This window comes from Occultella glacieicola (assembly GCF_004353825.1).
In the GTDB taxonomy this organism is placed as follows: Bacteria; Actinomycetota; Actinomycetes; order Actinomycetales; family Beutenbergiaceae; genus Occultella; species Occultella glacieicola.
The window spans coordinates 57,672-168,762 of record NZ_SMNA01000006.1; the positions used below are offsets into that span (position 1 = coordinate 57,672).

The following is a 111,091-nucleotide window of genomic DNA, read 5'->3' on the forward strand; positions in this document are numbered from 1 at the left end:
ACGGCGAGCTCGGCGGGCCGGTCGCCAAGAACCTGTCCGACGGCGAACGGGCCGGCCTGGTCGAGGCCGTCGGGGCGAGCCCAGGCGATGCCGTGTTCTTCGCCGCCGGGACCGTCACCGACGCGCGCGCCCTGCTCGGGGCCGCGCGGCTGGAGATCGCCCGACGCACCGAGCTGATCGACGAGGGCGACTGGAAGTTCGTCTGGGTCGTCGACGCGCCGATGTTCGAGTCCGCCGAGGCCGCGGTGGCCGCCGGAGACGTGGCCGTGGGCGCCGGGAAGTGGACCGCCGTGCACCACGCGTTCACGTCTCCGAAGCCGGAGTTCCTGGACACCTTCGACACCGACCCCGGCAGCGCCCTGAGCTACGCCTACGACATCGTCTGCAACGGCAACGAGATCGGCGGCGGCTCGATCCGTATCCACCAGCGCGACGTGCAGGAGCGCGTCTTCGACCTGATGGGACTGGACGAGGAGTCGGCGCAGACGAAGTTCGGCTTCCTGCTCGACGCGTTCGCGTACGGCGCCCCGCCGCACGGCGGGATCGCGTTCGGCTGGGACCGGATCCTCACCCTGCTCACCGGGTCGGACTCGATCCGCGAGGTGATCGCGTTCCCGAAGTCCGGCGGCGGCTTCGACCCGCTCACCCAGGCGCCAGCACCGATCACGGCGCAGCAGCGCAAGGAGGCCGGCGTGGATGCACCGGTGAAGGCGCCCAAGCCCGCGGCTACCGCCGACGCCCAGGCGGCTGACGGCGGCGCGACCGACGCGAGGTGACGTCGCCGGAGGCCCTGAGCCCCCGGAGCGTCGCCGACCTGCCCGCGCCGTGGTCGACCCATCGGTTCGTCGTCGACGACTTCGACCGGTGGGCCGACCCGCTCGCGTGGGGCGACCACCGGGCACTGCTGTTCCTCGCCCGGCCACGGCCGGAGACGGCGGCGCTGATCGGGGTGGGCGAGCCGGCGGCCCTGGCGGACGTCCTCACGGGCGTGGTCAGGCCCGACGGCGGACCGTCCGGCGCCGTGTCACCTCACCTCGCGCGGGTGGCCGCGGCGAGTCTGACGCGCGGCACCTGGGACCTGCTCGACCCTGCGGTCGCCGCCGCGCTCGCTCTGCCGACCGTCTCCCACTGGGACTGGCTCTGGACCGAGACCCCACCTCCCGCGACGCCTGGTGAGGATGCGGTCCGCACGCTCGATCCGGTCGCCGATGCCGAGGAGATCCTCGGCGTGCAGGCGGAGGCGAACCCAACCACCCACCTCACCCTGGACCGGGAGGGTGCCCGCTGGTTCGGCTGGCGGGACGGGCAGGGCAGTCTGCGCGCGATCGGTGGGGCGACCCAGCGTCCGGTCTCGGTCCACCTCGGTTCCATCGCCACCGTGCCGCAGTGGCGGGGCCGCGGCCTCGGCGCCGCCGTCACCGCGGTCATGACCCGTGGCGGGATCGCGAGCACCGGGCAGGTGAGTCTGGGCATGTACGCCGACAATGCGCCCGCCAGGCGCCTGTATACCCGGCTCGGCTTCGCCGTCGGGCAGGAGGTCGAGACCCACCGCCGGGCGTGATGGAGGGCCTGTTCTACCTCGCGAGGTAGAACTGCGAGATGACCACGATGAACATCAAGGACCCCGAGGTCAACCGGCTCGCTCGTGCTCTGGCGGCACGGCGGCAGACCACCATGACGGGCGCCGTGCGCCAGGCGCTGACGGAGACGCTGGCTCGCGACGAGGCCGCCCGCGAGGGGGCCGCCGACCGGCTACTCACACTCGCGGCCGCCAGAGGCTGCTCGACGAGTTCATCAACATCGCCGGTGGCTCGATCGAGCCCGTGGACGCCGCACAGCTGGCCATCGCGCGACGAGCACATCTGCAGTACGGCCGAGGCTCCGGGTCGCCCGCGAGACTGAACTACGGCGACTGCTTCGCCTACGCCCTCGCTACCGCCACGGACCGGCCGCTCCTGTACAAGGGGAACGACTTCAGCCACACCGTCGTCGTGCCCGGCGCTGCGTCGTAGCGGCCCGACGGGCAGGACGGGTCGGCCCCGCCCGGAGTCCTACCGGATCTGGTCCGGTGGGCCGAGTTCGATCACGGCCAACGGCAGCAGTACGCGCGGCCCGAGCGCCCACACGATCGCGTCCGGGCAGGAATATCGTGCGAACACGGCGTCCCCGAGCACCAGCGCGGTCTGCACCGGCAGCGAACCAGGTTCGGGCGGCCAGGGTGCCATCTCTTCGACGTCCGCAGGCTTCAAGGTGCCGACCCTCGGGCCGATCTGGTCTCGTCTCGGCAACGGATCCGCGAGCATGAGCCTCGCACGCTCGCGCCAGTCGTGGTCACCTGGGCCGAACTCGGCCTGCACCCGGACCTCGGTTCCGGACCGGGTCCAATAGACCTGGGTTGCTCCGAGGAAGTCCAGGGTGTCGATCAGATCATCGGAGCGTTCCGTCTCGACCGTGCCCACCTCCGCCAGGGTGAGGCCGAGTTCCGCATGGTTCCGGACTCGGGCGCCATACGGCACGTGTGCCGCGTGCGCCCACCACGTTCGTGCCATCAGTGCTGGATCGCGAACCGCTTGTGCAGGCGCCGCAACGGCTCGGGCGCCCACCAGTTCCAGTGCCCGAGCAGCGTCATCGTGGCCGGCACGAGCAGCATCCGGACCAGCGTCGCGTCCACCAGCACCGTCAGGGCGAGGGCGACACCGGCCTGCTTGATCGCGATCAGCTCACCCGTGGCGAAACCGGCGAACACGACCACGATCACCAGTGCCGCGGACGTGATGATCCGTCCGGACTGCTGCAGTCCCTGCCGGACCGCGAGGTCGTTGTCGCCGCTGGCGTCATAGAACTCCTTGATCCGGGCGAGCAGGAACACCTCGTAGTCCATGGCCAGACCGAACCCGAACGCGATCACGATGGCGACCACGTAGGACTCCAGGCCGCCGGTGGAGGTGAACCCGAGCGGTCCGGACAGGTGCCCCTGCTGGAAGACCCACGTGGTGATCCCCAGCGACGCCCCGAGGGAGAGGATGTTGATCAGCAGCGCCTTCAGCGGGACCAGCAGCGACCCGGTCATCAGGAACAACAGCACGAACGTCGCGACGATCACCACCCCGACGGCCCACGGCAGGCCCTCCAGGAGCGCATCGGTGAAGTCGAGCTGGTTCGCTGCCTGGCCGAGCACCCAGACCTCTTCCGGGGCGCCGTCGGTACGTCCGAGCTCCCGGATCTCCTCCACGACCGCGGTGGCCACCTCGCCACCGGCGTCGTCGGTGTCCGGCCGCACGCCGATCAACTGGTGGGAGTCTCCGACGGCGGTAGGCGGGTTGACGCCCTCGACGTCGGGCAGCGCGGAGATCTCGTCGGCGAACGTCTGGGCGTCGGCCGCGCCGGCCTCGACGAGCACCTGGACCGCAGGGGTCGCGAGCATCGGGTAGTCCGCCTGCACGACGTCGATGAAGTCGCGCTGGTCCGAGTCGCGGGGGAGCATCTCGGTCGTGGAGTTACGGAGTTGGAGTCCCAGGACGGGGGAGGCGAGCACGGCCAGCACGATCGTGGTCAGCACGAGGACCACCCAGGGACGCCGCTGCACGCCCCCCGCGAGCCGGGAGAAGAAACCGTGCTCGGGCGCGACGTCGCCGAGCCGGCCGATCAGGGACCGCAGCACGGGCACCTTGCTGAGCACGGAGGGCTTGAGCATCCGCCGGCCGACGAGCGTGAGCAGCGCCGGCACCAGCGTCAGCGCCGAGGCGACCGCGATGACCACGACCGACACCCCGGCCGCCCCGAGCGACTTGAGGATGTCCGGGCGCAGCAGCAGAAGGCCGGAGATCGCCACAGCCACGGTGACCGCCGAGAACGTGACGGTCCGCCCCGCCGTCGACATCGTGCGCCTGAGCGCCCGCACCAGGACCGGGTCGACGCCCCGGCGGCCCCGGCGGCCGCGTGAGCGGCGCTCGCCGGCCCCGAGTTCGGCCTCGGCCGCGGCAGCGGCCCGGATCTCCTCCCGGTACCGGGACACGATCAGCAGGCCGTAGTCGATGGACAACCCGAGCCCGAGGACGGTGACCACGTTGACGACCACGGAGTCGAGATCCAGCACGTAGGAGAAGCCGTACAGGGCGCCCAGACCACCGGCGATCGAGGCGAGCGCCCCGGCCAGCGGCATGCCCGCCGTCAGGAAGCCGCCGAAGACGACGATCATGATCAGCAGGGAGATGGGTAGTGCCACCGCCTCGCCCCGGGCGAGGTCGGTCTGGAGCTGGCCGATGATCTCGTCCGTGATGATCGGGCTGCTCGAGATGAGCCCGGTCGCCTCGCCGGAGATCGCGGTCGGGAACTCCTCGAGCTCGGTGACGACCTCGTCGTGCGCCGCCTCGGGTGCGTCGGCGGCCAGGGTGACGGAGACGAAGAAGCCGTCCTGCTCCGTGGAGACGAACGCGAGTGCCCGCGGGTCGGCCGGGCCACCGGGAAAGACATACGGGTCAACCACCGAGTCCACCCCGTCGATGGCCAACAGCGTGGTGTGCAGCGTCGTGGACGCGCGTCCGGCGGCGCTCACGTCGTCCGGGTCCGACAGGTCGACGCCCTGGATGACGAGGGAGATGGTCTCGCCGGTGTCGTCGTTGTCGGCGATGATGTCCGCGCCGATCTGGCTCTGGGACCCCGGCACCCGGGGCTCCCCGGAGTGCAGCCGGTCGAACAGTCCCGGGCCGCCGCCGAAACCGGTCATGGCGAGTGCGAGGCACCCCCCGACCAGGAGGATCCAGATGATCACGGTCAGGCGGGGGCGGTGGGCGATGTCACGTCCCAGGCGATCGAACACGGGAGCCATGATGACAGCCCGGCGACAGCCCCGGTTGCGACCCGGGACCCCGCGATGATCCGGTCCGCGGGCCGCGTAGGCTGCTCGGGTGGATCTGTTCGAAGCGGCCGGCACCGATGACGTCGGCGTCCCGCGGGCACGAGAGGGCGCCCCGCTCGCCGTCCGGATGCGGCCCGCCGTCCCTGCCGAGGTGCTCGGCCAGGACCATCTCCTCGAGCCCGGATCGCCCCTGCGACGGCTGATCGACCCGCCCGTGGCGGGGGCGCTGCCGCCGTCATCGGTGATCCTGTGGGGTCCGCCGGGCACCGGCAAGACGACGCTGGCCTACCTGGTCGCGCACGTGTCCGGTCGGCGGTTCGTGGAACTGTCCGCGGTCACCGCCGGGGTGAAGGACGTGCGGGCGGTCATCGAGGACGCGCGGCGGCGTCTCGCCGGCTCGGGCGGGGAGACGGTGCTGTTCATCGACGAGGTGCACCGGTTCTCCAAGACCCAGCAGGACGCGCTGTTGCCCGCCGTCGAGAACCGGTGGGTCACCCTCATGGCCGCCACCACGGAGAACCCGTCCTTCTCGGTGATCTCACCGCTGCTGTCGCGGTCGATCATGCTGACCCTGCGGCCGCTTGAGACCGAGGACCTCGACGCACTGCTGACCCGGGCGCTGACCGACGAACGGGGCCTGGCCGGCCGGGCGAGCCTCGCCGACGACGCCCGGGCCTACCTGTTGCGCCTGGCCGGAGGCGACGCGCGCAAGTCGCTCACGATCCTGGAGGCGGCGGCCGGCACCGCCCAGTCCGGCTCCGACGCCGGTGACGTGGTGATCGGTCTGCAGGCCGTGGAGCGGGCCATCGACGTCGCGGCGGTGCGGTACGACCGCGACGGGGATCAGCACTACGACGTGATCAGTGCCTTCATCAAGTCGATGCGGGGCAGCGACGTGGACGCGGCCCTGCACTATCTGGCCCGGATGATCGCCGCGGGGGAGGACCCCCGGTTCATCGCCCGCCGGATCGTGATCGCGGCGTCCGAGGACGTCGGGATGGCGGACCCCGCGGCCCTGCAGACGGCGATGGCCGCCGCGCAGGCGGTCGCGATGATCGGGATGCCCGAGGCGCGGATCATCCTCGGGCAGGCCGTCGTGCACGTGGCCACCGCTCCGAAGTCGAACGCCTCCTACAACGCGATCAACGCGGCTCTCGCGGACGTGCAGGCCGGGAAGGTGCCGCTGGTCCCGGCGCACCTGCGGGACGCGCACTACGCCGGGGCGAAGCGCATCGGGCACGGGCAGGGGTACGTGTACTCCCACGACGAGCCGCACGGCGTGGCCCGCCAGCAGTACCTCCCGGACGACCTGCGGGGCACCACGTACTACAGCCCCACCGACCGCGGCTACGAACGTGGCCTCACCGAACGGCTCGCCCGGATCCGCGCGATGCTCACCGACTGAGAGCCGGCCGCGCTCCTCGCACCGTCAGGTCGCCGACGGGTGTCCGATCGAACGCAGGAAGGCGGTCACGGCGGCCTGCGCGTGGGCGCGACGCTCGGCCGGGGAGGGAATCGCCCCGTCACCCAGCAGCATCGCGGCATTGAGCGGCCCGCCCATCACCAGCCAGTTGTAGTGCCGGGCCGCCACGAGCGTGTCGTGGGCGGGCAGGACGCCCGCCGCGACCCACCCGGCCAACCGCCGCTGCACCCCGGCGATCGCGCGCTCGGGCCCGTGCTCGAACAGGGCCCTGCCGAGGTCGGGGAACCGGTTCGCCTCACCGATCACGAGTCGGCGCAGCCGGAGGATGCGGGGCGTGAGGACCGCGTCGAGCATGGCCACGGCGAGATCCGTGAGGTTCGTGCCGACGTCACCCGCTACCCCGGGGGTCTCATGCCCGACCGGGGCGCCGGTGTCATCCGTCATCGAGCTGACCAGGACCTCGAAGAGCTGCTCCTTGTTGCCGAAGTGCTTGTACACGGTCTGCTTCGAACTGCCCGAGATCCTCGCGACCTCGTCCATGCTCGAGCCGACATAGCCGTCGCGGAGGAAGACCTCCTCGGCGGCGCCGAGGATGGCGGCGTGGACGCGCTCGCTGCGTGAGGATGCGGGGGCTGCGGCTGGATCGATCGTTGACATACCAGAACTGTACCGTCTAGTGTTGAGGAACGGAACTGGACCGTCTAGTTCCGTGAAGGGAGCCGACGATGACCGAGTACGCGGAGACCAGTGCGGGGGACCGGATCGGGTTCGACCGCTACGGCCCGGCGTCCAGCACCGGGCCGGGCGTCGTCTTCGTCGCCGGTGCCGGCCCATTCCGAGCCATGGACCCGACGACCACCGAGACCGCCAGGCTCGCGGCCGAGGCGGGGGTGGTGACGCTGGTCCACGACCGACTCGGTCGTGGCGACAGTCAGGCCGCAGGCGACCTGACCCTCGAGCGTGAGCTCTCCGCGATCGCCGCGGCGATCGACGAGGTGGGCGGCAGCGCCGTCCTCGTCGGACACTCGTCGGGCTGCACGATCGCGATGGCGGCGGCCGACGCCGGGCTGCCGGTGACGGGCCTGGCGCTCTGGGAGGCGCCGGTCGGGCAGTTCGACGGCGGGGCCGCCCAGTTCGAGACGGACTTCCTGCGGCACCTCGACCGGGGCGACCACGAGGCCGCGCAGAAGGAGTACATGCGCGACATGCCACCGGAGTTCCTCGAGGGCGCGATGCAGGACCCGGCCTGGCCGCAGATCGTGCGCGGCAGCCGGACCTACCGCGCCGACGCGCGCTCCCTGGCGTGGGCCGAGGAAGTGCCGGCGAGCGAGCGGTACGCGAGGATCACCGTGCCCGTGCTCGTCATGGTCGGCGAGCAGACGTTCCCGGGCATGACCGAGTCGGCCGAGATGCTGCGGGACGCGATCCCGAGCGCGGCGTTCCGGGTGATGCCCGGGGCGATGCACGAGTGGGAGGCGGGCCCGATGGCGCCCGTGATCGCCGCGCTCGCCCGCGCCTGAAGACGTTGGACGGCCCGCGATCCGCGCCCGCCGGTCACCGGCGCGCGTCGACGTGCACCCGGAGGCCGTCCCGCGGCCGCATGGCCGCGAACCCGGTCGGCCGGATCCGCTGCTCGGGCAGGGTCAGGTCCAGCCGGGTGAGCATCCGGGCCAGCATCACGGTCAGCTCCGTGGTGGCCATGGTCGCGCCGATGCACCGGTGCGGGCCGCCACCGAACGGCAGGAACCGGGCCGGCCCCGGCTTGACATGCTCGGTCGATCCGGGGAGCCACCGCTGCGGCCGGAACTCCAACGGACGATCCCAGTACTCGGGCATCCGTTGGGTCAGGTACGGGCTGAGCAGCAGCGTCGTGCCGGGGCGAAGCACGGTGCCCTCGACCTCGAAGTCCTGGGCCACGTGACGGGCGGTGACCACCGCCGGTGGGTACAGGCGCAGGGTCTCGTTCACGACCCCGGTCAGGTACGGCAGCGAGCCCAGGTCGCTCGGCCGGGGCGGCGCGTCGCCGACGACCGCGCGCACCTCCTCCCGCGCCGCCGCCCACACGTCGCGGTTGGTGGTGAGCGCGTAGACCGCCCACGCCATGGCCGCACTGGTGGTCTCGTAGCCCGCGGCGATCAGGGTGACCACCTGGTCCCTGACCTCCAGGTCGCTCAGGCGCTCGTCGTCGGAGTCCCGGCCGTTCACCAGGGTCGCGAGGACGTGGTCACCGACCGGTGGCCCGAGGGAGCGGGCGCGCTCGATCTCGGCCCGGATCCGACGGTCGACGTCGGCCCGGGCCCGACCTGCTCGCTGCCACGTCCGCGTACTCAGCCGCCGGTGCCAGTCGGTCAGCGCCGGCAGGCCGTCGACGAGGTCGAGCAACGGCTGCAGGCTCCGGCCCAACTCGTCAGCGTAGGCGGCCAGTCCGGGCCCGAACAGTGCGTTGATCGTGCTCCGCCGGATCGCGGCGCGGAACTCGGCGTAGGCGTCCACCTCGGTGCCCGGCCGCATGGTGTCGATCACAGCGTCCGCGGTCGAGGCCATGATCTGCACATGGTGCGCCACCTGGCTCAGGTGCATCGACGGCTGCACGAGCCGGCGCCGGCGCCGATGCGCAGCGCCGTCCGAGACGATCATGGACGTCGGCCCGTCCACCGGCACCAGGCCGGCGAAGGCCTCCTCCCAACGGAACCTGTCCGAGGCGGCGAAGACCGCGGCGTTCGCGGCCTCGCCGCGGACGTAGGCGAACCCGCGCGCGCCGCCCACGCGCAGCACGGGGCCGAACCGGTCGTGGCAGCGCCCGAGGAACTCGGCGGGTCGGTAGGTCAGGGCGGTCACGGAACTCCCCCTCGTTGCGCTTCGTCCCACTGTGTCATCGCTACCGGGAGGGTCACCCACCCGCCACCCGGCGACCTGCCGCACGCACGGGCACACCCGGCGGATGCGGTAGAGTGGTCGGGTTGTCCGTTCGGACACCTGGGGTCCTAGCCGAAGGTCGCGCACGCGTTCGCCGAGCGTGGTCGGGAGTCGGCCCCACGCCACACCGGCACCAGCCGGTCCGTGGTGTGACGTCATCAACAACACGACAGGAACACATTTCGCATGGCATCACAGAACCGCACGCGCCGCCAGGTGCGACTGTCCCGCGCGCTGGGCATCGCCCTCACGCCGAAGGCCGTCAAGTACTTCGAGAAGCGCCCCTACCCGCCGGGCGAGCACGGCCGCGCCCGTCGCCGCACCGAGAGTGACTACGCGGTCCGGTTGAAGGAGAAGCAGCGCCTGCGCGCCCAGTACGGGCTCCGCGAGGTGCAGTTGCGCCGTGCCTTCGACGAGGCCCGCCGCGAGCCGTGGCTGACCGGTGAGTCGCTGGTCGAGCTGCTCGAGATGCGTCTCGACGCGCTCGTGCTGCGCGCCGGCTTCGCCCGCACCATCGCCCAGTCGCGCCAGGCCGTGGTGCACCGCCACATCCTGGTGGACGGCAAGCTGGTGGACCGTCCCTCCTTCCGCGTGAAGCCGGGTCAGGTCGTCCAGATCAAGCCGCGCAGCCAGACCATGGTGCCGTTCCAGGTGGCCGCCGCCGGCGCCCACCGGGACGTGCTGCCGCAGGTGCCCGAGTACCTGAGCGTCGACCTCGAGAAGCTCCGCTTCGAGCTGGTCCGCCGCCCCAAGCGCGCCGAGGTCCCCGTGACCTGTGACGTGCAGCTGGTCGTGGAGCACTACTCGCGCTGACGCTGCAGACGAACGTCGGAGCATCGACCCGCCCCGGGACGGCCGCACCTCGGCCGGCACCCGGGGCGGGCTCGTCTCGCCCACCGACGGGGGCCTGGGGTATCCGGTTCCCCGACTGGAACGGGTAGTGTCGCCCCGAGGATCTTCCCCCGCCCCGTAGCCGCTGGAGGCAGCGTCATGTCAATCGCAGACGTCGCAGGTCTGATCGCCGCGATCGCGTTCGTGCTGCTCGTCGGAGCACTCGCGATCCCGCTGTTCAAACTGGGACGGGTGATGGACGAGGCCCGCACGTCACTGGCCCAGATCACCGAGCACACGTTGCCGGTGATCGACGAGGCCGCGCAGACCATCACCGCCACCAACGGTCAGATCGCCAAGGTGGACACGGTCACCACGGCCGCGGCCGAGGTCTCCACGAACGTCTCCGCGATGACCTCGCTGATCTCCGCCACGGTCGGTGCGCCGCTGATCAAGGTGGCCGCCTTCTCGCTGGCGGTGCGCGGCCTGTTCGGCAAGGCGGAGAAGAAGTGAAGCGGCTGTTCTGGATCGGCGTCGGTGTGGGCGTGACCGTGCTCGTGCTCCGTCAGGTCGGACGCCTGAACAACACCGTCGGGAAGGTGGCCCACGCGGTCAGCCCGGCCGGGATCGCGGACTCGATCACGGAGCTGGCCACCACCGCCAAGGAACTCGGCGAGACGTTCCGGGCGTCGATGGCCGAGAACGAAGCCGCCCTGACGGCTGCGCTGCTGCCCTCCGAGGAGGAGCGCGCCCGGGCCGCACGGGTTCGCGAGGAACGACGCGCCGCCGAGCGACGGGTCACCGACGAGTACAACCCCGACGACGAGAACGAGTTCTTCTAGGCGCTGCGGCGCCTGCGAGAGCACCCCGGCCGGGCACCCGGCCCGCCGCCACAACGTGAACGTGAACCTGAACGAAGGACCCATGCGCACCGCCGAGATCCGACGCCGATGGCTGACCTACTTCTCCGACCGCGGTCACGCCGTCGTGCCGTCCGCCTCGCTGATCTCCCCGGACCCCTCCACGCTCTTCGTGATCGCGGGCATGGTCCCGTTCATCCCGTACATGACGGGGGAGCGGACCCCCCCGTGGTCGAGGGCGACCAGTGTGCAGAAGTGTGTGCGGACCTCGGACATCGAGGAGGTCGGCAAGACCACCCGGCACGGCACGTTCTTCCAGATGAACGGCAACTTCTCCTTCGGCGACTACTTCAAGGAGGAGGCGATCCGGTACGCCTGGGAGTTCATCACCGGCTCCGAGGACGAGGGACGGCTGGGCTTCGACCCGGACGTCATCTGGGTCACCGTCTACGACGACGACGACGAGGCGTTCCGCCTCTGGCAGGAGATCGCCGGCCTCCCGCCGGAGCGGATCCAGCGCCGTGGCATGCGGGACAACTATTGGTCCACCGGTGCTCGCGGACCGGCCGGACCGTGCTCGGAGATCTACGTCGACCGCGGACCCGAGTACGGGCTCGAAGGTGGACCCATCGCCGATGAGGACCGCTACCTCGAGATCTGGAACCTCGTGTTCATGCAGTACGAGCGTGCGAACGGCGGCACGAAGGACCATTTCGAGATCCTCGGCGAGCTACGCCAGAAGAACATCGACACCGGCATGGGCCTTGAACGGGTGGCGTTCCTCAAGCAGGGCGTCGACAACATGTACGAGATCGACGAGGTCTTCCCGGTCATCGCGGCGGCGCAGCGGCTCTCCGGCCGGCGCTACGGCGACGACCACGACGACGACGTCCGCATGCGCGTCGTCGCCGACCACGTGCGCTCGGCCCTGATGCTGATCTCGGACGGGATCAAGCCCGCGAACGAGGGCCGCGGCTACGTGCTGCGCCGGCTGCTGCGCCGCGCCGTGCGCGCGATGCGGCTGCTCGGCGTCACCGAACCGACCCTGCCCGTGCTGTTGCCGGTGTCCAAGGACGCGATGAAGGCGTCCTACCCGGAGCTCGAGGCCGACTTCGCACGGATCTCCCAGGTGGCCTACGGCGAGGAGGAGGCGTTCCGGCGCACCCTCGACTCCGGTACCTCGATCCTCGACACCGCGGTGCGGAAGGTGAAGTCCTCCGGTGGTGACCTGCTCGCCGGCGACCAGGCGTTCGCGCTGCACGACACGTACGGCTTCCCGATCGACCTGACCCTCGAGATGGCTGCGGAACAGGGCCTGAAGGTCGACGAGGAGGCGTTCCGCACCCTGATGACCGAGCAGCGTCAGCGCGCCCGCGCGGACGCGCTCGCCAAGCGCTCCGGACAGGTCGACACCCAGGTGTACCAGGGGCTACAGGCTGCGCTGGGCGCGCCCGTGCAGTTCCTCGGCTACACCGACCACACCGCGCCCGCGCGGGTCGCGGCGATCCTGGTCGACGGCGTGGCGGTGCCCCAGGCGCAGGCACCCGCCGACATCGAGGTGGTGCTCGACCGCACGCCGTTCTACGCCGAGGCCGGCGGTCAGCTCGCCGACCACGGCACCATCGTGCTCGACGGGGGCGGGATCGTCGAGGTGGACGACGTCCAGGCACCGATCAAGGGCATGCCGGTGCACCGCGGCCGGCTCGTCGACGGTCAGGCGACCCTCGACGAGGGTGCGACGGCCACGATCAACACCGACCGCCGTCGGGCGATCAGCCGGGCCCACACGGCCACGCACATGGTGCACAAGGCGCTGCGCGAGTCCCTCGGCGACTCCGCCACCCAGGCGGGCTCCGAGAACGCCCCGAGCCGGGTGCGGTTCGACTTCCGGTCCGGCTCCGGCGTGCCCACCGGCGTGCTGTCCGAGATCGAGGAACGCGTGAACACCCAACTCGCCGAGAACCTCGAGGTGACCGACGCGGTCATGGGCCTGGACGAGGCCCGCGCCCAGGGCGCCATGGCCCTGTTCGGTGAGAAGTACGGCGACCGGGTCCGGGTGGTCTCGATCGGCGGCGACTGGTCCAAGGAGTTGTGCGGTGGCACCCACGTGCGCACCTCCGGGGAACTCGGCCTGGTGACCCTCCTCGGCGAGGCCTCGATCGGCTCCGGGGTGCGCCGCATCGACGCGCTCGTCGGCGCCGGGGCGTACACGTTCCAGGCCCGTGAGCACGCCCTCGTCGGCCAGTTGTCCCAGCTCGTCGGCGCCCGCAGCGAGGAGTTGCCCGAGCGCGTCTCCGGGCTGCTCACCCGGCTCAAGGACGCCGAGAAGGAGCTCGCCGCACTGCGTCAGGGCCAGTTGCTCGCCGGTGCCGGAAAGCTCGCTGCCGAAGCGGCCACGCATGGCGGCCTGCGGGTGGTGACCACCGACATCGGGGAGGTCTCCTCCGCCGACGACGTACGCACCCTCGTCCTGGACGTGCGGAACCGGCTCGGCAACGCCGCCGGCGCCGTGGTCGCCATCGGGGCGATCGTCAAGGACCGGCCGGTGGTCGTGGTCGCGACGAACGAGGCGGCTCGGAGCGCGGGTGCGAAGGCGGGCGCCCTGGTCCGGACGGCGGCCGGCCGGCTCGGCGGCGGCGGTGGCGGCAAGGACGACATCGCTCAGGGTGGCGGCACCGACGCCGCGGCGTTGGCGGACGCGCTGGCGGCGATCACCACGGACCTGGATGCCATCGGTGACTGACGGGCCCGGGGGCATGCGGACCGGCGTCCGGATCGGCGTCGACGTCGGCACCGTCCGGATCGGCGTGGCGCGTTGCGACCCGCACGGGATGCTGGCCACCCCGGTGCGGACCGTGGCGCGTTCGGGGCCCGGTCGGGGGGTCGACGAACTGGCGCAGATCGTCGCCGATTACGAGGCGATCGAGGTCGTCGTCGGCCTGCCCAGGAGCCTGTCCGGGCAGGAGGGTGCTGCGGCACGCAGTGTTCGCGCGTACGCTGGAGCGATTGCGAAGGCGGTACGTCCCCTCCCCGTGCGCCTTGTCGACGAGCGGCTGACGACCGTGTCGGCACACCAGGCCCTGCACGCCTCGGGACGCGCCGGCCGCAAGCACCGACAAGTAGTGGACCAGGTCGCCGCGACCATGATCCTGCAGGCTGCGCTCGACCAGGAGCGCCACCTCGGTCAGCCACCCGGCACGGCCGTCGGCGGCGAGGACAGTGCGAACGAATCGAGACCCCAGGAGGAGGAACGGTGACCGACCTCTTCGACGAAGCCTTCACGGGCTCCGCGGCCCCCGAACCGCAGCGGGCCACCTCCCGACGCAACTCACAGCGCCGACGCGAGGCCAAGCGACGCGCGCAACGGCGCCGGAACATGATCACGTTCTTCGTGATGATCGTCTCCATCGCGCTGCTCGTCGGTGGTGCCTGGGTGCTGATCCGCCCGATGATCTCCGGCGACGGCGCACCGAGCGCGACCGTCTCCGACTACCCGGGCCCCGGCACCGGTGAGGTGCAGATCGTGGTCAACACGGGTGAGACCGGCGCCGACATCGCGACCACGCTCGTCGACAACGACGTCGTGGCCACCACCGGAGCCTTCGTGCAGGCCTACAACACCAACCCCGACGCCGTCAGCATCCAGGCCGGGACCTACACGCTGCAGTCGCAGATGAACGCCGCCGACGCCGTCGCCGCGCTCCTCGACCCGGCCAGCCGGTCCGACCTGACCATCACGATCCCGGAGGGCTGGCGGGCCACGAAGATCTACGCCCGGATCGCGAACCGGCTCGGCATCACCGAGGAGGAGGTGGCCACGGCCGCCGCCGAGGTCGCCGCGTCCTACCTGCCGGCGGAGGCCGGTGGCGAGATCGAGGGCTGGCTGTTCGCGTCCACGTACACGATCCAGACCGACTCCACCGCGACCTCGGTGCTGCAGCAGATGGTCGACCTGACCGTGGCGAACCTCGACGAGCGGAACATCGCGGCCGAGGATCGTGAGGAGCTCCTGATCAAGGCGTCGATCGTCGAGGCCGAGGTCGCCAACCAGGACGACTGGAACATGGTGGCCCGGGTGGTCGAGAACCGGCTCGCGGGTTGCACCGGTGACGGCACCCTCGGGATGGACTCCACCTACGCCTACGGGCTGAACAAGATCGCGCCTGAGATCACCCGCACCGAGTGGGAGACCGAGCACCCGTTCAACACCCGGATCGTGCCCGGACTGCCGCCGACGCCGATCGGGGCACCCGGTGCCGGAGCTCTCGACGCCGTGCTGAACCCGCCCGAGGGCGACTGGTGCTACTTCGTCACCGTGAACCCGACGACCGGTGAGACCCGCTTCACCGCGGACTACGACGAACATCTGGAGAATCAGCGGCTGTACCGCGAGTGGCTCGCCGAACAGACCGCTGCGCCGGAGGAGACCACGGAGGGCGAAGGCTGAGCATGCGGCACCATGCGGCGGTGCTCGGTCACCCCGTCGCGCACTCGCTGTCACCGGTGTTGCACCGGGCCGCGTATGCCGACCTCGGGCTCACGGAGTGGGAGTACGGGCTGCACGACGTCGACGAAGGTGACCTCTCGGCGTTCGTGCGCGGCCTCGACGACTCCTGGGCCGGCCTCTCGCTGACCATGCCGCTCAAGCAGCAGGCGCTGGCCCTCAGCGACCACGTGGAGCCGCTCGCCAAGGTGGTGGGCGCCGTCAATACGCTGCTGTTCCAACCCGGCGGCCTGCTGATCGGCGCGAACACCGACGTCCACGGCATCGTCGAGGCATTGCGGGAGGCGACGCCCCAGCCACCGCGCGCCGACGCCCGGCGCGGCGTGATCATCGGCGCCGGGTCGACCGCGGCGGCCGCCCTGGCCGCGCTCGGTGAGTTGGGCATCCACGCACCGGTGGTACTGGCGCGTTCGGTCGGGCGGGCAGGGATCGTGATGCGTGCCGCCGCACGGATGGGCGTCACCCCCGAGTACGTCACCCTGACCGACGACCGGGCCCGTGCCGAACTGCTCGGCGCCGATGTGGTGGTCTCGACGGCGCCGCACGGCGCGGCGGACTCCCTGGTCGCTCTGCTCGACGGCGCCGCACTGGACCCCGATCAGGTCCTGTTGGACGTGGTCTACGAGGGCTGGCCGACGGCGGTCGCGGCCGCCTGGCGGTCGGCCGGCGGATCGATCTCGCCCGGGTATCTGATGCTGCTGCACCAGGCCGTCGAGCAGGTCCGGCTGATGACGGGGCAGACCGGCCCCGTGGCGGCCATGCGCGCCGCCCTCATGCAGGCGCTGGCGGACTGACCGGCATGGGGGATCCGGTGGTGGTGCTGGTCTGCGCCGCGCTGACGGGCCTGGTCGCGCTCGCGCTGACGCCGTGGCTGCGGGTCCGTTGCGGCGAGGAGTCCACCCTGCCGAACTCGGGCCTGCACGCGATGCTGGCGAGCCTGGGCGGTGCCGGTGCGGCGATCCTGGCCGATGGCTGGGCCGAACTGGTGGCGCTGGCCGTCGCCGCCCTGGCGTGCTCGCTGCTGGTCGTGGTGGACGTGGCGACCCACCGGCTGCCGGACGTGATCGTGGTGCCGGCGTCCGCCGTCGTCCTCCTTGCCCTCGTGGTCGCGGCCGCGACCACGGGCACCTGGGCGGACCTGCTGCGGGCCCTCGCCGGGGCGGCCGCCGTGGGGGTCGGCCTGCTTCTGCTGTGCCTGGCCAGCCCGACCGGTCTCGGCCTGGGCGATGTGAAGCTGGGCGCACTGCTGGGCCTGGTCCTCGGCTGGACCGGGTGGGCCGCGGTGGCGGCCGGGGTGCTGGCGGCGTTCGTGCTCGGTGGCCTGTTCGCGGTGATCCTGCTCGCCACCACGAAGGCGGACCGGCGCACGGCGGTCGCGTTCGGGCCGTGGCTGATCGCGGGCGCCGTGGTCGGTATGGTCTGGGGTCCGGCGCTGCTCGGCATGTCCTGAGCCGCCGGAGCCGCCCCGGCCGGCCGGGCCGGTGGAACTGATCGAAGTCCGGACGGCGCCCGGACCGGACGGCGCGCCGTGGGACACTAGCGATCATGCTCAGATGGTTGACGGCCGGGGAGTCCCACGGCCAAGCGCTCGTCGGGATCATCGAGGGGGTGCCGGCCGGGGTCACCGTCGGCAGCGCCGAGATCCGCACCGCCCTCGCTCGGCGCCGACTCGGCCACGGCCGGGGCGCACGGATGAAGTTCGAACAGGACGAGGTGCGGGTCCTCGGGGGTGTCCGGCACGGTGTCACGATGGGCTCACCGGTCGCGATCGAGATCGGCAACTCGGAGTGGCCCAAGTGGGAGCAGGTCATGGCCGCCGACCCGGTCGGCGCGGGTGTCCTCGAGATCGACGCGGGCACCGGTGACGCACGGGAGCAGGCGCGTAACAAGCCGCTGACCACGCCGCGCCCGGGCCATGCCGACCTGGTCGGCATGGAGAAGTACCACCTGAGCGATGCCCGGCCGGTGCTTGAACGGGCCTCCGCGCGCGAGACGGCCACCCGGGTGGCGCTCGGCACCGTCGCCGCCGCCCTCCTCGAGCAGGCCGCCGGTGTACGCCTGGTCTCCCACGTGGTCTCGGTCGGTCCGGTGGGCACACCCGAGGACGCCCCGCGCCCGGGACCCGACGACGTCGCGGCCCTGGACGCGGATCCGATCCGCAGCTTCCACGCCGAGACGTCCGCCGCGATGATCGCCGAGATCGACGACGCGAAGAAGGCCGGGGACACCCTCGGCGGCGTGGTCGAGGTGCTCGCCTACGGACTGCCCCCGGGCCTCGGCAGCTACGTGCACAGCGACCGGCGCCTCGACGCCAGGCTGGCCGGCGCGCTGATGGGCATCCAGGCGATCAAGGGGGTCGAGGTCGGGGACGGGTTCCGTACCGCTGCCCGGCGCGGCTCGGCCGCCCACGACGAGATCACCCGCGACGCCGACGGCCGGGTCCGGCGGCGCACGAACCGCGCCGGCGGCATCGAGGGTGGCATGTCCAACGGTGAGGTCCTCGCCGTGCGGGCCGCCCTCAAGCCCATCTCGACCGTGCCACGCGCCCTCGAGACCATCGACGTCGCGACCGGCGAGTCGGCGACCGCCCTGCATCAGCGGTCCGACACCTGCGCGGCCGCCCCGGCCGCGGTGGTCGCCGAGGCGATGGTGGCGCTCGTCCTGGCGGAGGCCCTGATGGAGAAGTTCGGCGGAGACGCGATCTCCGAGACCGCCCGGAACGTGGCCACCTACCTCGACTCGATCCCGGAGACCATGAAGTGAGCGCCGCCACGAACGGACCGGCCCTGATCCTGATCGGCCCGCCCGGCGCCGGCAAGTCGACCGTTGGCCACCTGCTCGCAGCCGCCTGGGGCACGACGTTCCGGGACACCGACGCCGACGTGGAGGCGGCCGCAGGCCGCAGCATCCCGGACATCTTCATCGACGACGGCGAGGAGGTCTTCCGAGCACTGGAGCGCACGGCCGTGGCGACGGCGTTGGCCGAGCACGACGGCATCCTCGCCCTGGGTGGGGGCGCGGTGCTCGACGAGGGTACGCAGGCGGCACTGGCGGGCCGCCGCGTCGTCTACCTGTCGGTGTCCCTGGCGCACGCGTCACCGCGGGTCGGACTGAGCGGCAACCGCCCTTTGCTCGTGGGCAGCCCGCGGCGGCAGTGGCAGGTGCTGATGGACGCCCGCAGGCCGGTGTACACCGCTCTCGCCTCCGTGGAGGTCAGCACCGACGGCCGGTCCCCGGAACAGGTCCGGGACGCCGTGCTCGCCGAGGTGGCCCTGCCGTGACCGTCACCCGCATCCACGTCACCGCGGAGCGCAGTTACGACGTGCTGATCGGACGCGGGCTCGCGGGTGAGCTGCCCGGACTCGTGGGCGCCGGCACCCGCCGGGTGCTGCTGGTCCACCAGGTCGCCGTCGCGGACGCGGCCGAGGGGTTCCGTTCGGCCCTGACCGCCGCCGGGTTCGAGGTGCACCCGAGCCCGATCCCGGACGCGGAGGGGGCCAAGACCGCGACGGTCGCGGCCGGGTGCTGGGAACAGCTCGGTCTGGCCGGGTTCACCCGGGACGACGTCGTCATCGGGCTCGGCGGGGGAGCGGCCACCGACCTGGCCGGGTTCGTCGCGGCCACCTGGCTGCGTGGGGTCAGGGTGATCCAGGTGCCCACCACCCTGCTCGGGATGGTGGACGCCGCCGTGGGCGGCAAGACCGGGATCAACACGGCCGAGGGCAAGAACCTCGTGGGGGCGTTCCACTCCCCGGTCGGGGTGCTCTGCGACCTCGACACCCTGGCGACCCTGCCCGCCGCGGATCTTGCCGCCGGGCTGGCCGAGGTGGTCAAGTGCGGGTTCATCGACGACCCCCGGATCCTCGAGCTCGTCGAGGCGGATCCGGACGCCGCCCGCGACCCGGCCGCACCGGTGCTGCGTGAACTCGTGGAGCGCGCGGTCGCGACGAAGGCCCGGGTGGTCTCGGCGGACCTGCGCGAGGCCGATCTGCGCGAGATCCTGAACTACGGGCACACCTTCGGTCATGCGATCGAGCACCACGAGCAGTTCCGGTGGCGGCATGGGGAAGCGGTGGCGGTGGGCTTGGTGTTCGCCGCGGAGCTGGCCCACCTCGCCGGGCGCCTGGACGCCGATCTGGCCGACCGGCACCGCCGGATCCTGGCCTCGCTCGGATTGCCCACCGGTTACCCGGCCGGGCACTGGGACGCGTTGCTCACCGCGATGCGCCGGGACAAGAAGACCCGGGGCGCGACCCTGCGGTTCGTGATCCTCGACGGCTTGGCCCGGCCGACCCGGCTCGAGGGCCCGACGCCGGAGCTCCTGATGGCCGCCTATGCCGCCATCAGCTCGCCCGCCGCCCCCGCCGGTGCCAACAGTGCCAACAGTGCCAACAGTGCCACGGAGCTCCCATGACCGACGTCCTCGTCCTGAACGGTCCGAACCTGGGCCGGCTCGGCTCACGCGAGCCCGATGTCTACGGCGTTCTCGACCACGCCGGGCTGACCGCCGCGATCGGGCAGTGGGCCGACGCCCTCGGCCTGACCGCCGAGGTGCGCCAGAGCGACGACGAGGCCGAGCTCGTCCACTGGCTGCACGAGGCGGTCGACGCCCGTCGGGACGTGGTGCTCAACCCGGCCGCGTTCACCCACTACTCCTACGCGCTGCGGGACGCCGCCGCCCAGGTGACCACCTCGGGTCTGCGCCTGATCGAGGTCCACCTGACCAACCCGGCCACGCGCGAGCGGTTCCGGCACAACAGCGTGATCGGTGGGGTCGCCACCGGGACCGTCGCCGGCTTCGGGACGGACTCCTACCGGCTCGCCCTGGCGGCGCTCGTCGAGGCTTGATCCTTTTGAATCAAGCCCTAAGGCTTGATACATATCAATCAAGACTGTAGCCTTGTCTCGTGTTCGTACTGACGGTGGACCAGGACGCCTCCAGGCGGCGCGGGGACCGTGTCGACGCCGCGCTGGCCGGGCTCGACGCCCACATCGACGCCCGCGGCCTCGCCACCGACCTGGCGCTGCCCTTCGAGCGCACGGTGGGGGACGAGATCCAGGGGGTGGTGACCGGCGCCCCGGCCGCCCTCGACCTCGTCCTGTACCTCCAGCGGCGAGCCGAATGGAGCGTGGGGGTGGGCGTCGGCCCGGTCGACCTGCCGCTCGCCGGCAGCGCGCGGGCCTCCTCGGGTGAGGCGTTCGTACGCGCCCGGGCCGCCGTCGAGCGTGCCAAGGGCAAGTCGGTGCCGGTGCCCCTGGCGCTGGACGCGGGCGAGCGCCCGAACGGGGCCGCCGACGAGGCGGAGGCGCTGGTGCAGTTGCTGGCCGCCGTGGTCCGGCGACGTACCGAGCGCGGTTGGGAGGTGGTCGACCTCCTCACCGACGGCGTCGGGACGGCTCGCGAGGCGGCCTCTCGCCTCGGGATCACGCCGCAGGCCGTGAGCCAGCGCCTGGACGCGGCGATGTGGTCGGTCCAGGACCGGGTCCACCCCCTCGCGGAGCGTCTGCTGGCCGACCTGGACCTCGCCGCGACATGATGGCGCGGTGAACCTCGTCCTCACCATCGAGATCGCGGCCGCCGCCCTGGTCATCTCCGCAGGCGCCGGCGGCCCCATCACCGCCTGGATCCTGCGCCTGGCCAGCCGGAAGCGACTCGAGGACGCCGCCGAACGGGACGGCGCGGATCCCGACGACCGGCAGGCCGACCCGGCCGCCGAGCAATTGCGCGGCGGTGCCTGGATCGGAGTCCTCGAGCGACTGGCGATCACCGGCTCGATCCTGGTCGGATACCCGGCCGCCATCGCCGTCGTGGTCGCGGTCAAGGGTCTCGGCCGGTTCCCGGAGATCCACGGCAGCGTAGGGGTCTCGGAGCGGTTCATCATCGGAACGCTGGCCTCCTACCTCTGGGCGGGCGCGATCGGCGTGGCAGCGGTGGCGGCCCTCGGCGCGTTACCCTGAGGGCCGCACCTTTCCTGCACCGGGCCCGGTGACCGCAGATCCCGTGCGCCCCCGTCGGCCCGCCCGGATCCGACAGACCGAACAGAAACGAAGGAAACGCCTGTGGCATCGACGAACGACCTCAAGAACGGCCTGGTTCTCAACATCGACGGCCAGCTCTGGTCCGTGGTGGAGTTCCAGCACGTCAAGCCCGGCAAGGGCCCGGCGTTCGTGCGCACCAAGCTCAAGGGCGTCACCAACGGCAAGGTGGTCGCGAAGACGTTCAACGCGGGCGTGAAGGTGGAGACGGCGAATGTCGACAAGCGCGACATGCAGTACCTGTACCAGGAGGGCGAGGACTTCGTCTTCATGGACACCAGTGACTACGAGCAGATCACCGTGCCCGGCGCGACCGTGGACAGCGCCGCGAACTTCATGCTCGAGGGCCAGGAGGTCATCGTCGCCATCCACGAGGGCACCCCGCTCTACGTGGAGCTGCCGGCGTCCGTGGTCATGGAGATCACCTACACCGAGCCGGGACTGCAGGGCGACCGCTCCTCGGCCGGCACCAAGCCCGCCACGATCGAGACGGGCTACCAGATCCAGGTGCCGCTGTTCCTCGAGACCGGCACGAAGGTCAAGGTCGACACCCGTAGCGGTGACTACCTGGGCCGCGTCAACGACTAGTGGCCGCACGCAGCAAGGCGCGCAAACGCGCGCTCGACGTGCTCTATGAGGCCGATCAGCGCGCCCTCGGCGCCGCCGCGACCGAGGGTGGCGCGGCGCCGACCCTGATGGGTCTGCTCGCGGACCGCATCCTCGAGCCCGGCACCCAGGCCGCGCTGCCCGAGTACTCGGTGCAGATCGTCGAGGGCGTCAGCGAGCACGTGGCCCGGATCGACGAGATCCTGTCGACGTTCTCCCAGGGCTGGACGCTCGCGCGGATGCCCGCAGTGGACCGGGCCATCCTGCGCCTGTCCACGTGGGAGATCCTCTACAACGACGAGGTGCCGGACGCCGTCGCGATCGACGAGGCACTCGAACTCGCCCGGGCGCTGTCCACGGACGACTCGCCGCCGTTCATCAACGGCATGCTGGGTCGGATCGCCCAGTACGGCTCCGACCTCCTGGACTGAACGGACCGACCCTCGACCCGGGAGCAACCATGCCCCTTCACGGTGACTACGCCCCGAGCCCCAGCGACCGCTCGGCCGCACAGGTGGCCGCCTACGAGTCGTCCGGGGGCACGAAGGGCATCACCCTGGGCGGCAAGCCCGTCGTGATCCTGACCACGGTCGGCGCGAGGTCGGGGAAGCTGCGCAAGATCCCGCTGATGCGCGTGGAGCACGACGGCGAGTATCTCGCCGTGGGCTCCTACGGGGGCGGCCCGAGGAACCCCGTCTGGGTCCACAACCTGCTCGCCGACCCTCGGGTGGGGCTCCAGGACGGCCCGCGGACGTGGGACATGGTCGCTCGGGAGCTCACCGGCGCCGAGCGGGACGTCTGGTGGGAGCGTGCGGTCGCCGCATTCGGGACCTACGCGAGCTATCAGCGCAGGACCGAGCGGCTGATCCCCGTGTTCCTGCTCACACCCGCGTCGACGCCGCACGCCTGAGGCCCGCGGTCACAGGGGCACTCGGCACGTCGTCGGGGTCGTCGGAACGTCGTCGGTACGTCGCGGTCAGGTCGTGGACGGGGATGGTCGACCGGTGCGAGTCGAACTAGCGTGGCGGCGTGAACCGGATCTCAGTCCCCGACCTGTTTCCCGACGTCTACCGGCGGCTCCTGACGCTCAACCGGGAGGTCGAGGCGGCCCGGCGCAGCGCCGACGTCGAACTCGCCGTCATCGAGCTCGTGAAGGTGCGTGCCTCGCAGATCAACGGCTGCGCGTTCTGCACGGACATGCACGCCAAGGAGGCCCTGGAGGCCGGCGTCACCGCACGTCAGCTCGCGGTTCTGCCGACCTGGCGCGAGACCCGGCTGTTCACGTCCGCCGAGCGCGCGGCGCTGGACCTGGCGGAGTCGATGAGCCGGCTCGCCCTCACCCAGCACGTGCCCGACGAGGTCTACGCGGCGGCCGCCGAGGTGTTCGACGAGGACCAGTTGGCCGTGGTGATCTGGGCCGCGGCCGTGATCCAGACCTTCAACGCCCTGAACGTCACCTGCCCGAAGCCGTTGCCGGAGCAGGACTGGCCGAGCTGAGCGCACCCGTGCGGATCGGGTCGCCGGGGGCGGTAAGGTGACCGAGGCATGTTGACATTCCTTTAAGCCCGTCCTGTGAGGCGGGGAAGGAGGCTTTCCGCCGGTGACCTCTGGCGCCACGAGCACGACCGTGCTCTCCGAGAACGACATCTCCCGGGCCCTGACCCGGATCGCTCACGAGATTCTCGAACGCAACAAGGGCGGGACCGATCTGGTCCTCCTCGGGATACCGACCAGGGGTGCGCCGCTCGCCCGGCGCCTGGGGGAGCGGATCCTCGACGCGGAGGGCCGTCCCGAGGCCCCGCTCGCGGAGCTGGTCGGCACCCTGGACATCACGATGCACCGGGACGACCTGCGCCGGAACCCCACCCGGGCGCTCGAACCGACCCGGATCCCGCCCGTCGGCCTGGACGAGAAGGTGGTCGTCCTCGTCGACGACGTGCTCTACTCCGGCCGCACCATCCGGGCCGCGCTCGACGCGATCTCCGACCTCGGCCGCCCGCGCGCCGTCCAGCTCGCGGTCCTCGTCGACCGCGGCCACCGGGAACTGCCCATCCGCGCCGACTACATCGGGAAGAACCTGCCCACCTCGCGCAGCGAGCGGGTCAGTGTCCGACTCACCGAGCTCGACGGGTCGGACTCGGTGGTGTTGTCCTCATGAGGCACCTGCTCTCCGCCGGCGACCTGAGCCGCGCCGAGGCGGTCGAGATCCTCGACACCACGTCCACGATGGCCGCCACCCAGTCCCGGGAGATCAAGAAGCTCCCGGCCCTGCGCGGGCTCACCGTGGTGAACCTCTTCTTCGAGGACTCCACCCGGACCCGGATCTCCTTCGAGGCGGCCGCGAAGCGACTTTCAGCGGACGTCATCAACTTCTCCGCCAAGGGATCCTCGGTGTCGAAGGGGGAGTCCCTCAAGGACACCGCGCTCACCCTCGCCGCGATGGGCGCGGATGCCGTGGTGATCCGCCACCAGGCGTCCGGCGCGCCGCACCGGCTGGCGACCTCCGGGTGGATCCGTACCCCCGTGGTGAACGCCGGTGACGGGATGCACCAGCACCCCACCCAGGCGCTGCTCGACGCGTTCACCATGCGTCGCCACCTCGTCGGTGGCGGCGAGGGCGGCGACGGCGTGGGCGAGGACCTGACCGGGGCGAAGGTGGTCATCGTCGGGGATGTGCTGCACTCCCGGGTGGCCCGCTCGAACGTGGACCTGCTGCACACCCTCGGCGCGCACGTCACCCTCGTGGCGCCGCCGACGCTTCTGCCGGTCGGCGTGGACACCTGGCCGTGCGCGGTGTCCTACGACCTGGACGCGAGCATCGCCGACGTCCGCCCGGACGCCATCATGATGCTGCGCGTCCAACGTGAGCGGATGTCGAGCGCCGGGGGCGGATTCTTCCCCTCGCCGATGGAGTACTCGCGCCGGTACGGTCTCGACGGCACCCGCCTGGCCGCCCTGCCCGAGCACTGCGTGGTGATGCACCCCGGCCCGATGAACCGTGGCCTGGAGATCTCCGCGAAGGCGGCCGACTCGCCCCGGTCCACGATCGTGGAACAGGTCGCGAACGGTGTCGCCGTGCGCATGGCCGTGTTGTACCTGCTGCTCGCCGGCGGCACCCCGACCGAAGGATCCCGATGACCAGCTACCTGATCCGCGCCGCGTCCGTCCTCGGCGGCGAGCGCACCGACCTCTATCTCGCCGATGGCGTGATCGCGGCCCTCGGGCCCGACGCGGCCGCGGCCGCGCCGCGCGGCGACGGCGGCAGTGCCGTCGAGGTCGTCGAGATCGACGCGAGCACCCTGATCGCGTTGCCGGGCCTCGTCGACCTGCACACGCACCTGCGCGAACCGGGCCGCGAGGACGCCGAGACGGTCGCCTCCGGTACCCGTGCGGCGGCCGTCGGGGGTTTCACCTGTGTGCACGCGATGGCGAACACGGACCCCGTCGCGGATACCGCGGGCGTGGTCGAGCAGGTCTGGCGACTCGGCCAGGACGCCGGCTGGGCGCAGGTGCGCCCGGTGGGTGCCGTGACCGTCGGACTGCGCGGGGAGCAGCTCGCCGAGCTCGGCGCGATGGCCGACTCCGCGGCGGCCGTGCGGGTGTTCTCCGACGACGGCATGTGCGTCCACGACCCGGTCCTGATGCGGCGGGCCCTGGAGTACGTGAAGGCGTTCGACGGCGTCGTGGCCCAGCACGCGCAGGAGCCACGCCTGACCGCGGGTGCGCTCATGCACGAGGGTGTCGTCTCCGCGGCCCTCGGGCTGACCGGCTGGCCCGCGGTCGCGGAGGAGGCGATCATCGCCCGCGACGTCCTGCTCGCCGAGCACGTGGGCTCCCGCGTGCACATCTGCCACCTCTCGACGGCCGGTTCCGTGGACATCATCCGCTGGGCCAAGGCCCGGGGCATCGACGTGACCGCGGAGGTCACCCCGCACCACCTGGTGCTCACCGACGAGGCGGTGCGCGGCTACGACCCCCAGTTCAAGGTGAACCCGCCGTTGCGCACCGCGGCCGACGTGGCCGCGGTCCGCGCCGGCCTCGCGGACGGCACCATCGATATCGTCGCCACCGACCACGCACCGCATCCGGACGAGGACAAGGACTGCGAGTTCGCCGCCGCCGCGATGGGCATGACCGGGCTGGAGACCGCCCTGTCCGTGGTGGTCGAGGCGATGGTGAACAACCCCGACCACGACTTCGGCTGGGCCGACGTGGCCCGCACCATGTCCGCGGCCCCGGCGGCCATCGGCCGGGTGTCCGAACAGGGGCGCCCGCTCGAGGTCGGGGAGCCCGCGAACCTCGTCCTGGTGGACCCCGAGGCCACCTGGACCGTCGACCCACCGGCCCTGCGCACCGCCAGCTCGAACACCCCCTTCGCGCAGCGCGAACTGCCGGCCCGCGTGGTCGCCACGTTCTGGCGCGGCGCGGCGACCGTGCTCGACGGTGCCCCCCGTGAGGCCCTCCGCGAGCGTGCGGGGGCCGGCGCGTGAACACCCAGCAGCAGATGAATACCGAGGTGAAAGTCATGACGTCCGCAGCGACGCTCGATCCGGCCGCCGACCAGGCCGGCCACGGGGCGGAAACCGCCCTGCTCGTCCTCGAGGACGGCACCGTCATGCGCGGACGCGCCTACGGCGCCCGGGGCGTCACGTTCGGCGAGATCGTCTTCTCCACCGGCATGACCGGCTACCAGGAGACCCTCACCGACCCTTCATACCACCGGCAGATCGTCATCATGACGGCCCCGCACATCGGGAACACCGGCGTGAACGACGAGGACCCCGAGTCCCTGAAGATCTGGGTGGCCGGCTTCGTCGTGCGCGACCGGGCCCGCCGCGCCTCGAGCTGGCGCTCGCGCCGGGAGCTCGAGGACGAGCTGGCCGCGCAGGGCATCGTCTCGATCAGCGACGTGGATACCCGCGCCCTGACCCGCCGGCTGCGGGAGGAGGGTGTGATGCGCGCCGGGATCTTCTCCGGGGACGCACTGCCGGCCCTGCCCGGCCGGCACGGCGAGGCCGAACTGCTCGCGCAGGTCGCGGCCAGCCCGCAGATGACCGGTGCGGACCTGGCCCGCGAGGTGAGCACCCCCGAGCCGTACGTCGTGGAGCCGTCCGGCGAGTTCGCCGGCCGGGACCCGCTCGCCACCGTCGTGGCCGTCGACCTCGGCATCAAGGCGATGACCCCACAGCGGCTCTCCGAGCGCGGCGTCCGGGTGCACGTGGTGCCCTCACGCAGCACGATCACCGACATCACCGCACTGCAGCCGGACGGCGTGTTCTTCTCGAACGGTCCCGGTGACCCCGAGGCGTCCGTCCACGAGGTGGAACTGCTACGCGAGGTTCTCGACGCCGGCCTGCCCTACTTCGGGATCTGCTTCGGCAACCAGATCCTCGGGCGTGCCCTGGGCTACGGCACCTACAAGCTCGGCTACGGCCACCGCGGGCTGAACCAGCCCGTCAAGGACGTCACCACCGGCAAGGTCGAGATCACCTCGCACAACCACGGCTTCGCCGTCGACGCCCCGATCGACGGCGAGTCGACCGCCCCGCATGATGGCGGCCGTTACGGGCGCGTGATCGTCTCCCACATCGGTCTCAACGACAACGTGGTGGAGGGCCTGGAGTGCCTGGACATCCCCGCGTTCTCGGTGCAGTACCACCCGGAGGCCGCGGCCGGCCCACACGACGCCGCCTACCTGTTCGACCGGTTCGTGGACCTGATCACCGGCGGCGCGACGCCGGCCCGGGCCACCGCCCCACAGACCCAGAAGGACGCCAACTGATGCCCCGTCGTTCCGATATTGCCAGCGTCCTCGTGATCGGGTCCGGCCCGATCGTGATCGGCCAGGCCGCAGAGTTCGACTACTCCGGCACCCAGGCCTGTCGCGTCCTGCGCGAGGAGGGTCTGCGGGTCATCCTGGTCAACTCCAACCCGGCCACGATCATGACCGACCCGGAGTTCGCCGACGCCACCTACGTGGAGCCGATCACGCCCGAGGTGGTGGCGTCCATCATCGAGAAGGAACGACCCGACGCCCTGCTGCCGACCCTGGGCGGGCAGACCGCCCTCAACACGGCCATCTCGCTGCACGAGGCCGGGGTGCTGGAACGGTACGGCGTGGAGCTGATCGGCGCGAACATCGACGCCATCAACGCGGCCGAGGACCGACAGCTCTTCAAGGGTGTCGTGGAGCGCTGCGGCGCCGAGGTGGCCCGGTCCGCGATCACCCACTCGATCGAGGACTGCCTGGACGCCGTCGCTGACCTCGGTTACCCGGTCGTGGTGCGCCCCTCCTTCACCATGGGCGGCCTCGGCTCCGGGATCGCCTACGACGAGGCCCAGTTGCGCCAGATCGCCGGCGCCGGGCTGCACTACTCACCGACCACCGAGGTGCTGCTCGAGGAGTCCATCCTCGGCTGGAAGGAGTTCGAGCTCGAACTCATGCGCGACCGCGCGGACAACGTGGTGGTCGTCTGCTCCATCGAGAACTTCGACCCGGTGGGGGTGCACACCGGTGACTCGATCACCGTCGCCCCGGCCCTGACCCTGACCGACCGCGAGTACCAGCGGCTGCGGGACATCTCGATCGCGGTCATCCGTGAGGTCGGGGTGGACACCGGTGGGTGCAACATCCAGTTCGCCGTGGAGCCGTCCACCGGCCGGATCGTGGTCATCGAGATGAACCCCCGGGTGTCCCGCTCGAGCGCCCTGGCCTCCAAGGCCACCGGGTTCCCGATCGCGAAGATCGCCGCCCGCCTCGCCGTGGGCTACACCCTCGACGAGATCCCGAACGACATCACCGGATCCACGCCGGCCTCGTTCGAGCCGACCCTCGACTACGTCGTGGTCAAGGTGCCCCGGTTCGCGTTCGAGAAGTTCCCGGCCGCGGACCCCACCCTCACCACCACGATGAAGAGCGTGGGGGAGGCGATGGCCCTCGGCCGCAACTTCACCGAGGCGCTGCAGAAGGCGATGCGCTCGATCGACACCGACGACTCCTCGTTCACCTGGGCCGGAGAGGTTCCGGACGCCGAGGAGACCGGTCTGCTCCTGGAGTCGATCCGGGTCCCGACCGACCACCGCATCCTCGACCTGCAGCGGGCCATCCGCGGCGGCGCCACCCTTGAGGAGATCACCGCCGCGACCGGGATCGACCCCTGGTTCGTCGACCAGATCATCCTCCTGGACGAGGTCGCGCATGAGATCACCGCGGCCGCGACGCTGCAGCCCGACATCCTCGCCCGGGCGAAGCGGCACGGCTTCTCGGACGCCCAGATCGCGCAGATGCGCGGCCTGGGGGAGGCGACCGTGCGCGAGATGCGCCACGCCTACGGGCTGCGGCCGGTCTACAAGACGGTGGACACCTGTGCCGCCGAGTTCGCCGCCCGGACCCCGTACCACTACTCCAGCTACGACGCCGAGACCGAGGTGGCCGCCCGGGGCCGCCCGGCCGTGCTGATCCTCGGCTCGGGACCGAACCGGATCGGGCAGGGCATCGAGTTCGACTACTCGTGCGTGCACGCGGCCCTGGCGCTCAAGGGCTCGTACGAGACCGTCATGATCAACTGCAACCCGGAGACGGTCTCCACCGACTACGACACCGCGGACCGCCTGTACTTCGAGCCGCTCACGTTCGAGGACGTGCTCGAGGTCTACCTGGCCGAGCTGGCCGTCGGCCCGGTCGCGGGCGTGATCGTGCAGCTCGGTGGGCAGACGCCGCTCAAGCTGGCCGACCGCCTGGCCGCCGCCGGCCTGCCCATCTGGGGCACCCCGCCGTCGGCCATCGACGCGGCCGAGGACCGCGGCCAGTTCGGCCAGGTGCTGCTGAACGCCGGGCTGCCGGCGCCGGCGTTCGGCACCGCGATCTCGCTGGCGCAGGCGACCGAGATCGCGGACCGGATCGGCTACCCGGTCTTGGTGCGACCGTCCTACGTTCTCGGCGGGCGCGGGATGGAGATCGTCTACGACGCCGAGCAGCTCGTCGACTACGTGCGCCGGGCCACCGGCGCCGGTGACGCCGGGGCGCTGCTGCCCGCCCCGGTGCTCGTGGACCGGTTCCTCGACCAGGCGATCGAGATCGACGTGGACGCCCTCTACGACGGCACCGAGCTGTACCTGGGCGGGGTGATGGAACACATCGAGGAGGCGGGGATCCACTCCGGCGACTCCGCGTGCGTGCTGCCACCGGTCACGCTCTCGGACTCCATGATCGACCGGATCCGGACCTCGACCGAGGCGATCGCCGCCGGCGTCGGGGTGCGCGGGCTGATCAACATCCAGTTCGCCCTCGCCGCGGACGTCCTGTACGTCCTCGAGGCGAACCCGCGCGCGTCCCGGACGGTGCCCTTCGTCGCGAAGGCCACCGGCGTGCCGTTGGCGAAGGCGGCGGCGCTGCTGATGAGCGGCCGCTCGATCGCGGACCTGCGCGCGGACGGAGTGCTCCCTGAACAGGACGCCAGCCACACCGATCTCGACGCGCCGATCGCGGTCAAGGAGGCGGTGCTGCCGTTCAAGCGGTTCCGCACCGCGTCCGGTCAGGTCGTGGACACCGTGCTCGGGCCGGAGATGCGCTCCACCGGTGAGGTCATGGGCTACGACGTGGACTTCCCGCTCGCGTTCGCGAAGTCCCAGGCGGCGGCGTTCGGCGGGCTGCCGACCGAGGGCACCGTGTTCGTGTCCGTCGCGGACCGGGACAAGCGGTCCCTGACCATGGCCACCGGCCGGCTGCTGGAGCTCGGCTTCCGGATCCTCGCGACCGCCGGGACCGCGAGCGTGCTGCGCCGCAACGGCCTGTCCGCCGAGGTGGTCCGTAAGGCCTCCGACGGCACCGGCCCGAACGGAGAGCCGACCATCGTCGACCTGATCAACGCCGGGCAGGTGGACATGGTCATCAACACCCCGGGGAGCAAGGGCGCGCGCGCGGACGGGTACGACATCCGGACCGCGACCACCGCAGCAGACAAGGCGATCTCGACCACCACGCAGCAGTTCACGGCGGCGGTCCAGGCGATCGAGGCGATCCGGCGGGGACCGTTCGCGGTGCGCTCGCTGCAGGAGCACGACGCCGCCCGGCTGGCGCGGCACGAGGCAGCGGACCAGGGGCTGACGGGCTCGAGGACGACCGGACGAACCAGGAGATGAGGGAGCGGGGATGAGCACCACCACCACGACCACGGGCGAGCGGTCCACACGCACCGGCTTCGGCACCCGGTTGTCCCAGGCGATGGCGGCCCGCGGCCCGCTGTGCGTCGGGATCGACCCGCACGTCGGACTGCTGCACCGGTGGGACCTGCCGGACGATGCCCGCGGCGTCCGTGAGTTCTCCCTGCGGGTGGTCGAGGCCGTGGCCGGCCAGGTCGCGGCCGTCAAGCCCCAGTCCGCATTCTTCGAGCGGTACGGCTCCGCCGGGATGGCCGCCCTGGAGGAGACGATCGCGGCCTGCCGGGCGGCCGGTCTGCTCTGCGTCGTGGACGCCAAGCGCGGCGACATCGGATCCACGATGGACGGCTACGCCGACGCGTTCCTCGGGAAGGACTCGGGCTTCGCCGGGGACGCGGTCACGCTCTCCCCGTACCTGGGCTTCGAGACCCTGCGACCGGCGATCGAGGCCGCGCTGGCTACCGGCCGGGGGGTGTTCGTGCTCGCCCTGACGTCGAACCCCGAGGGCGCCGAGGTGCAGCACGCCCTGGTCGACGGCGTCCCGGTCGCCGCGGTGATCGCGCGGCACGCCGCCGCGGCGAACGTCGCCGAGATCGAGGCCGGGGCGCCGCTCGGCAGCGTCGGCCTGGTCGTCGGTGCCACGATCGGGTCCGCGGCACGCGACCTCGGGGTGGACCTGGCGGCCGTACGCGGGCCACTGCTCGCCCCGGGCGTTGGGGCCCAGGGTGGGGGAGCGGCACAGATCCGGGACGCATTCGCCGGCGCCCTCGGCGCGGTACTGCCGTCGAGCTCGCGTGACATCCTGCGCGCGGGGCCGAGCGTCGACGACCTGCGCGCCGCGGCCCGGGCGATCAACGCCGAGCTGCGCGACGCCGTCGGGCAGGTGCCGGCCGGCTGAGCCGGTCTGAGCCAGTCCTGAGCCAATCCATGGGCGGGGCACCCCGCCGAACGTGTTCAGGCCCACGCCTTCCCGATTGATCTGCGGGCCCGCCCTCGCTAGGTTGCCTAGCAACCATCCTCCGCCGACGCTTCGAGAGTTGAAGGTAAACACCGTGGCTCTTCCCCCACTGACACCGGAGCAGCGCGCCAACGCGCTCGCCAAGGCCGCCGCCGCTCGTGCGACCCGTGCCGAGGTGAAGAACCGGCTGAAGTACTCCGGTGGCAAGCTGTCCGAGGTGATCGCCGAGGGTGCCACCGACGACGCCGTGGGCAAGCTGAAGGTGCTGTCGCTGCTGGAGTCCCTGCCCGGCGTGGGCAAGATCACCGCGCGCGCCGTCATGACCGAGGTGGGGATCTCCGAGAGCCGACGCGTGCGTGGGCTCGGTCCGAACCAGATCGCCAAGCTGGTCGAGCGGTTTGGCTGAGCAGACCACCCCCGCTCGGCTCACGGTCCTGGCCGGCCCGACCGCGGTCGGCAAGGGCACCGTCTCCGCGGACCTGCGCGCCCGCTACCCGAACATCTGGCTGTCGGTGTCCGCGACCACCCGGGCACCCCGGCCCGGCGAGGTCGACGGCGTCCACTACCTGTTCCTGAAGCCCGACGAGTTCGCCGGGATGGTCGCGGGCGGGGAGTTCCTGGAATGGGCCGTGGTGCACGGCCGCAACAGCTACGGCACCCCGCGCAGGCCGGTGGAGGAGCGCCTCGCCGCCGGGGCGCCGGCACTCCTGGAGATCGACCTGCAGGGCGCCCGCCAGGTCCGCCAGACCATGCCGGAGGCGCGGTTCGTGTTCCTGGCCCCGCCGAGCTGGGAGGAGTTGGTCCGGCGACTCGAGGGTCGCGGCACCGAGGACGCCGAGGAACGCGAGCGCCGGCTCGTCACCGCCCAGGTCGAGCTCGCGGCCGCCGCGGAGTTCGACCACACGATCGTCAACGACGACGTGCAGCGGGCCACCGACGAGCTGGTCGCGCTGATGGGATGTGCGCCGGCACCGCGCGAGCGCCTCGCCCCGACCGACCCGACGAGCCGCTAGACTAGAGCGTTCGAACACCCAGCCGGCACCTGCCGACACAAGCCGACACAAGCCGACACAAGCACAGACGAGGTTCTCCCGACATGTCAGGAACCGTTGCCGCACCCGAGGGCATCACCGATCCGCCGATCGACGAACTCCTCGAGGCAGCCGACTCCAAGTACGCCCTGGTCATCTACGCCGCCAAGCGCGCGCGTCAGATCAACGCCTACTACGCCCAGCTGAACGAGGGGCTGCTCGAGTACGTGGGCCCGCTCGTGGAGACCGAACAGCAGGAGAAGCCCCTCTCCATCGCCATGCGCGAGATCAACGAGGGCCTCCTGACGGTCGAGCCGACCGAGGACTGAGCCCGAGCGTGCACGTCGTCCTCGGGGTCGGCGGGGGGATCGCCGCCTACAAGGCCGTCCTGCTGCTGCGCCTGCTGCGCGAGGCCGGGCACGACGTGCGCGTGATGCCCACGGACGCCGCGCTGGCGTTCGTGGGCGCACCGACCTGGGAGGCCCTCAGCGGGCACCCGGTCACCACCAGCGTCTTCGACGGTGCCGACACCGTCGATCACGTCCGGTTCGGTCGCGCGGCGGACCTGGTGGTCATCGCCCCGGCGACGGCGGACCTGCTGGCCCGCGCCGTCGGCGGACACGCCGACGACCTGCTCACCGCCACCCTGCTGACCGTGACCAGCCCGGTGCTGATGGCACCGGCGATGCACACGGAGATGTGGCACCACCCGGCCACCCGGGCCAACGTGGCCACCCTGCGCGAGCGCGGTGTGCACATCCTGGACCCCGCCGACGGACGCCTCACCGGCGCCGACTCCGGGCCCGGCCGGCTGCCGGAACCCGAGCAGATCCTCGCGGCGGCACTCGCCCTGGTGCCCGACGAGCGAGGCGACGCCCGTCCGTTGCCGCCGGCCGGTGACCGGTTCGCGGCCTCCCACGGGGGCCCCCTGAGCGGACGCCGGGTCGTCGTGAGCGCGGGCGGCACCCGCGAGCCGCTCGACCCGGTCCGGTTCATCGGGAACCGGTCCTCCGGCCGGCAGGGCGCCGCCCTGGCCGCGGTGGCCGCGGCCCGCGGCGCCGACGTGGAACTGGTCGCCGCGAACGTGGACGCGGCCCTGCTGCCCGACGGCGTCCGGGTCACCGCCGTGGAGACGACCGCGGAACTCCACGACGTGATGACCGCCCGCGCGGGCACCGCCGACGTGCTCGTCATGGCCGCCGCCGTCGCCGACTTCCGCCCCGTGCACACCGCCGCGTCGAAGACGAAGAAGAACGACGACGGGTCGGTCGCTCCCATCGAGCTGACCCAGAACCCGGACATCCTGGCCACCCTCGCGGCCGGCCGGCGACGAGGCCAGGTGATCGTCGGGTTCGGGGCCGAGACCGGGGACGCCGGCGGGAGCGTGCTCGACCACGGCCGGGCCAAGGCCCGGCGCAAGGGCGCCGACCTGCTCGCCGTGAACCAGGTCGGCGTCGGACAGGGGTTCGGCGACGTACCCAATCAGGTGGTCGTGCTCGACGGCTCCGGGACCGAGGTCGCCACCGTGGCCGGCAGCAAGGCCGAGGTGGCCGCCGGGCTGTGGGACGTGATCGCCGAACTGCTCAGGGACTGAGCCGGATCGGCTCACGCATCGAGCGGATCTTCTCGACGGAAACTCCGCGGGCGCGCACGCGCAGGCATTAGGCTCGCCCCCGTGACTATGCGCCTCTTCACCTCGGAATCCGTGACCGAGGGCCACCCCGACAAGGTCTGCGATCTCATCTCCGACTCGATCCTGGACGCGATGCTCGCGGCCGACCCGACCTCCCGGGTGGCCGTCGAGACCATGGTGACCACGGGACTGGTCCACGTGGCCGGGGAGGTGACCACCGACAGTTACGTCGAGATCCCGCGCCTGGTCCGGGGCGTTGTCAACGCGATCGGCTACACGTCCTCGGACATCGGCTTCGACGGCCACTCCTGTGGCATCTCGATCTCGATCGGGCAGCAGTCCCCGGACATCGCCGTCGGCGTCGACAAGGCCCTCGAGGTCCGCACCGACAGCGCCGACAGCGACCCCAACGATCTGCAGGGCGCCGGTGACCAGGGCCTGATGTTCGGCTACGCCTCCGACGAGACGCCCGAACTGATGCCGCTGCCGATCGTGCTCGCGCACCGGCTCTCGGCCCGGCTGACCCAGGTCCGCAAGGAGGGCATCGTGCCCGGCCTGCGCCCCGACGGGAAGACCCAGGTCACGATCGCCTACGACGGCGACAAGCCGGTCGCGGTGGACACCGTGGTGCTGTCCACCCAGCACGAGGCGGACGTTCGCCTGGAGGAACAGCTCGAGCCGGCGATCCGCGAGCACGTGATCGACTTCGTGCTCGACGAGTACGCCGAGAAGACCGGCCTCGACGTCTCCTCCTACAAGCTCTTCGTGAACCCGACCGGCACATTCGTCGTCGGTGGCCCGATGGGCGACGCGGGGCTGACCGGCCGCAAGATCATCGTGGACAGCTACGGCGGCATGGCCCGGCACGGCGGCGGCGCGTTCAGCGGCAAGGACCCCTCGAAGGTGGACCGGTCGGCCTGCTACGCGATGCGGTGGGTCGCCAAGAACGTGGTGGCGGCCGGGCTCGCACGGCGCTGCGAGGTGCAGGTCTCGTACGCGATCGGCCGGGCCCACCCGATCGCGGTCTACGTCGAGACGTTCGGCACCGAGACCGTCCCGACCGCGCGGATCACCGACGCCATCACGTCGGTGTTCGACCTGCGCCCGCGGGCCATCATCGCCGACCTGGACCTGCTCCGGCCGATCTATGCGCTGACCTCCAACTACGGGCACTTCGGGCGCGAGCTGCCGGAGTTCACATGGGAGCGGACCGACCGCGTGGACGCCCTCAAGGCCGCGGTGTCCTGACCATCCGGCCGCGGCCCGGCCCGTTGGGCACGGCGTTCGTGGCTGTCGGCAGTTCATGATGGGATCGGTCCTGTGCCGGCACCAGAACAACCCAGCCTCCTCGACCCGGGGATCTCTGCCCCGGAGCCACCGCGGTACGCCGGGGTGGCGCAGGTGCTCGTCGACATGCCGTTGCCACACCTGGACCACACGTTCGACTACGGCATCCCGGACGCCCTCGACGGGGTCGCGCAGCCCGGCGTGCGGGTCAAGGTCCGGTTCGCCGGGACGGACCGGGACGGTTACCTGATCGCCCGGACGCCCGGCACGAACCACACCGGCACCCTCGCGCCCTTGCGGAAGGTCGTCTCGCCGCTGCCGGTCCTGACCCCGGACATCCTCGAACTGGCCCGCACGGTGGCCCGCCGGTATGCCGGAACCAGCACCGACGTGCTCCGGCTCGCCATCCCGCCGCGACACGCGACGGCCGAGAAGGCGGTCCTGGCGCAACCGGAGGTGGCGCCCGAGCGGGTCCCGGCGCCGCCGGCGGCCGTCGCGGCCCCATCCGCCGCGCATGGCGCCGCCGGGACCGGACCCACGACCGGGCGAGCATCCCCACCCGAGCCGGCCGCCGCCGTCGGGCAGGAACCGTTACCGGACCCGACCGGTGCGCAGGTGCTGCTCGGCCCCGACCGGCTCGCCCACTGGGCCGACTACCCGGGCGGCGCCGCGTTCCTGCGCCGCATCGGCGCCGGCGAGTCCCCGCGCGCGGCCTGGTGCGCGCTGCCCGGGCGCGACGAACTGGCCGGCACCGAGCACCCGCACTGGGCGCTGGCGACCGCGGTCGCGGTGCTGGCGGCCCGGGCCGGGCGGCGGGACGCGATCGTCTGCGTCCCGGATGCCCGCGACGTCGCCACCGTCGGAGCGGCTCTGGACGCCCTGCAGGTCGAGCACGTGGTGCTCACCGCGGAGCAGGGCGCCTCGGCCCGGTACCGGCGCTTCGTGCGTGCCCTGACCGGCCGCACCCACGTCGTGATCGGGACCAGGTCGGCCGCGTTCGCGCCGCTGCCGAACCTCGGCCTCGTGGTGTGCTGGGACGACGGCGACGACCTGCTCGCCGAACCGCGCGCCCCGTACCCGCACACCCGCGAGGTGCTCGTGCAGCGCGCCGACATGGCCGGCGCCGCCGCCCTCGTCGGCGGTTTCGCGCGGACCCCGGAGGCCCAGTTGCTGGTGGCCGACGGGTGGGCCCGCTCGCTGCAGGCGGACCGGGCCGTGGTGCGGGCTCGCACTCCGCGGGTGATCGCACCGGGGGAGGCCGACCTCGCCCGCGAGGGGGACGGCGGCCGGGCCCGGATCCCGGCGACGGCGTCCGCGCTGGCCCGTCGTGCGCTCGCGCGGGGACCCGTGCTGGTCCAGGTGCCCCGGGCCGGGTACCTGCCGGTGGTCGCCTGCGCGCGCTGCCGCACCCCCGCCCGCTGCGGCCACTGCCACGGACCGTTGCGGCTCGACCGGCCGGACGCGCCGCCGCAGTGTCGGTGGTGTGGCCGGCACGCGACCGCATGGGCATGCGGCGCGTGCGGTGCGACGGCGGTGCGGGCCATGCGTACCGGCGCCGGCCGGACGGCCGAAGAACTCGGGCGGGCGTTTCCCGGGGTGCCGGTGACCGTCTCCGGCCGCGACGGCGGAGTGCAGGACCGGGTGCCCGGATCCCCGCGGCTCGTGGTCGCCACGCCCGGCGCCGAGCCACCCGCGGACGGCGGGTACGCTGCCGCACTGCTGCTCGACGCGGCGCTGGTCTCGAACCGACCGGAGCTGTCGGCGGGGGTGGAGTCGCTGCGTCGGTGGCTGCGGGCGGCCGCGCTGGTGCGGTCCTCGGGTGACGGTGGCGAGGTGATGATCCTCGGCCAGGGCGCGCCGGTTCCGGTGCAGGCGCTGGTGCGATGGGATCCCGTCGGACATGCGGGTCGCGAGCTCGGCGAGCGGCAGGATCTCGCGTTCCCGCCCCTCGTGCGGCTCGCCACCCTCACCGGCGGCTCGGCGGCGTTGGCGTCGATGATGCGTCACCTGCGGCTTCCCGCCGACGCGGAGGTGCTCGGACCGGTCCCGGTCGAGGACCAGGCCGGCATGAAGGAGGCCGGCGACGAGGAGATCCTGCGTACCCTGGTGCGTATCGACCGCCGGGCCGGGGACGACCTGAGCGTCGCGCTGGCCCAGGCCCAGGCGGTCCGCAGTGCCCGCAAGGAGCCCGGCGTGGTCCGGGTCCGCGTCGACCCCGACCAACTCTGGTGAGCGGCGCCGAATGACGTCCACGAGCCCGACGACCCCGACCTCGCCCGGCGACCCGTCCACCACTGCGTCGCGCTCCCGACGATCCATGGTCCCGATCACCGACCCACCCCAGGAGGCCCAGCCGTGACCACCATCGACCGGACCGTGACCACCGTCGTCTTCGACCTCGGGAACGTGCTGCTGCGCTGGGACCCGGCGGCCGTGTTCGAGGGCCGGCTCACCGATACCGAGGTCGCCGAGTTCATGGCCGCCGTCGACTTCCCGACGTTGAACCACTCCCTCGACGCCGGGCGGACCTGGGCGCAGGCGCGGCCGGAGGTGGCCGAACGAGCCCCGGGCCACGTGCACCACATGGACGCCTACGTGCGCGACTTCGCGCGCTCGCTCGTCGGTGAGGTGCCGGGCACGGCGCAGGTCGCACGCGACCTCCTGGCTGCCGGGATCCGGGTCCTGGGCCTGACGAACTGGTCCGCCGAGACCTTCGAGCACGCCCCACGGGCGGCGCCGGTGCTGGCCGAGTTCGAGCAGATCCTGGTCTCCGGGACCGTGGGCCTGGCGAAGCCGGATCCGGCGATCTTCCACCTGCTGATCCGCACCACCGGGATCGTCCCGGTGCAGACGGTGTTCATCGACGACTCACCGGCGAACGTCGCCGCGGCCACCGAACTGGGTTTCCAGGCCCTGCTGTTCACCGATGCGCCCACGTTCCGCGACGACCTGGTCGCGCGCGGTCTTGCGATCCCACGCTCCTAGACTGCCCCCATGCGTCTGTTGTTCGCGGGCACCCCCGCCGTCGCCCTGCCAACCCTGGCGGCCCTGCTGGACTCCGGCCACGACGTCGTCGGCGTGCTCACCCGGCCACCGGCCCCGGTGGGGCGCAAGCGCGTGATCACCCCGAGCCCGGTGCAGGTGCTCGCGCAGGAGCGCGGGGTGCCGGTGATCACCTCCGACCGGCCCCACGACGAGGCGACAATGTCAGCACTGTCGGCACTGACCGACCTTGAGATCGACTGCGCGCCCGTGGTCGCCTACGGTGCGCTGCTGCGGGAGCCCGCACTGTCGCTGCCCCGGCACGGCTGGGTGAACCTGCACTTCTCCCTGCTGCCCGCGTGGCGTGGCGCCGCACCGGTGCAGCACGCGATCATGGCCGGGGACGACATGACCGGTGCCAGCACCTTCCGGATCGAGGCCGGTCTGGACACCGGACCCGTCTTCGGCACGCTCACCGAGCCGGTCCGCCGACGGGACACGGCCGAGGATCTGCTCGAGCGGCTCGCGCAGGCGGGGCCGGCGCTGATGCTGGCAACCCTGGACGCGATCGAGGCCGGCACCGCCCGCCCGACGCCGCAGGCGGCCGACGGGGTCAGTCTCGCGCCGCGTCTGACCAGCGCGGACGCGCGGGTGGACTGGTCGCTGCCCGCGCTGGCGCTCGACCGGCGGATCCGGGGGTGCACGCCCGCTCCCGGTGCGTGGACCACTCGGGACGGGGAGCGATACAAGCTCGGACCGGTGCTGCCGGTGGTCGAGGACCCCGGCCTGGCCCCTGGACAGCTTGCGGCCGTCGACGGCGCCGTGCTCGTCGGCACCGGCTCGGGGCCGGTGCGGCTCGACGCGATCGCCCCGCCCGGGAAGGGCTGGATGGCCGCCGCGGACTGGCTGCGCGGTGCGCGGCTGCCCGCGGACGCCTCCTTCGACCCGGTCGAGGTGGGCTCGGATGTCTGACGGCGGACCGAACCGCGGCGGTGGCCGTGACTCGGGCGGCGCGGACCGGGAGAGCGGCAGCGGCTCAGCCGGCGAGCGGCGGGGTGGCCGGGGATCGGGCCGCCCGGCCCAGGGCCGGGGCTCCCGCGACCGGGGCCGTCGCCCTGACTCGCAGCGGACCGCGTCCCGGCCCGCGGACCGCTCCCGCGGCGGGGATCCGGCGCGGCGGGCCGCCTATGACGTGCTGCGGTCGGTCGCGGCGACGGATGCCTACGCCAACCTGGTGCTGCCCCCGGTCCTGACCGAGCGGAGGATCCGCGGTCGCGATGCCGCGTTCGCCACCGAGCTCACCTACGGCACCCTCCGACTGCAGGGCCGCTACGACGCGGTCATCGCCCACGCGGCCCAGCGCGACGTGGGCAGCCTCGACGCCGAGGTGCTCGACGTGCTGCGCCTTGGTGCCCACCAGCTCCTCGGGATGCGGGTGCCCGGTCACGCAGCGGTCTCCGAGACCGTCGGCCTCGCCAGGGCGACCTGCGGCACCGGCCCCTCACAGCTCGTCAACGCCGTGCTGCGCCGGATCTCCGAGCGCAGCCTTCCGGAGTGGCTCGACCTCCTCGGCGCCGAGGCCGACGATGAGACCGCCCGCCTGGCCGTGACCCAGTCGCACCCGGCCTGGGTGGTCCGGGCCATGCGCTCGGCCCTGGCCCGGACCGGGCCGGGCGACGGTGACCTCGAGGCTCTCCTGGAGGCCGACAACGCCTCACCATCGGTGAACCTGGTCGTGCGGCCCGGACTCGCCGGACCCGAGGACGCGCCGGACGCGGTCCCCGGCCGGTGGGCCCCCACCGCCCTGGTGCTGCGCGGCGGCGATCCCGGCGCGATCGAGGCGGTCCGCACGGGGCGGATCGGGGTCCAGGACGAGGGCAGCCAGCTCGTGGCGCTCGCCGCCGCGGCCGTCGCCATCGAGGGCGCGGACCACACCTGGCTCGATCTGTGTGCCGGCCCCGGCGGCAAGGCCGCGCTCTCGGCCGCACTCCTCGCCGCACGGGCCCCGGACGGCCGGTTCGTGGCGAACGAGGTCGCCGAGCACCGGGCCAGGCTGGTGGAGCGGTCGATGGCCGCGGTGCGCCAGGTGCTCCCTGGCATCGAGGTCCGCACCGGCGACGGCCGGGAGATCGGGACGAGCGAGCCCGGACGCTACGACCGGGTCCTCGTCGACGTGCCGTGTACGGGCCTCGGCGCACTCCGGAGGCGACCGGAGTCGCGATGGCGACGTTCGCCGTCGGACCTTGCGACGCTCGGCCAGCTCCAGCGAGAGTTGCTCACCTCCGCCCTCGCCGCCACCCGCGCCGGCGGGGTGGTCGCGTACGTGACCTGCTCACCGCACCTGGCCGAGACCCGGTTCGTGGTGGAGGACGTGCTCAAGCGCACCGCGGGCGCCACCCTGGTGGACGCCGTCGAGGTCCTCGCCGGGGTGAGCGCCGAGCCGCTCGGCGACCTGCGGGGCCCCTATGTGCAGCTCTGGCCGCACCGGCACGGCACCGACGCGATGTTCCTCGCCCTGATCCGGGCCTGAACCGCACCGGGTCCGCGAGCCCGTGCGGCGCACTACGCTCGGCCACATGGGCATCCTCATCTCTCCCAGCGTCCTGAACTCGGACCTGTCGAACCTGGCCGGTGAGGTGGACCGGATCTCCGCCGCCGACTACGTGCACCTGGACGTCATGGACAACCATTTCGTCCCGAACCTCACGTTCGGCCTGCCCGTGGTGACCGCGCTGCTCGCACACACCAGCCTGCCGGCGGACGTGCACCTGATGATCGAGGACCCGGACACCTGGGCGCCCGCGTTCGCCGAGGCCGGCGCGAAGTCCGTGACGTTCCACGCGGAGGCCTCCAGCGCGCCGGTTCGCCTGGCCCGCGAACTCCGCAAACTGGGGGCTCGCGCCGCGATCGCACTGAAGCCGGCCACGGGCATCGAGCCGTACCTGGACCTGCTGCCCGAGTTCGACATGGTGCTCGTGATGACCGTGGAGCCCGGGTTCGGCGGTCAGTCGTTCATCGAGGGCACGCTGCCGAAGATCCGGCGCACCCGGGACGCGATCACGTCGCTCGGCGCCGACATCTGGGTGCAGGTGGACGGCGGTGTGTCCCGGTCCACGATCGCGATGGCCGCCGGTGCGGGGGCGAACATGTTCGTCGCGGGGTCCGCGGTCTACTCGGCCGAGGAGCCGAACGCCGAGATCGAGGCCCTGCGTGGTCTCGCCGAGGCCGCCTACCGGGACTGAGGCACGAGCCCGGCCGGTCTCGGAATCCGGTCCGTCCGGGCGCCGCGCACGAACGCGGCGTGGGTGTGTCAGAATCGTGGGGCAAGAACGTGCTCCGGGGTCGGTGAAATTCCGAGCCGGCGGTGATAGTCCGCGACCCGGCCACTGCTCGTCAGTGGTCGGTTGACCTGGTGGAACTCCAGGACCGACGGTTAAAGTCCGGATGGGAGGAAGCACGCGGCGTTGGGTCGATCCCGGCGTCGGCGGACGGTCGCGCGGCGCGCCGTCCTTCCCCGGGGTACGCCTGGGGAAGGAGAACGGCAGGTGGCCCGCGAGGATCTCGTCGCGCCCGTCGCATTCGGCGGCTTCGCACTGCTCGCCTGGCAGGGGCTGTCCTTGGTGCTCCCGGACCGGGTGCTCCCGGGCCCGACGGAGGTCGCCGCCCGCTTCGTGCTCGAGTTGCGTGAGGGCGGTCTGCTCGGTTTCGCCGGCCACACCCTCGCCGAGGCCGTGCTGGGCAGCCTGCTCGGGCTCGCCGTCGCTGTTCCACTGGGCTATCTCGTCGCCCGGTTCCGGATCGTGGCCGCTGCCATCGGCCCCTACCTCGCCGCCTCCCAGGCGATCCCGGCCGTCGCGCTGGCGCCGCTGCTGGTGGTCTGGTTCGGGTACGGCCTGCTCCCGATCGCGCTGCTGTGCGCGCTCCTGGTGTTCTTCCCGATCTTCGTCAACACGACCCTCGGGCTGAGCACCCTCGACCCGGACGTCATCGGTGCGGCGAAGGTCGACGGTGCCGGACGGTGGCGACTGCTCCTGCACATCGAGGGTCCGCTCGCGCTGCCCGCCCTGCTCGCCGGCGTCCGGAACGGCTTCGTGCTGTCCGTGACGGGTGCGGTGGTGGGCGAGTTCGTCATGGGCGGCCAGGGCCTCGGCCTGCTCCTGTCCGTGTACCGGGACCGCTCCGACATCGAAGGCATGTTCGCCGTGCTCGTCGCGCTCATCGCCCTGGCGATCAGCGTGTTCTATCTCATCCGTTCCCTCGAAAGGCGTATCCAATGGCTCTGACCGTGCCCCCCGTCCGGTCGCTCGCGGCGCTGACCGGCGCCGCCGCCCTCGCCCTGGCGCTCGGTGCCTGCGGCACCGATGAGCCCGACGGCGGAGCCCCGGATCTGCCGGGACTCACCATCGGTCTGACGTACGTCCCGAACGTCCAGTTCGCCCCGTTCTACGTCGCGGAGCAGCGGGGGTACTTCGACGAGGCCGGAGTCGACGTCACCCTGCGGCACCACGGCGAGTCCGAGGACATCTTCGGCGCACTCGCCAGCGGCACCGAGGACGTCGTCACCGCCGGCGGTGACGAGATCCTCCAGGCCCGTTCGCTCGGCACACCCGCGGTCAGCATCGCGACCATGTACCAGGAGTACCCGGTGGCCCTGATCGTGCCGGAGGACTCCGACATCCAGTCGGGGGCGGACCTGGCCGGGCGCACCATCGGCGTGCCGGGGCCGTTCGGGGAGACCTACTTCGGCCTCCTGGCGATGCTCGACCTGGCGGGTCTGACCGCCGAGGACGTCACCATCGAGTTCATCGGCTTCACGCAGCAGAGCGCCCTGGCCGAGGAGCACGTCGACGCCGTGATGGGCTTCTCCAACAACGACATCCCGCAGTTCCGGGCGACGGGCCTGGACGTCCGCGCGGTCCCGCTGGGCCCCGACGTCCCGCTCGTCGGCATCGGCCTGGGCACCACGGATGACGTTCTAGCCGCCGAACCGGAGGCACTCACCGCGGTGATCACTGCCGTCGGGCGTGCGGTTGCCGACATCGCCGCGGAGCCCCAACTCGCCGTCGACGCGGCCCGGGAGGAGATCCCGGGCACCATGACGGCGGAGCAGGAGGCGATCAGCCTGGCCACCGTCGAGGAGACCATCCCGCTCTACGGGGACCTCGGCGGCCCGTGGGGCCGGCAGGACGGCGGCACCTGGGAACAGATGGCGGAGTTCATGACGCAGACCGGACTGATCACCGACCCGGTCTCAGCATCGCAGGCGCATACCAACGACCTCATCGGTGCCGAGTAGGCTCGGGCCGTGAAAACCTTCGACGACCTCTTCACCGAACTGCAGGAGAAGTCCATCAGCCGCCCGGAGGGCTCGGGTACCGTCGCCCAGCTGGACGCCGGCGTGCATGGCATCGGGAAGAAGATCGTCGAGGAGGCCGCCGAGGTGTGGATGGCCGCGGAGTACCAGACCGACGCCGAGACGGCCGAGGAGATCTCCCAGCTCATCTACCACCTGCAGGTACTCATGGTCGCGAAGGGTCTGACCCCGGACGACGTGTACCGCTACCTCTGAGCGGGCACCCCGAACCACCGACAGTTACGCCCCGGCCGCCGGGGCACGAACCAACAAGGTTGACGACGTGTTGCGAATCGCCGTGCCGAACAAGGGCTCACTCTCCGAGCCCGCGACCCAGATGCTCCGAGAGGCGGGCTACCGCCAGCGCCGCGACGGTGGCCGTGAGCTGGTCCTTCCGGACCCGGAGAACGACGTCGAGTTCTTCTTCCTGCGACCCCGCGACATCGCGGTGTACGTGGGCGCCGGTGTGGTCGACGCCGGGATCACGGGGCGGGACCTCCTGCTGGACTCCGGTGTGGACGCCGTGGAACATCGGTCGCTCGGCTTCGCCGGCTCCACGTTCCGGTTCGCCGGTCCGGAGGGCAGCGTGCGCAGCCTCGCGGACATCGAGGGCAAGCGGGTGGCCACCTCGTACGAGGTGCTGGTCCGCAACTACCTGACCGAGCGCGGCATCACCGCCGAGGTGGTCCGTCTCGACGGCGCCATCGAGTCCACGGTCCAACTCGGTGTCGCCGACCTGGTCGCGGACGTCGTCGAGACCGGCAGCACCCTCCGGGCCGCCGGTCTGCACGTCTTCGGCGATCCGATCCTGCAGTCGGAGGCGGTGCTGATCCGGCCGAACGCGGAGCCGAAGTCCGGACTCACCGTGCTCGACCGGCGCCTGCACGGGGTGCTCGTGGCGCGCCGGTACGTGCTGATGGACTACGACTGCCCGGTCGAGAAGGTGGACGCCGCCGTGTCCATCACACCCGGCCTGGAGTCACCGACCGTCTCGCCGCTCCATCGGACCGGCTGGGCCGCGGTGCGGGCCATGGTTCCGCGGGAGCGGACGAACGCGGTGATGGACGAGCTGTACGACGTCGGCGCGCGCGCCATCATCGTCACCTCGATCACCGCGAGTCGCCTGTAGGGAGTGGCCCGCCATGGCCGCCGCCGACCCCGATCCGTACGCGCCGTTCCGCCCACGGGCGACCCGGATCGCCTGCCTGGTGATCGCGGTCTGGCTGATCACCGGCCTTGCCGTCCTCGTCGTGGTCCTGAACAGGCTGGAGGAGCCACGCCTCCCCGACCAGGTCGCGGCGGCCGTCATCGTGGCTCTGGTGTGCGCGTTCCTCGCCCGACAGGCGGGGGTCAAGGCGGTGCCCTCCGCCGACGGTCTCATGGTTCGTAACGTCTTCCTCACCCACCGGCTGGAGTGGGCCGAGATCGTCTCGGTCCGCTTCGGGGAACGCGACTGGGTGCTACTCGACCTCGCCGACGGCTCGACGCTGGCAGTGATGGCCATACAGCGCGTCGACGGCAAGCGGGGCAGAGCGGCGGCCTCGCGCCTGGCCAGTCTCGTCGCCGCCCACGAGCCCCGAGGGGGCGGGTAGTCCGCCCGGTTGTAGGTCGACCGCTCCCGCTGAACGGATCGCACAACCGGGTCGTCGCACTTCTGGGGCGTGGCCTCGGACGCATGTTCGATTGCTGTCGTCACCCTAGACCGCACCTCCGACATCGAAAGATCCCGATTTTCGTTGTGGATGCAGGGCAATCGGGCACTCCAACCACCCCACCCAGGCGCCGAAACGCACCCCGGATGACACCCCATCCACAGGCCGGGCCCAACCGGCCTGGCGATGTCACGTGCTGCACCCATGTCAGCGCGCTGGCAACGAGCCCCACAAGGGCAGATGAGGAAGAGAAGGGGGACCGGCACGAGGGCGATGGGAAGGTCCTGCTCGGGAGGCTGCGAGAACCGCCCGGAACGAGAGTGGCCCGGAACGAGCAGCCCGGCACCAAAGAGCAGCCCGGCACCAGGGGCACCCCGGCTCAAGCGAGCGACCCGGCTCAAGTGAGCGGGCGAGCGGCACCAATGCAGGAGACCGGCACAAGGGCAGGAGGCCGGCACAAGAGCAGGAGGACGGGCCGGACCGGGTGGACACACCGGTCCCGGCGGTCCTGCGCCCCTCAGCTCCCGGCGCGCACCCGCACCGCGTGCACGCCGGCGGCCGCGGCCGCGAGGAACGATGCAGGATCCTCGACCAGGCCGCGCCCCATCGTGGACAGTCGCACCGGCGCGTCCGCGAGCGCGTCCATCAGTCCGTCGGTGCCCACCTGGACCAACCGGTGCCCGGCGGGGGCGTCCCGAAGCACCTCGGCCTGCGCGGCGACCCGCGCACCCAGCGGCGCCAGGTCGCCGTCGAACCTCGGGACGACCAGGTCCGCCGGGGCGAGCGCCACCCGGCCGTACGCCGTCAGGCTGTGATGGGAGATGCCCAGGTGCCGCTCCCGCGCGTCCGCTCCGGAGACGCGCAACGAGGCCACAGCTCGCCCGCCGAGCACCGCGACCGCATTCACCGCTTCACCAGCGCTGACACCCGAGAACCCCCACATGGTGCCCGTCCCGAGGTTGCCCGGCCCCTGTGCGACCACCACGAGGTCTGCCGCGACGACCAGATGGGCGGCGAGCATCCCGGTGTGCACGGTGACCGCCTCAAGATCACCACCGAACGCCTGCCCGACCGTGATCGTCGCGGTGAGCCAGTCCGCGTCCCGCAGTGCCCCGATCGTCCGCGAGAACCAGGCCGGCAGCGCTCCGCCGTCGGTCATCACGTAGGCGACCCGCGGCGCCGCGAGTCCCGCCCGGGAGGCCTCCAACCGCGCCCCGGCCACGATCGCCGGCAGCGCGGAGTGCAGATCCGCGACCACGACCGGCAGGCCGGCGAGGTCGTCGGCGTCGCGCAGGACGTCGTGGTGCGCGGACTCCTGCTCGTCCACCCCGAGGACCATCGTCTGCAGCGGCGTGTACCGGGCCTTGACGATGTGTCCGGGGCCGGCGGGGGGATCGACCGGCAACCGGTCGGGCAGCGCCACCACGAGTGCATAGCCGCCGGTGCCGAGCCCGCGGGTGAGGGCCGTCGTCGTGACGGTGACCCGGTCACCGACCTCCGGTGCGCCGACCAGTTCCGGGTAGGCCAGCGCCCGGACCGCGGCCGGAGTGCCGTCGATCTCGATCTCGAGTTCGACCGCCCCGGGCCAGTTCCGGCCGAGTGAACGCACCACGCCGTCGCGCCAGTTGATCATCTCGGCAACCTATCGCGACTAGCCTCGCAGTATGAGTGAGCGCGTCGAACCTGCCGAGCGGCTGCTCGATCTCGTGATCGCACTGGCCAACACCCCACACCGGATGACCAAGTCGCAGATCCGCCGGGGCGTGAACGGCTACGCGGACGCCAAGAACGACGCGGCGTTCGACCGGATGTTCGAGCGGGACAAGGACGCCCTGCGCACCCTCGGCATTCCGATCGTCACCCTCACCGACGCAGCTCATGAGGACGACATCGGCTACCGGATCGACACCGACTCCTACGACATGCCGGCGGTGGCGTTCACGCCCGCCGAGGTGGGGGCGCTCTCGCTCGCTGCCGAGGTCTGGCAGGACTCGACGCTGTCGGCACAGTCGCGCCGGGCCCTGACGAAGGTCCGAGCCGTCAGCGAGCTCGAGGACGCCGCCCTGCACGCCGGCCTGGCCTTGCGGGTGCGTGGCCCCGACGCCACCTTCGGCGCCCTGCTCGACGCGATCTCCGACCGGATCACGGTCCGGTTCACCTACCGCGCGGCGAACACCGGCCGCACGAAGCAGCGCATCGTCGAGCCCTGGCGCCTGTATGCCAAGGACCGCGGCTGGTACCTCGTCGGTCACGACATCGACCGGGACGCCGAACGCGAGTTCCGGCTGTCCCGGATCGTCGGGCGGGTCAGCCGGATCGGCGAGCCCGGGAGCGTCCGGGTGCCCGATCGGGCGCGCCCGCACCGGGAGGCGCCGATCATCCGCGCCACGCTCGCGCTGCGCCCCGAGCGGGCGTCGGCGCTGCGTGCCCGCGCCGTCGAGATCGGGAGCCCGACGGCGGGGGCCGGGTCCGCACCGGCGTCACCTCAGGCGGAGGTACCCGGGCCCCCGGACCGAGACGTGATCGCCGTCGACGTCAGCGACCTGGACCTGTTCGCCGAGGAACTGGTCGGCTACGGCGACGCGGTGCTGGTCCTCGACCCGCCGCGGCTGCGCGAGGCGGTCCTGGCCCGGCTGCGTCCGGCCGCGACCCTGGGAGGGAGGTCCTGATGGCCGACACCGCCGAGGACCGCCTGGTCCGCATGCTCGCCCTGATCACCTACCTGGAGGGGCACCCGAGCGTTCCGGTCGCGGACGTGGCCGCGCACTTCGGCGTCACGGAGGGCCAGGTCCTCCTGGACATCGACACCCTGTGGGTCGCCGGGACCCCCGGCTACCTGCCCGACGACCTGATCGACTTCTCGGTCGACGACCACGAGCAGAACCGGCTCACCCTCACCAACGCGCGGGGGATGGATCGCCCGCTCCGGCTCGGCCCGCAGGAGGCGGTGGCACTCCTGGTCGCGCTCCGCTCGCTGCAGGCCACCCCGGCTCTCGCCCAGGACCCGGTCCTGGCGTCCACGATCGACAAGCTGCGGGCGGCCGCGGGGGAGGCGGCCGGCGCCGCGGACGCCGTCGACGTGTACGTCGGCGCCGAGGACGTCGGCGAGCGACTCAGCGCCCTGCGCTCGGCGCTGGCCGACGGCCGGCAGGTGCGGCTGCGCTACGTGTCCGGGTCCGACGTCGTCAGCGAGCGGGTCGTGGACCCGCTGCAGCTGCTCACCGACGCCGAGCGGTGGTTCCTCTACGCGTGGTGCCACCGCGCCGACGGCGTCCGGCAGTTCCGGCTGGACCGGATGCTGGAGGTCGAGGTGCTCGACTCCGGCGCCCCGGCACACCCGGACGTGGCCCTGACCGGGAGCACCGACCCCGAACTCACGACGGCGCAGTGGCATGTGCGCCTCGAGCTCGCCTCCCGGGCGCGCTGGGTCGCTGAGAAGTACCCCAGCGCGGCCGTGACCGACCTCGAGGAGGGCTGGTTCGCCGTCGAACTGGACGTCGTGAACCTGGCCTGGTTGCACAACCTGGTGCTCGGCCTCGGCGCGGACGTGCGCGCGGTGCAACCGCCCGAGGTCGCGGAGTCGATCGCCGAGCGGGCGCAGGCCGCCCTGGATGCCTATGGCGCCCTCGACGGCGGTGCCGGGGCCCCGCAGTAGGCTGGCGGTCATGCTCTGGTTCAGTGTGTGGACGGTCCTCGTCCTCGGCACCCTCGTGGGGGCGTTCCTCCTCGGTCGCCGGTTGTGGCGGTCGGCGAAGGCGCTGATGGCGCAGGCGGGGGAGACCTCCCGCGTGATGGCCGACCTGTCCGCGAAGGTGGCCGAACTGGAGGCCGCCGCCGGGGCGACTCGCACGTTCACCCCCGACCTGGCCGCCACCCAGGAACAACGTGAGAACTGGCGGGCCAGGCGCGCCGAGAATCTGGCTTCGCGGCGCGCGCGGGTGCAGGCGCGGCGATCGCGTACCCTGGCGAGGTGGCGCTCGATCGGGATCCCGTTCTAGTGCGGCGCCGCGCAGACGTTAGACTGAGCACATCACCATCCTCAAGGCGGAGGGCCTGAGCCCATGCGATTGCAACCGGTACACCTGATCATCCTTCTCGTTCTCGTCCTTCTGATCTTCGGGGCCGCCAAGTTGCCGGACATCACCCGCAACGTGGGCAAGTCCATGAAGATCTTCAAGCAGGAGGTCAAGGAGCTCCGGGATGACACCGACCCGAACCAGCCGCCGGCCACGGGCTCGGACGCCACGCCGCCCGCCGCCGGCACCGACGCTCCGACGGTGACCACGCCGCCCCAGCAGGGCGGTGGGGGCACACCACCTGGCAGCGCGCCGGGCGATACCAACCGCTAACGCCCGGTGGCCCTGAACACAGGGGCGCGCAAGAGCAATCCCGAAGCGCGGATGGCCTTGACCGCGCACCTACGTGAACTCCGGAAGCGAGTCGTCCTGGCCGCGATCGGCCTGGCGGTCGGTGCCGTGGTCGGCTGGATCCTGTACGACCCGGTGTTCAAGGCGCTGCAGGCGCCCGTGGACGACCTGGTGGCCGAGGGGCGCATGGCCGCGCTCAACTTCGGCGGGATCGCCACCTCGTTCGACATCAAGATCCGGGTCGCCCTGTTCGTCGGAGCCTTCATCAGTTCACCCTGGTGGATCTACCAGGCGTGGGCGTTCATCACGCCGGGCCTGACGAAGAAGGAGCGGCGCAACGCCATCGGCTTCGTCGCGGCGGCGGTGCCTCTGTTCCTCGCCGGGGCCTATCTGGCCTGGTCGGTGCTGCCGAACGCGGTCCGGATCCTGACCGAGTTCACGCCCGAGGGTTCGGTGAACTGGATCAGCGCCGACGTCTACCTGAAGTTCGTCATGCAGTTCATGCTGGCCTTCGGCGCCGCGTTCCTGATGCCGCTGGTCATGGTCGTGGTGACGTTCCTCGGGCTCGTGCGAGGCACGACCTGGCTCAAGGGCTGGCGCTGGGCGCTCGTCGGGATCTTCACGTTCTGTGCGTTCGCGACCCCGACCCCGGACGCGATCTCGATGATCCTGCTCGCGCTGCCGATCATCGCCCTGTACTTCATCGCGGTCCTGATCTGTATCCGGCATGACAAGCGCCGGGACAAGCGCCGCGCCGAGGAGGACGCCAAGCTCGACGCGGCCCTCGCGGATGACACGACGTCCGCGGCCTGAGACACCCGCATCGCGTGAGAGGTCCTGAACGCGGGCGCCGCCCGAAATGAGCCGACTTGGGGTCCTGGTCAACCCGTCCGCCGGGCACGGGCGTGGCACCACCGGGGGACGTGACGCCGTCGCCGGGCTGGCCAGGTCCGGGCACGAGGTCATCGACCTGTCCGGACGCACCGCCGCCGAGGCGCTCGCCAACGCGCGGGCAGCGCTCTGGGAACTCGACGCCGTCGTGGTGGTCGGTGGTGACGGCATGGTGCACCTGGGCGTGAACGCCGTCGCCGGCACGAACCTCCCGCTCGGGATCGTGCCGTTCGGCAGCGGCAACGACTTCGCCCGGTGCATGGGGCTGCCGGTCCACGACGTGCCCGCGGCCGTCGCCCTGATCCTGGCCGCCCTCGACCGACCGCCCCGGATCATCGACGCGATCGCCACCCGGGTGCACAACCCGGAGGCGGCCCCGGAGCAGGAGACGGCCGTGGAGTGGACGGCGTGCATCCTCTCGGCGGGATTCGACGCCGCGGTGAACGGTCGGGCGAACGACTTCACCTGGCCGAAGGGGGAGGCGCGGTACCTGCGGGGGGTGGCCGCCGAACTGATCGGGTTCCGCCCGTACGGATACCGGCTCACCATCGACGGAGTGGTCCGCGAACAGGACGCCACCCTGGTGGCGCTGGCGAATGCGAGGTCCTTCGGCGGGGGCATCCCGATCGCCCCGGATGCCGAGGTCGACGACGGCCTGATCGATGTGGTCATCGGGGACGCGATGGGTCGGGGACAGGTGCTGCGGTTGTTCACCAAGCTCCTCAAGGGCGCCCACCTGGGTGATCCCAAGGTGCACGTGGTCCGCGCCCGCGAGGTGATCATGGAGGCCCTGCCGGGTCATCGCTCGCCGCCGCAGGTCTTCGCCGACGGTGAGCCGCTCGGCTCCCTGCCGATCCACGCCCGGCTGCGGCCCGGCGCGCTGCGGCTGTTGGCGCCCGCGGACGCCTAGTCTGGGAGGCATGTCCTCACCAGCCGAGCGATACGCGGCTGCCCGTCAGCGGCACCAGGATTCGCGCACCCGGCTCGGCGCGTTCCGCGCCGGCCTGGCCTTCGACCTCGACGAGTTCCAGATCCAGGCCTGCGAGGCCGTCGAGGCCGGTCGGGGGGTGCTCGTGGCAGCACCGACCGGGGCGGGCAAGACCGTGGTCGGCGAGTTCGCCGTCGACCTCGGCCTGAAGACCGGCCGCAAGGCGTTCTACACGACGCCGATCAAGGCCCTGTCGAACCAGAAATTCACCGACCTGCAGCGCCGGTACGGGCCCGAGCACGTCGGCCTGCTCACCGGGGACACCTCGATCAACGGGGACGCGCCGATCGTGGTGATGACCACCGAGGTGCTGCGGAACATGCTCTACAGCGACTCGCCGGCGCTGACCGGCCTCGGGTTCGTGGTCATGGACGAGGTGCACTATCTCGCCGACCGGTTCCGTGGTCCGGTCTGGGAAGAGGTGATCCTGCACCTGGCCGACGACGTGCAGGTGGTCTCCCTGTCCGCGACGGTCTCGAACGCGGAGGAGTTCGGGGACTGGCTCACCGAGGTCCGCGGCGACACCGCGGTGGTGGTCTCCGAGGTTCGCCCGGTCCCGTTGTGGCAGCACGTGATGGTGAACAAGACCGTGCTGGACCTGTACAGCTCGAACGTGGACCCGACCAGGCCCGGGGTGAACCCGCCGATCAACCCGGACCTCGTCGAAGCCATCCGGGCCTCCGAGCGGGGCGGTCGGCCGGGCGAGCGCACCCGCGGCGCACGCGGCGACCGCCGCGGCGGCAAGGGCCGCTACCACCAACGCGGCCCGCTGGTGCGACCGCCGTCGCGGCCGGTGATGGTGGACCGGTTGGACCGGGCCGGGCTGCTCCCGGCGATCGTGTTCATCTTCTCCCGGGCGGGTTGTGAGGCCGCGGTCACCCAGGTGTTGCTCAGCGGCATCTCGCTGACCTCGCCGGCCGAGCGCAAGCAGATCGCCGCGATCGTGGAGGAGCGCTGCGCGAGTCTGCCCGCCGAGGACCTGGACGTCCTGAACTACTGGTCCTGGCAGCAGGCGCTGCTGCACGGGGTGGCGGCCCACCACGCCGGGCTGCTCCCGGTGTTCAAGGAGACCGTCGAGGCGCTGTTCGCCGCGGGTCTCGTCAAGGTCGTGTTCGCCACCGAGACCCTCGCCCTGGGGATCAACATGCCGGCCCGGTCGGTGGTCCTGGAGAAGTTGACCAAGTGGGACGGGCGCGCCCACGCGGAGGTGACGCCGGGGGAGTACACCCAACTCACCGGCCGCGCCGGGCGACGTGGCATCGACGTGGAGGGACACGCCGTCGTCCTCTACTCCTCGGGCCTGGACCCGGTGGCTCTCGCTGGTCTGGCGAGCCGGCGCACCTACCCGCTCCGGTCCCGGTTCCGGCCCACCTACAACATGGCCGTGAACCTGATCTCGGCGTCCGGGTGGACCCGGACCCGGGAGGTGCTCGAGACCTCGTTCGCGCAGTTCCAGGCGGACCGTGGCGTGGTGGGCCTGGCCCGGCAGGCGCGAACGCTCTCGGAGGGCCTGGCCGGCTACACCGAGGCGATGACCTGCCACCTCGGTGACTTCGAGGAGTACATGCAGTTGCGTCGGGACATCAAGGCTCGCGAGAGCGAGTTGTCCCGGTCCCGGTCCCGAGCGCAGCGGGAGGCGGTCAACACCGCGGTGGCGCACCTGCAACGCGGCGATGTGGTGCAGATCCCCACCGGGCGACGGGCGGGCTACGCCGTCGTCCTCGAGCCACCCGGCCCGCCGGGTCTTGACGGTCCGGCACTGACCCTGCTCACCGGCGACGGCAAGGTCCGCAAGCTCTCCGGCGCGGACGTGCCCTACGGCACGAGTTCCCTCACCCGGGTCCGGATCCCGAAGGCGTTCAACTCCCGGCGACCCGCGGACCGGCGTGACCTCACCTCGTCCATGCGGAACGCGCTCGGTGCACTCGCCGACGACGCGCCGCGCACCCGCCATGGCGAGCGGCCGGCGTCGACCGCCACCACCGACACCGAACTCGGCCGCCTCAAGCAGGCGCTTCGCTCACACCCGTGCCACGGCTGCTCCGACCGGGAGAACCATGCGCGGTGGGCCGAGCGGGCGGTGAAGCTCGCCGACGAGCACGAGGCCCTGCTGCGACGGATCGAAGGCCGTACCTCCTCGATCGCCCGCGACTTCGAGAAGGTCTGCGAGGTCCTCGGATCGCTGCACTACCTGGAGGGCACCGGCGAGGACACCACCGTGACCGAGCAGGGGGCCTGGCTCCGGCGCCTGTACGCCGAGAAGGACCTCGTGCTCGCGGAGTGCCTGCGGTCCGGGTCCTGGGCCGACCTCGACGCCGCAGGCCTCGCGGCCGTGGTCTCCACGGTGCTGTACTCCTCCCGGTCCGACGAGGAACGGCCCGCACCGCGGCTGCCCGGTGGGCCCGGCGGCACCCTCGCCCGGGCCGTCCAGGGGACCGTGCTGATCTCCCAGGACCTCGAAGAACTCGAGCGGCAGCACGGGCTGCAGGCCGTCGAGCCGGTCGACCTCGGCCTGGTCCGGTCGATCCACCAGTGGGCGAGCGGCTCCACCCTGGAGGACGTCCTCGACGGCACCGATCTGGCCGCCGGGGACTTCGTGCGGTGGGCCAAGCAGGTCATCGACCTACTCGACCAGCTCACGCTGGCCGCGCCCACGCCCGCCCTGCGCCGCACCGCCCGAGCCGCGATCGAATCCGTGCGTCGCGGCATCGTCGCGCACGGCACCGTGTGACCGTCCTCCTCGAGCCGGGTCGTCCGGACCGGCCTGGTCACGATGTGAGACGTGCTCGTTCCTTCTGTCGGATGGCCTAGCGGGCCGCCAGCCGACACACCCCCACGACACGCCGAGCAGCGAGATCTTTTTGTGACCTCAGGGGGTCGCGCTGACCTGCGCGAACGCCCCTGACCTGCATCGATGCGGTGTTGGCGCGACCCGATCGGACGGGTAAGTTCTCGTGTCACTACCTCGCCGGGGAGGCGGGTGGGCACCGACTAGGCCCGCGGGTTCACTAGACAACGAGGGGGCAGTTCCCTGCCGTCGCGGACCGAAGGATCCGCGGGCTGGTCGGTGGTAGAGCACGCCGGGTGGCTCGGCGTCCGGGACCGTTCGGACCGTCAACCGTAGCCCGCTGGGCCACGTATCCTGCAACGGTGTCCCCGTTCACACCGCCCCGATGGCTCACGCTGCTCCTCGCCGTCGTCGGCGGCCTGGTCACCGACACGGCTTTCCCGCAGCGCTCGTGGTGGCCGATGGCGTTCGTCGGGATCGCGCTCCTGATCATCGCACTGGGTCGGGACAGCGCCCGGTGGGCCTGGCTGGTCGGCTTCGTCTGGGGTCTGGCGTTCTTCCTGCCGCATATCTGGTGGGCCAACGAAGCGGTCGGAGTGATCCCCTGGGTGGCACTGTCCGTGGCCGAGGCAGCGATCGCCGGAATCGCCTGCGCCACTTGGATCTGGGTCCGCCGGATCGACTGGGTGGAGCGGCACCGGTTCGCGCAGCCGGTCGCGTTCGCGATCATCTGGGTGACCCTGGAGCAACTGCGTCAGGTGTGGCCGTTCGGTGGGTTCCCGTGGGGTCGGCTGGCCTTCTCGCAGACGGATGGGCCGTTGCTCGCGCTCGCCTCGGTCGCCGGAGCACCCCTCGTCTCGGCCGCCGTCGTGATCGTCGGGTTCCTGCTCGCCGAGACCGTCCTCGGGCTGCGCCGGGTGCGGATCCTGACGGCCTCGACGGCGGCCCTCGCCGGTGCGGCGATCGTCGCCGCCACGGGGTTGATCCCGCTGCCCACGCAGGCCGAGAGTGGCGAACTGAACATCGGGGCGGTCCAGGGGAACGTGTCCGAACCGGGGCTGGGTGCGTTCAACAACGCACGCGAGGTGCTGAACAACCATGCGGCGGGAACCGAGGAACTGGCGCAGTCCCGTCCCGAGGGTTGGTTCGACCTGGTGGTGTGGCCGGAGAACTCCTCGGACATCAATCCCCGGGTGGACGAGGACGCGGCCGACGTGATCGACGGCGCCGTCGACGCCGTCCAGGCCCCGCTGCTGTTCGGCACCGACTCCTACACCGAGGTCGCCCGGTACAACGACATGGTGCTGTGGATGCCCGACGATGGGCCGGTGTTCTCCTACTCCAAGCAGATCCCCGCGGCGTTCGCCGAGTACATCCCGCTGCGCTCGATCGCCCGGGTCTTCTCCTCCGCCGTGGACCTGGTCCGCACGGACATGGCCCCGGGCACCGAGATCGCGCTCGTGCCGGTCCCGGTGGCCCGGCTGGACCGGATCGTCCCCGTCGGCCCGATCATCTGCTTCGAGGTCGCCTACGACGCGCTGATCCGCGAGTCCGCCCTTGGTGGTGCCGAGGTGCTCGTCGTACCCACGAACAACGCCTCGTTCGGATACACCCAGGAGTCCACGCAGCAGTTCGCGATGTCCCGGTTGCGCGCGGTCGAGCACGGCCGCGCGACGATCCAGATCTCGACGGTCGGCGTCAGCGGCGTCATCGGACCGGACGGCACGGTCTGGGAGGACACCGCCTTGTTCACGCCGGACCACCTGTCCGCGACCGTCCCACTGCGCACGACCCTCACGATCGCGGACCGCCTCGGCGACTGGCCGATCATCGCGGCGACCGCGCTGACCGTACTCGGTCTGCTGGCCGGGATCGTCGCGACGATCCGGCGCCGCCGCGAGGGGCGGCCCGACGGTCTTGCGACGGGCGTCTCCGCGGGAGCGGCGCCCACCGAGCCGGAGCCCGCCACGGGGGGCCACCGAACACGCGAGACCTCCGCGGAGGCTGCGGACGCGCTGCCCGCCGCGACCGAGGCTGCCACGCCCGCGAACGAGCGCGCGTGAGCACTGCCGAACCGGGCGGTGCCCGAGCGTCCGCGGGCGAGGGGTCGGAACGTCCCGGGACCATCCTGGTGATCGTCCCGACCTACAACGAGCGCGCAGCCCTGCCGGGCACGCTGGCCCGGCTCCGGGCCGCCGTGCCGTCCGCCGACGTCCTCGTGGTCGACGACGGCAGCCCGGATGGTACGGGGGAGTGGGTCGACGAGGTGGCCGCCTCGGACCCGCAGGTGCATGTTCTGCACCGGACGTCCAAGGAGGGGCTCGGGCGGGCCTACATCGCGGGCTTCCGGTGGGGACTGGCGCGCGGGTACGAGCTGCTCGTGGAGATGGACGCTGATTCCTCGCACCGGCCCGAGGACCTACCCCGGCTGCTCGACGCGGCGTGCCCCGGGGTGGACCTGGTCATCGGATCCCGGTGGGTGCCGGGCGGCCGGACCGAGAACTGGCCGCTGTCACGGTCCCTGCTCAGCCGCGGCGCGAACACCTACGCGAATCTCGCGATCGGGCTGCGGGTGAAGGACGCGACGGCGGGGTTCCGGGTCTACCGGGCGGACACGCTCCGGGCGATCGAGCTAGAGGACGTCAATTCCGCCGGATACTGCTTCCAGATCGACATGACCTGGCGGGTCCGACGCGCCGGCGGCACCATCGTGGAGGTGCCGATCACGTTCGTGGAGCGCGTCGAGGGGGAGTCGAAGATGAGCCGCGACATCGTTGTGGAGGCCCTCTGGCGCGTCACTGCCTGGGGCGCGCAGGCGCGCTCCAGGCAGTTCGGCGGTCGTGTCTCTCAGGCGCTACGCCGGCGGGCCTGACCACTGCGGAGCAGCGCCAGCCGTTCGTCGAGGAGCACCTCGAGCTCCTTGATGGTGCGGCGCTCCAGGAGCATGTCCCAGTGAGTACGAACGTGCTTCGTGGGCTTGGCCTCCGGGCGAGTGGCGTCGCGCAGGAGGGCCTCGCCGCCGCCGGGGGCCTCCCAGACCGGGGGGATCTCGGCTTCCGCGGCGAACGGAATCACGATGACCCGGCCATCCGGGCAGTCGTAGATCGCTTGGACCCGGGGGGCCAGCTCGACGCCCTCGTCCGTCTCCATGCTGTTCGCGCCGATCTTCATGCCGCGCAGTGCTCGGTCAGCCATCGCACTCCTCCTTGTGTCAGTGGTGCGTTCCAATTGGTCCAACGGCCGAGGCGTCGGCGCTGTTCCGGCCCGGGGTGAAGGTGATGTGAAGTTCGCGCAGGGAGAACGTGGCCGGATCCCGGGGTCTCGCATCCCGGGATCGGCTCCCGCGTGATATCAGGGGAATCCGACCTCGCATAGGCTCTGACGACGTGAGCACACACTCGATGGAATACCGGCAACTCGGCGCTTCTGGTCTCACGGTCTCAGCAGTGGGCCTGGGCTGCAACTCGTTCGGACGGAACACCGCCGCCGGTGAGGTCCCCGGACTCGTGTCCGCGGCGCTGGACGCGGGCGTCACCCTGTTCGACACGGCCGACACCTACGGGGCCGTACCCGGGCTCAGCGAGGAACTCCTCGGCGCGGCGCTCGGCGGCCACCGGGACGATGTTGTCGTGGCCTCCAAGTTCGGCATGGACACCCGCGGCCTGAACGGGCCCGACTGGGGCGTGCGAGGCTCACGTCGCTACATCCGGCGAGCGGTGGAAGGCTCCTTGCGCCGTCTCGGCACCGACCACCTCGACCTCTACCAGATGCACAAGCCGGACCCGCATACCCCGATCGAGGAGACCCTCGGGGCCCTGCACGAGCTGGTCGTCGAGGGCAAGGTCCGCTACGTGGGTTCCTCCAACTTCGCCGGCTGGCAGGTCGTCGACGCGGACTGGACGGCCCGGACCGCCGGGTATACCCCGTTCATCTCGGCGCAGAACGAGTACTCCCTGCTGAACCGCCGCCTCGAGGCGGAGGTGGTGCCCGCCGTGGAGCAGGTCGGCGCCGGCATCCTGCCGTTCTTCCCGCTCGCGTCCGGCCTGCTGACCGGCAAGTACGCACGGAACGCCCCGGCACCCGAGGGCACCCGCCTCGCGACGCGTCCGGAACGGTTGGAGCGGGCGGACTTCGACGCCATCGAGGCGCTGCAGACGTTCGCGCGGGCCCGGGACCTGACCCTGGTGCAGGTCGCGATCGGGTGGCTCGCGGCGCAGCCCGCGGTCGGTTCGGTGATCTCCGGGGCCTCGCGCCCCGAGCAGGTCCGCACGAACGCCGCGGCGCTCTGGGACCCTTCGGCCGAGGATCTGGTCGAACTGGACGAGATCACCTCGCCCGCCTGAGCGACCGCCGCGGGAGCCGGCCGGGCCGTTCGTACCGGCGGCGGGTTCAGCCCCGGCGCATCTCGATCGCGGTCAGCCCGCGCATGCTCAGCCAGGCGCGATCGGGGGACTGGACGAGCACGGCCAGCACCTCGCCGCAGCTGGCGCAGCGCACCACGCTGCCCGCACCGCTGCGATAGACCATCGCACGGGCGACCTCGGCGACCGCGCCGCAGCCGGCGCAGCGTCCGCTGGCCTCGGTCACGTCGATTCCGAGCAGTTCGGCGAACGGACCGGCGAGGGCGTTCCCGTCGAGGTGGGGCGGGGCTGCATTCGGCATCAGGTGCCTCCGAATCGTTCGGTGCGGATGTCCTGGGCGCGGTGGCCCAGTTCGAGGAGCCAGGATGCGACGGCTTCGACGAACCCGGTGGAACCGCAGACGAACACCCGCGGCGCCGCACCGGCGGGCAGGACCGTGGCCTCGAGACGCTCGCGGGTGATGCGGCCCACCGGCCGTGGATCGCCGTCAGGTGCTCGCCGCGTGTAGACGAGGTCGACGCGCAGTGCACCCGGCTGTTCCGGGTCGCCGGTCGCCAGCGCCGCCAGTTCGTCGGCGAAAAACAGGTCGCTGGGCGAGCGCACCGAGTACAGCAGCCGGAACGGGGTGGCATCGCGTGCGGCGGCGTGGGCGGAGGCCATCGCGAACAGGGGCACAACCCCGGATCCGCCGCCGACCAGTTGCACCGGTCGCGGCGCTGCGGAGGGATCCGGGTCACGCCGGTGGCCGGGACTCGGAGCCCCGGCCGTGATCGGGTCCGGTCGCCACACGAAGAACCCGCCCAGCGGCCCGTGCACCTCGACGCGGTCGCCGACGCGCAACTCGTCCACCAGGAAGGGCGAGACCTCGCCGTCCGGCACCCGGTCGACCGCCAGCACGACGCGCGTCGACCCCCCGGACGACGCGATCGAGTATGAGCGGGTGGCGGTGTACCCGTCGGGCGCGGTGAGGCGCACGTCGAGGTGCTGGCCCGCCTCGTTGCCCGGCCAGCCGGCCACGTCGAGATCGATGCGGGCGGAGCCCGGCGTCTCGGGGCGGGTGCTGACGACAGTCGCGACGTGCCACGCGCTGCGCGGCCGTGCGATCACCAGTACCGCTCCTCCTTCCACGGGTCGCCACGCAGGTGGTAGCCGTTCTGCTCCCAGAATCCCGGTTCGTCCCGTTCGATCATGTCGAGCCCGCGCACCCATTTCGCGCTCTTCCAGAAGTACAGATGCGGCACGATCAGGCGGGCCGGCCCGCCGTGTTCGGCCGGGAGCGGTTCACCGTCGAACTCGAAGGCGACCCAGGCCTTACCGTCGAGCAGGTCGTCGAGGGGTACGTTCGTCGTGTAGCCGCCGTAGCTGTGCGCCATCGTGTAGTCGTAGCCGGTCTCGACATCGGCGAACAGGGTGTCGAGGGCGATGCCGCGCCAACTGGTGCCGAGCTTGGACCAGTGGGTCACGCAATGGATGTCGGTGGAGACGTCCTCGATCGGGAGCGCCATGAGGTCGTCCCAGGTCCAGCGATGGTCCACGCCCGTCTCGGTGTGGATCGTGAAGGCCCAGTCGGCGGTGTCGACCTCGGGGGTAGGACCGGCGGAGAGCACCGGGAAGTCGTGCACGAGGGTCTGCCCCGGGGGCAGGCGTTCGTCCCGGTCCCGACTGCGTCCGCCGAAGCCTCTGGTGATGAACGACATCGTCACTCCCTGGTCGAGCCAAGACTAGGGCGCGAGGGGCGTGCCTGTCACGGGTCCCAGGAGCGCTCAGAGCAGGCTCGCCCGCCGGGATCCGAGCGCAGCCACGGCCCGCAACGTGACCTGGTGGCGGGTGGCCGCCGCGGTCACGGCCGTGTGCCAGAGGCGTTCGTAACCGCCCCGGTCGCCGCCATCGGGCCGCGCGATCGCGATGACGAGGCTGGCCGGCACCCGGTCCGGGCCCTGGGCCGCCTCCCGGAACTCCGCGAACAGCCGGTCCAGGTGGGCCCGCTCGGGCCGCTGCCCGCGCTCACCCAGCAGGAGCAGCAGATCGGTCATCGTGTCCCGTCCGTCCATCACGAAGCACCACACCGATGGTGAGCCCTCGACGATCAGGGCGCTGGTCGTCGTGGTCAGCACCGCCAGCAGGGCGGCGTCGTCCGGGATCGCCACCCCCGGACCGGGCATCGGGACGTGCACTCCGGCCGAGGTGGCTGCGGAGGGTTCGGTCACGTCCGGGACGGACCAGTCGCCGTAGTCGTCGTCGTCGTCAACGTCGTCGTCGACGTAGTCCCAGAGGTCATCGTCGTCACCGCCCAGGTCGTCATCCTCATCACCCAGGTGGCCGAGGTCGAGGTGGGCCAGTTCCTCGATCCACAGCTCGACGGTCTCAGGTTCGCTTCGCCGCTGCTCGTGCCCGCGCTCGCTCATCCGGCCACGATGGCCTCGGTCGGGCCCGCGGTCCCGGGCTCGTCAGCCGCCTGTGGAAAGGGCGGCACTTCAGCCCGCCTGTGGACGTGCAGTGGTCATACTGGTGTTCGACCGCCGACGGCCCCACTGCCGTCGCCGACGACATCCACGATCGGCGGTCGAGGAGGCGGTCATGGCGATCCAGGGCTATCTCAGGATCCAGGACATCCGTGGCGAGAGCGCCCGGGACGGCCACGAGGACGAGATCGAGTTGCACGGGATCGAGTTCGGCATGGCCGCACCGATCGACGGCGGGGCCGGGGGAGCGCGCCGGGGCCGGGTCACCCTCGAACCGATCCGGGTCGTGAAGCGCTACGACCGGTCGTCTGCGGCATTGAAGCAGGCACTCTTCCGCAACCAGGTCTTCCCCGAGGCCCTGATCGCGGTGCGCCGGACCGTCGATGGCGAGACGTCCGACTACCTCGTGATCACGATGACGGGAGCCAACATCATCGAGTACCACCTACGGCCCGGGGGCGAGCCGGACGTGCTGGAGGAGACCCTCGCCTTCAGCTACGCCGAGGCAACATTCGTGTATGACGGATCATATGAGGTGGCCCTGGAATCCCGACGTGGCGTCCGTTGACCCGAGCCGGTGCACTCGGTGAGCCCACCGAACACCGCCGAGGCCGCAACGGTGCTGCGGCTGCGGGCGGCCGGGTGCGTGTTCGCCGAGGACGAGGCTCACCTGCTGCACGAGGCCGCGACCGGTTCCGTCCACCTCGAGACGCTCGTCACTCGGCGCACCGGCGGCGAGCCGCTGGAGCAGATCCTCGGCTGGTCCGCCTTCGCGGGGCTGCGGATCCTCCTCGAGCCGGGGGTCTTCGTCCCGCGCACGCGCACCGAGTTCCTGGCCGAGACCGCCGCCGCCCTGCTGCGGCCCGGCGACGTGGCTGTGGACCTGTGCTGCGGCGCCGGGGCCATCGCCGCCGTTCTCGCGGCCCGGGTCCCCGGCCTCGACCTGCACGCCGCCGACATCCAGCCGGAGGCGGTGCACTGCGCGCGGCGCAACCTGGCCGGCCGCGGACAGGTTCACGCCGGGGACCTCTTCGGCGCGCTGCCCGCTGACCTGACCGGACGCGTCGGAGTGCTCGTCGCGAACACTCCGTACGTACCGACCGACGCGATCGCCCGGATGCCTCCCGAGGCGCGCGACCATGAGCCACACGTGACCTTGGACGGCGGGCCCGACGGCCTCGACGTGCAGCGTCGGCTGGCCGAGGGGGCAGGTCGGTGGTTGGCGCCCGGCGGGTACCTGCTCGTCGAGACGAGCAGCGCGCAGGGCCCGACGGCGGCCCGCATCTTCTCCGGGCACGGCCTCGTCGCGCAGGTGCTCACCGACGACGAGGTCGGTGCCACGGTGGTGCGCGGCCGCCGCCCAGGCTGACCGACATCGAGGTGCTCCCGGCGTGACGCCCGGTCGCTCAGTCAGTCGCGAGGGCGTCGACGATCGTCGCGCCCAGGTCGTCCGGGCGACTGAACTGGGGCCAGTGCCCGGTCGGCAGGTCCCGGTACTCGACCGAGCGGAGCCGCCCGAGTTCACGCACGAACGGGTGGTCCTGAGCCATCCAGTCCTTGAGCATGGCCGACGGGAACTCGCACGCGATCACGGTGGCCGGAACGTCGAGGCGCCGTTCGTCGGTCAGGTGCATCGGATCCTGCGCGACGTGCGCGGGCGTGGGGATCGCCCGGGCTCGGAACTCGGCTCGGAGCGCGTCGTCGAGGCCGACGAGATCAGCATCCTCGAACACCGACCAGTCCGGCAACGGCAGTTCGCCGCCGACCGTCGGGTACTCGTCGTTGATGACCGCGCCCTCGCCCGACGGTCCACTGTCCACGTAGATCACCCGCGCCACCCGGTCCGGTCGTGCGTCGACCGCGCCGTACGCGACGGCGCCTCCGCCGGAGTGCCCCACAAGCACCACGGGAGCCTCGGGGTGGGCGTCGATCTCCGCGACCACCGCAGCGATGTGGTCGGCGAGGGTGATCTGGCTGCGGTCGGTGTCCCGGGACTCCATGCCCGGGAGCGTCAGCGGGAAGCACGCATGGCCGGCCCGCTCGAGGTGTGGCACCACCGCCTCCCAGGATGCGCCGTCGAGCCAGAAGCCGGGGATCATGAGGATGTCCATACCGAGCACGGTACGGGCGGCCACCGACATTCGCCCGTGCGTGTGGTGGCCCGCCGGTGACCGGTGCGCCACGGCCGGGCGCTTCGCACCGGCTGCCCTTGTCGGAGGGGCACGCTAGATTCGCAGCACAGACACTCCGACGAGCGCGGATCACCAGGTCGGGAGCGTGACGATGCGCAAGAGGTGCCGGACCGGGCGGGACGGCCGACCGGAGCGGGTCCCCGTGTCGGTGCTCGAGTTGCGCGTGCACGGGATCGGGAACACGCCCCCGGCGGTGCTCCTCGACCTGCCTCCGGCCGAGATCCAGCAGTCGCGCGGGGACGCGCTCGGCAGCTTCTGGGTGCCGACGACCGCCGCGAGCGAACGGGATCGCGCCCTACCGCCGGCCGACGTCCACGCCATCCGGCCGGACACCCGCCGCGAGGCCTACTCCTGGGGCGCCATGGCCCGACTGTCCGCCATCCCCGGATGGGGTCTGATCGGATCGTTGGCCCGGGGCCTGATCCGGGTCGGCTGGACCGTCCTGGTCCCGTTCGGACTCGCCAACGTGGCGTACTGGACCCGGCGGCTACCGGATGCGTCCGCGGGCTGGCGGGCCGGGAACGGCGCCGCGAGCATCCGGGTGTTCTCCCTGCTGCTCACCTTGCTCTTCACGGCGTCGACGGCGTCGGTGACCCTCGGGCTGCTCGCCGGGCAGTGCTTCCCGGCCGCGCAGTCGGTGGCGGCCCCGGGTGTCGGCACGGAGGTCGAGGTGGGTCTCGCCTGCGCGCAGCTGCCAGGATTCCTGCAGGCCCTGGCCGGATGGGAACCGGGTGCGCGGACCGTGGTGTTCGCCCTGGTGCCGTTGGCGGCCGTGCTGGCGCTTTGGTTGATCTCCCTGACCGGTCAGGTCCGGTACGAGGAGCGGATGTCGGCGACATACGCGAGCCGGCCGGATTCGGACGGGAGCGGGATCCGAGGGAGCGGAACGGTCCCGGTGCCGCCGGGGGAGTCCGGGCCGATCCCGATCGCGCCCCGGCGGGTCCGGCCCGTGGTGGGTCCGGCTTCGGGGGTGCCGGTCCTGGCCACCCCGGGGTTCTGGGGCCACCGGCTGCTGACGGTCACCACTGCTCGGCTGCACCTCGCGGCCGCGGCCGCGCTGCTCACCGCGGTCCTCGCCTGGGACGGCGTGCTCGGTCCCGTGGCGGCGTGTCGGAGCCTGGCGAGCGTGCCGACCGGCGCATGCCTCGACGCGGGCGCGCGGCTCGCCGGCACCCGGCCGCTGCTGACCGGCCTAGGGGCCCTCGCGGTGGTGGTCCTGGCCTGGACCATCGCCCGGGTATGCATCGGATCCGAGGCGAGCCCGGACGTGGGCAGCGCCGGACGGACCCGGCGGCTCCAGTCCGGCTGGCTCCTGCTCGGCGCCCTGGCGGTGTTCGGGGGTGCGCTGCTGGTCACCTGGCGGTCCGAGGACCGTCAGGCCTCTGCGGGGTACGCCGGGCTCGAAGCGGTCCCCGTGGTGCTGGTCGCGGTACTCCTCGGGATCGCGGTCGCGGCACTGGGGTGGCGTGGCGGCCTGCGGCCGGGCCTGTGGGTGCCGCTGCTGGCGATCGGGACGCTCGGCTGTGGTGGATTCGCCTTGCTGCGCGGTACGGCGGACTGGGCCGGACTGCTGCTCGGTGGCGGGATCCTCGCGCTCCTGACGTTGGTCGCGGCGGTGGTCGTGGCACTGCGCCGGCCCCCCGGAGCCGGCGAGGGCTGGTCCGGCGGTGCACCCGGTGTCCTGCTGCTCCTGGCGGCGGGCGCGGCGATGATCTTCTCGACGCTCGTCGTGCTCGGGACGGAAACCTTCCTGAACGGTTCCGGGCCACGCGCACCGTTCGCCGTCGCGGCTGGTTCAGCGCTGATGCTCCCGACGGCGGAGCTCGCCCCGATCGGCGATCTGGCCCGGGCGCAGGCGGGCTGGCCGGGTGCCCTGGCGGCGCCGCAGGCCTACGCCGAATTCGGGCTCGCGACGCTCGTCACGTTGGCCGTCTTCGTGCTGGCGGTGATCCCACCCGCGCTGCGCGCGGTGTTCGGGACCCGGCGGGTGCCCGGTGCCCCGAGGACCTGGACCGGCCCTGGCACCGGGCCAGAGGCCGGGACCCGGGACGGGACAGGGAACCGGAACGGGACGGCGACCCGGACCGGGACAGCGACCCGGAACGGGACGGGGACACCGAACGGGACGGGCCGGGCGGGGACCGGGTCCGCGGCCGGGGGAGACGCGGACGCGCGGGCCGGCGACGGGGATCGCTCCGGCTATGGTCCGGCGGCCACCCAGGTCGAGCGGTCGCGGCGGGTGGCCGCGGCGATCCAGCGCGCCGAGCCGGTCGTCGGGTGGCTCGCGGGTGGTGCGGGCCTCGCGCTCGTCCTCACCCTGCTGACCAGGTCGCCCGGGTTGCCCGGGCCGCCGGGTGGGACGGGAGCCGCCGCGGACGGCACCGCCGACACCTCGGTGGTCGGCGTGGATCTGGTCGGGTTCGCGCTACCTCCGTGGGCGCTGCCGGCGGACGTGACCGCCTGGGCGGTCGCCGCCGTGGGAGCCGCAGCGGTCGCGCTGCTAGGGGCGATGCTGGCCGGCTCGATCGGTGGCGGCGCGCGACCCCTCGGGATCCTCTGGGACATGATCTGCTTCCTGCCCCGCGCCGCCCACCCGTTCGGACCACCCTGCTACGCGGAGCGAGTGGTTCCGGAGTTGCGGGGGCGGATCGACGCGTGGTTCGCGCCGACCCCGGCGTCGGACGACCCACGGGACCTCGTCCCGCCGGAACGGCGCCGGGTGGTGCTCTCGGCACACTCCCTGGGGGCGGTGCTGGCCGTCGCCGTACTGCTCGCGCGCCCGCGGGACGCGGCTTCCGCCCGGATCGGCCTGTTGACCTACGGCACCCAGGTGCGCGGGTTCTTCGGACGCTACTTCCCCGAACTGCTCGGCCACCCGGCCACCGGCAGCCCGCCGTGCCGGGCGCCCTCCTACGTGAGCGCCGATCCGTGGCACCGCGACGCGGCCAGTCCACTCGAGGGCGGGGCGGGCGCGCACACCCTCGTGGCCCTGCTGCGCGGGCCCCGGCCGGGCGAACCAGCGTGGGTGAACCTCTGGCGCCGCACCGACCCCCTCGGGCTTCCCGTCCACTCCTACGCCGGCAACGAGATCGACCGCGGCGCCGAGGAGCGCGACCGGGCCGGGTACCTGTTCGGCGTGATGGCCCACTCCGGCTACCCGCGCGCCTACGCCTACCACCGCGGGCTCGAGGAGGTCCTGACGCGGCTGTCCGGCGACCGGTCCGGCACCATCAGCGGTGCTCACCGCCGTCGCCGCCCCGGGTTGGGAAGGACGGGTGAACGTGGCAGGATCTCCTGAGTGTCCAAGGATGAGGCGGAGCGGCTGAACGATCTGAAACGCCTGCGGCGCATCCGCGACCGGATCGACCGCGAGTACGCCCAGCCCCTCAACGTCGAGGCCCTCGCGCGGGCCGAGTACCTGTCCTCGGGGCACCTGAGCCGCGAGTTCCGGGCCGCCTTCGGCGAGTCGCCCTACAGCTACCTGATGACCCGACGGATCGAGCGCGCGATGGCGCTCCTGCGCGTCGGAGAGCTCTCCGTGACCGAGGTGTGCTTCGCCGTCGGGTTCTCCTCCCTCGGCACATTCAGCACCCGGTTCACCGAGCTGGTCGGCATGCCACCGAGCACCTACCGCAGCGAGGAGGCCGGCCCGCCGGCCGGCATCCCCGCGTGCATCGCCAAGAAGGTCGCCAGACCGATCAGGAATCGAGAAGCGCCCGCGAGGGCGCCGGAACTAGCGTGAGGCTCATGGACATCACCATTCACCACGCATATCTCCCGCACACCGACCCCGAGGCCGCGCTCGCGTTCTACCGGGACACGCTCGGTTTCGAAGTTCGCAACGACGTCGAGTACCAGGGCCTGCACTGGCTCACCGTGGGCCCTCCGGGACAGCCGGACACCTCGATCGTGCTGACCCCGCCGGCCGCCGACCCGGGCATCACCGAGGACGAGCGCAAGGTCATCGCCGAGATGATGGCCAAGGGCACCTACGCGAGCATCAACCTCGCCACCAAGGACCTGGACGAGACCTTCGAGCGGGTGCAGGCCGGACCCGTCGGAGAGGTCGTCCAGGAGCCCACCGAGCAACCATGGGGGGTGCGGGACGCGGCGTTCCGCGACCCGTCGGGCAACATGGTCCGCATCTTCGAGAGCAAGTAGACGACCGTTGGAGACCTCGATGAACACCGCCGTGCACGCAGCCGACAGCCACGACCTGATCCGCGTGCACGGAGCCCGCGAGAACAACCTCAAGGACGTCAGCGTCGACCTTCCCAAGCGGCGCCTGACGGTGTTCACCGGGGTCTCCGGCTCCGGCAAGAGCTCTCTGGTCTTCGCCACCATCGCGGCGGAGTCCCAGCGACTCATCAACGAGACCTACAGCGCGTTCGTGCAAGGTTTCATGCCCGCCATGGCCCGCCCGGAGGTCGACCTGCTCGAGGGGCTGACCACCGCGATCCTCGTCGACCAGGAACGCATCGGCGCCAACCCCCGGTCCACCGTCGGGACCATCACCGACGCGAACGCGATGCTGCGGATCGTGTTCAGCCGGCTCGGCGACCCGCACATCGGCTCGCCGCAGGCCTTCTCCTTCAACGTCGCCTCGATCAGCGGCGCCGGCGCGGTGACGTTCGAGCGCGGTGGTGAGACGGTCAAGGAGCGGCGCGACTTCGCCGTCGTCGGCGGTATGTGCCCACGCTGCGAGGGCCGCGGCTCCGTCACCGACTTCGACCGCAGTGCGCTCTACGACGAGACGAAGTCCCTGAACGACGGTGCCCTCACGATCCCGGGCTACTCCATGGACGGCTGGTACGGACGGATCTTCCGGGGCTCCGGCTGGTTCGACATGGACAAGCCGATCGGCGAGTACACCACGAAGGAACTCGACAACCTGCTCTACAAGCCGGCCACGAAGTTGAAGGTCGAGGGCATCAACCTCACCTACGTCGGGCTGATCCCGCAGATCCAGAAGTCGTTCCTGGCCAAGGATGTCGACTCCATGCAGCCACACATCCGGGCGTTCGTGGAACGGGCCGTGACGTTCGCGACCTGCCCCGAGTGCGACGGCACCCGCCTCAACGAAGGGGCCCGCTCCTCGAAGATCGAGGGCATCAGCATCGCCGACGCGTGTGCCATGCAGATCAGCGACCTGGCCGACTGGGTCCGGGGGCTCGACGAGCCCTCCCTCGGGCCGCTCCTGCAGTCGCTGGGGGAGACCCTCGACTCGTTCGTCGACATCGGCCTGGGCTACCTCAGCCTGGCGCGGCCCTCGGGCACCCTCTCCGGCGGTGAGGCGCAGCGGACCAAGATGATCCGCCATCTGGGCTCCTCTCTGACGGATGTCACCTATGTCTTCGACGAGCCGAGTGTCGGCCTGCACCCCCACGACATCCAGCGGATGAACCGGTTGCTGCTGCAGTTGCGGGACAAGGGCAACACCGTTCTCGTCGTGGAGCACAAGCCGGAGGTGATCGGCATCGCCGATCACGTGGTCGATCTCGGGCCCCGCGCCGGCACCGCAGGTGGCGAGGTCATGTTCGAGGGCACCGTCGACGGCCTGCGCCACAGCGGCACCATCACCGGCAAGCACCTCGACGACAGGGCGAGCCTCAAGGACTCGGTACGGACGCCGTCGGGCGCTCTCGAAGTTCGCGGAGCGAACACGAACAACCTGCAGGGTGTCGATGTCGACATCCCGCTCGGCGTGCTCGCCGTTCTGACCGGGGTGGCCGGCTCGGGCAAGAGTTCGCTGATCGGCGGCTCGGTCGCCGGGCGCGAGAGCGTGGTGACGATCGACCAGACCGCGATCCGGGGCTCCCGGCGCAGCAATCCCGCGACCTACACGGGACTGCTCGAGCCGATCCGGAAGGCGTTCGCGAAGGCCAACGGCGTCAAGCCGGCCCTGTTCAGCGCGAACTCCGAAGGTGCCTGCCCGGCGTGCAAGGGAGCGGGGGTGGTCTATCAAGACCTCGGCATCATGGCCGGCGTCGCCACGACCTGCGTGGAGTGTGAGGGCAAGCGGTTCCAGGCGTCGGTTCTCGAGTACCACCTCGGCGGGCGGGACATCAGCGAAGTGCTCGCGATGCCGGTCGCCGAGGCGAAGGAGTTCTTCGCCGACGGCGAGGCTCGCATCCCGGCCGCCCACAAGATCCTGGTGCGTCTGGACGACGTCGGCCTCGGGTACGTGAGCCTCGGGCAGCCGCTCACGACGCTGTCCGGTGGCGAGCGGCAGCGCCTGAAGCTGGCCAACCAGATGGGTGACAAGGGCGATATCTACATCCTCGACGAACCCACCACCGGCCTGCACCTGGCCGACGTCGACCAGTTGCTGGGACTGCTGGACCGGCTCGTGGACTCGGGCAAGTCGGTGATCGTCATCGAGCATCACCAGGCGGTCATGGCGCACGCCGACTGGATCATCGATCTCGGGCCGGGGGCAGGGCACGACGGCGGAACGATCGTGTTCGAGGGCACGCCGGCCGAGCTCGTGGCACAGCGGTCGACGCTGACGGGGGAGCACCTCGCCGACTACGTGGGCGAGGCAGAACTGGTCTCCTGAGACCGACGGTGGTCCTTGCGGGCGGAGCGTCGTGGGCTGGATCCGGCAGCGATGCGCTGGATGCGGTTCAGGAATGCCTCCTACCGCCTCGGACAGGGTCACCTTCGACCGTGCCAGGGACCTGGCTCGCCGCCACGGCTGGCGTGAGAAGGCCCTGATCTACCTCACCCGTCGGCCCGATGAGATCCTCGTGCTGGAGCACACACACGAGTACCCGGACGCCGGCGTTCAGGTTCCGGCCGGCGGCGTCGACCCGGGTGAGGAGCCGGCTCAGGCGGCCGTGCGGGAGTTGCTCGAGGAGACCGGGCTGCGCGTGTCGGGCCCGGCTGAGTACCTCGGTTCCCACATCTGGCATGACGAGGCCGCGCCGTCCCGCGTGCGCCACTACTACCGGCTACGTGCGCCGCTGACGACGCCGGACCGGTGGGAACACATCGTGAGCGCGGGGACCGATGACTCCGGGATGGTGTTCCGGCTGGTCTTCCGGCCCCTGCGCGAAGCGGGCCTGACGCCGGGGTTCGGCTGGGACGGTGAGCTGGGGTCATTGGTCGGGGTATCCGAGCCCGGCGGCGCCGACCGCGAGCTCCGCACGGAACGGCTCGTGCTTCGAGTGCCCACGGAGCACGACCTTCCTTCGATCCTCCAGCTGCATCAGCAGGACCTGTCGATCCTTCACAACCCGGGAGACCGTCTCGCCGATGCTGTCCAGGCCCGGGACCTGCTCGCCCGCTGGCAGCGACAGTGGCGCGACCATGGGATCGGCTACTGGATGGTGGCACTCCGGCACGACTCGGGCATCATCGGGGTCCGCGGCGTGAAGTCGATGACCCTCGGCAGCCGGCCGATCATGAACCTGCTCTACCGGTTCGATCCGAGCGCCTGGGGCATGGGTTATGCCACGGAGGCGGCCCGGGCGGCGGTGGCACGCTCACGCGCCCTGCACCCGTCGCTGCCGGTGGTGGTGCGAGTGCGTCCGGCCAATCGGGGGAGTGCGAGGGTCGCACTCAAAGTCGGGCTCAGGCGGGAGCCGGACCTCGACGAGCCCGGTGAGGACGGCATCGATCACATCTACGTGGGGTTCGTGACCTCGACGTTTGACATGCAAGATGCCGCTTGCCTATGCTGGTCGCGTGGTCGATGTGTTCCGTGCCCTCGACGACGAGACGAGGCGTCTCGTCCTCGACCAGTTGGCGGCGCGCGACGGGCAGACCCTCTTCGAGATCTGCACGGTCCTGGCGGCCCGACATGACGTCAGCCTGACGCGCCAGGCGATCTCCCAGCACCTCGGCGTCCTCGAGGAGGCCGGGTTGATCAGGACCGAACGCCGCGGGCGCTCCAAATACCACTACTTCACCCCAGCACCGCTCGCGGAGATCACACGGCGGTGGCCGATCGGACCAGGGACCCCATCATGAGGATCGAACTGACCAGCATCTTCGTCGACGACCAGCGCGCCGCGCTGGAGTTCTACACCGGCGTCCTCGGCTTCACCAAGCGTCACGACATCCCGCTCGGGGACAACTTCTGGCTGACGGTCGCCTCGCCGGAGGCTCCGGACGGTCCCGAACTGCTCCTGGAGCCCGCGGACCACCCGGCGGCACGCGCGTACCGGGACGCGCTCGTCGAGGATGGCATCCCGCTCGTCCAGTTCGCCGTCGACGACGTCGGGGCCGAACACGTCCGCCTGAGCGAGCATGGCGTCTCCTTCACCCAGCCGCCCACGGATATCGGCACCGCCGTGGTCGCGGTCTTCGACGACACCTGCGGGAACCTCGTGCAGATCGTCGAGGTCAAGCCGGAGCCGGAGCCCGCCTCCTGACCTGGGCGCAGGGGAGCGGGGCCGGATCGAACCTGCCGGTTCACGCTCCGTCGGGGACGTTCCACAGCAGTTCGGGACTGTGCTCGAATCCTGCACGCTCATACATCGGCACCGACAAAGGCGATGCGTGGACGGTCACGTGCTCACACCCGCGGCGGCCGGCCTCCTGCAGGACCGCTGCGACGAGCCGGTTCCCGATGCCGCGTCCGCGGAACTCCCGCAGCACGTAACAGGACTGCAGGTCGCCGTTGACTCGCTGCATCCGGTCCGGCGCCGGGACGCGTTCGAGAAGGGCCAGCCAGGCCATGCCGACCGCTGCGTCCGACGACCGAGCGATGAATGCGACGTGCGAGTCGGCGCGGGCGCGGGCCCAGGCGACGGCGGCTGCGACATAGTCGTCATGACTCGGCAGGTTCGCGCCGCCGTAGGGCTGGCCGTGGACCCAGTGCCACCGCAGGGAGGCCACCTGGCCGAGTTCGTCAGGGCGAGCCGGCCGCACCTCGACCTCATGTGTGGATTCGGTCACGCCCATCATCGTCGCAGACCGACTCGAGGCACCCGCCTGTGCAGGCGTGCCCGGCGACCATATTCACGAGCCCTCACGAGGCGCGCACCGGTACGTTCCAGCGAGGAAGTGACCCATCGGGAGGAGAGTGACGTGTCCGTCAGGGAGCTCCGTGCCACCGGTCAAAGAGCCCAGGAACTGGCAACCTGCCTATTACAGCGCGCCCGACGGGCCGATCCGACGGCGGGCCTCTGGGAGGCCGCGGACGTCCAGTGGTGGTGGCGCAGCCCACGGAGCTCCGACGACGTCGAAAGGGTCTTCTGGTTCGACGACGACGGACCCCTGGCCGGCGTGCTGCTCTCGAGTTGGGCGGGTGGCCGGACCTGGCAGTGCGACCCGGTCGTCGTGCCCGGCACGACCGGGCCTTCCCCCGAGTTCGTCTGGGACCGAGCCCTCGATCACGCCGCGACGCACGGGTCGAACGGGTTCGTGGTACCCGTGCGCGATGACGACGCGACCTTCGTGGCCCTCGCGAACCGCTCGGCGCTCACGCCCGGGGACCATGACCGCACCGCCTGGATGGCACCGGTCGACCGGCCCGCCGTGCCGCGGCCGGCCGAAGGATTCGTGCTCACCGATCGCACCCAGCGGCCGGAGGCCCCCCACCCCATGCGTGAGCGCAACGGCGACGACGTCGCAGATCGACTCGGGCAGTGCTCGCTCTACGACCCGGAACTCGATCTCGCCGTGGAGTCCACCGGCGGGCAGCTCGCCGGGTATGCCTTGTTCTGGTTCGACCCGGTCACCCTGGTCGGCCTCGTGGAACCCGTGCGCATCGAGGACGAGTTCCAGCGACGTGGCCTCGCCCGGGCGATGGTGTCTGCCGGGGTCGACCGCCTCGTGGCCAGGGGTGCCGAACGGATCAAGGTCTCCTACGAGACGGAGGCCGCGGGCTCGCTGTATCTGGGCGTCGGGTTCGAGCAGGAATCGACGGCGACCTGGTACCGGTCGCCAGACGAGTAGGGCGTCAGACCTTGCGTTCCGCGGCGGCGTCCACATCGCGCTCGTAGCGCAAGAGCTCCGGGTTCGGCGCAAAGGTGCTATACGTGCGGTCGCCCGTCGAGCGCCACCCCAGCCGCTCGTAGAACGCGCGGGCCCGACTGTTGCCGGTGAAGACCCGCAACCAGGCACGAGTGACGCCGTGGTGGCGCATCTGTTCGAGAACCTGGGCGTGGGCACGCTGGGCGGCTCCGCTGCCCCAGCGTTCGATAGCGATCCCGAAGTGGAGGAACTCCTCGTGCCTGATGGCGGCGAATCCGATCACCTCAGCACGGTCCACGACGACGAACGCGTCGATCTCCGGTGCGTCGATCTCCGCGCGCCATCGTCGCGCGATGTCATCGCGGGGGAACGGAAAGGCATCCTGTGGAAACACCGTCTCGAGGATCACGATCGTGCCGGGCTCCTGGACGGCGATGACCTGGGGCACGTCCCCGTCGGTCATCGGTCGCAGGATCACCGTGGCCGCATCGTCGGACATGCTCGGAACCCTCTCACGCTCCGGCGCCCCCGACGCGGTACAGGTTCCCGGCGGTGGGTTGCAGGTGCACCCGCGTTGCGGCAGCGGGCCGGCGAGTCCTACGTTTGGCACATGGTTCGCATCGGAGCAATCGTTCTGAACGTCTCCGACCGCCGCCGCGCGGCCGCATTCTGGAGTCAGGCCCTGGGTTACGAGTCGGCGGCCAATCCTGACTTCCTCGTGCCGACCGATCCTCATGCACCGAGACTGCACCTGGACGAGGATGACCGCACGCACCTGGACCTCTGGGCCGCGGACGAGGACGAACAGCGCACCGAGGTCGAGCGACTGATCGCGCTCGGTGCGCGGCGGGTCGACTGGGAGTATCCGCCGGACGCGGACTTCGTGGTCCTGGCCGACCCGGATGGCAACCTGTTCTGTGTGATCAACTGCGGAGCCTGAACGGGCACGCTGCCGCCGACGGTTCCAGCTCCGGCCGGCTGGAGCGGCGCTGCGCTCTCGGCTAGCGTGATGTCATGACGCAACTGGTGCTGACGGCGGTCGGGGATGATCGCGAGGGCTTGGTCTCAGCCTTGGCGGGAACTGTCGAGACCCACGGCGGGAACTGGCTCGACAGCCAACTCTCCCGCCTGGCCGGCAAGTTCGCCGGGATCGTGCTCGTCGAGCTGCCGGCCGAGGGCGTCGCCGAGTTCACCTCCGCCTGCGCACGTCTGCGGCAGGAGATCGGCTGGAATGTCGAGGTGAGCCCCGTGGGGAGCGGGGGAGTGGAGGGCTCCGAGGTCCGGATGCACCTGGTCGGACTGGACCGTCCCGGGATGGTCCGACAGGTGACGGCCGCTCTCGCCGAGCAGCATGTGAGCATCCGCGAACTTCGTTCGTGGACCCCTGACGCGCCGCAGGGCGGTGGATCGTTGTTCGAGGCCGACGCCGTCATCACGCTCGCCAACGACGTGCACCTCGATGTGGTGCGCCGGGCACTCGAGCCGATCGCCGACGAACTCATGGTCGACCTGGACCTGAGCGACCCGGACGGTCAGTAGTGCCTCTAGAGGCGAGGACGCAACTCGGCGCGGACCTCATCGCTGTTCTCCGGTGTGACCTTCCAGCGGCTGGAGTCGGTGTCCTCGAAGATGACCTTGTACTGTCCGACCGCGCGGTCGAACTGGACGAGAAGGTTCTCCGGCAACGCCTCGCCCGGCGAGGTGGCACCACGTCACGCGTGTCCTCTATCGACGGGTGATCTGATGCTGCTGTCACTGACGGGCGCCAGCGGAGCGGGAAAGTCGACGACGCTGGCGTACCTCGCCGAGGTGGAGTGGCATCAGAGCGTGACCTGTCTCGAGTTCGACTCGGTCGGCGTACCTCCGGATGCCGACACGGCCTGGCGGCACGCTGTGACCGAGCAGTGGGTCCAGCGAGCCCTGGCTGCCCAGGACGAGGGCCGCCACACGCTCTTGTGCGGTCAGGTTCCGATCGGCGAACTGCTGGCCGTGCCGTCGGCCGATCGCCTCGATGGCATCGCCGCCTGCGTGCTGCACTGCTCACCGGAGGTGAGGCGCGCCCGACTGAGTCAGCGACACGAGCCCGAGGACACCATCGGACACCACGTTGCGTTCGGGGAGTGGTTCCACGGACATGCCTTGGATCCGACCCACCGCCCCGAGGTCATCGTCGGTGACAGTCCCACCCCGATGCGATGGGAGCGGTGGACGCAATGGTCCGGAGGCGACCCGCGCTGGCCCGTCCACGTCATCGACACGGACGGATCCACACCGGAGCAGGTGGCTCACGAAGTGGTGGGGTGGGCACGTGAGGCGCTCGCCAACGGCGGTCTGCGACTCACGGCGCAGGAGTGAGTCTGCGCCGGCGCGGCCGATGAGTTCGTGGCTCCTGGCCGGTCCAACTGTGTGACACCCGCAGAAAGGACACCGCCATGTCGGAGCTTCTCGTCGATTTCATCACCTCGCTCGACGGCTACGCGTCGGGGCAGGGCTGGCCCGGGTTCTGGGGCCTCGAAGGACCGGAGTACCTCGCGTGGCTCGGCGAGCAACCCGAGGTCACCTACCTGATGGGAGCGAACACCTACCGACTGATGTCGGGCTTCTCAGCCGGCGAGGTCCCGGATGGGCTGGACGAGTTCAGGCCTGAGGAAGAGGCGTCCGTGGACGAACTCACGCGCGCGTCCAAGGTGGTGTTCTCGTCCTCACTCCAGGAGCCACTGACCTGGGCCAATTCCAGGCTCGTCCGTGACGACGCCGTCGAGGCGGTCCGCGTCATGAAGTCCACCGGCTCGGGTCTCCTCAGCACGATCGGCAGCCTCAGCCTGTGCCGGTCCCTGCTACGAGCCGGACTCGTCGACCGTTTCCGGGTCGTGATGTTCCCGGTGATCACCGGCGCCACGGGCGCGGAACGCATCTACGACGGGTATCCGGACATCGCCCTCGAGATGATCGAGCACCGCACCTTCGACGGCCGCACCCAACTTGTCGAGTATTCGCCCCGCGTGCTCGAGCACCCGCCGCTCGGCGCTCCGGCGTGACGCGAAGCGCTCTTCCCGGCGTCGAACGCCTGCTCGCCAACACCGGTTGAAACGAGTTCGCATCATCGCTCCCGGCCCAACCTTCCTAATTGGCAGGGGCAGGAGGCGGTGAGCCGGGAACTGGCAGGCCGGGCGTGTTCACCTGAGCTCCGAGGAAAGGCGGGCGTCTCGGCCAGCGCTCGGTGCCACAAACCCTGAGGCTCGCAGTCTCGGCGCATGTCTGCGAACCGGTCCCCCGGGGGGCGGCAGTGCGGAATGCCGACGTTGTGCTAAAGCGAATCACTCAGTTTGAACGAGCCGAATGTCAGTGTTGACGGGGTTGTCGACGGCAAGATTCTAGTATCGCGCAGTTGTCACTGCAGTTGGGGTCAGCGGTAGTCGTATTGAATGTACGTGCTCATTGAAGGCGCCACCGTGGCACCCGCAGCCAATTCGATGTCTACATCCGTCGGTCGCAGGCCCTGCTGCGGCTTGCTCTTGGATTACGCCATCGACGATGGATGATACGCCGAATGCGGATTGGAGCCAATTGAGAACCAGCAATGAAACGAGGACGGTTTCAGTCAATGGAACGAGCTGCGCATTGTACACGCCGCCAATAGGTACCACCGGGGGCACATGGTCGAGGATTCTGGGTGACGCGACTCGACGTGGCACTCGCACGTCAATATTCGCGCGAGTGTCGCGTTCGCGAAGAAGGATCAAGTCAGCCAGATCAGTCCGATTTTACCCTGAGAATTTGAAATCTTCAGTGCGATCGATACTTCAGAACCAGCACGGGCTCGAGTGTCCCCCCATGAAACGGCTTCAACGAAGGCCACGGCACTCAGGTCGTATGCGGTGAAAGTTCCCTTGAAGTCGACAAACACGCGATAATCTGCTGTCGCGCTCTCCCAGGAAGTGTCCCGCGGGTCGACGACCATTGCCTCCATGCGGCGATGCTAGCCCAACTGGCCGCGTCGCACGGGGTGCGGATCGGGCCAGCCTGTCTGCCACCGGCCGTTGCTGAATGGCATCGACTGCGTCATCCCGGCACCGGTTCTTGCATCAGATGCAACTCGCGCTAGAAAACTGGCAGGAACGGGAGTTGCTGAGCCGGAGTACGAAGGTCGGCCGAGCCCTGGCATGACAAGAGGAGATTCGGGCTGCGCGTGGTTGACCCCGAGAGTGCCTCATCGGGTGCCCCGGACCAAGGTCACACGGTCGGGCTTCCCGAGGCCTGCAATCTGGACCCAGCCGCCATCGTTGACAAAGCCTTTCGCGACAAGCTTGGCTTCTAGTCCCCGCGGCGCCCAGTCGCCTCGGTACATCTGGGCCAGCCTTTCTCCTGTGTCCTCGAAGAGGTGGCAAGTCGCGTAGACCTTGCGTCGGTGCAGCCACTCGTGGAGTACAACGGGCCGACGGGCGTAGGTGGTGAGCAGCTCGCATCCTCGGGCAGCGAGCTCGCGCGGGTCACCCTCTAGAACGAATCCATCGCGAGTTGGTGTAGGCGGGAAGGAGGAGCGATCGTGGACGCTGATCCGGTCTCCTCGCAGTTGGTTGCCCCGGAGCTCCAGACCGACATTCACTAGGGCGACCTCAGGCGCGTCGACGTCCAGTGCGACTAGGAGGGCATCGTCGCCGAAACCAGCGCAGTACGGGCGAAGACGGCCGTCGAGTAGGTCCCGAAGGGCGGCCAGGAAACTGAGTTGGAATGAGGTGAGCTCCTCATCGCCCAACTCGAAGTACGCGCGGTCGTCCATCCTGCGCACGCTAGTTGAACGGGAAGTCCCTTGCACTCCTGGAGGGGGTCCCACCGCCTGTTCTGTCATGACCGGGGACGGTGCAACAGCGGAGTCGGCAGTTGTTCCGTGCTATTTCTTCTTCGTCCTGCACGCCGTTCGAGTCAGGCCAGCTCGCGCTTCGCCGCGACGTGTTGGGAGTACACGCTCGTGGAGCCGATCGCATGCCGCTCGATCGTGGACGGGTGGTAGCCGAGCGCGTCGGCGATGATCGGCACTGGCCCAAGTCTGATCAGCTCGCGCGTGTCCCTAGCCGGGCTGCGCGCGTGCTGAAGACGGACTTGAACCTGCTTCGCAGGCTGGAGCCGTGGATGTGCCCTGCCGGGGGAGCCGGGTACGCCCAGTTGCTGTGACGGCGCAGCCGAGGCCGTCCAGGTGCTGCGCTCGTTCGTGGAGATGCCGTACGCCGCCGCCTTCGTCGACGGCGACTACTTCCTCGAGAACCAAGCCGATCCATTTCTTGACGGAGGCACAGCCGGGGCCGAACTCTCTGACTTCGCGCGTTGACTCGACGCTTGTCGATTGAGTGGAGGTGTCATCCTTGCGGTAGGTCGGCTATCACAACAAATTCCTTGGCCTTCGGAGGACAGAGGGCGTCAGCGACTGCGCCACACTCTGTGTCCGTGGGCAAACCCACCTCGCGCTGCGTCTCATCAACCTCAAGACTCCAACACACGACAGCCCAATGAATCGCCCCGGTAACACCGTCAATCTGGCCGTAACTGGCAGACGCAAACTCAAGCAGAGTGCGGTCACCAACCGCTTCAATCGATGCAATCCATGTATTATCGTCGCTCCTCGCGCCTGCAAGTTGCTCCGCATCAGCATTGACGTAGTCAGTCTCAGCACAGCCGCTCAATGACTCCGCCAGATCATTGCTCGGATCCACGACGCCTATCTCCGACTGAACGCAGCCAAGGGCCTGGTAGTACTCTGCGCCCAGGCTGGCGACCGCCAACGTGCGAGCTTCCTCCCGATTCGACGGGCCACAAGCAGTTGTCGCGGACGTGAGGATGCCGAGGCTAGTAGCCAATGCTAAGCAGCGCCTCATCGAATACTTCCGCATATAGACTCGTTCCCAGTTGGTTCGGGTGCATAGATATTGTCGAGACGAACTCCGCGTCCGGGCGTTCCGACGAGGTGCAATCCATTGATTCCTGGTTCTACATCGCACGCATCATGTCCAGTAAAGTTATCGATAGTTGAAGCAGACGTCAACCGCGGGTCTACGATGTCTTCAACCGTCTCTTCCATCACGCCGGCAAGCTCCACCGATAGTGAGTTCAGCCGTGGGACGCTAGTTGTGGTCAGAGGCGTCAGGTCGTCGCGACGTGGCAGGGTTTCGTGCTCGACCATCAGGCCCCAGACGTAGTTGCGCGGTAGAGCTCGTCGCAGCTACTTCTACTCCTGGTGCTGCCTCGCCGATAATGTACATTATGTCATTTCATCCTCGTGTTGGAGCTCATGAATCGCCTCAGCCCCCGGACGGCAGCCAGTCGTAGCTGAGCCCGAACGGCGTGTGGTACGCCGACGTTCCGGTACCAGCCATCGTCCGGATGCGGTCGGCGAGCGTCCCCCGCTCGGTCTCCACCAGCCGCGTCCCGGCCCTCCCCGTCGATGTGCTCGGCCGTGACGAAGGCCACGAATGGGATGCAAGTGGTAGCCTAATCCCATGAAGGCGACGATCGATTCCGGCGGCCGTCTCTTGCTACCCAAGGCGCTACGAGATGCGCTAGGGCTGACACCTGGTACGACAGTCGACATCTCCGTATACGGCTCGGGTGTGCAGGTCGTACCCGGCGGCCGTACGGCGAGGCTTGAGCGCGATGCCGATGGGCGACTGGTAGCGACGAGCGAGACTGCGGTCACCGACGATGAGATGTTCGCGCTCATCGACTCGGGTCGTCGGTGAGCGCCACGGCGGTTGACACCAGCGTGGCGGTTCCCCTGTTGGTGTCCTCGCATACCGCCCACGCGGCCGTGAGCGCGTGGGCCAAGAATCGGCTGCTGGTGCTGAGTGGCCATGCGCTCGCTGAAACGTACTCGGTGCTGACACGACTCCCGGGTGATGCACGGGTGGAGCCCGCGGATGCGGTGACGTTGATCGACGAGGCCTTTGGCGATGCTGTCGCGCTCAACGTGGCGTCGTTCCGCGATATTCATCGGGAGCTGGCCAGCCGCGGTGTCGCCGGCGGTGCCGTCTATGACGGCTTGGTCGGTGCCGCCGCATGTGAAGAGGGGCTGACGCTAGCGACGCGTGACGCCCGGGCGCGTGGAACCTACGAGGCTGTCGGCGCACGTGTCGAGATCGTTGCCTGACAGCCGATCGGTACAGCCATGGCCTGCGGGAACGCCGTGCGGCGCACCTGGACTCCTCCTCCCGTAGGGCCGGCGGACACCCGGGGCACGGGGCCTTGGCTCTGAACTGCCCAGATTCGGCGCTGCAGGCGATGGCAGACTGACGCGATGATCGACCTTCGGCGTCGTGCGCAAGCCTTCGTGCGAGAGGAATACCCCGTTGCTCGGGTGGCGTTCCTGGGAGGCAGTTCTGCGACCGGCCAGGCGACGAACAGTTCAGATCTTGACGTCCTGGTGATCCTGCCTGCGGACTGGGATGAGGTTTCCTTCGTGGAGACGACGACCTTCGACGGGCAACATGTCGAGGCGTTCGTCTACGGAGTGCCCGCGCTGGAGCGTTGGCTGGCCAAGGGCCGCGCGGAGCGTCGCCCTGTCCTGGATCGACTCATCGGGCACGGTATCCCCCTCGTGGGCGAACCGCTGGCTCGGGATCTGCAAGCACGCTCCCAAGCAGTCCTGGCGGCAGGCCCCGAACCGCTTGCAGAGTCGGAGCTCGCGCTGAGGCGCTACGCGCTCTCGGCGACTCTCGATGACCTGGCCGACGCTGCCGGGACGGCCGAGGAGTTCGTGCTGGCGTCCACGGCGTGGCGGGAAGCCTCTGAGCTCTCGCTCGTGACCGACAGGGGCTGGCTTGGGACCGGGAAGTGGCTCATGCGGGAGCTGCTGTCGAACGACGACCCGTACGGTCTTGCGGCGTGGGCGTCGACGGCAGCCCGGCACCCAGCCGCCTTCGCCGAGCTGAACAAACTCTGCTCCGAGGTTCTCCTCGCTGCGGGAGGCTACCTTCAGTCGGGATTCCGCCGAGGCAGCCGCCCGCACGGACTCTAGGAACTGCGCGGCCGCGTCCAGGACCACTCCCCCGCCTTCCAGACACAAGGATGGGCCCATGCCGAGATACAGCCTGGTTCAGGTGAGAGAGGCGCTGGAGTCGTCGTGGGAACCCGCAACTGCCTACCTCGAGGCACATCAGCCCGGCAATCCGTCGCTAGGTCAGTGCTACCCCACCTCGCGCGTCCTTCAGCTGCTGTTTCCCGAGTTCGAGATCGTCGAAGGCCAGGTGTGGACCGGCGAGCAGGAGGAGAAGCACTTCTGGAACCTGCTGCCGACCGAACTCGGCGTCGTGCACATCGACCTGACCTGGCAGCAGTTCGCCCACGGCTCCGTCGTGCGCCACTGGCGCGCGCGAGATCGAGACGGCCTCGACGACGGTGCCGATACCGTCCGTCGGGTCGACCGACTCCTCGAATCAGTGCATGCCCATCTGCGGTCCGAGAGGCAGGGTCACCCGTAGGTCCGCGGGTCGCATCAGCGGTTCGTCCCGGCCGGATCGCACCACTAATCCGCCGGACGTTCGGGCAGGGCCCGCAGTTTGAAGATCAGGATGCCGAGGTACTTGTTCATCCACTCCTGCTTATGCGGATGGCGACGTCGGGCCTCCTCCGACAGTTGCGGCTCGCTCGCGGTCTCGACCCAGAGCCCTGCCGCGCCGAACACGTTGAGCAGATCGGAGATGGTGTACGTGCGCTTCGTGAGCGCGATCTGCTCGTTCCAGGCGGTCCGGTAGGTGTACGACTTCGTCGAGAAGTACTCCTCGCCGAGCGACGTTCCGTTCTGTTCGGCTCGTTCGAGGGCGTATCGGATCGGCTGGGTCCTGGTCAGCACGATGAAACCGTCGTCGGTCAGCATCGCCCGCGCTGTTTGAAGGGTCCGGACCGGATCGGTCGCATACCCGAATGACTGCAGGAACAGGATCCGGTCGAACCTGCGTCCGGCAAGCACCGGTATCGACGCGAGCTCGTTCACGTCGCCCTGGACGAGTTCCAGTCCGGGGCGCGCCGCACTGACGAAGTTGCCGCTGACGTCGATCCCCACGGCGGCGGATGCACCATCTCGGGCCAGCTGAGCGAGCTTGGCGCCATTACCGCACCCAAGATCGAGCACCGATCGTCCGGTGACATCGCCCAGAACCTCTCGCTGGGCGGGCCACTCGACAAGACGATCGAGTGAGTCCTCCCGGCTGCGCGCCTGCTCGTAGTAGGGCGCAAGGTCGGACCACGCCTGGCCCGCACCCCCAGCACCGTTCACGTCAGAGCCCGCCGCTTTCGAAGAATCGCCTGCCGGTGACACGAGACCGACGATAGCCGTCGGGGCCATGAGCCCTTGACCTCGTACCGCGCCAGGACGATGTCGTCGGGAAACCTGCGGGTCTCAACCAACGTCAGGTTCACCCAGTGGTCCAGCGCCGTGCAGAACGGCGTGCCGCCGCCCGGCCCCGATGCGATCCGGTAGTACCCGGGCTGGTGCCGGAAGGTGGCGTCCTGCCGATCACCCGGAAGGCGCCGATCCGCCGGTCGCCCGAGACGTCGGGATTGCGGAAGTGAGCCAGGACGGCGTCCGCCTCGGTGCGCGCGAGCGGTTTGGTCCGGTGTGGAGTGCCGCGCCACCCGCCGACCTCGTCGTGATCAGCCCCCGATCGGGGTGCCGACCCAGGAGGTGCCGTCCACGACGTCGCCGTCCGCGTCGATCAACAGGATCCGGAAGTTGACGTTGTACCGCTCGGCGAGGTCGTAGTCGCGTACCTCCCACGTGTTGCTGCCGGAGAACACGAACTCGCCCGAACGCCCGTAGTCGGTCTCCCACTGCAGCATCGGGGTCAGCCCGTCGACCTGGGTGTCGGAGAGCGCGAACGTGTCGCCGTAGCTTTCGAAGCAGGCCGTGGCGACCTCGATCTCGAGGCACTGGTCGGCCGCGCTCGCCGGGACCGCCGTGGTCGCGGCGACCGCTGCGGCGACGCCCATCGTGGCAAGGCTCCCGGCGGCTGCCCGGCGCATCGTCCTTCGTACTGTCCTTCGCATGTTGGTCCTCTCGGTGACGAGATCCTCCGAGCGATCCACGTTCGCGGCCACCCGGACGTGCCCAGCCAGCGCGCGCAGGTCGCACCGCGTCCCGATACCTACTTTCGGCGGGGATCGGGCCCTCCGAGGTCGAATGTGTCCCGGCACGCCGTCGTCCGTGAGCGTTTCCGCACGTCCCGGTAGGCTGAGTCCCGATGGCAACCGACTCCCGTGCCCGCGCAGACCGTGACCGGTGGGACGCGGTCGCAGGCACCTACGCCGAGACCGTCGGCGGTCGAACCGACTCCTTCTACCGCCGGTTCGCACCGTTCCTCGCCGACGAACTCGGCGACCCGAGCGGCCAGCGGATCTGGGATCTCGGCTGCGGCCATGGATGGCTCAGCGCCCTGCTGGCGGCCGACGGTGCGGTGGTCGACGGCGTCGATGGCAGCGCGGCACTGATCGAGACCGCTCGGGCGAGGCATCCGGACCTCCGCTTCGAGGTTCGGGATCTGGCGACCGAGTTCGCTGCGGATCCCGACGGCTACGACGCGATCGTCTGCCACATGGTCCTGATGGACCTTCCCGTTCTGGATCCCCTCGTGGACGCTGTGTCGAGGGCATTGCGTCCGGGCGGGCGTTTCGTGTTCTCGATCCTGCACCCGGCCTTCTTCAACCAGGCGCCCTCCCCCAGCGGCGACGCACCCCCGTGGTCCCGCTCGGTCACCGGCTACCGGGAACGGGCGCAGTGGTGGGTCGAGTCGTTCGGCGGGCACCGGCACTATCACCGGCCCCCTGGAGGACTACGTCGACGTGCTGTCGCGGCATAGACTTCTGGTGCGCAGGCTGGCCGAGCCGGCGACGTTGCCACGTCACGAGCTGCCCGAATCCGAATGGAACGACTACGAGCGATGGTTCGCCAGCATCCCCACGATGTTGGCGATCTCGGCGGTGCCGTCGAGCCACGCACCCTCCGGTGCCGGCATCGCGTGACAGGATGACCCGATGGGCACCGTCGATGATCAGCTGTCCGGACTGGACCCCGCCGACCGGGTGTCGATCGAGCGCATCTACGAGATCGCGCGCGAGGTGGTGCCGGACGCCGAGCAGGGCCTCGGATACGGGATGCCTGCGCTGATCCATCGCGGCAGGCCCCTGGTGTCGGTCCAACGCACCAAGAGGCACATCGGCGTGTATCCGTTCAGCCCGGAAGCCGTGTCCGCGGTGGCGCCAGCACTGGCGGGACATCCCGGGATCGGGCTCGACAAGGGCACCATCCGCTACCAGCCCGCCCACCCGCTGCCGGACGAGATCGTCGAGACCCTGGTGCGCGCACGCCGGGCGCAGATCGAGTCCTGACGGCCGCGCGGTGGGGGCTCCGGATCAGGCGCTGTCGGTGCGCAGCGTGAGCTCGTTCCCCTCCGGGTCCGCGACCGTCCATCGGCCGGGAGCCTCGCCGACGAGCCGGCCGCCGGCGGCGGTCGCGTCCTCGAGCCGGGCCGGGGCCAGGTCGTCCGGTACGAACAGCTCGAGGTGGAGTCGGTCCCGCTGACGCAGCCGATCCTCCTCGCTCGCGTCGATGTCCTGGAAGAACAGGACCGGGTTGAGCCGGCGCGGGTCGTAGATGTCGGTGAGGTGCGCGCGTGGGTCCAGTCGGTAGCCGAGGGCCGCCGTCCAGAACGCCCGCGTGGCGGGGATGTCGACGGCGTCGATGCCGTACTGCACGAACCCCACCTGGTCGGGGGCGGCGCTCAGCCCGAGGCCGCGTGCCGCGGCCTGGATCGCGGCGGCGAGCTCGATGAACGCCGCGCGAGTCCCGCCGTCGGCGTCCTCGAACTGGTCCTTGCCGCTGTCGATCGTGACGCCGTCGGGCCGCAGATCCACGAGCAGCGGTTCGCCGGCCTCGTCGGCGAGGGTGGCGACGATCGTGGCGAGTGCGCTCCCCTGTGCCAGCGAGTCGGTGCGGTAGTGCGTCATCGCCCCGAAGATCGCCCGCCAGTCGGAGGTCTCGGGACCGTCGCCGAGGTTGCCACCGGGAACCAGGTCGACCACGTTGCCGTCGGGGTCGGCGAGCGCGAGGCCGAAGGGACCGTGGGGCACCTGCCCGGTTGCCTCGCGGGCGGCAGTCACCGACTCGGCGACGCGGACGACATCGACGTGCATGCGATTGCGCAAGGGCCGCGGCGGGTCCTGCGGTACGAACGAGACGGCCGGCCAACGTCCGAGCCGGTCGATCAAAGTGTCCCCGCAATCGGCCCCGTAGCCGAGCACGCTGCGCCAGAACGGCAACACGGCCGTACGGTCCGACGCGTCGATGACGAGCCGGACCACTTGGAGTGCCGCCGGGTCGGCCACCAGGGCGAGGTCCCGAGCCGCCGCCGAGACCGCCCGGACGACCTCGAGGTCCTCGCCGGTGATTGCCCCTCCCTGCGCCCCGAGGCGAACGCGCACTCCCCCGGCCCGCAGGTCGATCGCCGCCGGGGCGCCCGCCGCTACGCGCGTGATCCGCGCGACCAGCTCCGCCCCTGCTGACGTGGTCGGCGCCTCGAACCAGGCGCTCGGCTGACCGGCCACGAGCCGCCAGTCCGGTGTGCCGGCCAGGTCGGGCACCTGACTCGCAGTGGATCGGGTCATCATCGTCTCCCGGTGTGAGTTCCTGTCGGCAGAGACCGTCGTCACGTCCCGCTCACCGTAGGCGATGTTACGGACGGTCACCGTCCGGAACCCTCCGTACGGTGCGGGCATGAGACCCGATGAGTACCCCTGGGAGCCGCCGCTCGCCGGCACCGAGTCCGAGCACCTGCTCGGCACCCTGACCCGGTTGCGCACCACCTTCCGGTGGAAGGCCGACGGTCTCGACGATGCCGGCCTCGTGCACCGGATCCCGTCCTCGACGCTCACCCTCGGCGGGCTGCTCAAGCACCTCGCCGCCGACGAGGACTCGATGTTCACCACGAAGCTCACGGGCGAACCCATCGGGGAGCCGTGGGAGTCGCTCTGGCCCAGCGGGGCCGAGTACCACGCGTTCACGCTCGATCCCACCGGCCACTCCCCCGATGAGCTCTACGCTCTCTGGGACGGGGCAGTGGCCAGGTCGGATGCCAGGATCGCGGCCGCGCTCGAACGTGGTGGCCTCGATCAGGCTACGGCGCTGAACGACGGCGAGGGACACCACGCGAGTCTGCGCCGGCTCCTGCTCGACCTGATCGAGGAGTACGGGCGCCACACCGGTCACGCGGACCTGCTCCGCGAGGCGCTCGACGGTCGCGTCGGCGAGGATCCACCGGCCGGGTGGCGGCCGGTCAGTGGTCGCTCGCCGATACGGTGACCGACCGCGCACCGGCCGGTCAGGCGCCGGCGTCGAGAAGTCGCTGCCCGATCGTCCGGCAGGCGGCGCGGAGTGCTTCCGAGCCGACGACGCGGAACGGCACCGGCAGTTCGGCGAGCTCCGCGGCGTACCACGTGGGGTCACTGGTGCTGCCCACGAGGGAGGTCCGAGCATCCCCGACCGCGTCGAGCCGGCCGAGGGAACGCGGCACCCAGGGCCGGATCTGCGCCAGCGGCGCTTCGATCAGCACCTCGGCCTCGTACTCCCAGCCGACCGCGAGATGCTCCTCAAGGGCGGCCACCGGGTCGAGGTCGGCAGGACGGACGAACAGGTCCGCGAGCGTCTCCACGGCGAGGATCCGGTCGATCCGGTAAGCCCGCTGGGCCTCCGCCCGGTGCGAGTGGCAGAGCAGGTACCAGCGCCCGTGCCGCACGACGACAGCCCAGGGATCGACTTCGCTGGACCACTGCGAGCCTGCCTCGGAGCGGTACTCCATCCGGATCCGACGCTGCTGTGAGGTGGCCTGGACCAGTGCGCTGGTGGTGCCCGGGTCCGGGCGGGCCGCCGCCCGGTCCGGTGCCGCCGCGGCGCTGCGCCGCACCTGCTCCGCCTGGGCGGCGACCGACTCCGGCAGGGCGCGCATGATCTTCCCGACGGCGCTGCCCACCGGGGCGGTCGGGTCGCCGGCGTCGTGGTGTCCGTCGAGCACCGCCATGACCAGGGCGAGCACCTCGGTGGCGGTGAACGTCAGGGGCGGGAGCCGCACGCCCCGTCCGATCCGGTACCCGCCGTACGGTCCACGGCTCGACTCGATCGGGATGCTCGCCTCGCGCAGGATCGTCACGTACCGGCGCGCGGCCCGCTCGCTCACGCCGAGGCGCTCCCCCAACCGTTCAGCGCTGATACCGGGGTTCCCCTGGATCAGCTCGAGCGCCAGGAGCGCCCGCGCCGTGGGACTGTCGACGTCGCCGTTCACCCGGGCTCCCGTGCTCGCTCGAACTTCCGCTCCGGACCGTGTTCCGGATGCACACCATCCGGAATGCACCCTATCCTCGCGAGGGCATGCCGCCGAAGCCCTGACGGAGGGAACGAGACGTGGGTCGACCAGGATGGGCATCGTCGCCGGGTGGTCCGGGCGCGCCCGACATCGACGACGGGCCCGCCACCCCGGACCTCGAGGTCACCGGTGAGATCTGGTACTGGCGCGGACCCTCGCCGTTCCACTTCGTCACCGTCGACGAGGAGGGGGCCGAGTTCCTCCTCGAGATCATGCGCGAGGTCACCTACGGCTGGGGCATGATCCCGGTCCGCGCACGCATCGGGGACACCACCTACACGACCTCCCTGTTCCCGAAGAACGGCGGCTACATCGTGCCGATCAAGGATGCCGTCCGACGTGCCGAGGACCTCGAGGACGGCGATGTGGTCACGATCAGTCTCACCGTGACCTCCTCGCGCCCACGCTGAGCCTCGAGCCGACACTCACCCGTCCGAAGCGCCCGCGAAGCACTCCTGCTCCGTCTCCGGACCGGCCTGCGCGACACAGGTCCCGGACGGTGCGACATCCTCGGATCCGGCCTCCGCCGCGGCCGCGTCGGTGACGTCCAGGGGGTTCGTCAGCTCGTCCTGCGGCAGTCGCGCGATCAGGATCGCCGCCACCGCGAAGATGACGGGCAGCACCCCGGCAGCGATGAATGTGGCCCGCAGCCCGACCAGGTCCGCGACGGGACCCGCCAGCGCCATCGAGACCGGCATCAGCGAGATCGAGACGAAGAAGTCCAGGCTCGAGACGCGGCCGAGGAGGTGCGGCGGTACCCGGCGCTGCAGCAGCGTGCCCCAGATCACCAACGGAGCCGAGAAGAGCGCACCGAGCACCGTCGCGGCCAGGATGATCTGCCAGACCGCCGTCGCATAGGCCATCGCCACGAAGGGCAGGCTGCCGACGCCCCAGAGCAGGATCATCACCGTGAGGTAGCGGCGAGGCAGCCGCCGCGAGGCCATCACCAGCGAGCCGACGGCCCCGCCGAGGCCGAACCCCGCCAGCACGAGGGCATGATCACCGGCCCCGCCGCCCAGCCGGTCCTTGATCAGGAACGGGATCAGGACCTCCAGCGGGCCCATCATCACCAGGATCATCAGGGAGGCGAACAGGAGCGTGGCGAGCAGCCACGGCGTGACCAGGAAGTAGCGGAAGCCCTCGGCGATGTCGGTGAACATGGTCCGTACCGGGTGCGCGCGGGCAACGTCGGAGCCGTCGGGACGCTCCCGGCGCACCGGCGTGAGTGGCACCGCGGCGAGCGCGACGAGCCCGAGGAGACCGCTCAGGGCGGCCAGGGCCATCGCCGCGCCCGGCGACGCGACCCCGATCACCACGCCCGCCAGCGCGGGCCCGGCCGCCTGCTGCAGCGACGGACGGAGCATGCCCTCGAACCCGTTCACGGCGAGGAGCTCCTCCGGCGGCACCAGGGCAGGTAGCCAGGCTGAGTAGGCAGGGTAGTAGAACGCCATCGCGGCCCCGCCGAGGAAGGCGATCACCGCCAGGTGCCACAGCTGGGTCTGCCCGGTGATGCCGAGGAGTGCGGCGGCGGCGAACAGGAGCACGTGGGCGGTCTCGACGCCGAGCAGGATGAGCTTCTGCGGCACCCGGTCCGCGACCACCCCTCCGGCCAGCGCCGGCACGATCGTCCCGATCGCCGCGCACATGGTGACCACGGACAGGTCCCGCGCGTCGCCGTCGATCCGGATGACCTCCCAGACCAACGCGACCATCCAGAGACCGCTCATGATCAGCGAGAAGAACAGCGCCAGGCCGAGCCGCCGGTACGCGGAGTGCCGGAACGGGCTCAACGCACGGGGCAGTCGTCGGGTGGTGATCGATCGTTTCTGCGACATCTCGGGGATCTCTCTGGCTCGTTGAGCGGGGTTGGCGCACCCGGGCCGTAGGCCCGGGGACGCCGGTCTGGTGCACGTCGACAGCAGGACAGACCCGCAGGCCCCGACGAACTCATCGGCGGCCATGGAGGGCCCGGCGCTTCCGGCTCACCCCCAGGCTCGGCCCTCAACCATGGTTGAGGTCAAGCAGAATCCCGGCGCCGTTGCCAGATCCTGCACGGGGCGCAGGCTCTCGATGCTTCCGGCGCTCCGGTGGGACGATCCAGCTCCGGGCACCCGCGATCGGGGTCGGGCCAGGCGGGACGCCCCGTCGGAGCCTCGATCACAGGCTCCCACCCGGACCAGAACAGGTCACAGTCGCACGGCGGCACCGACCGGACCACCCCCGACGACTCCCCGTGCGGCCCGGTCAGCTCCGTGCGGAGCGACGCCCCGGGCCCGAGCTGCGCCGCCCACCGACGAACCCACCGCGACGTCCCGTCGCAGTCGAAGTTCGTGAGCATCCGCTGCACGTAACACAGCGCGCACTCCCCCGGCCGCACCGCCGTCAGCGCTTGCGACAAGCGAGCGAGCTCGCCCTCCAACTGCTGCACATGCGTGATCATCAGCCCTCCAGAACCTCGTGATACCGATGTTCGAGAGGGTGGCAGGGACCTACGACATCCGGGTCATCGACAGGGAGATCACTCGAACGGGCTGGGGTCACCGGCCCCGTAGCGGGCGATCTCGGCATAGCCCTCGGACAGGTCCACCACCGTGGTGGGGACCTCGCCGCACTCCCCCGAGTCGATCACCGCGTCGAGTGCATGGTCGAGCTCATCCTTGATCTGCCAGCCATCGGTCATCGGCTCGTCCTGCCCGGGGAGCAGCAGCGTCGAGGAGACCAGCGGTTCGCCCAGCTCGGCGAGCAGTGCCTGCGCCACCGGGTGGTCCGGGATCCGAACGCCCACGGTCTTCTTCTTCGGGTGCAGGAGGCGTCGCGGCACCTCCTTCGTGGCGGGCAGGATGAATGTGTAACTGCCTGGGGTGGCCGCCTTCACGGCCCGGAAGACCGCATTGTCCACGTGCACGAACTGCCCGAGCTGGGCGAAGTCCGCGCACATGATGGTGAAGTGGTGCTTGTCGTCCAGGCGCCGAAGGGCGACGATCCGGTCCTTCGCGTGCTGGTTGCCCAGGGCGGCACCGAGCGCGTAGCAGGAGTCAGTGGGGTAGGCGATCAGACCACCCGCCTGAATGATCTCCACGGCCTGCCGGATCAGCCGCGGCTGCGGGTTGACCGGGTGGACGTCGAAGTACTTGGCCATCCACCGAGCCTAATGCGCCCGGTTCAGCCCCGCACCGGTGCCGGTGCCGCATACCAGGCCAGCAGCCGGACCACCTCCGCGCTGATCGCGGCGTTGCCGGCCTGGAACCACTTGCGGGTGTCCACGACCTCCATGTTCTCGATCAGGTAGTCACGCACGCTCGTGGTGAAGATCTTGTTGAGGTGCGTGGCCACGTTGATCTTGGTCATGCCGGCGGCGATCGCGTCCCGCATACCGTCGTCGCTGACCCCGGACGACCCGTGCAGCACCAGGGGCACGTCCACGCACGCCGCGATGGAGGAGATCAGCTCCAGGTCGAGCTGGGCGCCCCGGGTGGTCATCGCGTGGGAGGAGCCGACGGCGACGGCGAGCAGGTCCACCCCGGTCTCCGCGACGAAGGTCGCGGCCGCCTCGGGGTCGGTGCGCGCGGACGGGTCGTGCACGCCGTTCTTGCCTCCGACCTCGCCGAGTTCGGCCTCGACCGAGACGCCGCGGGAGTGGGCGTGCTCCACCACGGCCTTCGTGGTCGCCCGGTTCAGGTCGTCGGGAAGGTTCGACCCGTCGTACATGACCGAGGTGAAGCCCAGGTTGATCGCGTCCTGGACCAGGTCCACATCTTCGGCATGGTCCAGGTGCACCACCACGGGCACCTCGGCCGCGCGGGCCACGGCGAGCACTCCGGCGCCGATCGGAGCGAGCGCGCCGTGGTACTTCACGGCGTTCTGGCTGACCTGCAGCACGATCGGGCGCCCCGCCTCCGCCGCGGCCCCGACGAACGCCTCGGCGTGGTCCAGATGCACCACATTGAACGCTCCAAGTCCCGACCGTTCGGCCTTGCACGCATCGGCCACGCTGGTCAGATCAACGAGTGGCATGGGTCTCCTTCACATCCGTACGAGCAAGCAGGCGCTGATAGGTGGGGACGTCGAAGTCGCCGGCCACGGGGGCCATGACGGCCGCTCCCGAGAGCGCGACGACGTCGTGCAGTCTAGGTGCGACGGAACTCACGGCGTCACCATCGGGTCGGTGGTTGGAGCCCAGCGCGAGGCTGATCGCGGCCACGGCCGCGTCCCCCGCCCCGGTCGGGTTGCCGGTCAGCACCTCGGGTGGCGCCGCCGTCCAGATCTGCCGAACCCCTTCGACGTCACCCACGGCCACCACGCCCGCTTCGCCGAGGGAGACCACCACGAGGCCGGCGCCCCGGTCGAGCAGCGCTCCGGCGGCCGCCCGCACGTCCGTGACCTGTGTGGCGGCGCGCAGTTCCTCGGCGTTCGGCTTGAGGACGTCGGCACCCGCATCGGCCGCGGCGAGGAGCGTCGGGCCGGACGTGTCGACCACCACCCGGACGTCCATCTCGACGGCGTCCCGTACCAGCGACGCGACCGCGTCCGGTGGGGTGCCCGGCGGGGTCGAGCCGCTGATCACCAGCACGTCGCCGGGGCTCATCAGCGTGGCCACGACGTCGGCCAGCGACCGCCAGTCGGCAGCCGACACTTGCGGTCCCGGTTCGTTCAGGACGGTCGCTCCGGAGTCGTCCACGACGGTCACCGTGGTCCGGGTCGGGCCCTGGACCGGCAGGAACTCGTGACGGATCCCGGCGCGGTCGAGCAGCTCGCGGATCTCGGCACCGGTGCTGCCGCCGAGGAAACCGACGCACACCGGGTCCTCGCCGAGCGCTCTCAACACCCGCGCCACGTTCACACCCTTGCCGCCGGCCGATCGGCCGACGATCCCGACCCGGTGGGACTCGCCGGGCCGCAGTGCCGTCGTGCGGTAGGTGACATCGAGCGCGGGGTTGGCAGTGACGGTCAGGATCACGGCTCCACTCCCTCCTCGGCCCACGACGTCGACAGGCCCATGGCGAATGCCCCGGCCCCGAGACACCCTGCCCAGGGTCCGAGCCTAGCCGCAATCACCCCGCTCGCGGGACGCTCGCCCAGCCTTCTCGTGATCGCCTCGCGCAGCGGTCCGAACACGGACTCGCCACCACCGGCGAGGCCGCCCCCGACCACGATCGGGACCGGGCCGAGGAGGGCGACCGCGTCGGCGAGTGCCGGGCCCAGCGCGTCCATCCCGTCGCCGAGGACGGCGATGGCGTCGAGGTCGCCGCCGTCCGCGGCCTCGACCACCGCGTCGGCGCCATCGACCGCCACGCCGGCGCGCGCGGCGTACCGCCTGGCGATACCGGCCGCGGAGGCGACGGACTCGAGCACCACCGGTCCCCCGCCGTCGGGATCGGAGACGGTCAGCATGCCGATCTCGCCGGCCCACCCCGTGCCGCGCACCCGACCGTCGAGCACGAGGGCGGCGGCGATGCCGGTGCCGACCGGCACGAACAGCAGGTCACCGCCAACACCCCAGACGGACTCCGCCAGCGCGCCGGCCCGGACATCGTGGCCGAACGTCACGTCGCGGCCCAGGTCCTCGACGAGCAGGGTCCGCAACGGCACGTCCCGCCAGCCGAGATTGACCGAGAGCACCGCGGTGCCGGTTGCCTCGTCGACGATGCCGGGCACGACCACCCCGACGGCGTCGCCTGGCTCGGCGAGTTCGCGCACCAGGGTGCCGATCGCCTCGACCAGTGCGGGGATGTCGCGCGGTGTGGGCACCCGTCGTGCCCGGGTCAGTTGCCCGGTGGCGTCGACGCGGCCCGCCTTGATAGTGGTGCCGCCGACGTCGACGGCGACGGCGTGCGCGGGCATGCTCAGTGGGCGCCGGTGTCGAGGATCACCGAGCGGGTCAGGTTGCGCGGTGTGTCCGGATCCAGGCCCCTCGCCTCGGCGCGGGCGACGGCGAGGCGGTGCAGCAGGACCAGGTGGGCGAGCGGGTCGAGATCACTGGTGACCAGGGTCGCGCCGGTGGCCGCGACGTCGTCGGCGAGACCCGCCGGGATCGGCCCGAACACCCAGACCAGCCGGCCGGGCTGGGCGATCGAGATCGGTCCGTGCCGGTACTCCATGGCCGGGTAGGACTCGGTCCAGAACTGGCTCGACTCCCGCATCTTGAGGGCGGCCTCGTGGGCCAGGCCGATGGTCCAGCCGGTGCCGAGGAACGTGATCTGGTCGGCGTCGATCCAGGCTTGCGGGATCTCGGCGGCGAGTGCGGCCTCGGCGTCGGCGGGCACCGTCTCGAGGGTGTCAGCGCCCAGTGCGCTCGCGCGCAGCAGGAGCAGGGCGGTCGTGGCGAACCGGGTCTGTACCACCGACTCCTCGTCGGCGAATCCGAGCACGATCTCGTGGTCGGCCACGGCAGCGGCGGGCCCGCCGGCCACGGCCGTGAGGAGTACCGACGGGCTGCTCGAGGCAGCGAGCACGTCGACGATCTCGGTGGTGGTGCCGGACCTGGAGATGGTCACGATCCGGTCGTAGGCCCGGCCGGCCGGGAACTCGGTCGCGGTGAAGGCGTCGGTGACCCCCTGTCCGGCCCGCTCCCGCAGCACGGCGTAGGACTGGGCCACGAACCACGAGGTGCCGCAACCGATCACGGCGACCCGCTCGCCGGCGCTCGGCAGGCCATCGAGCCCGTCGGCGGCGGCCCCGGTCCCGACGGCTGGCGGCAGGAGCCGCAGCGCCGCGCGCCAGACCTCGGGCTGCGAAGCGACCTCGTTCGCGGTGTGGTTCATTCCGGGGTCCTCTCGTTGGGTGGCGATGACGTATGGTGACGACTATAGGGGTGTTCCGCGCACGAATCATCACCGGGTGCCCGCTCGCGAGTGGAACGGTCGGCGCCGTCGGCGCGGCCGGGTGGTCAGCATCGACGGAGGTCTCGGATGGAACGGCACGAGCGACTGGGTTCGCTGCTCGAACTCGTCGTGCGGCGCGAGCACGTGCGCATCGAGGACGTCACCAAGGAACTCGGCGTCTCCCCCGCCACCGTGCGCCGCGACCTGGACACCCTCGCCCAGCAGCAGCTGATCACCCGCACCCGCGGCGGCGCCGCCGCCGGCCCGGGCTCCGGTGACCTGCCGCTGCGGTACCGGGCCGCCCGGCAGGGTGACCAGAAGGAACGTATCGCCCGGGCCGCGGCGGCTCTGGTCGGGCCCGGCGAGGTGGTCGGGCTGAACGGCGGCACCACCACCACGGAGGTGGCCCGGGAACTCGCGGTCCATCCCGGCCTACCCGGCGATGACCGCTCCAGACCCCTGGTGATCGTGACGAATGCCGTGAACATCGCGAACGAACTGGCTGTGCGGCCGCACCTGCGGGTGGTGGTCACCGGTGGTGTGGTCCGGCCACACAGCTACGAACTGACCGGTCCCCTCGCCAGCCCCCTGCTCGGGCAGGTGAGCCTGGACGTGCTCTTCCTCGGGGTGGATGCCTTCGATCCCGACGCCGGTGCGAGCGCCATGGACGAGGGCGAGGCGAGCACGAACGCCGCCCTCGCCGAGCGCGCGGCCCGGGTCGTGGTGGTGGCCGACTCCACCAAGCTCGGGCGCAGCGCGTTCGTGCGGATCCTGCCGACCTCCCGGGTGCACGCCCTGATCACGGACACCGGCGCGGACCCGAACCTGGTCGCGGCGTTCGACGTGGCGGGCGTCGAGGTCATCCGGGTCTGACCGCCGTTCCCGGACCCCGCGCGGATAACCCCTTGGCCGAGGGGTTCCGACTCGGCAGGCTGGACCCATGGCTTCCGGTACCGATCAGGCCCAGCGTTCCTTCGAGGATCTCCTCGCCGAGGGCGAGGCCGTCGACGTCTCCGGCTGGGACTTCTCCTGGTTCGCCGGGCGGGCCACCGAGGAACGCCCGCCATGGGGGTACGCCCGGCTGGTCTCGCAGCGGATGGCCGGCGCCCGCGCCGGGCTGGACCTGCAGACCGGTGGCGGCGAGGTGCTCGCGACGATCGAGCGTCCGCCGCCGGTCCTGCGGGCCACGGAGTCGTGGCCGCCGAACCTGCCGCTCGCCCGCGCCGCGCTCGCTCCCCTCGGCGGGCAGGTTCTCGAAGCGCCCGACGCCGGCCCCCTTCCGTTCGCGGACGCCAGCTTCGACCTGGTCACAGCTCGGCTGCCCGTGGTCACGCCGTGGCCCGAGATCGGACGGGTTCTTGCCCCGGGCGGCACGTTCCTGGCTCAGGAGGTCGGGCCGGGCTCGAACATCGAGCTGTCCCGGGCGATGCTCGGGGGTCATCTGAAGCCGGGTGGTCGTTTCCCCGCCGACGCGGTCGCGGCCGCCGAGGCGGCCGGGCTGGAGGTCGTGGACCTGCGCGAGGCGCGACTGGTCATGGAGTTCTTCGACGTGGCCGCGGTCGTGGTGTTCCTGCGGAAGGTCGTGTGGACCGTGCCCGACTTCAACGTGGCGCGATTCCGGCCTCAGTTGCGCGCCGTCCACGACGGCATCCGGGCCACCGGCTCGTTCGTCTGCCACCCGACCCGGTTCCTGATCGAGGCACGTCGACCCGAACGGACCGGGGACGGGACCTGACCCAGCCTGTCGGTGCCGGTTCCGCGCCGGCTTGAGAGTGTTCCGGTCCGCCGACCCCGACTAGGCGACCACCATGACGAGGTCCCCGCCGTCCACCTGCCGGGCCGTGGGACTCGGCACCCGCTGCACCGTCCCGGCGACCGGTGTCGTGATCGCGGCCTCCATCTTCATCGCCTCGATGGTCGCGACGGTCTGGCCAGCCGCCACGGCGTCGCCCTCGGACACCACCGGCGTGACCGACCCGGCGAACGGGGCCGCCACCTGACCCGGGACGCTCGGATCCGCCCTCTCGGCCGCGACCGCGGTGACCTCGGCGGAGAGGTCACGCACCTGGACCGGCCGCAGGTGGTTGTTCAGGGTGGTCATCACGGTCCTGATGCCCCGCTCATCCGGTTCGGAGACGGCCTCAAGCCCCACGAGCAGCCGTACGCCACGCTCCATCGTGACCTCGACCTCGCTCGCGGCGTCGAGACCGTACAGGTAGTCGGAGGTACGGATCACGGAGATGTCGCCGTACTCGGACCGGCTGGCGGCGAAGTCCTTGGCCGGTCCCGGGAACAGCAGTTCGCTCAGCCGCGTCCGTCGCCGCGTGGAATCGGCGGCGAGCTCGGTCCGGTCCGCCTCGGTCAACGGCACCGGCTGGCGCTTGGGTCCGCGCCCGGCGAGCGCCTTGGTCCGGAACGGCTCGGGCCAGCCGCCCGGCGGGTCGCCCAGCTCCCCGTGCAGGAACGCGACCACGGAGTCCGGCAGGTCGAACCGACCGGGCTCGGCCTCGAAGGCCCCCGGGTCCGCGCCGGTCGCGACCAGCTGCAGGGCGAGGTCGCCGACCACCTTCGACGACGGGGTGACCTTCACCAGGTGCCCGAGGATCCGGTCCGCGGCCGCATACATCGCCTCGATCTGCTCGAACCGGTCTCCCAAGCCCAGCGCGATCGCCTGCTGACGCAGGTTGGACAACTGCCCACCGGGGATCTCGTGCTCGTAGACACGACCGGTGGGCGCCCGCAGCCCCGACTCGAACGGTGCATAGAGCGCGCGCACGGCCTCCCAGTACGGCTCCAGGTCGGTGACCGCGCGCAGGTCGAGCTCGGGCGCCCGTTCGGTGTGCTCGAGCGCGGCCACGAGCGCCGACGCCGGCACCTGACTGGTGGTACCGGCCATCGGTGCGCTGGCCACGTCGACCGCGTCCACGCCGGCCGCGATCGCGGCCATCAGGGTCGCGAGCTGGCCGCCCGCGGTGTCGTGGGTGTGCAGGTGCACGGGTAGGTCGAACCGCTCACGGAGGGCCCGCACCAGCGTGGCCGCGGCGGCCGGCCGGAGCAGACCGGCCATGTCCTTGATCGCGAGCACGTGCGCACCGGCCCCGACGATCCGTTCGGCCAGGCGCAGGTAGTAGTCCAGCGTGTACAGCCGTTCACCGGGGTCGCTGAGGTTGCCCGTGTAGCACAGGGCCACCTCGGCCAGCGCCGGCGTCTCGCGCACCGCCGCGATCGCGGGGGTCATCTGGGCGACGTCGTTGAGGGCGTCGAAGATCCGGAAGATCGAGATGCCGGTCTCCGCCGCCTCCCGCACGAACGCGTCGGTGACCTCGGTCGGGTACGGGGTGTAGCCGACGGTGTTGCGTCCGCGCAGCAACATCTGCAGGTTGATGTTCGGCGCGGCCTCGCTCAGTGCCGCGAGCCGCTCCCAGGGGTCCTCGCCGAGGAACCGCAGCGCGACGTCGTAGGTGGCCCCGCCCCAGGCCTCGATCGAGAGCAGACCGGGCGTCGTCCGGGCCACGTGCGGCGCGACCGCGACCAGGTCGGTGGTGCGCACCCGGGTCGCCAGCAGCGACTGGTGCGCGTCCCGGAACGTGGTGTCGGTGACCGCGACCGCCGTCTGCTCCCGGAGGGCTCGCGCGAAGGCGTCCGGTCCCAGCTCGGCCAGTCGCGCACGAGAGCCCGACGGCGGTGCCTCGCCGAGGTCGGTGCCGGGCAGTTTTGCGGCCGGTTCGAGCAGGGCGTCCGGCCGGGTGCCGTAGGGCTGGTTCACCGTGACGTGGGCCAGGAACGTGAGCAGCTTGGAACCGCGGTCACCACTCACCCGTGGGGTCAGCAGCCCGGGCCGCTCAGCGATGAACGAGGTGTCCACCCGGCCCTCGATGAAGTCCGGGTCGTTCAGGACCGCCTGCAGGAACGGGATGTTCGTCCGGACGCCACGGATGCGGAACTCCGCCAGCGCCCGACGTGCCCGTCGGGTCGCGACCGCGAAGCTCGAGCCGCGGCAGGTCAGCTTCACCAACATCGAGTCGAAGTGGCCGGTGATCTCGGCGCCCGCGTGCGCCGTGGCCCCGTCCAGCCGGACCCCGGCCCCGCCGGGCGACCGATAGGCGGTCATCCGGCCGGTGTCCGGGCGGAACCCATCGGCCGGATCCTCGGTGGTGATACGGCACTGCAGCGCGAACCCGTTGACCCGCACCCCCTCCTGGGTGATGCCGAGGTCGGCGAGACTGTCCCCGGCGGCGATCCGCATCTGAGCGGACACCAGGTCGATGTCCGTGACCTCCTCGGTCACGGTGTGCTCGACCTGGATCCGTGGGTTCATCTCGATGAAGACGTGCTCGCCGGCCCGCTCCCCCTCGGTGTCCAGGAGGAACTCGACGGTACCGGCATTGACGTACCCGATCGCCTTCGCGAACGCCACGGCGTCCGCGCAGAGTCGCTCACGGGTCGCAGGATCGAGATTCGGGGCAGGTGCCATCTCGATGACCTTCTGGTGGCGGCGTTGGACCGAGCAGTCCCGCTCGAACAGGTGCACCACCTCCCCGGTGCTGTCCGCGAGGATCTGTACCTCGATGTGCCGAGGACGCAGGACCGCGCGCTCGAGGAAGACCGTGGGGTCGCCGAAGGCGGCGTCCGCCTCCCGCATCGCGGCGGCGAGGGCATCCGGCAGGTCCGCGGGCGCCTCCACCCTGCGCATGCCCCGGCCGCCACCGCCCGCGACCGCCTTCACGAACACCGGGAACCCGATCTCGTCCGCGGCGGCGAGCAATGCGTCGGGATCCCCCGAGGGCTCACTCGACGGCAGCACCGGGATACCCGCCGCGCGCGCCGCATGCAGCGCCGTCACCTTGTTCCCGGCCATCTCGAGAACGTCGGCGGGCGGCCCGACGAAACTGATCCCGGCGGCCGCTGCGGCGCGCGCCAGCTCGGGATTCTCGGAGAGGAAGCCGTACCCGGGGTAGATGGCGTCCGCCTTCGACTCCTTCGCGACCCGGAGGATCTCGTCGATGTCCAGGTAGGCCCGGACCGGGTGGTCCTGCTCACCGATCAGGTACGCCTCGTCCGCCTTCAGCCGGTGCTCTGAGGCCCGGTCCTCGTAGGGGAAGACCGCCACGGTGCGGGCGCCGAGTTCATAGGCGGCGCGGAAGGCGCGGACGGCGATCTCGGCGCGGTTGGCCACGAGGACGGTCGAGAACATGCAGGCTCCCAGGGGTGTGCGGGGGTGTGCGCGAACAGCACGCTACCGTGCGCGGCCGACCTGGCCGGACGGCGTCCACGACGCGGCGCGCGCACGTGGAACCCCTCCCTCACCCTCGGGTCCGGGCCCGATCATGCACGTCGTCGCGGGGCCGCGTGAGGGCCCGGACCGGATGGGAGCGCGACGGTCCTCAGGCGCCCTTGCGCGCGGCGCGGCGGCGGGCCAGCTCGTCGTCCTTCGTGACGACCGGGCCGTCCTCCTCGGCGCGCTCGGTCGGGAACTCGGCGAGGCTGCCCTCGACCTCACGCCAGACCCGCCCGACGGCGATGCCGAAGACACCCTGCCCGCCCTGAACGAGGTCGAACACCTCGTCGGCAGACGTGCACTCGTAGACGCTGGCGCCGTCGCTCATCAGTGTGATCTGGGCCAGGTCGTCGACGCCCCGCTCACGCAGGTGGTCGACGGCGGTGCGGATCTGCTGGAGCGAGACGCCGGTGTCGAGCAGCCGTTTCACGACCTTGAGGACGAGCACGTCCCGGAAGCTGTAGAGGCGCTGAGTGCCGGAGCCGGTGGCGGGGCGGATGCTCGGCTCGACGAGGCCGGTCCGGGCCCAGTAGTCGAGCTGCCGGTAGGTGATGCCGGCCGCCCGGCAGGCCGTCGGCCCGCGGTAACCGGTCGCGGTGTCCAGATCCGGGAGCGTGTCACCGAACAACATGCCCTGGGCTCGCTGCGGGGTCGAGCCGGGCGCGTCTGCTGTCGCATCGATGCCGCTCACGCCTACTCCATTCATCGCACTGACCATCACCACTCTATCGCGTGGTGTGCCACGGGCTCCGTCGGCGCCCGTTCTGGTCCCAAACTAGGCCCACCGAGGGCTCGGATCAACGACGCCGGGCCGGAACGGTGCTCGGCGTGTCGGCACCGGTGAGTCTTACTCTCAACCTGAAGTTGAAGGTTCCGCGGAATCCCGCCGTTCGGTGGTCCACGGGTGCCCGGAAACCTTCGGATGCGCCGGCAGAAACACCGACACGCCCGGGCTCACGCACCGGAGTCGTCGAAGTCCTCCGGAGCCACCGAATCCAGGAACTCCCGGAACTCGGCGACCTCCTCGTCCGCCTCCTGACCGTGCATGGGCGCGCCCAGGTGGACGTGCTCGTGGTCGTCCTCGTCCACGTCCAGGACCACGGCGGCGACGTCCAGGACGGCCTCCGCGCACCAGACCTCCACATGCGCGCGCAGCGCGAGCGCGATCGCGTCCGACGCCCGTGAGTCCACTCGTCGCCCGTTCGTGAGCACGAGTTCGGCGATGAAGGTTCCGTCCCGGACCTCGATGATGTTCACCCGGTCGAGGCCGACCTCCGACGCCTCGAGGACGCTGAGCAGCAGGTCGTGCGGTCCCGGCCGGGGCGACTGCATGCCGGCCTGTGCCGTTGCGATGGCCACGCCCTCGTGCGGACCGATCACGATCGGCAGGGACAGCGGCCCCTCCGCCTCGGACAACACGACCAGAACGTCATGCTCGGGCGCGTGGACCCGAACACGGACCCCGAGGACTCCCATCTTTCGCACGCCTACACGCTACGCCGCGCGGCGGGCCAGTGCGCGCAATCAGCGTGAGTGATTTTTCACGGACCCCCGTGCGCGGGCCCGACGGCGTTACTGGAGCCGGTCGATCCCGGCGCGGATGAGCGCGGTGTGCAGCGCGTTGAACGTTTCGGCGAGGTCGGAGGCCAGGGTGTGCGCCTTCGCCCGGGAGGCGCCCGACGACGGACCGCTGCGCACCGAGCGCACCGGTGCCACCAGCTGGTCGATCAGGTCGAGCTCGCGCTCGGCGGCCGTGCGCACCGAGCGCAGATGCCGCGGCTCGATGCCGTGCTCGGCGAGCTGCCCGGCGAGCCGGACGATCTCGACGGCGCCGGCCGGGTACTTCGAACCGGCGTCCGGCGTGATCAGCCCGGCCCCGGCCAGCACCTCCACCTCCTCGGAGGTGCACCCCGCGGCCTCCGCGAGCTGGCTGCCGGTCATCCGGCTGCGGCCCTGGGTGGCGACGAGTTCGCCGTCCTCGGTGACCACCCGGGCACCGGGAGCAGGCGCGTCAGCCGATCCGGCACCGGCATCGAGTTCCTCGAGCCGTTCCCGGATGACCTTCAGGGGCAGGAACGAGTCCCGCTGCGCCGTGAGCGCGAACCGGAGCCGTTCGACGTCCGCCTGGCTGTACGTCCGGTAGCCGGCCGGCGTCCGGTGCGGTGTCACCAGCCCCTGGTCCTCCAGGAACCGGATCTTCGACACACTGACAGCCGGGAACTCGCGCTGCAGGATCGACAGGGCCGCCCCGATGTTCATCGTCGGAGTCCGGGACACACCGGCCGGCCAGCGCTCGGGCTCGTCGGACGGCCGGGCCGACGCCGAGGACGTGCTCACTGCGCCGGCGCGCCCGAACCCGGCTCGCCGTCGGCCGGTGCCGCACCACCGCCGCCGGTGCCGGGTGCGTCCGCTGCGTCGTCGGTGGGGTGGGTGCGACGTGGGCTCGGGTGGAACGTGAGCCGGTACTTCCCGATCTGAACCTCGTCGCCGGCCTGCAACTCGCTCTGGTCGATCCGGGTGCGATTGACGTACGTGCCGTTCAGGCTGCCGACGTCACGGACCGCATAGCCACCGTCGGTGGCGAGGAACTCGGCGTGACGCCGGGAGACGGTCACGTCGTCGAGGAAGATGTCCGCGGCGGTGTCCCGGCCGGCGCTGACCCGGTCGTCGTCGAGGAGGAACCGGGCCCCGGCGTTCGGACCGTGCTGGACGATCAGCAACGCCGACCTCGGCGGCAGCGCCTCGACGGCCTCCCGGTCACTGGCGTCGATCGCCCCGGGCGCGAACTCCTCGTAGTCCGACGGGACGACCCGACCCAGGGCTGCCGTGGTGTGGACCGGCGGCGGACCGGACTCGTTGCCCGCGCTCTCGTTCTCGGGTGCCATTGGTGCAGTGCCTCCCTGGCCGGCTTGCTCTGAGTGACTCGTAGCCGCTGGCGACTCGGTCTCGTGCATGGTGCTAGGCCGTCAACATTACCCTCAACCTTAGGTCGAGGGAGCCCCGGTGCACAGGGGTTCCGCGGCGAAGGGACCGGCCGGTCAGTCCTCGTCGTCGACGGGCACCGCGTACTCGGGCTCCTCGACCTGGACGACGGCGGTGATCTGGACGAGGTCGCGTTCGACCATCGTGGCGCTCGCTCCGGCGTTGCGGAACCCGGCGAGCGCGCCGCCCGGGATGTCGAGCGCCACGGAGAGGGTCTGCGGATTACCGATGGCACGCCATTCGTAGGGCGAGGTCAGGGTCTCGCCGTTGGCCATGACCCCGTCGGGGCCGTCGGTGAACGAGGCCGTCGCCGTCAGCCGCACGCCGGACACCTCCACGGACTCGGCGCCGGCGTTACGGAGCTCCTCGAGCATGTGGACCATCGTCTGCGCCGAAACCTCGCCATCCGGGTCATCGACCTCGACCACCACGCCGGGCCCCTCGACCGGCACGGTGCCGGCGAGGATCTCCTGCAGGGTCAGGTAGTCCTCGGCGAACTGCCGGGCGTTGGAGCCCGACTGGAGTGACGACCGTTGCGCGCGCAGCTCGTCCCCCTCGGCGGCGAGTTCCTCGTTGCGCTGGGTGACCTCGTCGAGGAGCCGGACCAGATCGTCCTGTCGCAGCGAACTGAACTCGTCGCCCTGGGTCTGGCGGACCTGGGCGACGATCGCGATCCCGAGCAGCACGCACATCACGCCGATCAGGATCCGAGCGCGCAGGCTCTCCCCGCGCCCGTCCGGGACCGAACGCGGCCGGTCGTTCTCCGGCTTGCCCTGGTCGTGCGACACCTCGTCGTTCGACATCGGCTACGCCTTGAAGATGTGGCGCCGGATCGAGGCCGCGTTGGAGAAGATCCGGATCCCGAGGACGACCACGACCGCCGTGCTCAGCTGCGACCCCACGCCGAGCTGGTCGCCGAGGAACACCAGGAAGGCCGCGATCAGCACGTTGAAGAGGAAGGAGGTCACGAAGACGCGCTCGTCGAAGACGTGCTCCAGACGGGCCCGCACGGCTCCGAACAGGGCGTCCAGCGCGGCGACGACCGCCACCGGCAGGTAGGGCTGCAACTCGACCGGCACGCTCGGTTGCAGAATGAGGCCGAGAACGACGCCGACGACCAGGCCGACCACAGCGATCACGCGTTCCTCCCCCTCCCGGGTCGGGCCAGTCTGACATGAGGATCACCCGCACGGCGCCGGCGGTCTATGACGATTCCGTCACATTCGCCAGATTGCTGGTGGTGCCGGCGGACAGCACCAGGTCGTCCGCCGGCACCACCGACGACGGGATCGAGAACTGCGACGACAGCGTGCTCAGGTGGGTCGCGGCACTCGACCGGGCGAACTCGGTGCGCAGGTCCTGCGGGTCGCCGATCGCCTCGACGACGTAGGGGGTCACCAGCGGCTGCAGATCGACGAGGATGGCCTCCCCGGCCGTGCGGATCGCGGTCGCGCCGGTCAGCCGGTGCCCGTTGATCGAGATCGCCTCCGCCCCGCTGGCCCAGAGCCCGTTCACGACGACCTGCAGGTCGAAGTCCTGGACCCGCTGCTCCTGGGTACCGGGTTCGTTGTTCTGGGCCCGGTCGGAGTCCTCGAGGGTGACCACGACGCCAGGGCCGTGCACCGCCGTGCTCCCGGCCGGGACCGCGAGGGCGGCCGACTCGTCGAGCACCTGGGCGTTCCCCGACCCGAGCGCCGCGACCTGGAGGTCGTTGATCTCGGCGCGCACGCCGTCGTTCTGGGCGGTCAGTTCCTCAGAGGTCGCGATGCGCTCCCGGATCTGCTCGATCAGGACCGCGCGGGCACTCTCCCCCGAGGGGGCCGGCGCCCGTAGCGCCTTCGTGGCCCATACCCCGCCGAGCCCGAGCACGGCGGCGGCCAACAGCACCAGCACGCGTGACACCGGCCCGTGCCGGGGCCCGGTACCTGCGGCCCGGGCCGCCGCGGCGGCCGCGTAGCCCGGGTCGAGCGGACGCTCGGTGACCTCGTTGAGCAGGGTCATCGAGGCGTCCGGGCGTCGCCCGGGAGCCCTTGCGCCGCTTCCGCCCGGAGCGCTCACGCCGCCACCGACGGGTTCGGTGGGACCGAGCCCCGGTCCACGGCACCGGTCATGACCTGCCAGAACTGGTGGAGATAGATCGCACCGGCGCACCAGTACAGGAACACGCCCCAGATCGCGCTGGCCCAGCCGAGCACGAAGGCGACCTCACCCACGACGCCGGGCACCTGCGCGAGCAGCAACAGCGGGAACGCGTACATCAGGGCGAACGTGCCGGATTTGCCCGCGACGTGGACCGGGAAGCCCGGGTAGCCGCGCCGGAACATGAACGGCAGACATGCGGTGACCAGGAGGTCCTTGGTGGCGGTGGCGATCAGCAGCCACCACGGCACCACGCCCTGGACGCACAGGCCGACGAGCGTGACGAAGATGAACAGCCGGTCCGCCATCGGGTCCAGCAGCTTGCCGAGTTTGGAGGTCTGGTGGAACCGGCGGGCGATCACGCCGTCGAGCCAGTCGCTGACGCCCGCGACGACGAGCACCACGAACGCCGGGACGTACTCACCGGTGAGGATCAGGTAGCCGACCACCGGAACCAGGAGCAGCCGGATCAACGAGATGACGTTCGGCACGGTGAGGACCCGATCGGTGTCCGCCTGCTGGGCGTCCTCGGGACCTGTGCTCACCCTGACGAGATTAGTCGATCCCCGGCCCGTCCCACTCGCGCCCGACCGCACCGGTGGGAGACTTCAGCCATGCTGCTCGCCTTCTCCGTCGCACCGCTCGGTTCCGGGGAGTCCGTCACCACCGCCGTCGCCGACGCCGTCGCGGTGGTCCGCGACTCCGGACTGCCCCACCGCACCGACGCCATGTTCACCACGGTCGAGGGTGAGTGGGACGAGGTGTTCGACGTCGTCCGACGCGCCACCGAGGCGGTCGCCGCCCACGGCAACCGGATCTCGCTGGTGATGAAGGCGGACATCCGACCGGGTCACACCGGCGAGCTGACCGGGAAGATCGACCGGGTCGAGCAGCAGTTGCGCGCCCGCGGTTCCGTGCCGGGAGCCTGATCCGTGCTTGAGGTGCTCACCGGGAGCGGGCTGGCGTTCGCCGCCGGCCTGAACGCCTACATCCCGCTGCTCGTGATGGGCCTGCTGGCCCGCTTCACCGATCTCCTGATCCTTCCTCCCGCCTGGGCCTGGCTGGCTAACGACTGGGTCCTGGTGATCCTCGGCGTGCTCCTGGTCGTCGAGGTCGTCGCGGACAAGCTCCCGGCCGTCGATCACGTCAACGATGTGCTCCAGACCTTCGTCCGGCCGACCGCGGGCGGCATCGTGTTCGCGGCCGGCTCGGGCTCGGTGACCCCTGCCGTGACGGATCCGGAGTCCTTCTTCACGAGCGAGGCCGTGATCGGCTTCGTCGTCGGCCTGGTCCTGGCGCTGACCACGCACGTGGCGAAGGCCGGAGCCCGGTCGGTCGTGAACCTGTCGACGGCGGGGGTGGGCGCGCCGGTCGCCTCCACGGTCGAGGACGTCTCGTCCGTGGCGCTGACGATCTTCGCGATCCTGGTCCCCGTGCTCGTGGTCGTCTTCATCGTGCTGCTGGTGGTGGTCGCGATCCGCGTGCGCGCGCAACGCCGCCGACGCCGTAGTTTGAGCACATGAGATTCGGACTCTTCATTCCCCAGGGTTGGCGCTTCGACCTGACCGGTATCGACCCGAGCGAGCACTGGGCCGTGATGAACGGACTGGCCCAGCACGCCGACCAGGGTCCCTGGGACTCGATCTGGGTCTACGACCACTACCACACCACCCCGATCCCCAGTGAGGAGGCCACCCACGAGGCCTGGACGCTGATGGCGGCGTTCGCCGCGAGCACGTCGCGGGTCAAGCTCGGCCAGATGTGTACCTGCATGGCCTACCGCAACCCCGCACACCTCGCGAAGGTCGCGGCCACGGTCGACGTGATCTCCGGCGGTCGCGCCCAGATGGGCATCGGCGGCGGCTGGTACGAACATGAGTGGCGCGCCTACGGGCATGGCTTCCCGCGCCCCGGGATCCGCCTGGGGATGCTTGACGAGGGCGTCCAGATCATGCGGCAGGCCTGGACCGAGGGCGTGGCCACCCTCGACGGCACGCACTACCAGGTGGACGGTGCGATCGTGCGCCCTCTCCCCCTGCAGGACGGCGGACCGCCCCTCTGGATCGCCGGCGGCGGCGAGAAGGTGACCCTGCGGATCGCCGCGAAGTACGCCACCCACACCAACTTCGACGGCAGCCCGGACGGCTTCGCGCACAAGAGCCGGATCCTGGCCCAGCACTGTTCCGAGGTCGGCACCGACTTCGGTGCGATCACCCGCACCGCCGACTACAACGTCGCGATCGGGCGCACCCAGGCCGAGGTCGAGGAGCGGTTGCGGGTCCTGGCCGAGCGCGCCCTGCCCCACCTCGGCGCCGAACGGACCGAGAACATGATCGGCGGTTACCGCAACAACGGCTCGCTCGCCGTGGGCACCCCGGAGCAGATCGTCGAACGGCTCATGGCCATGAAGGCCGCCGGCCTCGCCTACGGGATCTTCTACTTCCCTGAGGCCGCCTACGATCGTTCCGGGATCGAGTTGTTCGAGCGCGACGTCATTCCGCACCTGAGCTGAGCAGCCGGACTCCGACCCGCGATCCGAAGGAGGACACCATGTCGGTCACCCCACCGGGGGGCGATGACGCCCCGCCCGGCGCCCACGAGATCCATCTCCTCGAGGCTGACGAGACCATCCCACCCCGCCCCGAGGAAGAGGTGGCCGATGCGGCGAGGAGTGACGACGCGTGACGAACCCCGGTCCCCCGCGCGAGGCTGCTCCGCCACGGATGGCTCGCTCACGCACGCTCTGGCACCTGGGCATGCGCCAGATGATCGTCACGGTGGTGATCATCATCGTGCTGAACGTCGTGGCCCGCCGGCTGGGCCTCGGCTGGGGCGGCAGCATCGTGATGTGTGCGGCGATCGCGTTCGCGTGGCCGTTCGCGGCGGCCTGGTGGAACGCCCGACGGCGGAGGTGACCCGGTGGGACGGCGTCGCCGCTCGGAGTCGTCCGGGTCGTCCGGGTCGCCCGGGCCGCCCGGGTCGGCCGTTGCTTGACTCGCTGGCGGCGACGTCCCACGCTGGTCAGGCCGTCGTCGTCCCGCCTCGGAGGTAGCACAGTGACCGACCGCGATCACCGACCCGACGGCCGCGCCGGCGACCGGGCCGCCGCCGAGGCGACCGAGAACGAACCCGGCACTGCCTACCCGGCCAGCCCTCCGCCGTCGGGCGTGCATCGGGCCCCCTCCGCGAACAGCGGCGACGCCTCGAGCGCCCGGCCGGAGGAGCATCGTGCTCCGGGAACGTCGCCGTGGGGGGACTACGCGAGCAGTCCCTACCCCGTGAACCCGGAGGCGGACGCGCCCGACCACACCCTGGCCGACCCCGCCTACCGACCGCCCGACTACGCGCGCGAACCCACCCCGGCGCACGGGGTCGGCACCCACTACCCGCCCTCACCCTCACCGGGATCGTCGTGGTACTCCGCCCGGTCCGAGCCCGACGACCCCCCGGGTGCCGACGGCCGGGACGACGGCGCGGAGGACGACCACGACCGCTAGCGGCACCGGCGCGCACGAGGAGATGACGCTCGCCCGGGACTCCGCGGACGCCGCCGACATCATCGGCCTGCGCGACCGGCTCGCCCACTGGCAGGAGTCGATCGGCATCACCCAGTGGCGCGTCGGTGAGGTCAGCGCGTTCGTCGTCGAACGCCAGGTGGCGGCCGGCGAGTGGTACCTGATGCGGCACGGCACGCAGCTGATCGCGACCGCGAGGGTGCTGACCCGCGACGAGCACACCTGGGGACCGGATCTCGGTGCGGAGGGGTCCGCCGGGTACCTGCACGGGCTGATGGTCACGCGGTCCGCGGCCGGGCGGGGCCTCGGTGGGCGGATCCTCGAGTGGTTCTGCGAACTGAGCGCCTCCCACCGGCTCCCGGCCGCCCGGCTGGACTGCGTGGCCTCCAACCCGAGGCTGCGCCGGTACTACCTCGACCAAGGCTTCACCGAGCGCGGGATCACCGACTTCGGGGAGTCCAGCGGCTGGGCGCCGGTCCGCCGGTTCGAGCGGCTCCTGGCCGCCCCGACGGGGTTGTCCACAGGCCGCCGGCGAGGTGTCTGAGGTCGGGGGTTACCTGGGACTTCGAAGCCGAAGGAGGCACATCATGACCAAGGAGTCCCTGGCCACCCTGAACACCCAGACCCTGATCGGCCACACCGACAGGCGCGGACGGGCGTGGCACTACAAGTCCGAACTGCAGGGCGAGCGACCGAACCACTATCCCGGTGCCATCCCGGTCGCGGACGTCCGGGAGCGCCTGTTCAACTGGCGGGCCGCCGCTCGGCCGGTCGCGGTGGAGCGCCCCGCCACCGAGGACGACGCCACCCACCGCGACGCCGATGGCAACCCGGTGCGGTGGGTCGTCGACCCGCGGCGCCGCGCGATCGTCCGGGAGGAGGACCCCGACGGGACGGTGTTCGGGGTCTTCTCCGCGGACTACGTGCCGCACCAGTACGGCGAGTGGCTGCTCGAGAACGTCCAGCACATCCTCGACGACGACCTGTCGATCGCCTCCGCCGGAGTGCTGCGCGATGGTGCCGTCGCATGGGTGGAGGTGTCCGTGCCGGACTCGCTGCGGACGCCGGAAGGCGTCGAGTTCCGTCCGAACCTGCTCGCCACCACCACGCTCGACGGGACGCTCGCCACGACCTACAAGCGCACCGTGACCGACGTCGTGTGCGACAACACCCGCAACATCGCCCTCGCCGAACGCGGACCGCAGACGAAGATCCGGCACTCCCGGTACGAGAAGCTGGGGCTGCTCTCCGCCCGGCAGGCGCTCGAGGTGGTCTACACGACTGCGGACGCGTTCGCCGCGGAGGTGGCTCGCCTGTGCGCCGTTCCGGTCTCCGACGCCCAGTGGGCCATGTTCCTGGACGCCTGGGTGCCGGGCACCGACCCGCGCACCGGTGGTGAGCTCAGCGGTGCCCGCAAGGCTGCTGCCGAGCGGCGTCGCAGCGAACTGGACGATCTCTACCGCAACGACGAACGGGCCGCACCCTGGCGCGGCAGTGCCCATGCGGTGGTGCAGGCGGTGAACACCCACGAGCACCATGTGCGCGCGCTCGCGCACGGGTCGGACCGGTTGCAGTCCAACATGCGCAAGATGGTCAACGGTGCGTTCGAGGACCTGGACGTGCGTGCCTGGCACACGCTCGAGGGGGTGCTCCAGCCCGCATGAGGCGGTGACGTCGCTCCGGCCGGGGTCCGGGACGGGCGTGGCCCGCGTCGCCCCGACGAGACCCGTCGTGGCACCGGGCTCGGTGGTCCCGGCCCTCAGGCGGCACGGCTCGGCACCAGTCGCCGACCGATCAGGTAGAGCTGGCAGCCCAGGCACAGGCCGAAGGCGGCGTTCAGGAACGCGGCCACCAACGCCACGGCCGCGAACACGGTCACCGCCCAGGTCACGCCGGCG

General features: G+C 71.1%; 126 protein-coding genes, 1 pseudogene and 1 riboswitch (2 of these 128 only partly in view). Of the genes and pseudogenes, 89 read left to right on the plus strand and 38 right to left on the minus strand.

The window, feature by feature from the left end; translation table 11 throughout:
- The 4 genes and pseudogenes from aspS to EXU48_RS24515 all read left to right on the plus strand — a co-directional run.
- Positions 1–776 carry the 3' portion of an aspartate--tRNA ligase gene (gene aspS, locus EXU48_RS12985; protein ID WP_133108100.1) on the plus strand. It extends 1,057 nt beyond the left edge of the window, so only the last 776 of its 1,833 coding nucleotides appear in the window; the start codon falls outside the window, past its left edge; it ends in the stop codon at positions 774–776.
- Positions 773–1,561 (plus strand): GNAT family N-acetyltransferase, encoded by a 789-nt coding sequence (locus tag EXU48_RS12990; RefSeq protein ID WP_133108101.1) that lies wholly within the window; start codon positions 773–775, stop codon positions 1,559–1,561. The genes aspS and EXU48_RS12990 overlap by 4 nt, the downstream gene beginning before the upstream one ends.
- A 47-nt stretch (positions 1,562–1,608) precedes the next feature.
- Positions 1,609–1,761, plus strand: a pseudogene (locus EXU48_RS25425) (type II toxin-antitoxin system VapB family antitoxin); the annotation flags it as partial.
- Between the two features lie 17 nt (positions 1,762–1,778).
- Positions 1,779–2,012 (plus strand): type II toxin-antitoxin system VapC family toxin, encoded by a 234-nt coding sequence (locus EXU48_RS24515; RefSeq protein WP_328591648.1) that lies wholly within the window; start codon positions 1,779–1,781, stop codon positions 2,010–2,012.
- 39 nt (positions 2,013–2,051) lie between these two features.
- On the opposite strand, the gene EXU48_RS13000 is transcribed toward EXU48_RS24515, so the two are convergent.
- Together EXU48_RS13000 and EXU48_RS13005 are read right to left on the minus strand one after the other, a co-directional pair.
- Positions 2,052–2,549 carry a hypothetical protein gene (locus tag EXU48_RS13000; protein ID WP_133108102.1) on the minus strand — a complete coding sequence of 166 codons (498 nt, stop codon included), beginning with the start codon at positions 2,547–2,549 and terminating at the stop codon, positions 2,052–2,054.
- The gene (locus tag EXU48_RS13005; RefSeq protein ID WP_133108103.1) at positions 2,549–4,828 is read right to left on the minus strand and encodes an MMPL family transporter; all 2,280 of its coding nucleotides are present in this window, start codon (positions 4,826–4,828) and stop codon (positions 2,549–2,551) included. Before EXU48_RS13005 ends, EXU48_RS13000 begins: the two co-directional genes overlap by 1 nt.
- Positions 4,829–4,907: 79 nt before the next feature.
- Between EXU48_RS13005 and EXU48_RS13010 the strand changes: the two genes are divergently transcribed.
- Positions 4,908–6,263, plus strand: coding sequence for a replication-associated recombination protein A (locus EXU48_RS13010; protein WP_133108104.1), 1,356 nt, complete (start codon positions 4,908–4,910; stop codon positions 6,261–6,263).
- 24 nt (positions 6,264–6,287) lie between these two features.
- On the opposite strand, the gene EXU48_RS13015 is transcribed toward EXU48_RS13010, so the two are convergent.
- Positions 6,288–6,938: a TetR/AcrR family transcriptional regulator gene (locus EXU48_RS13015; RefSeq protein WP_133108105.1), complete on the minus strand. Its 651-nt coding sequence runs from the start codon at positions 6,936–6,938 to the stop codon at positions 6,288–6,290.
- A 68-nt stretch (positions 6,939–7,006) separates the two neighbouring features.
- Here EXU48_RS13015 and EXU48_RS13020 point away from each other — a divergent pair, with 68 nt between their 5' ends.
- Positions 7,007–7,801, plus strand: a complete 795-nt coding sequence (locus tag EXU48_RS13020) for an alpha/beta fold hydrolase (protein ID WP_133108106.1) — start codon at positions 7,007–7,009, stop codon at positions 7,799–7,801.
- A gap of 34 nt (positions 7,802–7,835) precedes the next feature.
- Here EXU48_RS13020 and EXU48_RS13025 read toward each other — a convergent pair whose 3' ends face one another.
- A complete protein-coding gene (locus tag EXU48_RS13025; RefSeq protein ID WP_207947724.1) occupies positions 7,836–9,119 on the minus strand; it encodes a cytochrome P450 in 1,284 nt (427 codons plus the stop codon).
- Positions 9,120–9,383: 264 nt separating this feature from the next.
- On the opposite strand from EXU48_RS13025, the gene rpsD reads away from it, so the two are divergent.
- The 39 genes from rpsD (at position 9,384) to EXU48_RS13220 (ending at position 46,029) form a co-directional block, all read left to right on the plus strand.
- Positions 9,384–10,010 carry a 30S ribosomal protein S4 gene (rpsD, locus tag EXU48_RS13030; RefSeq protein ID WP_133108108.1) on the plus strand — a complete coding sequence of 209 codons (627 nt, stop codon included), beginning with the start codon at positions 9,384–9,386 and terminating at the stop codon, positions 10,008–10,010.
- 177 nt (positions 10,011–10,187) lie between these two features.
- Positions 10,188–10,541, plus strand: a complete 354-nt coding sequence (locus tag EXU48_RS13035; RefSeq protein ID WP_133108109.1) for a DUF948 domain-containing protein — start codon at positions 10,188–10,190, stop codon at positions 10,539–10,541.
- The gene (locus EXU48_RS13040; RefSeq protein ID WP_133108110.1) at positions 10,538–10,870 is read left to right on the plus strand and encodes a hypothetical protein; all 333 of its coding nucleotides are present in this window, start codon (positions 10,538–10,540) and stop codon (positions 10,868–10,870) included. The genes EXU48_RS13035 and EXU48_RS13040 overlap by 4 nt, the downstream gene beginning before the upstream one ends.
- An 82-nt stretch (positions 10,871–10,952) precedes the next feature.
- On the plus strand, positions 10,953–13,631 hold the full coding sequence (alaS, locus tag EXU48_RS13045; protein ID WP_133108111.1) for an alanine--tRNA ligase: 2,679 nt from the start codon (positions 10,953–10,955) through the stop codon (positions 13,629–13,631).
- Entirely contained in the window at positions 13,615–14,145 is a 531-nt protein-coding gene (gene ruvX, locus EXU48_RS13050) for a Holliday junction resolvase RuvX (protein WP_407938736.1), read from the plus strand. Before alaS ends, ruvX begins: the two co-directional genes overlap by 17 nt.
- The gene (gene mltG / locus EXU48_RS13055; RefSeq protein ID WP_133108112.1) at positions 14,142–15,335 is read left to right on the plus strand and encodes an endolytic transglycosylase MltG; all 1,194 of its coding nucleotides are present in this window, start codon (positions 14,142–14,144) and stop codon (positions 15,333–15,335) included. The genes ruvX and mltG overlap by 4 nt, the downstream gene beginning before the upstream one ends.
- Positions 15,336–15,337: 2 nt before the next feature.
- Positions 15,338–16,186, plus strand: a complete 849-nt coding sequence (locus EXU48_RS13060) for a shikimate dehydrogenase (protein WP_133108113.1) — start codon at positions 15,338–15,340, stop codon at positions 16,184–16,186.
- A gap of 5 nt (positions 16,187–16,191) precedes the next feature.
- Complete coding sequence (locus EXU48_RS13065) at positions 16,192–16,842, plus strand: prepilin peptidase (protein WP_133108114.1); 651 nt, start codon at positions 16,192–16,194, stop codon at positions 16,840–16,842.
- A 95-nt stretch (positions 16,843–16,937) separates the two neighbouring features.
- Entirely contained in the window at positions 16,938–18,155 is a 1,218-nt protein-coding gene (gene aroC / locus EXU48_RS24780) for a chorismate synthase (protein WP_133108115.1), read from the plus strand.
- A complete protein-coding gene (locus EXU48_RS13075; protein WP_133108116.1) occupies positions 18,152–18,673 on the plus strand; it encodes a shikimate kinase in 522 nt (173 codons plus the stop codon). Before aroC ends, EXU48_RS13075 begins: the two co-directional genes overlap by 4 nt.
- Positions 18,670–19,806 (plus strand): 3-dehydroquinate synthase, encoded by a 1,137-nt coding sequence (aroB, locus tag EXU48_RS13080; RefSeq protein ID WP_235857011.1) that lies wholly within the window; start codon positions 18,670–18,672, stop codon positions 19,804–19,806. The genes EXU48_RS13075 and aroB overlap by 4 nt, the downstream gene beginning before the upstream one ends.
- The gene (locus EXU48_RS13085) at positions 19,803–20,240 is read left to right on the plus strand and encodes a type II 3-dehydroquinate dehydratase (protein ID WP_133108117.1); all 438 of its coding nucleotides are present in this window, start codon (positions 19,803–19,805) and stop codon (positions 20,238–20,240) included. Before aroB ends, EXU48_RS13085 begins: the two co-directional genes overlap by 4 nt.
- 59 nt (positions 20,241–20,299) lie before the next feature.
- Positions 20,300–20,929 carry a hypothetical protein gene (locus EXU48_RS13090; protein ID WP_133108118.1) on the plus strand — a complete coding sequence of 210 codons (630 nt, stop codon included), beginning with the start codon at positions 20,300–20,302 and terminating at the stop codon, positions 20,927–20,929.
- A gap of 7 nt (positions 20,930–20,936) precedes the next feature.
- A complete protein-coding gene (locus tag EXU48_RS13095) occupies positions 20,937–21,350 on the plus strand; it encodes a hypothetical protein (RefSeq protein WP_133108119.1) in 414 nt (137 codons plus the stop codon).
- 102 nt (positions 21,351–21,452) lie between these two features.
- Positions 21,453–22,016, plus strand: a complete 564-nt coding sequence (efp, locus tag EXU48_RS13100) for an elongation factor P (RefSeq protein ID WP_133108120.1) — start codon at positions 21,453–21,455, stop codon at positions 22,014–22,016.
- Positions 22,016–22,465 carry a transcription antitermination factor NusB gene (gene nusB / locus EXU48_RS13105; protein WP_133108121.1) on the plus strand — a complete coding sequence of 150 codons (450 nt, stop codon included), beginning with the start codon at positions 22,016–22,018 and terminating at the stop codon, positions 22,463–22,465. The genes efp and nusB overlap by 1 nt, the downstream gene beginning before the upstream one ends.
- Positions 22,466–22,494: 29 nt before the next feature.
- Positions 22,495–22,944, plus strand: coding sequence for a nitroreductase family deazaflavin-dependent oxidoreductase (locus EXU48_RS13110; RefSeq protein WP_133108122.1), 450 nt, complete (start codon positions 22,495–22,497; stop codon positions 22,942–22,944).
- A 119-nt stretch (positions 22,945–23,063) separates the two neighbouring features.
- Positions 23,064–23,531, plus strand: a complete 468-nt coding sequence (locus tag EXU48_RS13115) for a carboxymuconolactone decarboxylase family protein (RefSeq protein ID WP_207947725.1) — start codon at positions 23,064–23,066, stop codon at positions 23,529–23,531.
- A 103-nt stretch (positions 23,532–23,634) separates the two neighbouring features.
- Positions 23,635–24,192: a bifunctional pyr operon transcriptional regulator/uracil phosphoribosyltransferase PyrR gene (gene pyrR / locus EXU48_RS13120; protein ID WP_133108123.1), complete on the plus strand. Its 558-nt coding sequence runs from the start codon at positions 23,635–23,637 to the stop codon at positions 24,190–24,192.
- Positions 24,189–25,172 (plus strand): aspartate carbamoyltransferase catalytic subunit, encoded by a 984-nt coding sequence (locus EXU48_RS13125; RefSeq protein WP_133108124.1) that lies wholly within the window; start codon positions 24,189–24,191, stop codon positions 25,170–25,172. Before pyrR ends, EXU48_RS13125 begins: the two co-directional genes overlap by 4 nt.
- A complete protein-coding gene (locus tag EXU48_RS13130) occupies positions 25,169–26,524 on the plus strand; it encodes a dihydroorotase (RefSeq protein ID WP_133108125.1) in 1,356 nt (451 codons plus the stop codon). The genes EXU48_RS13125 and EXU48_RS13130 overlap by 4 nt, the downstream gene beginning before the upstream one ends.
- A 35-nt stretch (positions 26,525–26,559) precedes the next feature.
- A complete protein-coding gene (carA, locus tag EXU48_RS13135) occupies positions 26,560–27,816 on the plus strand; it encodes a glutamine-hydrolyzing carbamoyl-phosphate synthase small subunit (protein ID WP_133108126.1) in 1,257 nt (418 codons plus the stop codon).
- On the plus strand, positions 27,816–31,175 hold the full coding sequence (gene carB / locus EXU48_RS13140; RefSeq protein WP_133108127.1) for a carbamoyl-phosphate synthase large subunit: 3,360 nt from the start codon (positions 27,816–27,818) through the stop codon (positions 31,173–31,175). The genes carA and carB overlap by 1 nt, the downstream gene beginning before the upstream one ends.
- 10 nt (positions 31,176–31,185) lie before the next feature.
- The gene (pyrF, locus tag EXU48_RS13145; protein WP_133108128.1) at positions 31,186–32,091 is read left to right on the plus strand and encodes an orotidine-5'-phosphate decarboxylase; all 906 of its coding nucleotides are present in this window, start codon (positions 31,186–31,188) and stop codon (positions 32,089–32,091) included.
- Between the two features lie 154 nt (positions 32,092–32,245).
- Positions 32,246–32,557: an integration host factor, actinobacterial type gene (gene mihF, locus EXU48_RS13150; protein WP_133108129.1), complete on the plus strand. Its 312-nt coding sequence runs from the start codon at positions 32,246–32,248 to the stop codon at positions 32,555–32,557.
- Positions 32,550–33,164 (plus strand): guanylate kinase, encoded by a 615-nt coding sequence (gmk, locus tag EXU48_RS13155; protein WP_133108130.1) that lies wholly within the window; start codon positions 32,550–32,552, stop codon positions 33,162–33,164. Before mihF ends, gmk begins: the two co-directional genes overlap by 8 nt.
- An 83-nt stretch (positions 33,165–33,247) precedes the next feature.
- Complete coding sequence (gene rpoZ / locus EXU48_RS13160) at positions 33,248–33,511, plus strand: DNA-directed RNA polymerase subunit omega (RefSeq protein WP_133108131.1); 264 nt, start codon at positions 33,248–33,250, stop codon at positions 33,509–33,511.
- An 8-nt stretch (positions 33,512–33,519) separates the two neighbouring features.
- Positions 33,520–34,776 (plus strand): bifunctional phosphopantothenoylcysteine decarboxylase/phosphopantothenate synthase, encoded by a 1,257-nt coding sequence (locus tag EXU48_RS13165; protein WP_133108132.1) that lies wholly within the window; start codon positions 33,520–33,522, stop codon positions 34,774–34,776.
- A gap of 87 nt (positions 34,777–34,863) precedes the next feature.
- Positions 34,864–36,063, plus strand: a complete 1,200-nt coding sequence (gene metK, locus EXU48_RS13170) for a methionine adenosyltransferase (RefSeq protein ID WP_207947757.1) — start codon at positions 34,864–34,866, stop codon at positions 36,061–36,063.
- Between the two features lie 72 nt (positions 36,064–36,135).
- Complete coding sequence (locus EXU48_RS13175) at positions 36,136–38,334, plus strand: primosomal protein N' (RefSeq protein ID WP_207947726.1); 2,199 nt, start codon at positions 36,136–36,138, stop codon at positions 38,332–38,334.
- Positions 38,335–38,457: 123 nt separating this feature from the next.
- A complete protein-coding gene (locus tag EXU48_RS13180) occupies positions 38,458–39,087 on the plus strand; it encodes an HAD family hydrolase (RefSeq protein ID WP_133108134.1) in 630 nt (209 codons plus the stop codon).
- Between the two features lie 9 nt (positions 39,088–39,096).
- Positions 39,097–40,056: a methionyl-tRNA formyltransferase gene (gene fmt, locus EXU48_RS13185; protein ID WP_133108135.1), complete on the plus strand. Its 960-nt coding sequence runs from the start codon at positions 39,097–39,099 to the stop codon at positions 40,054–40,056.
- The gene (locus EXU48_RS13190) at positions 40,049–41,614 is read left to right on the plus strand and encodes an RsmB/NOP family class I SAM-dependent RNA methyltransferase (RefSeq protein WP_133108136.1); all 1,566 of its coding nucleotides are present in this window, start codon (positions 40,049–40,051) and stop codon (positions 41,612–41,614) included. Before fmt ends, EXU48_RS13190 begins: the two co-directional genes overlap by 8 nt.
- Before the next feature lie 46 nt (positions 41,615–41,660).
- Complete coding sequence (gene rpe / locus EXU48_RS13195; protein WP_133108137.1) at positions 41,661–42,326, plus strand: ribulose-phosphate 3-epimerase; 666 nt, start codon at positions 41,661–41,663, stop codon at positions 42,324–42,326.
- Positions 42,327–42,412: 86 nt separating this feature from the next.
- Positions 42,413–42,545: riboswitch (FMN riboswitch) on the plus strand.
- Positions 42,546–42,629: 84 nt separating this feature from the next.
- The gene (locus tag EXU48_RS13200; RefSeq protein WP_133108138.1) at positions 42,630–43,367 is read left to right on the plus strand and encodes an ABC transporter permease; all 738 of its coding nucleotides are present in this window, start codon (positions 42,630–42,632) and stop codon (positions 43,365–43,367) included.
- Positions 43,358–44,380 carry an ABC transporter substrate-binding protein gene (locus EXU48_RS13205; protein ID WP_133108139.1) on the plus strand — a complete coding sequence of 341 codons (1,023 nt, stop codon included), beginning with the start codon at positions 43,358–43,360 and terminating at the stop codon, positions 44,378–44,380. Before EXU48_RS13200 ends, EXU48_RS13205 begins: the two co-directional genes overlap by 10 nt.
- Before the next feature lie 9 nt (positions 44,381–44,389).
- A complete protein-coding gene (locus tag EXU48_RS13210; protein WP_133108140.1) occupies positions 44,390–44,653 on the plus strand; it encodes a phosphoribosyl-ATP diphosphatase in 264 nt (87 codons plus the stop codon).
- Between the two features lie 67 nt (positions 44,654–44,720).
- Positions 44,721–45,566 carry an ATP phosphoribosyltransferase gene (hisG, locus tag EXU48_RS13215; protein WP_133108141.1) on the plus strand — a complete coding sequence of 282 codons (846 nt, stop codon included), beginning with the start codon at positions 44,721–44,723 and terminating at the stop codon, positions 45,564–45,566.
- A gap of 13 nt (positions 45,567–45,579) precedes the next feature.
- Positions 45,580–46,029 (plus strand): PH domain-containing protein, encoded by a 450-nt coding sequence (locus EXU48_RS13220; protein WP_133108142.1) that lies wholly within the window; start codon positions 45,580–45,582, stop codon positions 46,027–46,029.
- A gap of 577 nt (positions 46,030–46,606) precedes the next feature.
- Here EXU48_RS13220 and EXU48_RS13225 read toward each other — a convergent pair.
- Positions 46,607–47,722 carry a DUF3866 family protein gene (locus tag EXU48_RS13225; RefSeq protein ID WP_133108143.1) on the minus strand — a complete coding sequence of 372 codons (1,116 nt, stop codon included), beginning with the start codon at positions 47,720–47,722 and terminating at the stop codon, positions 46,607–46,609.
- Positions 47,723–47,753: 31 nt separating this feature from the next.
- Between EXU48_RS13225 and EXU48_RS13230 the strand changes: the two genes are divergently transcribed.
- From EXU48_RS13230 to EXU48_RS13270, 9 genes are all read left to right on the plus strand, one after another.
- The gene (locus tag EXU48_RS13230) at positions 47,754–48,758 is read left to right on the plus strand and encodes a helix-turn-helix transcriptional regulator (protein WP_133108144.1); all 1,005 of its coding nucleotides are present in this window, start codon (positions 47,754–47,756) and stop codon (positions 48,756–48,758) included.
- Entirely contained in the window at positions 48,758–49,744 is a 987-nt protein-coding gene (locus EXU48_RS13235; RefSeq protein WP_133108145.1) for a helix-turn-helix transcriptional regulator, read from the plus strand. The genes EXU48_RS13230 and EXU48_RS13235 overlap by 1 nt, the downstream gene beginning before the upstream one ends.
- Before the next feature lie 10 nt (positions 49,745–49,754).
- Entirely contained in the window at positions 49,755–50,087 is a 333-nt protein-coding gene (locus EXU48_RS13240; RefSeq protein ID WP_133108146.1) for a hypothetical protein, read from the plus strand.
- Between the two features lie 63 nt (positions 50,088–50,150).
- The gene (gene tatA / locus EXU48_RS13245) at positions 50,151–50,438 is read left to right on the plus strand and encodes a Sec-independent protein translocase subunit TatA (RefSeq protein ID WP_133108147.1); all 288 of its coding nucleotides are present in this window, start codon (positions 50,151–50,153) and stop codon (positions 50,436–50,438) included.
- Positions 50,439–50,489: 51 nt separating this feature from the next.
- Positions 50,490–51,269, plus strand: a complete 780-nt coding sequence (gene tatC, locus EXU48_RS13250) for a twin-arginine translocase subunit TatC (RefSeq protein ID WP_133108443.1) — start codon at positions 50,490–50,492, stop codon at positions 51,267–51,269.
- A gap of 46 nt (positions 51,270–51,315) precedes the next feature.
- A complete protein-coding gene (locus tag EXU48_RS13255) occupies positions 51,316–52,257 on the plus strand; it encodes a diacylglycerol/lipid kinase family protein (RefSeq protein ID WP_133108148.1) in 942 nt (313 codons plus the stop codon).
- Between the two features lie 10 nt (positions 52,258–52,267).
- Positions 52,268–55,066: a DEAD/DEAH box helicase gene (locus tag EXU48_RS13260; RefSeq protein ID WP_133108149.1), complete on the plus strand. Its 2,799-nt coding sequence runs from the start codon at positions 52,268–52,270 to the stop codon at positions 55,064–55,066.
- 419 nt (positions 55,067–55,485) lie between these two features.
- Positions 55,486–57,186: an apolipoprotein N-acyltransferase gene (gene lnt, locus EXU48_RS13265; RefSeq protein ID WP_235857012.1), complete on the plus strand. Its 1,701-nt coding sequence runs from the start codon at positions 55,486–55,488 to the stop codon at positions 57,184–57,186.
- 62 nt (positions 57,187–57,248) lie between these two features.
- Positions 57,249–57,995, plus strand: coding sequence for a polyprenol monophosphomannose synthase (locus EXU48_RS13270; RefSeq protein WP_207947758.1), 747 nt, complete (start codon positions 57,249–57,251; stop codon positions 57,993–57,995).
- Here the strand turns inward: EXU48_RS13270 and EXU48_RS13275 are convergent.
- Complete coding sequence (locus EXU48_RS13275) at positions 57,971–58,318, minus strand: RNA polymerase-binding protein RbpA (protein ID WP_133108150.1); 348 nt, start codon at positions 58,316–58,318, stop codon at positions 57,971–57,973. The two genes, EXU48_RS13270 and EXU48_RS13275, sit on opposite strands and share 25 nt — an antisense overlap.
- 206 nt (positions 58,319–58,524) lie before the next feature.
- Here EXU48_RS13275 and EXU48_RS13280 point away from each other — a divergent pair, with 206 nt between their 5' ends.
- The gene (locus EXU48_RS13280) at positions 58,525–59,466 is read left to right on the plus strand and encodes an aldo/keto reductase (protein WP_133108446.1); all 942 of its coding nucleotides are present in this window, start codon (positions 58,525–58,527) and stop codon (positions 59,464–59,466) included.
- A gap of 46 nt (positions 59,467–59,512) precedes the next feature.
- Here the strand turns inward: EXU48_RS13280 and EXU48_RS13285 are convergent, their stop codons facing one another.
- The 4 genes from EXU48_RS13285 to EXU48_RS24785 all read right to left on the minus strand — a co-directional run bounded on the left by EXU48_RS13285 (position 59,513) and on the right by EXU48_RS24785 (position 61,889).
- Entirely contained in the window at positions 59,513–59,785 is a 273-nt protein-coding gene (locus tag EXU48_RS13285; RefSeq protein ID WP_133108151.1) for a DUF6510 family protein, read from the minus strand.
- Positions 59,785–60,591 (minus strand): FAD-binding oxidoreductase, encoded by an 807-nt coding sequence (locus EXU48_RS13290; RefSeq protein ID WP_235857013.1) that lies wholly within the window; start codon positions 60,589–60,591, stop codon positions 59,785–59,787. Before EXU48_RS13290 ends, EXU48_RS13285 begins: the two co-directional genes overlap by 1 nt.
- Complete coding sequence (locus tag EXU48_RS13295) at positions 60,588–61,181, minus strand: sulfite oxidase-like oxidoreductase (protein ID WP_133108153.1); 594 nt, start codon at positions 61,179–61,181, stop codon at positions 60,588–60,590. Before EXU48_RS13295 ends, EXU48_RS13290 begins: the two co-directional genes overlap by 4 nt.
- 66 nt (positions 61,182–61,247) lie before the next feature.
- Positions 61,248–61,889 (minus strand): hypothetical protein, encoded by a 642-nt coding sequence (locus EXU48_RS24785; protein WP_207947727.1) that lies wholly within the window; start codon positions 61,887–61,889, stop codon positions 61,248–61,250.
- A gap of 172 nt (positions 61,890–62,061) precedes the next feature.
- Here EXU48_RS24785 and EXU48_RS13305 point away from each other — a divergent pair, with 172 nt between their 5' ends.
- Positions 62,062–62,514 (plus strand): Hcp family type VI secretion system effector, encoded by a 453-nt coding sequence (locus EXU48_RS13305; protein WP_133108154.1) that lies wholly within the window; start codon positions 62,062–62,064, stop codon positions 62,512–62,514.
- A gap of 18 nt (positions 62,515–62,532) precedes the next feature.
- Positions 62,533–63,315 carry a putative protein N(5)-glutamine methyltransferase gene (locus EXU48_RS13310; RefSeq protein ID WP_207947728.1) on the plus strand — a complete coding sequence of 261 codons (783 nt, stop codon included), beginning with the start codon at positions 62,533–62,535 and terminating at the stop codon, positions 63,313–63,315.
- 37 nt (positions 63,316–63,352) lie between these two features.
- Here EXU48_RS13310 and EXU48_RS13315 read toward each other — a convergent pair whose 3' ends face one another.
- A complete protein-coding gene (locus EXU48_RS13315) occupies positions 63,353–64,057 on the minus strand; it encodes an alpha/beta fold hydrolase (protein ID WP_133108156.1) in 705 nt (234 codons plus the stop codon).
- A 166-nt stretch (positions 64,058–64,223) separates the two neighbouring features.
- Here EXU48_RS13315 and EXU48_RS13320 point away from each other — a divergent pair, with 166 nt between their 5' ends.
- From EXU48_RS13320 to EXU48_RS13355, 7 genes are read left to right on the plus strand one after another with little or no spacing between them, the layout of a single operon-like run.
- Positions 64,224–67,436 carry a hypothetical protein gene (locus EXU48_RS13320; RefSeq protein WP_133108157.1) on the plus strand — a complete coding sequence of 1,071 codons (3,213 nt, stop codon included), beginning with the start codon at positions 64,224–64,226 and terminating at the stop codon, positions 67,434–67,436.
- Positions 67,437–67,880: a helix-turn-helix transcriptional regulator gene (locus tag EXU48_RS13325; RefSeq protein WP_133108158.1), complete on the plus strand. Its 444-nt coding sequence runs from the start codon at positions 67,437–67,439 to the stop codon at positions 67,878–67,880.
- 5 nt (positions 67,881–67,885) lie between these two features.
- Positions 67,886–68,299, plus strand: a complete 414-nt coding sequence (locus tag EXU48_RS13330) for a VOC family protein (RefSeq protein ID WP_133108159.1) — start codon at positions 67,886–67,888, stop codon at positions 68,297–68,299.
- Between the two features lie 19 nt (positions 68,300–68,318).
- Positions 68,319–70,697 carry an ATP-binding cassette domain-containing protein gene (locus EXU48_RS13335; RefSeq protein ID WP_133108160.1) on the plus strand — a complete coding sequence of 793 codons (2,379 nt, stop codon included), beginning with the start codon at positions 68,319–68,321 and terminating at the stop codon, positions 70,695–70,697.
- Between the two features lie 31 nt (positions 70,698–70,728).
- A complete protein-coding gene (locus EXU48_RS24790; RefSeq protein WP_207947729.1) occupies positions 70,729–71,946 on the plus strand; it encodes a GNAT family N-acetyltransferase in 1,218 nt (405 codons plus the stop codon).
- Positions 71,837–72,112 (plus strand): ArsR/SmtB family transcription factor, encoded by a 276-nt coding sequence (locus tag EXU48_RS13350; protein ID WP_133108447.1) that lies wholly within the window; start codon positions 71,837–71,839, stop codon positions 72,110–72,112. Before EXU48_RS24790 ends, EXU48_RS13350 begins: the two co-directional genes overlap by 110 nt.
- A complete protein-coding gene (locus EXU48_RS13355) occupies positions 72,109–72,516 on the plus strand; it encodes a VOC family protein (RefSeq protein ID WP_133108161.1) in 408 nt (135 codons plus the stop codon). Before EXU48_RS13350 ends, EXU48_RS13355 begins: the two co-directional genes overlap by 4 nt.
- Before the next feature lie 40 nt (positions 72,517–72,556).
- Here EXU48_RS13355 and EXU48_RS13360 read toward each other — a convergent pair whose 3' ends face one another.
- Positions 72,557–73,042, minus strand: coding sequence for a GNAT family N-acetyltransferase (locus EXU48_RS13360; RefSeq protein ID WP_165962806.1), 486 nt, complete (start codon positions 73,040–73,042; stop codon positions 72,557–72,559).
- 132 nt (positions 73,043–73,174) lie between these two features.
- On the opposite strand from EXU48_RS13360, the gene EXU48_RS13365 reads away from it, so the two are divergent.
- A complete protein-coding gene (locus EXU48_RS13365) occupies positions 73,175–74,044 on the plus strand; it encodes a GNAT family N-acetyltransferase (protein ID WP_165962807.1) in 870 nt (289 codons plus the stop codon).
- Between the two features lie 4 nt (positions 74,045–74,048).
- Here the strand turns inward: EXU48_RS13365 and EXU48_RS13370 are convergent, their stop codons facing one another.
- Entirely contained in the window at positions 74,049–74,561 is a 513-nt protein-coding gene (locus EXU48_RS13370; protein ID WP_268958168.1) for a GNAT family N-acetyltransferase, read from the minus strand.
- Positions 74,562–74,672: 111 nt separating this feature from the next.
- Here EXU48_RS13370 and EXU48_RS13375 point away from each other — a divergent pair, with 111 nt between their 5' ends.
- Together EXU48_RS13375 and EXU48_RS13380 are read left to right on the plus strand one after the other, a co-directional pair.
- Positions 74,673–75,002 carry a VOC family protein gene (locus EXU48_RS13375; RefSeq protein ID WP_133108164.1) on the plus strand — a complete coding sequence of 110 codons (330 nt, stop codon included), beginning with the start codon at positions 74,673–74,675 and terminating at the stop codon, positions 75,000–75,002.
- Between the two features lie 74 nt (positions 75,003–75,076).
- Positions 75,077–75,601 (plus strand): glycine cleavage system protein R, encoded by a 525-nt coding sequence (locus EXU48_RS13380; protein ID WP_133108165.1) that lies wholly within the window; start codon positions 75,077–75,079, stop codon positions 75,599–75,601.
- 5 nt (positions 75,602–75,606) lie between these two features.
- Here the strand turns inward: EXU48_RS13380 and EXU48_RS24520 are convergent, their stop codons facing one another.
- Complete coding sequence (locus EXU48_RS24520; RefSeq protein ID WP_165962808.1) at positions 75,607–75,747, minus strand: hypothetical protein; 141 nt, start codon at positions 75,745–75,747, stop codon at positions 75,607–75,609.
- A 58-nt stretch (positions 75,748–75,805) separates the two neighbouring features.
- Here EXU48_RS24520 and EXU48_RS13385 point away from each other — a divergent pair, with 58 nt between their 5' ends.
- Together EXU48_RS13385 and EXU48_RS13390 are read left to right on the plus strand one after the other, a co-directional pair.
- A complete protein-coding gene (locus EXU48_RS13385; protein WP_133108166.1) occupies positions 75,806–76,417 on the plus strand; it encodes an AAA family ATPase in 612 nt (203 codons plus the stop codon).
- Between the two features lie 77 nt (positions 76,418–76,494).
- Positions 76,495–77,100, plus strand: coding sequence for a dihydrofolate reductase family protein (locus EXU48_RS13390; protein ID WP_133108167.1), 606 nt, complete (start codon positions 76,495–76,497; stop codon positions 77,098–77,100).
- Between the two features lie 701 nt (positions 77,101–77,801).
- On the opposite strand, the gene EXU48_RS13395 is transcribed toward EXU48_RS13390, so the two are convergent.
- Positions 77,802–78,032: a hypothetical protein gene (locus EXU48_RS13395; RefSeq protein WP_133108168.1), complete on the minus strand. Its 231-nt coding sequence runs from the start codon at positions 78,030–78,032 to the stop codon at positions 77,802–77,804.
- A gap of 240 nt (positions 78,033–78,272) precedes the next feature.
- Positions 78,273–78,842, minus strand: coding sequence for a hypothetical protein (locus EXU48_RS13400; protein ID WP_133108169.1), 570 nt, complete (start codon positions 78,840–78,842; stop codon positions 78,273–78,275).
- Between the two features lie 414 nt (positions 78,843–79,256).
- Between EXU48_RS13400 and EXU48_RS25340 the strand changes: the two genes are divergently transcribed.
- Positions 79,257–79,388, plus strand: a complete 132-nt coding sequence (locus EXU48_RS25340) for a hypothetical protein (protein WP_268958169.1) — start codon at positions 79,257–79,259, stop codon at positions 79,386–79,388.
- A 28-nt stretch (positions 79,389–79,416) separates the two neighbouring features.
- On the opposite strand, the gene EXU48_RS13405 is transcribed toward EXU48_RS25340, so the two are convergent.
- A complete protein-coding gene (locus tag EXU48_RS13405) occupies positions 79,417–79,839 on the minus strand; it encodes a hypothetical protein (RefSeq protein ID WP_133108170.1) in 423 nt (140 codons plus the stop codon).
- Between the two features lie 714 nt (positions 79,840–80,553).
- Between EXU48_RS13405 and EXU48_RS13410 the strand changes: the two genes are divergently transcribed.
- The 4 genes from EXU48_RS13410 (at position 80,554) to EXU48_RS13425 (ending at position 82,530) form a co-directional block, all read left to right on the plus strand.
- Positions 80,554–80,793 (plus strand): AbrB/MazE/SpoVT family DNA-binding domain-containing protein, encoded by a 240-nt coding sequence (locus EXU48_RS13410; protein WP_133108171.1) that lies wholly within the window; start codon positions 80,554–80,556, stop codon positions 80,791–80,793.
- Positions 80,790–81,200, plus strand: coding sequence for a PIN domain-containing protein (locus EXU48_RS13415; RefSeq protein WP_133108172.1), 411 nt, complete (start codon positions 80,790–80,792; stop codon positions 81,198–81,200). Before EXU48_RS13410 ends, EXU48_RS13415 begins: the two co-directional genes overlap by 4 nt.
- A gap of 147 nt (positions 81,201–81,347) precedes the next feature.
- Entirely contained in the window at positions 81,348–82,067 is a 720-nt protein-coding gene (locus tag EXU48_RS13420) for a nucleotidyltransferase domain-containing protein (RefSeq protein ID WP_133108173.1), read from the plus strand.
- 58 nt (positions 82,068–82,125) lie between these two features.
- Positions 82,126–82,530 carry a YunG family protein gene (locus EXU48_RS13425; RefSeq protein WP_133108174.1) on the plus strand — a complete coding sequence of 135 codons (405 nt, stop codon included), beginning with the start codon at positions 82,126–82,128 and terminating at the stop codon, positions 82,528–82,530.
- Positions 82,531–82,574: 44 nt separating this feature from the next.
- On the opposite strand, the gene EXU48_RS13430 is transcribed toward EXU48_RS13425, so the two are convergent.
- Positions 82,575–83,393 carry a class I SAM-dependent methyltransferase gene (locus tag EXU48_RS13430; RefSeq protein ID WP_133108175.1) on the minus strand — a complete coding sequence of 273 codons (819 nt, stop codon included), beginning with the start codon at positions 83,391–83,393 and terminating at the stop codon, positions 82,575–82,577.
- A gap of 308 nt (positions 83,394–83,701) precedes the next feature.
- Positions 83,702–84,070 (minus strand): hypothetical protein, encoded by a 369-nt coding sequence (locus EXU48_RS13440; RefSeq protein ID WP_133108176.1) that lies wholly within the window; start codon positions 84,068–84,070, stop codon positions 83,702–83,704.
- 218 nt (positions 84,071–84,288) lie between these two features.
- On the opposite strand from EXU48_RS13440, the gene EXU48_RS13445 reads away from it, so the two are divergent.
- Genes EXU48_RS13445 through EXU48_RS13450 form a run of 3 tightly spaced genes read left to right on the plus strand, consistent with a single transcriptional unit; the run spans position 84,289 to position 85,432 of the window.
- Positions 84,289–84,903 (plus strand): class I SAM-dependent methyltransferase, encoded by a 615-nt coding sequence (locus tag EXU48_RS13445; protein ID WP_133108177.1) that lies wholly within the window; start codon positions 84,289–84,291, stop codon positions 84,901–84,903.
- A 7-nt stretch (positions 84,904–84,910) separates the two neighbouring features.
- Complete coding sequence (locus EXU48_RS24525; protein ID WP_165962809.1) at positions 84,911–85,066, plus strand: hypothetical protein; 156 nt, start codon at positions 84,911–84,913, stop codon at positions 85,064–85,066.
- A 12-nt stretch (positions 85,067–85,078) separates the two neighbouring features.
- Positions 85,079–85,432, plus strand: coding sequence for an iron chaperone (locus EXU48_RS13450; protein WP_133108178.1), 354 nt, complete (start codon positions 85,079–85,081; stop codon positions 85,430–85,432).
- A gap of 24 nt (positions 85,433–85,456) precedes the next feature.
- On the opposite strand, the gene EXU48_RS13455 is transcribed toward EXU48_RS13450, so the two are convergent.
- Positions 85,457–86,788: a VOC family protein gene (locus EXU48_RS13455; RefSeq protein WP_133108179.1), complete on the minus strand. Its 1,332-nt coding sequence runs from the start codon at positions 86,786–86,788 to the stop codon at positions 85,457–85,459.
- Between the two features lie 28 nt (positions 86,789–86,816).
- Here EXU48_RS13455 and EXU48_RS13460 point away from each other — a divergent pair, with 28 nt between their 5' ends.
- The gene (locus EXU48_RS13460) at positions 86,817–87,401 is read left to right on the plus strand and encodes a mycothiol transferase (RefSeq protein ID WP_133108180.1); all 585 of its coding nucleotides are present in this window, start codon (positions 86,817–86,819) and stop codon (positions 87,399–87,401) included.
- Positions 87,402–87,420: 19 nt separating this feature from the next.
- Here the strand turns inward: EXU48_RS13460 and EXU48_RS13465 are convergent, their stop codons facing one another.
- Positions 87,421–88,377, minus strand: a complete 957-nt coding sequence (locus EXU48_RS13465) for a helix-turn-helix transcriptional regulator (protein ID WP_235857015.1) — start codon at positions 88,375–88,377, stop codon at positions 87,421–87,423.
- A gap of 119 nt (positions 88,378–88,496) precedes the next feature.
- Here EXU48_RS13465 and EXU48_RS13470 point away from each other — a divergent pair, with 119 nt between their 5' ends.
- Entirely contained in the window at positions 88,497–88,868 is a 372-nt protein-coding gene (locus EXU48_RS13470; RefSeq protein WP_235857016.1) for a DUF1905 domain-containing protein, read from the plus strand.
- Positions 88,869–88,883: 15 nt separating this feature from the next.
- On the opposite strand, the gene EXU48_RS13475 is transcribed toward EXU48_RS13470, so the two are convergent.
- The 7 genes from EXU48_RS13475 to EXU48_RS13500 form a co-directional block, all read right to left on the minus strand.
- Positions 88,884–90,293 carry an MFS transporter gene (locus tag EXU48_RS13475; protein WP_133108182.1) on the minus strand — a complete coding sequence of 470 codons (1,410 nt, stop codon included), beginning with the start codon at positions 90,291–90,293 and terminating at the stop codon, positions 88,884–88,886.
- 182 nt (positions 90,294–90,475) lie between these two features.
- Entirely contained in the window at positions 90,476–90,898 is a 423-nt protein-coding gene (locus tag EXU48_RS25505) for a DUF2695 domain-containing protein (RefSeq protein ID WP_407938737.1), read from the minus strand.
- A gap of 78 nt (positions 90,899–90,976) precedes the next feature.
- Positions 90,977–91,597 (minus strand): L-threonylcarbamoyladenylate synthase, encoded by a 621-nt coding sequence (locus tag EXU48_RS13480; RefSeq protein ID WP_133108183.1) that lies wholly within the window; start codon positions 91,595–91,597, stop codon positions 90,977–90,979.
- A gap of 23 nt (positions 91,598–91,620) precedes the next feature.
- Positions 91,621–92,472 carry a class II fructose-bisphosphate aldolase gene (locus tag EXU48_RS13485; protein ID WP_133108184.1) on the minus strand — a complete coding sequence of 284 codons (852 nt, stop codon included), beginning with the start codon at positions 92,470–92,472 and terminating at the stop codon, positions 91,621–91,623.
- The gene (locus EXU48_RS13490) at positions 92,459–93,415 is read right to left on the minus strand and encodes a 1-phosphofructokinase family hexose kinase (protein WP_133108185.1); all 957 of its coding nucleotides are present in this window, start codon (positions 93,413–93,415) and stop codon (positions 92,459–92,461) included. Before EXU48_RS13490 ends, EXU48_RS13485 begins: the two co-directional genes overlap by 14 nt.
- The gene (locus EXU48_RS13495) at positions 93,412–94,299 is read right to left on the minus strand and encodes an ROK family protein (RefSeq protein ID WP_133108186.1); all 888 of its coding nucleotides are present in this window, start codon (positions 94,297–94,299) and stop codon (positions 93,412–93,414) included. The genes EXU48_RS13490 and EXU48_RS13495 overlap by 4 nt, the downstream gene beginning before the upstream one ends.
- A gap of 2 nt (positions 94,300–94,301) precedes the next feature.
- On the minus strand, positions 94,302–95,219 hold the full coding sequence (locus EXU48_RS13500; protein ID WP_133108187.1) for an SIS domain-containing protein: 918 nt from the start codon (positions 95,217–95,219) through the stop codon (positions 94,302–94,304).
- A 147-nt stretch (positions 95,220–95,366) separates the two neighbouring features.
- On the opposite strand from EXU48_RS13500, the gene EXU48_RS13505 reads away from it, so the two are divergent.
- Both EXU48_RS13505 and EXU48_RS13510 read left to right on the plus strand, forming a co-directional pair.
- Entirely contained in the window at positions 95,367–96,152 is a 786-nt protein-coding gene (locus EXU48_RS13505; RefSeq protein ID WP_133108188.1) for a DeoR/GlpR family DNA-binding transcription regulator, read from the plus strand.
- A gap of 67 nt (positions 96,153–96,219) precedes the next feature.
- Positions 96,220–97,014, plus strand: coding sequence for a class I SAM-dependent methyltransferase (locus EXU48_RS13510; RefSeq protein WP_133108189.1), 795 nt, complete (start codon positions 96,220–96,222; stop codon positions 97,012–97,014).
- Positions 97,015–97,074: 60 nt separating this feature from the next.
- Here EXU48_RS13510 and EXU48_RS13515 read toward each other — a convergent pair whose 3' ends face one another.
- The 9 genes from EXU48_RS13515 to EXU48_RS13555 all read right to left on the minus strand — a co-directional run bounded on the left by EXU48_RS13515 (position 97,075) and on the right by EXU48_RS13555 (position 106,223).
- Positions 97,075–100,473: a pyruvate carboxylase gene (locus EXU48_RS13515; protein ID WP_133108190.1), complete on the minus strand. Its 3,399-nt coding sequence runs from the start codon at positions 100,471–100,473 to the stop codon at positions 97,075–97,077.
- A gap of 190 nt (positions 100,474–100,663) precedes the next feature.
- Positions 100,664–101,263 (minus strand): MerR family transcriptional regulator, encoded by a 600-nt coding sequence (locus EXU48_RS13520; RefSeq protein ID WP_133108191.1) that lies wholly within the window; start codon positions 101,261–101,263, stop codon positions 100,664–100,666.
- A 248-nt stretch (positions 101,264–101,511) separates the two neighbouring features.
- Positions 101,512–102,033, minus strand: coding sequence for a bifunctional nuclease family protein (locus tag EXU48_RS13525; RefSeq protein ID WP_207947759.1), 522 nt, complete (start codon positions 102,031–102,033; stop codon positions 101,512–101,514).
- 96 nt (positions 102,034–102,129) lie between these two features.
- Positions 102,130–102,894 (minus strand): transcriptional regulator FtsR, encoded by a 765-nt coding sequence (ftsR, locus tag EXU48_RS13530; protein WP_235857017.1) that lies wholly within the window; start codon positions 102,892–102,894, stop codon positions 102,130–102,132.
- Complete coding sequence (locus EXU48_RS13535; protein ID WP_133108193.1) at positions 102,891–103,442, minus strand: FHA domain-containing protein; 552 nt, start codon at positions 103,440–103,442, stop codon at positions 102,891–102,893. Before EXU48_RS13535 ends, ftsR begins: the two co-directional genes overlap by 4 nt.
- A 153-nt stretch (positions 103,443–103,595) precedes the next feature.
- On the minus strand, positions 103,596–104,342 hold the full coding sequence (locus tag EXU48_RS13540) for a DUF881 domain-containing protein (protein WP_133108194.1): 747 nt from the start codon (positions 104,340–104,342) through the stop codon (positions 103,596–103,598).
- 3 nt (positions 104,343–104,345) lie between these two features.
- Positions 104,346–104,678 (minus strand): small basic family protein, encoded by a 333-nt coding sequence (locus EXU48_RS13545; protein ID WP_133108195.1) that lies wholly within the window; start codon positions 104,676–104,678, stop codon positions 104,346–104,348.
- Between the two features lie 64 nt (positions 104,679–104,742).
- A complete protein-coding gene (locus EXU48_RS13550) occupies positions 104,743–105,540 on the minus strand; it encodes a DUF881 domain-containing protein (RefSeq protein WP_133108196.1) in 798 nt (265 codons plus the stop codon).
- Positions 105,541–105,593: 53 nt separating this feature from the next.
- Positions 105,594–106,223 carry a CDP-alcohol phosphatidyltransferase family protein gene (locus EXU48_RS13555; protein WP_133108197.1) on the minus strand — a complete coding sequence of 210 codons (630 nt, stop codon included), beginning with the start codon at positions 106,221–106,223 and terminating at the stop codon, positions 105,594–105,596.
- Positions 106,224–106,292: 69 nt separating this feature from the next.
- Here EXU48_RS13555 and EXU48_RS13560 point away from each other — a divergent pair, with 69 nt between their 5' ends.
- The 8 genes from EXU48_RS13560 to EXU48_RS13590 all read left to right on the plus strand — a co-directional run bounded on the left by EXU48_RS13560 (position 106,293) and on the right by EXU48_RS13590 (position 110,857).
- Positions 106,293–106,607, plus strand: a complete 315-nt coding sequence (locus EXU48_RS13560; RefSeq protein WP_133108198.1) for an MTH1187 family thiamine-binding protein — start codon at positions 106,293–106,295, stop codon at positions 106,605–106,607.
- A gap of 3 nt (positions 106,608–106,610) precedes the next feature.
- Entirely contained in the window at positions 106,611–107,201 is a 591-nt protein-coding gene (locus EXU48_RS13565; protein ID WP_133108199.1) for a DUF4126 domain-containing protein, read from the plus strand.
- The gene (locus EXU48_RS13570) at positions 107,198–108,190 is read left to right on the plus strand and encodes an LLM class F420-dependent oxidoreductase (protein WP_133108200.1); all 993 of its coding nucleotides are present in this window, start codon (positions 107,198–107,200) and stop codon (positions 108,188–108,190) included. The genes EXU48_RS13565 and EXU48_RS13570 overlap by 4 nt, the downstream gene beginning before the upstream one ends.
- Positions 108,191–108,228: 38 nt before the next feature.
- Complete coding sequence (locus EXU48_RS25345) at positions 108,229–108,363, plus strand: hypothetical protein (protein ID WP_268958171.1); 135 nt, start codon at positions 108,229–108,231, stop codon at positions 108,361–108,363.
- A gap of 38 nt (positions 108,364–108,401) precedes the next feature.
- Positions 108,402–108,593 carry a hypothetical protein gene (locus tag EXU48_RS13575; protein ID WP_133108201.1) on the plus strand — a complete coding sequence of 64 codons (192 nt, stop codon included), beginning with the start codon at positions 108,402–108,404 and terminating at the stop codon, positions 108,591–108,593.
- A 141-nt stretch (positions 108,594–108,734) separates the two neighbouring features.
- Positions 108,735–109,175 (plus strand): hypothetical protein, encoded by a 441-nt coding sequence (locus EXU48_RS13580; protein WP_133108202.1) that lies wholly within the window; start codon positions 108,735–108,737, stop codon positions 109,173–109,175.
- Positions 109,176–109,197: 22 nt separating this feature from the next.
- The gene (locus tag EXU48_RS13585; protein ID WP_133108203.1) at positions 109,198–109,737 is read left to right on the plus strand and encodes a GNAT family N-acetyltransferase; all 540 of its coding nucleotides are present in this window, start codon (positions 109,198–109,200) and stop codon (positions 109,735–109,737) included.
- 43 nt (positions 109,738–109,780) lie between these two features.
- The gene (locus EXU48_RS13590) at positions 109,781–110,857 is read left to right on the plus strand and encodes a DUF932 domain-containing protein (RefSeq protein ID WP_133108204.1); all 1,077 of its coding nucleotides are present in this window, start codon (positions 109,781–109,783) and stop codon (positions 110,855–110,857) included.
- Positions 110,858–110,952: 95 nt separating this feature from the next.
- Here EXU48_RS13590 and EXU48_RS13595 read toward each other — a convergent pair whose 3' ends face one another.
- Positions 110,953–111,091 carry the 3' end of a DUF4395 domain-containing protein gene (locus EXU48_RS13595; RefSeq protein WP_133108205.1) on the minus strand. It continues 323 nt past the right edge of the window, so 139 of the gene's 462 nt are visible here — the last part of the coding sequence; the start codon falls outside the window, past its right edge — the gene reads right to left on this strand; its stop codon occupies positions 110,953–110,955.

Coding starts and splice junctions, on each gene's coding strand:
- EXU48_RS13000 (WP_133108102.1), bottom strand. CDS start 2,549: ATGGCACGAACGTGGTGGGCGCACGCGGCACACGTGCCGTATGGCGCC.
- EXU48_RS13005 (WP_133108103.1), bottom strand. CDS start 4,828: ATGGCTCCCGTGTTCGATCGCCTGGGACGTGACATCGCCCACCGCCCC.
- EXU48_RS13015 (WP_133108105.1), bottom strand. CDS start 6,938: ATGTCAACGATCGATCCAGCCGCAGCCCCCGCATCCTCACGCAGCGAG.
- EXU48_RS13020 (WP_133108106.1), top strand. CDS start 7,007: ATGACCGAGTACGCGGAGACCAGTGCGGGGGACCGGATCGGGTTCGAC.
- rpsD (WP_133108108.1), top strand. CDS start 9,384: ATGGCATCACAGAACCGCACGCGCCGCCAGGTGCGACTGTCCCGCGCG.
- EXU48_RS13035 (WP_133108109.1), top strand. CDS start 10,188: ATGTCAATCGCAGACGTCGCAGGTCTGATCGCCGCGATCGCGTTCGTG.
- alaS (WP_133108111.1), top strand. CDS start 10,953: ATGCGCACCGCCGAGATCCGACGCCGATGGCTGACCTACTTCTCCGAC.
- ruvX (WP_407938736.1), top strand. CDS start 13,615: ATGCCATCGGTGACTGACGGGCCCGGGGGCATGCGGACCGGCGTCCGG.
- EXU48_RS13060 (WP_133108113.1), top strand. CDS start 15,338: ATGCGGCACCATGCGGCGGTGCTCGGTCACCCCGTCGCGCACTCGCTG.
- EXU48_RS13065 (WP_133108114.1), top strand. CDS start 16,192: ATGGGGGATCCGGTGGTGGTGCTGGTCTGCGCCGCGCTGACGGGCCTG.
- aroC (WP_133108115.1), top strand. CDS start 16,938: ATGCTCAGATGGTTGACGGCCGGGGAGTCCCACGGCCAAGCGCTCGTC.
- EXU48_RS13085 (WP_133108117.1), top strand. CDS start 19,803: ATGACCGACGTCCTCGTCCTGAACGGTCCGAACCTGGGCCGGCTCGGC.
- EXU48_RS13110 (WP_133108122.1), top strand. CDS start 22,495: ATGCCCCTTCACGGTGACTACGCCCCGAGCCCCAGCGACCGCTCGGCC.
- EXU48_RS13125 (WP_133108124.1), top strand. CDS start 24,189: ATGAGGCACCTGCTCTCCGCCGGCGACCTGAGCCGCGCCGAGGCGGTC.
- EXU48_RS13130 (WP_133108125.1), top strand. CDS start 25,169: ATGACCAGCTACCTGATCCGCGCCGCGTCCGTCCTCGGCGGCGAGCGC.
- carA (WP_133108126.1), top strand. CDS start 26,560: ATGACGTCCGCAGCGACGCTCGATCCGGCCGCCGACCAGGCCGGCCAC.
- carB (WP_133108127.1), top strand. CDS start 27,816: ATGCCCCGTCGTTCCGATATTGCCAGCGTCCTCGTGATCGGGTCCGGC.
- pyrF (WP_133108128.1), top strand. CDS start 31,186: ATGAGCACCACCACCACGACCACGGGCGAGCGGTCCACACGCACCGGC.
- rpoZ (WP_133108131.1), top strand. CDS start 33,248: ATGTCAGGAACCGTTGCCGCACCCGAGGGCATCACCGATCCGCCGATC.
- metK (WP_207947757.1), top strand. CDS start 34,864: ATGCGCCTCTTCACCTCGGAATCCGTGACCGAGGGCCACCCCGACAAG.
- fmt (WP_133108135.1), top strand. CDS start 39,097: ATGCGTCTGTTGTTCGCGGGCACCCCCGCCGTCGCCCTGCCAACCCTG.
- EXU48_RS13190 (WP_133108136.1), top strand. CDS start 40,049: ATGTCTGACGGCGGACCGAACCGCGGCGGTGGCCGTGACTCGGGCGGC.
- rpe (WP_133108137.1), top strand. CDS start 41,661: ATGGGCATCCTCATCTCTCCCAGCGTCCTGAACTCGGACCTGTCGAAC.
- EXU48_RS13205 (WP_133108139.1), top strand. CDS start 43,358: ATGGCTCTGACCGTGCCCCCCGTCCGGTCGCTCGCGGCGCTGACCGGC.
- EXU48_RS13220 (WP_133108142.1), top strand. CDS start 45,580: ATGGCCGCCGCCGACCCCGATCCGTACGCGCCGTTCCGCCCACGGGCG.
- EXU48_RS13225 (WP_133108143.1), bottom strand. CDS start 47,722: ATGATCAACTGGCGCGACGGCGTGGTGCGTTCACTCGGCCGGAACTGG.
- EXU48_RS13230 (WP_133108144.1), top strand. CDS start 47,754: ATGAGTGAGCGCGTCGAACCTGCCGAGCGGCTGCTCGATCTCGTGATC.
- EXU48_RS13235 (WP_133108145.1), top strand. CDS start 48,758: ATGGCCGACACCGCCGAGGACCGCCTGGTCCGCATGCTCGCCCTGATC.
- EXU48_RS13240 (WP_133108146.1), top strand. CDS start 49,755: ATGCTCTGGTTCAGTGTGTGGACGGTCCTCGTCCTCGGCACCCTCGTG.
- tatA (WP_133108147.1), top strand. CDS start 50,151: ATGCGATTGCAACCGGTACACCTGATCATCCTTCTCGTTCTCGTCCTT.
- tatC (WP_133108443.1), top strand. CDS start 50,490: ATGGCCTTGACCGCGCACCTACGTGAACTCCGGAAGCGAGTCGTCCTG.
- EXU48_RS13255 (WP_133108148.1), top strand. CDS start 51,316: ATGAGCCGACTTGGGGTCCTGGTCAACCCGTCCGCCGGGCACGGGCGT.
- EXU48_RS13260 (WP_133108149.1), top strand. CDS start 52,268: ATGTCCTCACCAGCCGAGCGATACGCGGCTGCCCGTCAGCGGCACCAG.
- EXU48_RS13275 (WP_133108150.1), bottom strand. CDS start 58,318: ATGGCTGACCGAGCACTGCGCGGCATGAAGATCGGCGCGAACAGCATG.
- EXU48_RS13280 (WP_133108446.1), top strand. CDS start 58,525: ATGGAATACCGGCAACTCGGCGCTTCTGGTCTCACGGTCTCAGCAGTG.
- EXU48_RS13285 (WP_133108151.1), bottom strand. CDS start 59,785: ATGCCGAATGCAGCCCCGCCCCACCTCGACGGGAACGCCCTCGCCGGT.
- EXU48_RS13295 (WP_133108153.1), bottom strand. CDS start 61,181: ATGTCGTTCATCACCAGAGGCTTCGGCGGACGCAGTCGGGACCGGGAC.
- EXU48_RS24785 (WP_207947727.1), bottom strand. CDS start 61,889: ATGAGCGAGCGCGGGCACGAGCAGCGGCGAAGCGAACCTGAGACCGTC.
- EXU48_RS13305 (WP_133108154.1), top strand. CDS start 62,062: ATGGCGATCCAGGGCTATCTCAGGATCCAGGACATCCGTGGCGAGAGC.
- EXU48_RS13315 (WP_133108156.1), bottom strand. CDS start 64,057: ATGGACATCCTCATGATCCCCGGCTTCTGGCTCGACGGCGCATCCTGG.
- EXU48_RS13330 (WP_133108159.1), top strand. CDS start 67,886: ATGGACATCACCATTCACCACGCATATCTCCCGCACACCGACCCCGAG.
- EXU48_RS13335 (WP_133108160.1), top strand. CDS start 68,319: ATGAACACCGCCGTGCACGCAGCCGACAGCCACGACCTGATCCGCGTG.
- EXU48_RS13355 (WP_133108161.1), top strand. CDS start 72,109: ATGAGGATCGAACTGACCAGCATCTTCGTCGACGACCAGCGCGCCGCG.
- EXU48_RS13370 (WP_268958168.1), bottom strand. CDS start 74,561: ATGTCCGACGATGCGGCCACGGTGATCCTGCGACCGATGACCGACGGG.
- EXU48_RS13375 (WP_133108164.1), top strand. CDS start 74,673: ATGGTTCGCATCGGAGCAATCGTTCTGAACGTCTCCGACCGCCGCCGC.
- EXU48_RS13380 (WP_133108165.1), top strand. CDS start 75,077: ATGACGCAACTGGTGCTGACGGCGGTCGGGGATGATCGCGAGGGCTTG.
- EXU48_RS13385 (WP_133108166.1), top strand. CDS start 75,806: ATGCTGCTGTCACTGACGGGCGCCAGCGGAGCGGGAAAGTCGACGACG.
- EXU48_RS13390 (WP_133108167.1), top strand. CDS start 76,495: ATGTCGGAGCTTCTCGTCGATTTCATCACCTCGCTCGACGGCTACGCG.
- EXU48_RS13395 (WP_133108168.1), bottom strand. CDS start 78,032: ATGGAGGCAATGGTCGTCGACCCGCGGGACACTTCCTGGGAGAGCGCG.
- EXU48_RS13400 (WP_133108169.1), bottom strand. CDS start 78,842: ATGGACGACCGCGCGTACTTCGAGTTGGGCGATGAGGAGCTCACCTCA.
- EXU48_RS13410 (WP_133108171.1), top strand. CDS start 80,554: ATGAAGGCGACGATCGATTCCGGCGGCCGTCTCTTGCTACCCAAGGCG.
- EXU48_RS13420 (WP_133108173.1), top strand. CDS start 81,348: ATGATCGACCTTCGGCGTCGTGCGCAAGCCTTCGTGCGAGAGGAATAC.
- EXU48_RS13425 (WP_133108174.1), top strand. CDS start 82,126: ATGCCGAGATACAGCCTGGTTCAGGTGAGAGAGGCGCTGGAGTCGTCG.
- EXU48_RS13430 (WP_133108175.1), bottom strand. CDS start 83,393: ATGGCCCCGACGGCTATCGTCGGTCTCGTGTCACCGGCAGGCGATTCT.
- EXU48_RS13440 (WP_133108176.1), bottom strand. CDS start 84,070: ATGCGCCGGGCAGCCGCCGGGAGCCTTGCCACGATGGGCGTCGCCGCA.
- EXU48_RS13445 (WP_133108177.1), top strand. CDS start 84,289: ATGGCAACCGACTCCCGTGCCCGCGCAGACCGTGACCGGTGGGACGCG.
- EXU48_RS13450 (WP_133108178.1), top strand. CDS start 85,079: ATGGGCACCGTCGATGATCAGCTGTCCGGACTGGACCCCGCCGACCGG.
- EXU48_RS13460 (WP_133108180.1), top strand. CDS start 86,817: ATGAGACCCGATGAGTACCCCTGGGAGCCGCCGCTCGCCGGCACCGAG.
- EXU48_RS13475 (WP_133108182.1), bottom strand. CDS start 90,293: ATGTCGCAGAAACGATCGATCACCACCCGACGACTGCCCCGTGCGTTG.
- EXU48_RS25505 (WP_407938737.1), bottom strand. CDS start 90,898: ATGATCACGCATGTGCAGCAGTTGGAGGGCGAGCTCGCTCGCTTGTCG.
- EXU48_RS13480 (WP_133108183.1), bottom strand. CDS start 91,597: ATGGCCAAGTACTTCGACGTCCACCCGGTCAACCCGCAGCCGCGGCTG.
- EXU48_RS13485 (WP_133108184.1), bottom strand. CDS start 92,472: ATGCCACTCGTTGATCTGACCAGCGTGGCCGATGCGTGCAAGGCCGAA.
- EXU48_RS13495 (WP_133108186.1), bottom strand. CDS start 94,299: ATGCCCGCGCACGCCGTCGCCGTCGACGTCGGCGGCACCACTATCAAG.
- EXU48_RS13500 (WP_133108187.1), bottom strand. CDS start 95,219: ATGAACCACACCGCGAACGAGGTCGCTTCGCAGCCCGAGGTCTGGCGC.
- EXU48_RS13505 (WP_133108188.1), top strand. CDS start 95,367: ATGGAACGGCACGAGCGACTGGGTTCGCTGCTCGAACTCGTCGTGCGG.
- EXU48_RS13510 (WP_133108189.1), top strand. CDS start 96,220: ATGGCTTCCGGTACCGATCAGGCCCAGCGTTCCTTCGAGGATCTCCTC.
- EXU48_RS13515 (WP_133108190.1), bottom strand. CDS start 100,473: ATGTTCTCGACCGTCCTCGTGGCCAACCGCGCCGAGATCGCCGTCCGC.
- EXU48_RS13520 (WP_133108191.1), bottom strand. CDS start 101,263: ATGAATGGAGTAGGCGTGAGCGGCATCGATGCGACAGCAGACGCGCCC.
- EXU48_RS13525 (WP_207947759.1), bottom strand. CDS start 102,033: ATGGGAGTCCTCGGGGTCCGTGTTCGGGTCCACGCGCCCGAGCATGAC.
- EXU48_RS13535 (WP_133108193.1), bottom strand. CDS start 103,442: ATGGCACCCGAGAACGAGAGCGCGGGCAACGAGTCCGGTCCGCCGCCG.
- EXU48_RS13540 (WP_133108194.1), bottom strand. CDS start 104,342: ATGTCGAACGACGAGGTGTCGCACGACCAGGGCAAGCCGGAGAACGAC.
- EXU48_RS13550 (WP_133108196.1), bottom strand. CDS start 105,540: ATGACCCTGCTCAACGAGGTCACCGAGCGTCCGCTCGACCCGGGCTAC.
- EXU48_RS13560 (WP_133108198.1), top strand. CDS start 106,293: ATGCTGCTCGCCTTCTCCGTCGCACCGCTCGGTTCCGGGGAGTCCGTC.
- EXU48_RS13570 (WP_133108200.1), top strand. CDS start 107,198: ATGAGATTCGGACTCTTCATTCCCCAGGGTTGGCGCTTCGACCTGACC.
- EXU48_RS25345 (WP_268958171.1), top strand. CDS start 108,229: ATGTCGGTCACCCCACCGGGGGGCGATGACGCCCCGCCCGGCGCCCAC.
- EXU48_RS13575 (WP_133108201.1), top strand. CDS start 108,402: ATGGCTCGCTCACGCACGCTCTGGCACCTGGGCATGCGCCAGATGATC.
- EXU48_RS13585 (WP_133108203.1), top strand. CDS start 109,198: ATGACGCTCGCCCGGGACTCCGCGGACGCCGCCGACATCATCGGCCTG.
- EXU48_RS13590 (WP_133108204.1), top strand. CDS start 109,781: ATGACCAAGGAGTCCCTGGCCACCCTGAACACCCAGACCCTGATCGGC.